We start from the raw sequence: 113097 nt of genomic DNA, 5'->3' as shown, positions 1-113097 counted from the left end.
GCAATATGCTGGTCAAGTCCATAGCCATAGCGACTCCTGCCAATCGGATAAAGCCTGAAGGTTAACCAAGGTGTCTGGGCTTGGACAGCTCAGTCTTCGATCAGACCGAGTTCCTGCTGTGCGCGACGGTCACCGGCGCGGGCGGCCTGACGCAGCAGCTCCTGACCGATACGCCGGTCACGGGCATTGCCGCACTCACGGCAGATCAATTGGCCGAGACGGCTTTGCGCAGCGACTACACCTTCACGGGCCGGTTGCTTGAGCAGGCGGCCCGCGAGGTGTTTGGCGCTGGGGCTGTCGCTCAGGCGCGGCGCATCGAGCAGCCACTCAGCCACACGTACGGAAAAACGCTTGGGAGCGGTAACAGAGGTCGGATTGGAGGTAACAGAGTCTGATACTGAGCGAAACTTCATAAAGCACTGCGGGACAGATCGGAAGGCGCGCCACTTTACTCTCTTTTTCTTACAGGTAAAGTCGAAAAAAACCCGGCACGCCCGTGCTAGAGCAAGCGCTAGGGACAATCCACAGAAGCTGTGGATAAGTCAGTGGACAACCGCTCTGTGATCCTCGCAAAGCCTTATGGAATGGGGCTCGCAGTCAAACTGACGATTTTTTCACCAACAAAAAAAGACGATATTTTTCATTGACTTAAACTTTTGATACAGGCAGCGACTGGAGTCAGGATCGATGTGACAGTTGCGTTACGCTCTGCGCAACTAATGTGCACAAGTACCTGTGCGCCGGTTATATGCGTGCGCTTTTTGGGGTCATTTTGCGCAGCTGCGAACGACCGAAAGGCTCTGCGAAAAGCGTGCACGCCGACGGACGGTGTGACACGACCATTCCGTGCGAAGCTTTTTTCGTCATGGGGTTTGCTTCGCCCGAACGAATCCGTTACTATCCGCGGCGTTAGTACCAAGCTGAAAGTCAATTCCGGTCGAACATCTCCCACGGTCAACTTCCAACAGGAAGACACTGCCGAAAAAAGCGGGAACGACCCCTCGATGGTTTCCAGGTAACTCTTGCGACGACGCTGCCTTTGAACGAAAGCAAAGGGCGTTGCGAAGAACACTTACTCTGACCGAACCAACCTGCAAATTGATCAGGATCTTCACCCCGGGCCCAGAACCTTTGCCCTCGCTGTGATGCCTGTCCTCCTAAGTACCTACCTGCCAGCCCAAGCGCGCTCACTTATCAGCGCTTCAAACTGGCTGCTTTGTTCCAGTCGGGTTCTTCGTTCGATCAATGGTGATCAACGTTACTGGAACGTTTTAACGTTGCACGGTTCTTATCCGTGTCATTTGTAGGAACACCTAATAACTATGTCTACTCAAATCCAGACTCAGGATGCCATTCGCACCCTAACCAACGCTTTTGCTCCAATGAACTGCCTGATCATGGCCGCTCGCAAAGGCTGCTTCAGCTTCACCGTAGTCAATGAACACGGTATCGCTCGTCACAGCGAGCGTCTGTACCCCGATCAATACTCCAGCGCCGAACCGCTGCAGGCCGTGATCGAGCGTACCCGTCAGGCACTGGTTGCCTGAAAGCCGGACAGGCTGCAAAAGCAAAGCCCTGCTGAAAAGCGGGGCTTTTTATTGCCTGATATTTCACTTTTAGCGCAACGCTTCTAAGCATGTTCCGATCTAACGCCCGGTATGCGATGGCGGAAATATTTTAAAAACAGTCCTTTACACGCTGAATATGACACTACACTTCAACTCAAGCGGCTTGACCCGCTTGCGGCGAGCCTGATTCGATCCACTGCTGCCAAAGCCCCTTCAGGACTCGCCCTCAACAACAAGAACCGAGGGTGTTATGGGTATCGCTGCCAGCGAACTGTGCCGCTATGTGATCCGTCCCACATTGATCTATCTGGGACGCCACTGCGCAACCGCCGAATCCCTGCTGCTGGGTATCGCTGCCAGCCAATCCGCCCTCGGCTCTGCCCTGCACGACCGCCGCGGCCACGGCCTCTACCGGATTGCCGAGCATCGCCATCAGGCGCTCTGGGACGATTATCTGGCGCTCGACCCGGAGCGCGCCAGCCTGGTGCGCGGCCTCGCCAGTCAGCATGCATTCCTCAGCGGCCCGCATCTGGAACTGACCGTCAACCTGCGTTACGCCACGGCCATCGCCTGGCTGCTGGTAGAAGAACAGAACCCCATCCTCCCCGCTCCGACCGACCTGCTCGGTATGGCGCGCATCTGGCGCCAGACCTTTCAACCGCAAGGCCGTTTGCGCGACTTCACCTATGCCTGGCAAACCTGTGTTTCACCGTTGAATCAGGTCGCTTGCTGACCGGGCGGTTTCACAAGTTCTCGCAACAAGTCGCCATTTTGGTCGGATTGTCCTACAAAACCGCTCTAACTCAAGGCTTACAAGCTATAGCGCTGGGACGAAAATGTTGGTAATTTTCGCCCCGGTGATCACCAGGAGTTCTAATAATGAAAAAAGTCATGCTCAAAACCACCCTTAGCCTCGCCGTTACCCTTGCCTCCACACAAATCTTCGCGGCAGGTTTTGCCCTCAACGAACAAAGCATCAGTGGGATGGGGACTGGTTTTGCCGGGCGATCTTCTTCTGCCGACGACGCAAGCACTGTTTATGGCAACCCGGCCGGCATGGCGCGCATCAAGCGCGAACAAGTCACCGGCGGCGTCGCCCTGGTCGACGCGCATACCGATATCAGCGATACCAGCTCCAGCCCTAATGGCGGCAGCAACAAGGGCGACATGGTGCCCCTCACTGCCGTACCGATGGGCTTCTATGTAAAACCGATCGATGATCACTGGGCATTCGGCCTCGGTGTGTACGTACCGTTCGGTCTGATCACGGATTACGAAAACGGCTTCGCCGGTCGTTACTTCGGCAGCAAGTCCGAAGTGCAAGTCATCACTTTCCAGCCAACCGTCAGCTACGCCTTCAACGACAAGGTGTCGATCGGTTTCGGCCCGACCATCAACCGTATCGACGGCTCGCTGGAATCCAACCTGTCGATCACCCAGGCACTGCCGGACGGCAAGGTCAAGATCAAGGGTGACGACACCGCGCTGGGCTACAACGTCGGCTTGCTGGTCCAGGCCACCGACACCACCCGTGTCGGCCTGACCTATCACTCCAAGGTCGACTACAAGCTCGAAGGCGACACCAAGGTCAACTACAACGCTCTGGCGCTGGTGGGCGTTGGCGCCAACCAGAAGTACGACGCTTCGTTGAAGATCACCACGCCGGAATCCGTGGACCTGTCGGTCACCCAGGCGATCAACGATCGCTGGAACGTCTACGCCGGCACCACCTGGACCCGCTGGAGCCAACTGGACAAGATCACCGTGAAGAACTCCGGCGTGCAGCCTCTGCTGGCCGGTCAGTTCGGTTCGATCAACGAAGACCAGAACTGGCATGACTCCTGGGCCTATGCCGTGGGTACCTCGTACCAGTTGAACAAGGAATGGGTCCTGCGTACCGGTCTGACCTTCGACCAGTCGCCAACCAATAACGAAGACCGCTCGCCGCGTATCCCGACTGGCGACCGCACCATCTTCAGTATCGGTGCCGGCTGGAGCCCGACCGACGACCTGACCATCGACGTCGCGTACTCGTACCTCAAAGAAGAGTCGGTCAACATCCGCAACGAAAACGCGCGTGGCCAGACTTACGATGCCAAGTATGAAAACTCGGCGAACGGCTTCGGTGTCGGCGCGACATACCGCTTCTGATGCACCGTGGCGAGGCTAAACCCTCGCCCACGAAAAAGCCCCGCTCTCTTCGCAGAGGCGGGGCTTTTTCATGCCCGCAACTTTTCACTGGAACGACAAAATTACAATTGTGGGAGCGAGCCTGCTCGAAGGCGGTATGTCAGATGTAGATTTGCTGGCTGACACACCGCTTCGCGAGCAGGCTCGCTCCCACAGAGAACAGCGTTAATCAGGGCTTCAGCGGTTTGGATGCAATGGCCTTTTCGATCGCGGCGATAAACTCGGGGTCATCCGGTTTGGTCAAGCTGGAAAAACTCGCCACGACCTTGCCCTGCCGGTCGACCACATACTTGTAGAAGTTCCACTTCGGCGCATTGCTCTGCGCGGCCAGCACCTGAAACAGATGCGTGGCGTCATCGCCGCGGACCTTCTGCGGCTCGGTCATGTTGAAGGTCACGCCATAATTGGCGTAGCAGACCTTGGCGGTTTCCGCGCTGTCCTTGGACTCCTGCTTGAAGTCATTCGACGGCACGCCAAGCATTTCCAGCCCCTGATCCTTATAGCGCTTGTTCAGCGCCTCGAGGCCTTCGAACTGCGGGGCGAAACCGCAGAAGCTGGCGGTATTGACCACCACCAGCGGCTTGTCGGCGTACTGCTTGCACAGATCGATGGATTCCTTGGCGCGCAGCTTGGGCAGCGAGCCTTGCAGCAGCTCAGGACAGTCGGCGGCCTGGGCCAGGCCAGTCAACGCCATCAGCAACGCGGGAACAGCACACCAGCGCATCAACATGTCGAATTTCCTTGGGCAGTCATCAGGCTTCGACGTTACTCGCCACGCTGCGATCTAGCAAATGCTCATGCCCAACTGCATCAGCGCCAGACCGCCGCGTTGCCAGCCCCACCACACCAGCGCCAACAGCGCTGCAGCCAGTGCGGTCAGCGCGAATCGCGCGCAGATCCGGCTCATGCTGCGCTCGCCGCAGCTTGCAGGCGCGCCACCGGACGCTCGCACACCGGCCAGTTCAACGCCGCCGCGAGCAGGCTCAAGAGAACCGCCACTTGCCAGATCAAGTCATAACTCCCGGTTCGGTCGTACACCACCCCGCCCAGCCAGCCACCAAGGAACGAACCGAGCTGATGGAACAGAAAGACGATGCCACCGAGCATGGACAAATTGCGCACGCCGAACAAGGTTGCCACCGTACCGTTGGTCAACGGCACCGTCGACAGCCACAGAAAGCCCATGGCCATGCCGAACAGATACGCTGTGGTGGTCGTCACCGGCAACCACAGGAACAGCACGATCACCACCGCGCGCAGTAGATACAACGCCGTCAGCAGACGCGGTTTGGACATGCGGCCACCGAGCCAACCAGCGGTGTAAGTGCCGAAGATATTGAACAGTCCGATCAACGCCAGCACCGTAGTGCCGACACTGGCGGGCAGATGCTGATCGACCAGATACGCTGGCAAGTGCACGCCAATGAACACCACTTGAAACCCGCAGACAAAAAAGCCGAACGCCAGCAGCCAGAATCCCGAATGCGAGCAGGCCTCACGCAGCGCTTCGGAGAGGGTTTGTTCGTGGCCGAGAACCGGCAGTGGCTTGTCTTTTAACATGCTCACCAGCGGCACGATCATCGCCACCAGCAGGCCCAGCACCAACAGCGCGGCCGACCAGCCGAGCCAGCCGATCAGGCCCAGCGTGCCCGGCAACATCGCGAACTGGCCGAACGAACCGGCGGCGCTGGCGATACCCATGCCCATGCTGCGTTTCTCTGGCGGCACAGCGCGACCCACAACACCAAGAATGACCGAAAACGAAGTGCCCGAAAGACCGATACCGATCAGCAGACCGGCACTGAGTGACAGAGTCACTGCCGAATCAGACAGGCCCATGCACACCAGGCCCGCCGCGTAGAGGATCCCACCGACCAGCACCACTTTCGCCGCACCGAAGCGGTCGGCCAGCGCGCCGGTGAACGGCTGCGCCAGGCCCCAGATCAGGTTTTGCAGGGCGATGGCGAAGGCAAACACTTCGCGACCCCAGCCGAACTGCGCGCTCATCGGCGACAGGAACAGACCGAAACCGTGGCGCACGCCCAATGACAACGCCAGGATCAGCGCACTCCCCAGCAACACCCAACCGCACGTACGCCACATCGATGTCATTGTTATTCTCCAGTCGCGGGTATATACCCGCTTGAGCGCGAAAAAACCGCCGTCAGGCCAGTTCGTCGAGCAGTTTGAGCAAGGTTTCGCGCTTCTCGGCACCGAGACGGTCGATCAGCCGCTGTTGCGCCGCTTCCCACGCCGGCAATGCCGCTGCCAGGCGCTGCACGCCGGTTTCAGTGAGGCGCACGATGCGGTTGCGCATGTCCTCGCCTTCGGCCAGCGCCACCAGACCTTCGCCCTCCAGCACACGTAGATTGCGTCCGAGCGTGCTGCGATCCAGGCCCATGGCCTCAGCCAGTTCGGAAATGCTCGGTTGCTCCAGCCGCTGCAGATTGCACAGCAGAGAATACTGGGCAACGTTGATCCCGAAGCCATCGAGAGCGCCGTCGTAATGCCTGCTGACGCCACGCGCGGCGCGACGCAGGTTGGTGCACAAACACTGAGAAGGAAGCATGATGCGTGTATATACCCGCGAGTGTGTTAAATCAAGTTACAGATTAGTTTACTCTGAACATCATTGTTGCCGGTGAGGCCCCTTCGCGAGCAGGCTCGCTCCCACAGGGGATTGCATTTCGAAGGTGGGAGCGAGCCTGCTCGCGAAGGGGCCGGCATCATCTACGCAAATCCTTCAGACCAAAGCGAGCCCCACCAACACCCCCATCTCCAGCAATTCCAGCAACGCCCCTGCCGTATCCCCGGTAGTCCCACCCAACCGCCGCATCATCAATCGCCGCAGCCAGACAAACCCAACCAGCGAAATCAGCACCGCGCCGATACCCGCGATCAACACGCAGCCCAGCGCACTCAACCCCAGCACCCACCACCCGGCCTTGCGCGGCAGATGATCGGCCAGCGCCTGACCCAAGCCACCCGCACGCACATACGGCGTAGTCAGAAACAACCCCAACAGCGCCGCTCGCCCGAGCACCGGGACGATGATCAGCGCCAGGGTATGCCCTTGCTCGATCAGCGCCAGCAGCGCGGCGAATTTCAGCAACAACACCAGCACCAGCGTGACCACCGCGATCGGCCCGCTGCGCGGATCTTTCATGGTCGTCAGCGTGCGCTCGCGATCACCGAAGCCGCCGAGCCAGGCATCAGCGCTGTCGGCCAGGCCATCGAGATGCAGCGCGCCGCTGAGCAATACCCACACGGTCAACAACAGCGCCGCATGCAGCAACATCGGCGCGCCGACCAATAACAGATTCAACGCATAGAGGATCAACCCGAACAGCAATCCCACCAGCGGATAAAACAGCAGCGAACGGCCGAGCTGTTGCGGCTCGGGCATGCCCGGCAGGCGAATCGGCAGGCTGCTGAGAAACTGCAAGGCGATCCACAGCGGCAACATCTCAGTGACCTTCCTTGAGCGCGCCATCAGCCTCGACCGTCAGCGCAAACAGCGCGCCGTGGCCGACTTCGACATTGAGCAACTGTTCGCGCGGCAGACCACGTGCCTGCGCGAGCAACAAGCGCATCACGCCGCCGTGGCTGACCAGCAGAATCCGTTCGCCGGCGTAAGCCGCCTGCAACCGCGCGACCGCCGCCAACACCCGCGCGGAAAACGCGCTGACCGGCTCCCCCTGCGGTGGCGTGAAGCCATAGGGATCAGCCCAGAACAGCCCCAGCGCTTCGGCGTCCGTTTCCATCAACGCCGCCGCGCTCTGCCCTTCCCATGCGCCGAAATGCAGTTCCTGCAGATCCTTGTCCAGATGCACGGACAGGTTCAATTGCTCACCGAGTTCGGCGGCGAAGCGCGCGCAGCGCTGCAATGGCGAACTGACAATTCGATCCCACGGCCCGCCTTCGACCACCGCTGCACGCATCTGTGTCCAGCCGTTTGCGGTCAGCGCATCGTCGAGGCTGCCGCGCAAGCCGCCGCCGAGTTCCGTTTCGCCGTGGCGCAGCAGATCCAGACGCAGACTCATGCCGGGCGATCCGCGACAGCCGCTTCGGCGAACGTCGCCATTTGCCCGTGCAGGTCACAGGCCAGGCGCAACAACGGCACCGCCAACGCTGCGCCACTGCCCTCGCCCAAGCGCAGGTCGAGTTCCAGCAACGGTTCGGCGCTCAAGGTTTCCAGCACATGACGATGGCCCGGCTCGGCACCGCGATGGCCGAACAACAGCCACTCGCGACAGGCCGGATTCAAGCGCACCGCGACCAGCGCGGCGACCGTGCAGATAAAGCCGTCAACCAGCACCGCGATGCCTTCCTGCGCGCAGGCCAGATAGGCGCCGACCAACGCGGCAATCTCGAAACCGCCAAGATTGAACAACGTCTGCAAGGCATCGCCACGCTGTGCGGCATGCAGCGCCAGCGCGCGTTCGATGACTTGCGCCTTGTGGCTGACGCCAGCGGCATTCAGCCCGGTACCGGGGCCGGTCAGGTGCGCTACCGGGCAATCGAGCAAGGCACAGGCCAGCGCACTGGCCGCCGTGGTATTGCCGATGCCCATCTCGCCGCCGATGAACAACTGGGTGCCGGCGGCTTTCGCGCGCACGACACTGTCGCGACCGGCCTGCAAGGCCAATTCGCCCTGCGCCTGAGTCATCGCTGCGCTCTGAGCTAAGTTCGCCGTTCCCGCGCCAATGTTCAGATGGCGCACGCCGGGCAGATTCAGCGTCGGATTCACTGTGCCCAGATCGACCACTTCCAGTTGCGCGCCGAGCTGACGTGCCAGCACGCTGATCGCCGCGCCGCCGCTGACAAAGTTGAGCAGCATCTGCCCGGTGACTTCCTGCGGATAAGCCGATACACCTTCGGCTACCACGCCATGGTCGCCAGCGAAAATCGCGATCCAGACTTGATCGAGCGTTGGCTTGAGCTGACCTTGCAGACCGGCCAGTTGCACGGCCACCGATTCAAGGCGCCCCAACGAACCGGCCGGTTTGGTCAGTTGCTGCTGGCGCTCGGTCGCTTGCGCGATGATGTCCGAGTTCACGGTTTTGCACGGGTTCAGCCACCAGGTCGGGCTCATAACGCAGGTCCTTTCAAAGTCAGGGGCAGGCCGGCGACGGTCAGGACAACTCGCTGACAACGCTCGGCCAGAGCTTGATGCAGCCAACCGGCTTCATCGACATAGCGGCGAGTCAATTCGCCCAGCGGCACGACACCCATTCCGGTCTCGTTGCTGACAAAAATGATTTCACCCGGCAACGACGCCAGGCAGTCGAGCAGCGCTTCACGCTCGGCGGCGAGACGTTTGGCGTCGTCGAGCATGAGCAGATTGGTCAGCCACAGGGTCAGGCAATCGACCAGCAGGCAGCGCTCGGCGCCAGCGGATTCGCGCAGCACGCGGGCCAGTTCCAGTGGCTCTTCGATCAACGCCCATTCGACCGGGCGGCGCGCGCGGTGATGGGCGACGCGCTGGTTCATTTCGCCGTCGAGCGGTTGGCTGGTGGCGATGTAGGTGACCGCCAGATGGCTGTCGCTGGCGAGTTTTTCCGCCAGACGACTCTTGCCGGAGCGGGCGCCGCCGAGGATCAGTTGGAGCATGGGTTCATCCAAAAATGTGTGGTGAGACAACCGGCCCCTTCGCGAGCAGGCTCGCTCCCACCGTTGATCGCGTCTCCCTGTGGGAGCGAGCCTGCTCGCGAAGAGGCCAGTCCAGACAACTCAAATCCCGCAGAGCTGCCGCAACAGCCCGGTATCCAGATGCTTCTCCACCAGATCCGCCAGCCGTTCGATATCGCGTTCGCGCAAGCCGTGGTAATCGACCTCTTGTACATCACTCAGCCCGGCCCAGCGCAGCAACGCCGCGCTCGCCTCGGGGGATTCGAACAAGCCATGCAGATAGGTGCCGAACACCTGACCATCGGCACTTTGCGCACCATCGCAACGACCGTCGTCCAAATGTACCGCCGGATTCTCCAGCGCCGGCCCGCTGGTTACGCCAGCATGTATTTCGTAACCGCTGACTGCGGCGCTTTCCAACGCCAGCCGCCCGCGCACGTTGCGCAATTGCTTCTCGGCTTCGAGTTGCGTTTCGAACGCCAGCAGCCCCAGACCGGCGCTGGAGCCGGCAGCGCCTTCCAGCCCAAGCGGATCGTGTACTTGCTCACCGAGCATCTGCAGACCGCCGCAAATCCCCAGCACCTTGCCGCCGTAGCGCAGATGCCGATTGATCGCCGCGTCCCAGCCGTTGGCGCGCAGATAAGCCAGATCACTGCGCACGCTTTTCGAGCCCGGCAGGATGATCAGGTCGGCGGCGGGAATCGCCTGCCCCGGGCCGACAAATTGCAGATCCACCTGCGGATGCAGACGCAGCGGGTCGAAATCGGTGTGATTGCTGATGCGCGGCAGCACCGGCACCACCACTTTCAAGACCTGTTCGGCCTTGTCGGTCTGGCGTTGGTCGATGCCGTCCTCGGCTTCAAGGTGCAGGTCCATCACGTAGGGCAGGACGCCGACCACCGGTTTGCCGGTGCGCTGTTCCAGCCAGTCGAGGCCCGGTTGCAACAAGGCGATATCGCCACGAAAGCGGTTGATGATGAAGCCTTTGACCCGCGCCTGCTCGCTCGGTGAAAGCAATTCCAGCGTGCCGACCAAATGCGCAAACACCCCGCCGCGATTGATGTCGGCGATCAGCAAAACCGGGCAATCCACCGCCTCGGCAAAGCCCATGTTGGCAATATCGCCAGCGCGCAGATTGATCTCCGCCGGCGAACCGGCGCCTTCGACCATCACCAACGGATACGCCGCGCTGAGCCGCGCATGGGAAGCGAGCACCGCTTGCATCGCGATGGCCTTGTAATCGTGATAGGCAACGGCGTTCATCGTCGTCACCGCGCGGCCGTGAATGATCACTTGCGCGCCGGTGTCGCTGTTGGGCTTGAGCAATACCGGATTCATATCGGTATGCGGTTCGAGAAAGGCCGCTTGCGCCTGCACTGCCTGCGCGCGGCCGATCTCGCCGCCGTCAGCGGTGACTGCGCTGTTGAGCGCCATGTTCTGCGGTTTGAACGGCACCACCGCCACGCCCTGGCGAGTGGCCCAGCGGCACAACGCGGTCACCAATGTGCTTTTGCCGGCATCGGACGTGGTGCCTTGCACCATCAGAGTGGTCATGGGTGGTCCTTGGCGAATGCTTGCAAAGCCTGTTCGAGACGCAGCGCTTGCGCGGCATCCGCTGGCAGGCCGAAACGCACACTGCTGTTGTGGCTGAACAGGCGCAGGAGGATGCCGCGCCGGGCGAGGAATTCGTGCAGCGCTTCGGCGTGCTCGGTGATCAGCCACTGAAACAGCGCGCAGCCACCCTGCGGTGCAAAACCGCAACGGGTCAGCAGGGCCACCAGCCGTTCGCTCGCTTCATCGCTGCGAATCCGCTGACGGGCGTGACCCTCGGTGTCTTGCAGGCACGCCGTACCGAGTACCCGCGTCGGCCCGCTCACCGCCCACGGCCCGACCTGTTCGGCGAGCAGTTTGAGCAACTTGCGCTCAGCCAGAACGAAACCGAGGCGCACCCCGGCCAGACCGAAAAACTTGCCGAACGAACGCAACACCACCAGCCCGACCTGATGCGCATAGGGCGCCAGGCTCAGTTGCGGTGTGTTGTCCATGAATGCTTCGTCGACCACCAGCCAGCCGCCGCGTTGCGCCAGCCGCGCATGCCAGTCGAGCAGGCGTGCCGGGGTCAGGCTGAGGCCGGTCGGATTGTTCGGATTGACCACCACCAATACATCAAGGCTGTCGAGAAAGAACTCGACTTCCTGCTCGAGCACTTCACGGACGATGTAACCGCTGCGCCGCCAGGCTTCGGCATGCTCGGCATAGCACGGCGACAACACGCCGACCTTGCCGGCCCGGCGCAGACGCGGCAGCAACTGGATGGCCATTTGCGAGCCGGCCACCGGCAACACCTGCGCGGCGCCGTAGTAATCGCAGGCGGCCTGTTCCAGACCGTCGTCGGTTTCCGGCAAGCGCGCCCAGGCGCGCAGCGGGATCTCCGGGATCGGGAACTGCCACGGCGCGAGGCCGCTGGACAGGTCGAGCCAGTCGGCTTCGGCAATCCCGTAATCGAGTGCAGCCTTGCGCAACCGGCCACCGTGCTCAAGCATAAAATTCCGCCCCCAGGCAAAGCATCAGCAGCCATAACCATACGCCGCGCTGGACCAATTGCCAGCCACGGTCAATGGAATCGGCATCCGCCGGCGCACCTTCGCCCAGTTGTGGGCGCTCATGCAGTTCGCCGTGATAGATCGCCGGTCCACCTAACTCGACGCCCAGCGCACCGGCACCGGCCGCCATCACCGGGCCGGCGTTAGGGCTGTCCCACTGCGACGCTTGGGTGCGCCAACACTTCAGCGCGAGGCGGGTCTTGCCGAGCAGCGCGTAGGTCAATGCCACCAGACGCGCAGGAATGTAGTTCAACACGTCGTCGATTTTCGCCGCCGCCCAGCCGAAACGCTCGAAGCGTTCGTTGCGATAACCCCACATCGCATCGAGGGTATTGCTCAAGCGATACAGAACCACGCCCGGGGCGCCGGCGACGACAAACCAGAACAGCGCAGCGAACACCGCATCGCTGCCGTTCTCCAGCACCGATTCAGTGGCGGCACGGGCCACGGCAGTGCTGTCGAGTTCATCGGTCTGGCGGCTGACCAGATAACCGACACGCTTGCGCGCCTCGTCCAGATCATCGGCGCGCAACGCAGCCGCGACCGGCGCGACATGTTCGCCGAGGCTGCGCATGCCGAGGGCGCAATACAGCGCGAGAATCTCGACAATCCAGCCCACATAGGGCGCCCAGGAAAATGCGGTGGCGAGCAGAGTCAGCGGCAGCACCGCGAGCACCCACGCGGTCACACCATGGCTGCGCCAGCCACGGCCGCCGGCGTTGAAGCGTTGCTCGATGCGCCCGGCAAAATTGCCGAACGCCACCAGCGGATGCCAGCGTTTCGGTTCACCAAGCAGCGCATCCAGCGCTACTGCGGCGACACTCAGCAACGCCACACTCATTGATTCACTCCCCAATAATTTTCGTACAGCAACTCGTTGAGCGGCCGCGCCTGCGCCCAGCCTTCGAGCACCAACATCGGCGCCGGATAGAACTCCCTGACCGGGCCGAGACACAACACCGCCAGCGGTTTCGCACCGGCCGGCAATTTGAGCAAATCCGCCAAGGCTTGCGGTTCGAACAACGAAACCCAGCCCATGCCCAGGCCTTCGGCGCGGGAGGCCAGCCACAGATTCTGGATCGCGCAGGACAGCGAGGCCATGTCCATTTCCGGCAACGTGCGCCGACCGAAGATGTGTTTTTCGCGATCGTCCATCAGCGCTGCGACCAGCACTTCGGCGCAATCGTTGATGCCTTCGACCTTGAGCTGCATGAACTCATCGCTGCGCTCGCCAAGGGCTTCGGCAGTGCGGATGCGCTCTTCTTCCACCAGATCGCGGATCTGCCCGCGCAGAGCACGATCGCTGATGCGGATGAAGCGCCAGGGCTGCATCAGACCGACGCTCGGCGCTTGATGAGCGGCTTCGAGCAGACGACGCAGCAGTTGCGGCTCGACGCTGCCGCCGGTGAAGTGGCGCATGTCGCGGCGCTCGGCGATTGCCTTGTAGACCGCTGCGCGCTCGGCTTCGGAGAAGGTGTTCTCGGTCATGGCCCCATCGCTGGCAAGCCAGCTCCCACAGGAGATCGCATTTCTTCAGGAAGCTCACCATTCACTGTGGGAGCGAGCTTGCTCGCGAAGCCGGCCTCACTGTCTGGCGCAAACAATGCCGCAATCGCAGTCGGATTCGATGGGAAATAAAAGTGCACGTACGACGCCGTCATCCGCCCCTCGCGATAAACCGCCTCAGCGCCGCGCCCGCCATTGGGACTCAGCCCACGGGCAATCGGCGTCAGCTCTGTGGTGGTCAGGGAATGATGATAGGTATGCCCACGCAACTCCCCTTCCGGCAATTCAACCGCCTGCAACGCCAGCGCCGCCAGACGCTTCTGCATCACCGCCTCGCCCTTGAGCAAACCGACCAGCTCAGCACGGGTGCCTTCCACGTCGGTCAGCGAATCAAGCAGATAAAGCATGCCGCCACACTCGGCGAGCAACGGCTTGCCCGCCGCATGGTGCGCGCGGATCGCCGCCAGCATCGAGGCGTTTTGCGCCAGCGCGACGTGATGCAACTCTGGATAGCCGCCCGGCAGATACAGGCTGTCCGCCTCGGGCAATTGCGTGTCGCGGATCGGCGAGAAGAAGCGCAATTCGGCGCCCATCGCCCGCAGCAGATCGAGACTGGCGCCATAGGTGAAGGCAAAGGCTTCATCGCGGGCAACGGCGATGCGCACACCTTTTAATAGAGGCTCGGCGGCGATGATCTCAGGCGCGGCGAATTCTACGGCGGGTGGCAGCGCGACCTCGCAACTGCTGGCCAGCGCATCGGCGGCCGCGTCGAGGCGCAGATCCAGATCATTCAATTCGCTGGCCTGAACCAGGCCGAGGTGGCGGCTCGGCAATTCGATACCGGTTTCGCGGGACAGCGCACCGTACCAGCGCAGACCTTCGGTGAGGCTGCCTTCGAGCAATTGCGCATGGCGCAAGGTGCCGACGCGGTTGGCCAGCACGCCAGCGAACGGCAAGTCCGGCTGATACTTGGCCAGGCCCAGCGCCAAGGCGCCAAAGGTCTGCGCCATGGCGGTGCCGTCGATCACGCCGAGCACCGGCACACCGAAGTGGCGCGCCAGATCAGCGCTGGATGGCGTGCCGTCGAACAGGCCCATCACGCCCTCGATCAGAATCAGGTCAGCCTCGGCGGCGGCTTCCCACAACAGCCGGCGACTTTCCTGCTCGCCGACCATCCACATGTCCAGTTGATACACCGGCGCACCGCTGGCGCGCTCGAGGATCATCGGATCGAGAAAGTCCGGGCCGCATTTGAATACGCGCACCTTGCGCCCCTGATTGCGATGCAAACGGGCGAGTGCGGCGGTGACGGTGGTCTTGCCCTGACCGGAGGCCGGCGCGGCGATCAACACCGCCGGGCAGTGACGTGGTTGCTTCAAAGTTCGACGCCTTTCTGCGCTTTGATCCCGGCCTGAAAGGCGTGCTTGAGCATGCCCATCTCGGTAACCGTGTCGCCCATCTCGATCATTTCCGGCTTGGCGCCGCGACCGGTGACCACCACGTGCTGCATCGGCGGGCGCGCTTGCAAATCGCTGAGCACCTGATCGAGATCGAGGTAGCCGTGCTTGAGGGCGATGTTCAATTCATCGAGCACCACCAGACCGATCGAAGGGTCGCGCAACAATTCACGCGAGACTTCCCAAGCGGCGGTCGCAGCGGCGATGTCGCGCTGACGATCCTGGGTTTCCCAGGTGAAGCCTTCGCCCATGACGTGGAAACGCACCTGCTCGGGGAAGCGGCGGAAAAACAATTCTTCGCCGGTGCTGTTGCGGCCCTTGATGAACTGCACAACGCCGCACTGCATGCCGTGGCCCATCGCGCGGGCGAGCATGCCGAACGCCGAGCTGCTCTTGCCTTTGCCATTGCCGCTCAGCACCAGCACCAGGCCACATTCGTCGGGCGAGTTGGCGATGCGTTCGTCGATCACGGCCTTCTTGCGCTGCATGCGCGCCAGATGGCGTTCGTCACGCTCGGGGGAATCAGTCATGGGGGGAGCTCTCCGTTGAGGCTGGATAACGGCGGGCAGGCACAAGAATAGACGGCAAAAAGCCTGGCATCGCCCACCGTGATGCCGCTGAGATGGATCAGGCCGGTCTCCGGGCTCATGAGCGGCGTTTCGCCGGACTGCGCGCCTTCCCGCTTCTTTCGAGGCAGTGGCTCAAGGCGCAGTTTTCACTCATTTACCGTTGCGGGGGCAGCGCCGGGATCGTCGTGGCTTCGCTTGAAGACCACCCTCACCGGCTTCCCTGTTTCACTCTGTCGACGCGGGGCCACAGAGCACCTGAAACAAGCGGCGAAGGTTAGAGGGTTGGGGGTGGAGCGTCAATTGAAGAGGCGCTTTGCGCGCGAATAACTGCCGCTGATCCATTGTGCAGCGGCAATCTTGTGCCAGACTGCGACAAGTGATATCAAAGAGCCATGCTTTTTTTCGAAAGCCCACTACAACAATAAGGATGACGACGATGCAAGGCATGATCATCAGCAACCCGCGCCTGGAATTCCTGCGCCCGGTGCTGGAACGCTGGTTTGACTGTATCGATCGCTACAACACCGTACGCGGCGACAACGACACGCCATATTGGCACGACGAGAAAGCCAATCTCGGCCTGCTCGCGGCAGCGGCGTGGATGGCTGAAATGGTCACGCTGAACGACACGGCCACGCGCAAACAGAACGAAGAAGGCGAACGCAATGCTCGCGCCGACCTGCTGATTGCCGGCGCCGAAGACCGCGCGTTCATTCAGGCCACGCAACGTTGGCCACGGGTCAACAATCTCAACCTGACCCAGGCACTGCTCGACATCACCGTTGATGCCAAGCGCATCAGCTACGCCAGCGATCTCAAGCTCGGCTGCCTCTTTGTTGCTCCGCAAAAACCTCAGCACAGCGCCAGCCCCGAAGAATTGCAGGACATGGTCGACGACCTGCAAAAGGAACACACCTGCGCCGTGGCCTGGTATTTCCCCTACGCCTATCGCAAATTGCACAGCGACGCGGGCAACTATCATCCGGGCATCGCCGTGCTGTTCAAGGAAGCCCGCGGTTGAGCAGTTGAACCATCGGGCCTGCGCCCTCCTCTATGTTTAGGAATGCATTCATAGGGAAGATCAGCAATGCGCAAGGCCCAACTCGCTCTTATCATCGCCGTCGCTGGCGGGCTCGCCGCCTGCGGTGAAACCTCCAGCCTGCAAGTCTCCGACGGCACCGGCCCGTCGCCGAAACTGCCCGAACCGAACAAGACGCTGATCCCGACAGTCAACATCGCCCCGGCGGTGGGCTGGCCGGACGGCGCGAAACCGACCGCAGCGGCCGGCACCCAGGTCGCAGCGTTTGCCGAAGGCCTCGATCACCCGCGCTGGCTCTACGTGCTGCCCAACGGCGATGTGCTGGTGGCGGAAACCAACGCGCCGCCCAAGCCCGATGACAGCAAAGGCATTCGTGGCTGGGTGATGAAGAAAGTCATGGGCAAGGCCGGCGCCGGCGTGCCCAGCCCGAACCGCATCACCCTGCTGCGTGACGCCGACCACGATGGCGTCGCAGAAACCCGCACGGTGTTCCTGCAGAACCTCAACTCGCCATTTGGCATGACGCTGGTTGGCAACGATTTGTACGTAGCCGACACCGACCGCCTGCTGCGCTTCAACTACGAGCCGGGCGCCACCGAGATCAAGACCCAACCGATCAAAGTCGTCGACTTGCCCGGCGGCACGCTGAATCACCACTGGACCAAGAACGTCATCGCCAGCAAGGACGGCAACAAGCTCTACGTCACCGTCGGCTCGAACAGTAACGTCGGCGAAAACGGTCTGGATCAGGAAGAAGGCCGCGCGGCGATCTGGGAAGTGGATCGTGCGACCGGCAATCACCGGATCTTCGCCTCGGGCATCCGCAACCCTAACGGCCTTGCCTGGGAACCCACCAGCGGCGCCTTGTGGACAGCGGTCAACGAGCGTGACGAAATCGGCAGCGATCTGGTGCCGGACTACATCACCTCGGTCAAGGACGGCGGCTTCTATGGCTGGCCGTTCAGCTACTACGGGCAACACGTCGATGTGCGGGTCAAACCGCAGAATCCTGATCTGGTGGCCAAGGCCATCGCTCCGGATTACGCGGTCGGTCCGCACACCGCTTCGCTGGGCCTGACCTTCGCCGAGGGCAACCGCTTGCCGGCGCAATTCAAGGAAGGCGCATTCATTGGCCAACACGGCTCGTGGAACCGCAAACCGCACAGTGGCTACAAGGTGATTTTCGTGCCGTTCAGTGGTGGCAAACCGACCGGGCAGCCGGTGGATGTGCTGACCGGCTTCCTCGACAAGGACGAGAACGCGCTGGGCCGCCCAGTTGGCGTGGTCATCGATCAGCAAGGCGGCTTGCTGGTGGCGGATGATGTCGGGAACAAAGTGTGGCGCGTGTCGGCCAGCAAATAAGCTAAGCGCAACGCAAAAAAAGTGGGAGCGAGCCTGCTCGCGAAAGCGGTTTATCAGTCAAATCATTGTCGACTGACACTCCGCCTTCGCGAGCAGGCTCGCTCCCACATTTAGTTATGCATACGCACTAGGGGTTATGCGCCAGCTGCCCCGGCTGCAACACCCGCTTAGCGCTCAGATACGCCTTCTGCCAATACGCCTTCGACAGGCTATCGAGCTTGACCGTGCCGCCCGTGGCCGGCGCATGCACGAAGCGCCCCTCGCCGACGTAAATCCCCGCATGACTGACCTGCGAGCCGCCATTGGTGGCGAAGAAAATCAGGTCGCCGGTCTGCAAGCCTTCCTTGCCGACATTCGGCGCCTGCATGACGATCATTTCGCGGGTCGAGCGTGGCAGCGAAATTCCCGCCGCGTCGCGGTAGACAAACCCGATCAGACCACTGCAATCAAAACCCGAATCCGGCGTATTGCCGCCCCAACGATACGGCGTACCGACCAGGCCGAGGGCACGGAACAGCACGTCTTCAGCAACGGGGGAAAAAGCCTGGGAGGGAGCGAACACGATCGGCGCGCGAACCACGGGGGCTGGCGGCGGTGTGCGGCTGGCGCAGGCGCTGAGCAGCGCGGCGCAAAGGATCAAGGTGAGGCGGGCCGGCATCGTCATAAGCAGAACATCCTGATCTGGCTGCGGCTTTCTCTGCCGAATGGACAGAAACAAAACCGCCTGCGTCATCACGCAGGCGGTTTGCCATCAATATAGATTCAGGATTCTAGCGGCTACACGGCAAACTTCAAGTAAGACTTTAACTTCACCTTGTAAAGTTTAGGTCTACTCCGTTGCCGTGCCGTTTTGTCGCCGCGAACGCAGCGACATGCAGGTTACTTGCGAGCGGTGACCACGGTCGGCGCCATGGCGAGTGCACGCTTGGCTTCGATGAAAGTCTTGCTCCAGTAGCTGTCACCCAGGCTGTCGATGCGAACACCGCCGCTGCGACGACTGCTGGAGTGAATGAACTGGTTGTCACCCAGGTAGATCCCGGCGTGACTGACACGACCGCGACGACCATTGGTGGCGAAGAACAGCAGATCACCCGGCTCAAGGTTGCTGCGCGAAACCAGCGGCGCATCAACGTTGATCATTTCGCGAGTGGAGCGCGGCAGGTTCATGCCCGCCTCTTCACGGAACAGGTAACCGATGAAACCGCTGCAATCGAAACCGGCTTCAGAAGTACCGCCGAAACGGTAACGGGTCCCAATCAGGGACATACCGCGTTCGAGGATGCTGTCAGCCAGTACAGGAAGCTGATAAGGCTTGCTGCCGTTGAACTGGTTGAGTTCTTTTTCGGTGTCCAGCTCTTCCTGGTAAATAACGGAAGACTGGGCGGTAGCAGAATTCTTGACCTGTTGCGGCGGCTCTTGAACCGGAGAATGAGCAGCACAACCGAATAACAGGGTAACGAGTGCGAGAGGCACGAGGGGTGCGAAGCGCTTTAGCATGGGCACGACCGTGGCTGATAGTTGTAAAGAAGCCGAGACTATGCCCGCTATCGTCCTCATTTGCAAATTCAATCGAACTTTATGTGACTTCCCGGTTTTGCGTTTACATCTAAGCGCGTAACTCGTCTGGCCGGTGAATCGGCGCAGGCACGCGGGTTTTCTGGCGCCTGAAAGCTGGCAAAAGCCCACTACTACCAGCCAAGAGTTTCCTTGAGGAAGGGAATGGTCAGCTTGCGTTGCGCTTGCAGGGACGCCTGATCAAGCTGCTCGAGAAGATCGAACAGCGCGCTCATGCTGCGCGTGCCGCGAGTGAGAATGAAGTGCCCGACTTCATCGGTCAGGTGCAGACCGCGACGGGATGCGCGCAATTGCAGCGCACGCAATTTGTCTTCATCGGAGAGTGGGCGCATCTGGAAGATCAGCGCCAGGGTCAGGCGCGATTTCAGGTCGGCCAGCTTCACTGGCAATTCGCGCGGCGAAGTGGACGCGGCGATCAGCAGGCGCCGACCGCTGTCACGCAGACGGTTGAACAGATGAAACATCGCCTCTTCCCAGTCGGCCTTGCCGGCAATCACCTGCAAGTCATCCAGGCAGACCAATTCGTACTGTTCAAGGTTGTCGAGGATTTCCACGCCGCGATCCATCAACTCGGCCAGCGGCAGATACACCGCCGGTTCGCCCATCTGCTCGAAGCGCAGGCACGCGGCCTGCAACAGATGCGTGCGCCCGACGCCGTGCTTGCCCCACAGGTAGATCAGGCTCTCCGTCCACCCGGCGTCGGCTTCGCAGAGACGCTCGACATAGCCGAGTGCAGCGGCATTGGCGCCTGGGTAGTAGTTGATGAAGGTGGCGTCGTCACGCAGACGCACACCTAGGGGCAGCTGAATCGGTTTCATGCTGACTGAACAGTTCTCAAAGGAACCGTTAGTGGCCTCTGTGTAAAGTTGGCGAAGTTTATACCCGTGAGGCTGAGCGCACAATGCGACAGACCCCAAGCAAAATCAAAGGTTTGCGTTGACGCAGCGGTTTGATGACAGATTCTCTGGCGCCCTCGCTCGAACGAAACCGGCCAGCCCGGCCAAGCGCCGGGCGGCCCGCGCCATCACAGCTCAGGTTCGTCAACGCCGCTGTAGATCCCGGAGTCCTTATACAAGTCGTGGACATGACGCACCAGCACCATGATCACCGCCGCCACCGGCAACGCCAGCAGCACGCCGGTGAAACCGAACAGCTCGCCGCCAGCGAGGATCGCGAAGATCACCGCCACCGGGTGCAAGCCGATGCGGTCCCCGACCAGCAGCGGCGTCAGCACCATGCCTTCCAGTGCCTGACCGACCATGAACACTGCGACGATTCCGACCATCGGGTACAGATCGCCCCCGAACTGGAACAGTCCGGCGATCAATGCCGCACCGATGCCGATGACAAAACCCATGTACGGCACGATCGCCGCGAGACCGGCAATCAGGCCGATCAACAGCCCCAGCTCCAGACCGACGATCATCAGGCCGGCGGCGTAGATCACCCCCAACGCAACCATCACCAGCAACTGCCCGCGCACGAACGCGCCGAGCACTTCGTGGCACTCGCCCGCCAGCGCAACCACGCGCTCTTCGCGATCACGGGGCAACAGGCTGCGGATCTTGCCCATCATCACGTCCCAGTCGCGCAACAGATAGAAGCTCACCACCGGAATCAGCACCAGATTCGCCAACCAGCCGATCAGCGCCAGGCTCGACGCCGTCGCCTGACTCAGCACCACGCCCACGATGTCGGTGGTCTGGCCCATGTGCTCGCTGATCGCGGCTTTGACTTTATCGAACTTCCAGAAGCCGTCCGACAGCCCCAGTTTCGCTTGCGCCCACGGTACAGCGGTGTGCTGCAACCAGTCGAGCATCTGCGGCGCCAGCTCGTACAGACGCAGCAACTGCTTGGCGAGCATCGGTACCAGCACCAGCATCAACGCCGTGACGATCAAGGTGAACAAGGCAAACACGGCAATCACGCCCCAAGTTCGCGACAGCCCGAGCCGCTCCAGACGATCCACCAGCGGATCGAACAGATAAGCCAGCAACAACGCGACCAGAAACGGCGTGAGGATCGGATGCAGCAACCATACAAACGCGCAAAGCAGGACTACCCCACCGAGCCAGAACCAACGCCGCGTATCGGCCATTTACCACTCCTGATGCTTCTATATAAGGAAAGACTTACCAGCGAAATCGCAACGACGGTGCCGCCGCTGCCGGGGTTGGCGCTGCCACCGCAGGCGTACCATCCGCCGCTGGCTGGGCAGGCGCCACCGGAACCGGCGCTTCGGCCGGCAGCTCCTGCAACTTCGCCAGCGACAATTGCGCGCGCAACTGATCGGCGCTGCCATTGACCCGATAGACGATCCGATCGCCCTGCACGCTTTGCAGACGCACGCCGAAGGGTTCGAGTAACCGCAGCAGCGCCGCATAATGCTCCAGATTCATGCCCTGCACTTCCAGTGTCTGCTGACCCGATGCGCCGGGTTTGGCGACGAATCGCGGCGCCAGACGCTCGGCCACCGCCAGCATCACACCATCGGCGATAGCTGCCTGATCGGCGCCCTGCACGCTGCCGGCCTCTTTCTGATCACCGAGCCACAAGCGCCATTTTGCCTGCCACTGTCCGCCCTCTTCGCGGGCATGCACCGCCAGCAAGGCGTCGGCGTTGTAGCGCTCCGAAGCACTGCGCAAGGGCGCGGGGTCAGCGCTTTCCAGCGCGGGTGCGGTGGCAACCAATTGCTCGCTGAGATCAGCCAGCGGCAAGCGCAGTGGCAAACCGCGATGTTGTGCGGCCGTGCGCAATGCTGAGGCTGCGGTTTGACCGTCACCGACCAGGCTCGCACCTTCAGTTGAATCGTTCAGCCACCAGCCGAGGATCGACGGTCGACTGGCGCCCCACACCGGCAACCCGGCCCGACGCAAGGCCTGCTCGGTGGTTGCCGGATCGAAATCGACTTTCAGCACTTCCGGTGGCCCGGCATCGAAACCGAACTGGCTGATGATCTGCTGCGGGTCCTTGCGGATCGGCGCCAGCCCCGGGTTCTGCGCGGCTTTCGGGTCGCCGGTCAGGCGCAGCACCAGGGTATCGAGCGCCGCCTGCGTGGCGCGATCGCGCTCTTCCGGCGCCTGGCCGTTGACCGGCTGACGCACCTGATACAGACCTTTGAGGTTTTCGGCATGGCTCGCCAGGCTGACCAGCGTCAGGCAGCCTACAAATAACAATTTACAAAAACGCATGGAAAATTCCCGTCGACAGGAGCGGCTGGAACACGCCGCGTGAACCGGTTGAGCAAGGCTGTGACCCCCACCTCTTGCAAAACATTCACACGGTGGCGGTAAGTTTTTGCACAGTCCTAACGATAGACGGTTAATCGCCACACCTTATACAGGCAGTCATACCCTGCGATTGCAAAAAATTTCCGCCGATATGGCCCTGCCCGTCGGTGCGAGGATGGCCGCTGCCCCTCAAGCCTGATAAAATCGCGCGCCTTCGCAGACCGGCAACAGCCGGGCCCCTCGAAACTCGCGTGAGGCGATCGCCCATCGAGTTCGATGTTCCCGCTGAACTCGGTCGTTACCCCCTGAATCCCCTCCCCTAAAGGCCTGGATCATGAGCAAGCAACCCTCCCTGAGCTACAAGGACGCCGGTGTAGACATCGACGCCGGTGAAGCATTGGTCGAACGCATCAAGAGCGTCGCCAAGCGCACTGCGCGCCCGGAAGTCATGGGCGGCCTGGGCGGTTTCGGCGCCCTCTGCGAAATCCCGGCCGGCTACAAGCAGCCAGTGCTGGTCTCCGGCACCGACGGCGTCGGCACCAAGCTGCGTCTGGCGCTGAACCTGAACAAGCACGACAGCATCGGCATCGACCTGGTCGCCATGTGCGTCAACGATCTGGTGGTGTGCGGCGCCGAGCCGCTGTTCTTCCTCGACTACTACGCCACCGGCAAACTGAACGTCGACACCGCTGCCCAGGTTGTCACCGGCATCGGCGCTGGTTGCGAACTGTCGGGTTGCTCGCTGGTCGGCGGCGAAACCGCTGAAATGCCAGGCATGTACGAAGGCGAAGACTACGATCTGGCCGGCTTCTGCGTCGGCGTCGTGGAAAAAGCGGAAATCATCGACGGCTCGAAAGTCGCCACCGGTGACGCCCTGATCGCCCTGCCATCGTCCGGCCCGCACTCCAACGGCTACTCGCTGATCCGCAAGATCATCGAAGTCTCCGGTGCCGACATCGAAAACACCCAGCTCGACGGCAAACCGCTGACCGACCTGCTGATGGCCCCGACCCGCATCTACGTCAAGCCACTGCTCAAGCTGATCAAGGACACTGGCGCTGTGAAGGCCATGGCCCACATCACTGGTGGCGGCCTGCTCGACAACATCCCGCGCGTGTTGCCAAAAGGCGCGCAAGCAGTGGTTGACGTGGCCAGCTGGACTCGCCCGGCCGTATTCGACTGGCTGCAGGAGAAAGGCAACGTTGATGAAACCGAGATGCACCGCGTGCTCAACTGCGGCGTCGGCATGGTCATCTGCGTGGCTCAGGAGCACGTCGAAGTGGCCCTGAACACTCTGCGTGACGCCGGCGAGCAGCCTTGGGTCATCGGTCAGATCGCCGTGGCCGCCGAGGGCGCTGCGCAAGTCGAGCTGAAGAACCTCAAGGCTCACTGATGCCAAAGTCCTGTGATGTCGTGGTGCTGTTGTCCGGCACCGGCAGTAACTTGCAGGCTCTGATCGACAGCACGCGGACCGGCGACAGCCCGGTCCGCATCGCTGCGGTGATTTCCAACCGCGCCGACGCCTACGGCCTGCAACGCGCCCGCGACGCGGGTATCGCCACCCGCTCGCTGGATCACAAGGCATTCGAGGGCCGCGAGGCCTTCGATGCCGCGCTGATCGAACTGATCGACCAATTCAACCCCGAACTCGTGGTGCTGGCCGGCTTCATGCGCATTCTCAGCGCTGATTTCGTGCGTCATTACCAGGGTCGCCTGCTCAACATCCACCCGTCGCTGCTGCCCAAATACAAAGGGTTACACACTCATCAGCGCGCGCTGGAGGCCGGCGATACGGAACATGGCTGCTCCGTGCACTTCGTCACCGAGGAACTCGATGGCGGACCACTGGTCGTACAAGCAGTATTACCGGTAGAGTTGCACGACACGCCGCAGAGTCTGGCGCAACGAGTCCACGTTCAGGAACACCTGATCTACCCGATGGCAGTACGCTGGTTTGCCGAAGGCAGGCTGACACTCGGTGACCAGGGTGCTTTACTCGACGGCCAGTTACTCGCCGCCAGCGGCCACTTGATTCGACACTAGGAGATATTATGCGTCGCGCCCTGCTCTTCGCTTGCGCTCTGCTCGCCCTGCCCTTCGCGCAGGCAGCGGACCTTCAACCGTTCTCCGCCAGCTACACCGCCGACTGGAAGCAGCTCCCCATGAGCGGCACCGCCGAACGCAGCCTGACCAAGGAAGCCGACGGCGTCTGGAAGCTCAGCTTCAAGGCATCGATGATGATCGCCAGCCTGACTGAAGAAAGCACCCTGAAGCTGGACAAGGACACGCTGCTGCCGCAGTCCTACCACTTTGAACGTGGCGGTCTGGGCAAAGCGAAAAAAGCTGATCTGGACTTCGACTGGGCCAATAAACTGGTGACCGGCACCGACCGTGGCGACGCGGTGAAAATCCCGCTGAACCGCGGCATGGTCGACAAGTCGACCTACCAACTGGCGCTGCAGCACGACGTTGCCGCCGGCAAGAAAAGCATGAGCTATCAGGTGGTTGATGATGGCGAAGTCGATACCTACGACTTCCGCGTGCTTGGTTCTGAGAAGGTCGACACCAAGGCCGGCCAGATCGACGCGATCAAGGTCGAGCGCGTGCGCGACCCGACACAAAGCAAACGCATCACCGTGCTGTGGTTCGCCAAGGACTGGGATTACCTGCTGGTGCGCCTGCAACAGGTCGAGACTGACGGCAAGGAGTACAACATCATGCTCCAGGACGGTACGGTCAACGGTAAGACTGTCAAAGGCAGCTGATCCGTCGCAAGAACAGAGAGCCCCGCGAATGCGGGGCTTTTGTTTATCTGTTCGATGATACTGCGCGGCGGCCCTACCCCTCACCCCAGCCCTCTCCCGAGGGAGAGGGAGCCGACCGAGGTGTCTGCCGCTAACCATCGACCTGAGAAACCGAGTCGAATATGGATTCCAAAGCATCGCACGATTAGTCCCCTCTCCCTCCGGGAGAGGGTTAGGGTGAGGGGCTTTTGAAGGTCAAACTCACACCGAAAACCGCGCCACCATCCCGTTCAGATCCACCGCCAACTTCGACAACTCCTGACTCGCCGCACTGGTCTGATTGGCCCCAGCCGATGTCTGCATCGCCAGATCACGAATATTCATCAGGTTGCGATCCACCTCCCGCGCCACCGCTGCCTGCTGTTCCGAGGCGCTGGCGATGACCAGATTGCGCTCGTTGATCAAGGTAAACGCCGAGGCGATTTCCTCCAGGGCCGAGCCTGCGCTCTTCGCCAGCTCGAGGGTCGAGCGCGCCCTTGAGTTGCTTTGCTGCATCGAACTGACCGCTGAATCGGTGCCCTGCTGGATCCCGCCGATCATTTGCTCGATTTCCTGGGTCGACTGCTGGGTGCGATGCGCCAGCGCCCGCACTTCATCTGCCACTACTGCAAAGCCACGCCCGGCATCACCGGCGCGCGCGGCTTCGATCGCGGCGTTGAGGGCGAGCAGATTGGTTTGTTCAGCGATCGAGCGAATCACGTCCAGCACTTTGCTGATGCCATGAACCTTTTGCGCCAGCGCCTCGACCTGCGCGGCATTATTGGTGACATCGCCAGCGAGAAACTCGATCGACGTCACCGTCTGCTGCACTTGCTCGCGCCCTTGCCGGGCGATGCGGTCGGACTCGCGGGAGGCTTCGGACGTGGCCACGGCGTTGTTCGCCACCTCTTCCACCGCTGCTGTCATCTGGTTGACCGCAGTGGCGGCCTGTTCGATTTCCTGGCTCTGCTGATGCAGGCCGCGAGTGGCGTCTTCGGTGACACTGCTGAGTTCTTCGGCTGCCGAGGCCAACTGCGTTGACGACTCGGAGATGCGCCGGATCGTGTCGCGCAGATTGTGCTGCATGCTTTTCAACGCTTGCAGCAGACGCGCCGGCTCGTCTTTGCCAGCGATGTGAATGTCACCGGTCAAATCCCCACCGGCCACCACCTCGGCCACGCTGAGCGATTGCGACAATGGCACGACGATGCTGCGCGTCAGCAGCAACGCCAGGCCGACAGTAATCAGCGCAGCCATGGCGATCATTACTGCGACCCATAGCCGCGATTGCTTGAACACCAGCCGCGCGGCCTCAGTGGCCAGACCGGCATTCTGTTTATTCAACTCGACCAGCTCACGCAAAGTGGCGGCGATTTCATCGGCCAGCGGGCTCATCTGATCATTGAGAATCGTCGCAGCCTCAGCGACCCGATTCTGCGCCGACAGCTGTAGGACTTGTGCCTGAAGCTCAAGGTATTTGTGCTCGGTGCCCTTGAAGCGTTCGAACAATACGCGCTCTTCAGGCAGCACGATCAGACCGTCATAACGCTGCTGCGCTTCGCTCAAGCCACTGCGCAGTTCGTCGAGCTTGGCGACATTCTGCTCCAGTGCCTTGGGGTCACGGTTGAGCAACAGGCGCATGGTCAGCGCACGCAGGCGCAGCATGTCCTGACTCATTTCACCGACCGCCATCACGCTTGGCAGCCAGTTGTTGTCGACTTCATCGGACTGCGCACGCATGTTCGACATTTGCAGCAAGGCGAACGCGCCGAGGGCAAACACCATCAGGGCCAGCAGGCCAAAACCCAGACCTGCGCGCGGGGCAATATTGAGACTACGGATATTCATCACTCTGGCTCCTTCCAAAAGCGCTGCATCAGCCTGCAGCGGGTTGCTTTAGAAGGTATCGGCATTGCCGTGAAATTGCGTAAGACGAAAAAGCGATAGGCAAACGAGCGGCTAGTCCGAACTCATGGCTTTGACGTTTCAGCGCGGACCGGCGGGTCTACCAGTGTTGCGCGGCAATATCGCCAGGAAGTTATCCCGCGCGACTTTGCGCGCTACCCCTTCCGGCAGCGCATCGAGAAACGGCTTGTAGCTGTGCATTTCCTGACCGAGCTTATTGAACCGTCCTACCACGTCAGAGCCGAGCATGAAGCGCTCGGGATACTTTTCCACCAGCGCCAGCCATTCGGCGCGCGGCTTGCCCTGCTCGTCCAGCAGATACGGCGTGAGCATGCTCCACGACAGGTCGATAAACAGATTCGGATAAGCCTCAAGCATGCGCGTCAGGGTTGGCAGGAGAAACGGCAACTGGGTCTGATGCCGATGGATCTCGGCACTGGTGCCGGCATGCGCCCAGATGAATCGCGTGTGCGGATGATTGCGCAGCGGCTCTTCGACTTCCTTCAGGTACAGCGGATTTTTCTCACGCTTGGAAGTGATGTTGGAGTGCAGCATCACCGGCAGATCGTTTTCCGCAGCGAGGTGATAGATCTTGGTCATTGCCTCGTTGTTCGCTCGAGGCGTGTCGCCGGAGGTCAGCGCCGTCAGATCATCGTGCCGGGTGAACACCTCGCCGATGCCCTGCCACAACCCCGGATACAGGTCGAGCATGCGCTGGATGTGCGCGGCGGAATTCTTGTCATTGGGATTGAAGCCGGACAGGAACGGATGAAAGTACTGGCGCTGCTCCGGCGCGAGCTTTTCCACCGCGTCGGCAACGATCACGTCAGTGGCGCTGTACCAATAGGCATCGGCGTCATCGCCGGCGTAGTAGCGCGGACGCTTGGGTTCGTCTTCGTGCCATTTCTTCGCCACGGGAATGCCGGAAATCATCACGTGCTCGATGGAATTGTCCTTCATGGCCGTGAGCAATTTCTGCATGCCGGCGCTTTCCTGGAAAAAATCCACGTAATGCAGGTGCGCATCGCTGTAGGTGTATTCGCGGGCACTGGCGCTGCCAGCGAACAGCAGCAGACAGGCAAGACTCAGACGAGACAAGGACACAAGTAATCTCCGGCAGATGGGCATAGCCTAGACCGCGCCCGAACGACAAGGGTTCATCCCTGCCGAAAAGCGGAACGCCCACTGCCGCGAATGCTCTATAACTGCAAGGTCTGTTTTGATCGAACGATTTTTCCTGCCGCCTGTGAGGTTTCCATGACTGTTACCGTCAATACCGTCTCTGCCGAAGGTTTTCGTCACACCGTCCAGATCGACGACCACGAATTGTTTGCCGATGTACCGAAAGCCGCCGGGGGTGAAGGCACCGCGCCAGAGCCACACGACTACTTCGACGCCGCCCTTGGCGCCTGTAAAGCGCTGACCCTGAAGATGTACGCGAAGAAAAAAGACATCCCGCTGACCGGCGTGGGAGTCGAAGTGAAGCGCGACAACAGCCAAGAGCAGAAAGGCAAATACGCCCTGCATGTCACCCTCACCCTCAAAGGTGTACTGACCGACGCTCAGCGCGAGGAACTGCTGCGTGTGGCCGATCGCTGCCCGATTCACAAATTGATGACCACCAGCGAAGTCAGTATCGAAACCCACGCACCACAAGGCTTCGACAGCCAATAATCCTCCCAATGCCAGCGGCGGGTTATGCTTCTGGCATCACCCGCTCAGCCTGGAATGCACCATGGACACGCCACTCCTGATCATCCGCCCGCGCGCCGAAGACGTCGAAGGCCAGCCGATTCTGCGCCCGCTGCCGTCAGCCAAATGCCGCAACGTCGGGCCTTTCGTGTTTTTCGACCACATGCTCGAGACGATTTATCCGACGGGTAAAGGCATGGATATCCGACAGCATCCGCACATTGGCCTGTCGACACTTACCTATCTGTTCGAAGGGCAATTGCAGCACAAAGACAGTCTGGGCTCCGATCAGGTGGTCGGCGCCGGCGATGTCAGCTGGATGACCGCTGGCAGCGCCATCGCCCACGTCGAGCGCACGCCTGCGCCACTGCTCGCCGAGACCTTCACTCTGCACGGCCTGCAAGTCTGGCTCGCCTCGCCCAAGGCACACGAAGAAGGCCCGGGGCATTACAGTCATCACCCGGCAGCGACGTTGCCGGTCAGCGATAACCTCGGCGTGCAGATTCGCATGATTGCCGGGTCAGGCTTTTGCCTGGAATCGCCGGTCCCGGTGCTTTCTCCTACGTTGTATGCGGAAGTGAAGATGCAGACCGCGACCACATTGCTGATTCCGGCCGAGCATGAAGAACGCGCGGTGTATGTGTTGAGCGGGGATGCGCAGTTGAATGGCGAGGCGATCGAGCCGCATGCGCTGGTGGTGTTGCCGGTTGGCGAAGAGATGAGCCTGTTTGCCGAAACCGATGTACACGCCGTGGTGTTCGGCGGCGCGGCGCTGGATGGGCCGAGACGGATCAACTGGAATTTTGTTGCAAGCGATCCGGCGGCGATTGATGAGGCACGGCGCAAGTGGGCGGCCGGGGATTGGCCGACGGTGCCGGGGGAAGTCGAGCGGATCGAACTACCGCGCTAGGCCGCTTACCCTCACCCCAGCCCTCTCCCAGAGGGAGAGGGAGCCGACCGAGGCGTCTTGCGTTATACATCGACCTGAAAAGTCTCGGCGATTATGGATTCGCCTATTCACGTTCAGGTCGACGCCACTCCCGAGCAACCCTCAATCAGTCCCCTCTCCCAGAGGGATAGGGAGCCGACCGAGGCGCCTTGCTTTATACATCGACCTGAAAAATCCCGGCGATTATGGATTCGCCTATTCAAGTTCAGGTCGACGTCACTCCCGAGCAACCCTCAATCAGTCGCCTATCCCAGAGGGATAGGGAGCCGACCGAGGCGTCTTGCGTTATACATCGACCTGAAAAGTCTCGGCGATTATGGATTCGCCTATTCACGTTCAGGTCGACGCCACTCCCCAGCAACCCCCAATCAGTCCCCTCTCCCTCCGGGAGAGGGCTAGGGTGAGGGGCTTTTCGCTTTTAGCCGTTGAACACTTCATCCAGCAAATCATGCATCGACTTGAACGCGCGCTTGGCGGTCTTTTCGTCGTACATCATCTTGCCCGGCACATTGGCGTGCGGATCGGTAAACGAGTGCACCGCGCCGCCGTAGCTCAGCAGTTGCCAGTCGACTTTCGCCGCGTTCATTTCATCTTCGAACGCTGGCAGTTGCTCTTTCGGCACCAATGGATCGGACGCGCCATGCAGCACCAGCACCGAGCCCTTGATGTTCTGCGCATCCGCCGGGTTCGGCGAATCCAGCGTGCCGTGGAACGACACCGCCGCTTTTACCGGCGCGCCGGTGCGGGCCAGATCCAGCGCACAGCAACCACCGAAGCAGAAACCGAACACCGCCAGTTTCGAGGTATCCACTGCCGCTTCGCCCTGGCTCTGCAATTGCTCAAATGCCACTTGCAGACGTTTGCGCAACAGCGCGCGGTCGTCCTTGAGCGGCATCATCGCTGCCAGCGCCTCATCAGCGTTCTGCGGACGCACGCTCTGGCCGTAGACATCCGCGATCAGCACCACGTAGCCCTCGGCCGCCACCGTTTTGGCAATGTCTTCAGCACCGGCGCTGACGCCCATCCAGTTCGGCGCCATCAGCAAACCCGGGCGCGCGCCCTTGTGCTCGGCGTCGAACGCCAGGCGACCTTCGTAGGTCTGGCCGTCAATCTGATAGACCACGGAACGTACAGTGACTTGGCTCATTTCTGACTCCTGATTGTGTAAACACCAGAATGAAAAAACCCGCCGAAGCGGGTTTTTCCTACAACGTGATCAAACCGACAGTTCAACCAGCAGCTTGTTCAGCCGGCGCACATAAGCGGCCGGATCCTTCAAGCTGTCGCCCGCCGCCAGGGCGGCCTGATCGAAGAGGATGTGCGACAGATCGCCAAAACGCTCTTCGCTCTGTTCGCCATCGAGTTTCTCGATCAGCGGGTGGCTCGGGTTGAATTCGAAAATCGGTTTCGAATCCGGGACTTTCTGCCCGCTGGCTTCGAGAATCTGGCGCATTTGCAGACCCAGATCCTGTTCGCCGATGGCCAGAATGGCCGGCGAATCGGTCAGACGATGGGATACGCGGACTTCAGCCACGGAATCGCCCAGCGCGGTCTTCAGACGCTCGACCAGACCCTCTTTGGACTTGGCGACTTCTTCTGCAGCTTTCTTGTCCTCTTCCGAGTCCAGGTTGCCCAGATCGAGGTCACCGCGCGCCACATCGACAAAAGTCTTGCCGTCGAATTCGCTGAGGTAGCTCATCAGCCACTCGTCGATGCGATCGGTCAGCAGCAGCACTTCGATGCCTTTCTTGCGGAAGACTTCCAGGTGCGGGCTGTTCTTGACCTGCGCGTAGGTTTCGCCGGTGAGGTAGTAGATCTTGTCCTGACCTTCCTTGGCGCGGGCCAGGTAGTCAGCCAGACCGACAACCTGCTCGCCGTCGTCGCCCTGGGTCGATGCGAAACGCAGCAGACCGGCAATTTTCTCTTTGTTGGCGAAATCTTCTGCCGGGCCTTCTTTCATGACCTGACCGAAATTTTTCCAGAAGCCCTTGTATTGCTCAGGTTCGTTCTTCGCCAGTTTTTCCAGCATGTCGAGCACACGCTTGGTCAGCGCGGTTTTCATCGAATCGATGATCGGGTCTTTCTGCAGGATTTCACGCGACACGTTCAGCGACAGGTCGTTGGAATCGACCACGCCTTTGATGAAGCGCAGGTACAGCGGCAGGAACGACTCGGCCTGATCCATTACAAACACACGCTGCACGTAAAGCTTCAGGCCCTTCGGCGCTTCACGCTGGTACAGGTCGAACGGCGCGCGGGCCGGCACGTACAGCAGCGAGCTGTACTCGAGCTTGCCTTCAACCTTGTTGTGGCTCCACGACAGCGGATTCTCGAAGTCGTGAGCGATGTGTTTGTAGAACTCCTGATATTCCTCGTCTTTGACTTCAGTGCGCGGACGGGTCCACAGGGCGCTGGCGCGGTTGACGGTTTCCCATTCAACGGCCGGAGCCTCTTCGCCTTCGGCCGGAGTGACTTCCTTCGGCAGTTCGATCGGCAAAGCGATGTGGTCGGAGTACTTCTTGATGATGTTGCGCAGACGCCAGCCATCCGCGAATTCGTCTTCACCGGATTTCAGGTGCAGGACGATGCGGGTACCGCGCTCTGGCTTATCGATGGTGGCGACTTCGAACTCGCCCTCGCCTTTCGACGACCAGTGCACGCCTTCGCTGGCGGCAGTGCCGGCGCGACGGCTATATACATCAACCTTGTCGGCGACGATGAAGGCCGAATAGAAGCCGACACCGAACTGGCCGATCAGGTGCGAATCTTTCTTCTGATCGCCGGACAGGTTTTTCATGAAATCGGCGGTGCCGGATTTGGCGATGGTACCCAGGTGGGTGATCACATCGTCACGGTTCATGCCGATACCGTTGTCTTCGAGGGTGACGGTCTTGGCGTCCTTGTCGAAGCTCACACGGATTTTCAGGTCAGCGCCACCTTCGAGCAACTCAGGCTTGGCCAGGGCTTCGAAGCGCAGCTTGTCGACAGCGTCAGAGGCGTTCGAGATCAATTCGCGAAGGAAAATTTCCTTATTCGAATACAGCGAATGGATCATGAGGTGCAGCAGCTGCTTTACCTCGGTCTGGAAGCCCAGGGTTTCCTTTTGAGTTTCCACACTCATGGTCATCAAACTCCAATCAGATGGCAGTGGCCGCGACCCGAAATGGTCTGCGGCGGGTTGTCATCTGAGTTGGGGGCGCTGTTCAGGATTTCAAGGGCTCATCAATTTTGAAGTGCGCGCGGGCGGTGGCGATCGGTTCGGCCTCGGTACTCTGCCAGGCAGTGACCGCTACGTTAGCGACGCGACGGCCCTGACGGCAGACCTGACACCTGGCCCAGGTGTCGCGAAACTGCCCGGCGCGCAGGTAATCGAGGGAAAAATCGATGATCTTCGGCACACCCGGCGTGCCGGTGAAAATCAGCAAATGCAGGGCTGCGGCCAGCTCCATGAAGCCGGCAATCACGCCACCATGGATCGCCGGCAATAAAGGGTTACCAATGTTGTCCTTGTTCGCCGGCAGTTTGAACAGCAACTCATCGCCGACTCGCGAGCACTCGATACCGATCAGCCCGGCATAAGGAATCAGTGCCAGCAGCGGCGTGTAATCGCCCTGTGCATGGGCCTGTTGCAGCTGCTCCCTGAGTTCGTTGCTCATTGGCTCGCTCCCTTGATCGCGCCCGCGAAACCCTTGCTGCCCTTCAGACCGATGCCCATGCGCATGAATGTGCCGACGACGTGGGCAATCGGTTGCTCGGGATCGTCCTGGTAGGCAAAACCACGGGCAAAGATCACATCGGTGGTGACGCGATAGCACTGGGCAAAGCCGTACACGGCTTTGTTCGGTTCAGCGGCGTGCATGTAGTCGATGCGCAGATCGAGGGTCGGACAGACTTCGAACTCCGGCAGCACGCACAGGGTCGACATGCCGCAGGCGGTGTCCATCAGCGAAGTGATGGCGCCGCCATGGATGACTCCGGTTTCGGGATTGCCGACGATTTTTTCGCTGTACGGCAGGATCACCGTCAGCCCTTCGCTGGAGGCACTGTGCACCTGCAAACCCAAGACCTGACAGTGGCGCAATGCCGATAAAAAGCGCGTCGCGCGCTCAAAAACGGGGTTTTCGGCCATGTGATAATTACTCGCGTTTGGGCCTTGTGCCAGTAGTGAGAAAAGCGGCAAAAGTTCCGTGATAAAACAAACTTATATATCTGAAACAATTGAGGAACTTAACCCGCAGCGCCGAGTTCTTAAGGCCAGTAGTTATTTTCCATAAGGAGATACACCCCATGCGTAAGACTTTAGCTATTGCCTTGATGTTGACCGCTTCCCTCGGTCTCGCTGCCTGCGATAAAAAATCCGAGGACAAAGCTCAAGATGCAAACCAACATGCTGAGCAAGCTCAGCAAGACATGAACAAAGCTCAGGATAAAGTGAACGACGCAGCAAAAGAAAACGCCGAAGCTGCCAAAGCTCAGGCTGAATCGAACGCCGCTGCTCAAGAAGAAGCCGCCAAAAAGCAATAAGCTTTGTGGTGTGAAAGGAAAACCCGCCAAGTGCGGGTTTTCTTTTGCCTGCGATTTACCGGTTAGAGCAACACGGTTCTAAAAGTCGGACTAATCATCAGCAACAACGAACAGATGAAGCCAACTAGCCACATCAGGCTGCGCAACTTCGCCAGGTCGGCCAGATAGAACCACAGATAGAAAATCCGCGAGATCACGAAGATGATCGCCAGCGCATCGATCAGCCAACCCGCGGTTTGCGTGGTATGCGCCATCAGCACGCCGACGGCGAAGAGGATGAAGGCTTCGATGCTGTTCTGATGGGCCGCCAGCGCCCTCGCACCGAAGCCAGTCAACTGCGCCTGCTGCTGCCGCGGCAAGTGATTGTCATACCCGCCCTGCTCTTTCATGGCCTTGGCCACCGGCATACGCGCCACATAGATCAATAAAGCACTGATAAACACACACCAGAACGGAATACTCATCAAACAGCCTCTTTGTTCGCCTCAGGGACGGGCGCCTCTGTAGGGGTATAGACCATGACATCGAGAACGTCGGAATGAAACTCGCGGCGATACAAAACCACCACGACTCCCGCGCTCATGATCATGAACAGCCACGGGCTGACGAACCACGCCAGCATACTCATGCCGAAGTAATAAGAACGCAGGCCGAAGTTGAACTGGTTGGCCGCCATCGAAATCACCCGCGCCGCCCGCGAAGCGAACGCCTTGCGTTCTTGTTCAGTCACTTGGCGCTCACCGATCATCGGCGCTGAACCGACCAGAATCGCAGCGAAGTTGTATTGGCGCATGCACCAGCTGAAAGTAAAGAACGCATAGACGAACACCAGTGCCAGACACAGCAACTTGATCTCCGACATGCCCTGCGACGCCTGCTGCACCATCGGAATATCCGCCAACAACGACACGGCTCGGTCGGACGCACCGAGCACGGTGAGGATACCGGCGAGGATGATCAGCGTGCTGGAGGCGAAGAACGACGCGTTGCGTTCCAGATTGCCGATCACGCTGGCATCGGCGATGCGGTTGTCACGCAGCAGCATGCGGCGCATCCAGTCTTCGCGGTACAGGTGCAACACGCTGGCCAGACACGCCGTATCACGGGCCTTCCAGGTGGCATAACGGGTGTAACCGCCCCAGCAGACGACAAACCAGACGGCGGCGAGCAAGTGGATCAGATTGGCTTGGATGAACGACATTCGTTGTCCTGAGCAAGAGGAATGATGGAGGGAACCCTTCGTTTCGACGTGTTGGCTCGTAAAAAGACACGCTCATTGAAGAGTCAAATTTATTCAAAATAGACCCCAGCTATCAGTTTTCAGAGGCTTATACCTGTCAACTCTGACAGTAGCGCCGAGGGTATGGCGAGGCATAAGGTCGTTTTCTCAAACGGGAACACTGACCGCTCCCCTATCAGACAAGGATTTGAGCATGAGACCTTTGAACGCTGCGCTGCCCATTGACACAACGTTTGGCAACCGGGGGTACGCCGAGTCATTTGCTACGGGAAGCCAGGCTTTGAAAATCGCAGGCTTGCGCCCGGATGGAAAGATCCTTCTCGTGGGACAAACTGTTGTAGAGGGCAAAGTCAGTTTTCATTTGGCGCAATTACTCGCGGACGGTACTAACGATACTGGCTTCAACGAAAACGGTTTGATCGTAGGTACGTTTACAGGTTCGGGACAAGCCAGCGGAACTGGCGCCTGTCTTTATAAAGACGGCAAGACGCTGCTTTTTGGGTATCAATATGCTGAGGACCAAGGAACCCGATTTGCGCTTGCCAGATTCTTCGCTGATGGTGAAAGAGATCGCGATTTCGGTCCCGATGGGACGGTTTACGTCCCTTTCCTGCCACAGTCCGAATCGCAATTGCCAAAACCGGAAGCTTCCATCACGTCGCAATCCAGAACCAGGTTAGTACTGACTGCTGATGAAAAAATACTCGTCGGTCAAAGCGACCGACTGTTCAGACTTGATCAGAATGGAGATTTCGATACCGCTTTCAACAACAAAGGCTGGCTGGATCTTGCAATGGGCATTGCTTCGATTTCAGTAGCAGAGGATGGAGTAATCACAGTTGCAGGTTCGAGGGCTGGAGAAGGGAAGATTGTGCGCCTGAACGTCGATGGAACGCCCCATAAAGACTTCGGCGATGATGGCACCGGGACCGTCTACATTCCATCGGATTACCCGGTCAGCGTACGAAGCCTGATGTTACGTGCTGACGGCAGCTTCTTTGTTGCTGGCCAGGTCGACACATCCCCCAACGACGTTTGGGGGAAAGGACGCAAAGCAATGATGGCCGCGTACAACCCGAACGGTAGACCAAATCTCGCATTCAATCAGGGTAAGCCTGTTGTCACTGATCTTGGATTAACCGACGGTTGCACTTTGTTCGATCTAAGTGGGGAACCTGAGGATGGTTTGGTTGTGGTGGGGAGTACAGGGCAAATAACCAGGGAGCAAATGCTTGCCTGCCGCTATCTGGCAACGGGTGAACTGGACACAACCTTTGGGGACGGCAAGGGATACGTTACTCACTCTATGGGGCCCGGTATGCAATGGATCTCGGTGGCAGTGCAGCCCGACAAGCGAATACTCCTGAGCCGTGACAGCGACAACGTCAATGTGGGAGCTCTGGTCGTACGTTATCTGGGTTGAGGATTATCAGCTCTGATAAAAAATGCCCCGTATCGATTGATACTGGGCATTTCTGTTTAACCGTGCCTGACCCGCTTGTGGCGGGTCACATCACGTCAGGCAGTGACTTCGCTGCGCTTGCCCAGCAGGCGATCACAGACCACGGCGACCACCAGGGTCATCACGCATGGCACCAGCCATGCCAGCCCTTGCTCGCTCAGCGGCAGATGGGTCAGCTGAGTTGGCATCCAGTCGGCCAGACCAGCGCCTTTCAGGGCGTCGATGGTGCCGAAAACGAAGGAAACCAGCATCACCGGGCCAAGAATGCGCCCGTGCTCATGCCAGAAATCCTTGCAGAAGCTCAGTGCGACCAGAACGATGCACGGCGGGTAGATCGCGGTGAGTACCGGAATCGAGAAAGCAATGAGCTTGGTCAGACCGAGGTTGGAGACCAGCAGCGAGAACGCCGCGAGGATAATCACCAGCGTCTTGTAGGACAGTGGCAGCACACGGCTGAAGTATTCAGCACAGGCACAGGTCAGACCGACCGCCGTGACCAGACACGCCAGCGAGATCAGCACCGCAAGGAAACCGCTACCCAGCGAACCGAAGGTGTGTTGCACGTAGGCATGCAACACCGCCGCGCCGTTGGTGGCGCCGACCGCGACTTCATGGCTGCCGGAACCGAGACGGAACAGGCTGACGTAGACCAGTGCCAGCCCCACGCCAGCAATCAGCCCGGCGATGATCGCATAACGGGTGATCAGCGCCGGCGACTCGACGCCACGGGAGCGGATCGCGTTGACGATAACGATGCCGAATACCAGTGCGCCGAGGGTATCCATGGTCAGGTAACCATTGATGAAGCCCTGAGAGAACGGTGCCGCCACATATTCCGGTGTGCCGTGACCGATGTCACCCGCCGGCAAGGCGAACGCGGCGATGCCCAGTACTGCCAGCGCAATGATTTTCAGCGGTGCGAGGAAGCGGCCAACGGTATCCAGCAACCGCCCAGGATAGAGCGAAATGAAGAACACCAGCAGGAAGTACACCGAGCTGTAGAGGAACAACGCCAGCGGGCTTTCGCCGGTCAACGGCGCCAGACCTACCTCGAAGGATACGGTCGCGGTACGCGGGGTGGCGAACAGCGGACCCACGGCCAGGTAGCATGCCGCCGCGAGGATACCGCCAGCGATCTTGCCGATAGGGCTGCTCAACGCATCCATCGCACCGCCGACCTTGGCCAGCGCCACTACGGTGACCACCGGTAAACCGACGGCGGTGATCAGAAAGCCCAGTGCGGCCATCCAGACGTGAGGCCCGGCCTGCAAGCCGACGATCGGCGGGAAAATGATGTTACCGGCCCCGACAAACAGGGCAAACGTCATAAAACCAAGTGCCAGGATGTCCTGACCTTTCAAAACTTTCATTAAGGTAATACCACACTACTGAAATCGGAATTTAGAGGGGGATTGCCCTGTTGGATTAGGGAAATGCTGTCGATCCGTATGGGACTGACCCTTAAAGCGCGTAGCTGCCTTGTGGGCGGCGGACGCAAAAATGGCGGCCAGCCTAACGAATTTGGCTGACAAACGCACTGTTAGAGGGCGAACTATCCGATACGCGACGTTTCAGTGTCGCGTTTACATATCTATTTTTCATACAGAGAACACGTATTCATCACAGCAAACCTGTGGCGAGGGGATTTATCCCCGTTGGACTGCGCAGCAGTCCCAAAGAATCCGAGCTGAAACTGCCTGACTGATCATGGTCGCTTGCATGGGGGCCGCTTCGCAGCCCAGCGGGGATAAATCCCCTCGCCACAACAGCGCTCAAAATTCTCATACGCCAGAAACGACAAAGGCCACCCGAAGGTGGCCTTTGTTGCTGGAGCTAAAAAGTCAGACGAAGCTTACTTCTTCACTTCCCAGCCAGTCAGCTCGGCCAGGGCCTTGCCGATGTCTGCCAGCGAACGCACGGTTTTAACGCCTGCGTCTTGCAGCGCAGCGAATTTCTCGTCTGCAGTGCCTTTGCCGCCAGAGATGATTGCGCCAGCATGGCCCATGCGCTTGCCCGGAGGAGCAGTCACACCAGCGATGTAGGAAACAACCGGCTTGGTCACGTTAGCCTTGATGTAGGCAGCCGCTTCTTCTTCAGCCGAACCGCCGATCTCGCCGATCATCACGATCGCCTCGGTCTTCGGGTCTTCCTGGAACAGCTTCAGGATGTCGATGAAGTTCGAGCCCGGGATCGGGTCACCACCGATGCCGACGCAAGTCGACTGACCGAAACCGGCGTCAGTGGTCTGCTTCACAGCTTCGTAGGTCAGGGTGCCGGAACGCGAAACGATACCGACCTTGCCTGGCAAGTGAATGTGACCTGGCATGATGCCGATCTTGCATTCGCCTGGGGTGATCACGCCTGGGCAGTTAGGGCCGATCAGGACTACGCCCAGCTCGTCGCACTTAACTTTGGCGTCCAGCATGTCCAGGGTAGGAATGCCTTCGGTGATGCAGACGATCAGCTTGATGCCGCCGAATGCCGCTTCCAGGATCGAGTCCTTGCAGAACGGAGCCGGAACGTAGATCACGCTGGCGGTAGCGCCAGTGGCAGCTACTGCGTCTTTTACGGTGTTGAACACTGGCAGACCCAGGTGCTCGGTGCCGCCCTTGCCCGGAGTTACGCCACCAACCATCTTGGTGCCGTATTCGATGGCTTGCTGGGTGTGGAAACTACCTTGCGAACCGGTAATACCCTGGCAGATAACTTTGGTGTCTTTATTGATCAGGACGCTCATTATTTGCCCTCCGCAGCTTTGACAACTTGTTGAGCAGCGTCGGTCAGGCTGGTAGCAGCGATGATGTTCAAACCGCTTTCTGCCAGTACTTTAGCGCCCAGCTCAGCGTTGTTGCCTTCAAGGCGAACAACAACCGGGATTTTCACGCCGACTTCTTTCACGGCGCCGATGATGCCTTCGGCAATCATGTCGCAGCGAACGATGCCGCCGAAGATGTTGACCAGTACTGCCGCGACGTTCTGGTCGGACAGGATGATCTTGAACGCTTCAGTAACGCGTTCCTTGGTAGCGCCACCACCTACGTCGAGGAAGTTGGCCGGCTTGCCGCCATGCAGGTTGACGATGTCCATGGTGCCCATGGCCAGACCGGCACCGTTGACCATGCAACCGATGTTGCCTTCCAGCGCTACGTAGTTCAGTTCGAACTTGGCAGCGTGCGCTTCGCGCGGATCGTCCTGCGACGGATCGTGGAAAGCCTTCAGCTTAGGCTGACGGTACATGGCGTTGGCGTCGATGTTGATCTTCGCGTCGAGGCAGTGCAGATCGCCGTCAGCCTTGATCACCAGCGGGTTTACTTCCAGCAGAGCCAGGTCGTGGTCTTTGAACAGCTTGGCCAGACCTACGAAGATCTTGGCGAACTGAGTGACCTGCTTGCCTTCCAGACCCAGCTGGAATGCCAGCTCGCGACCCTGGGATGGCTGAGCGCCAACCAGTGGATCGATAGTGGCCTTGAGAATTTTTTCTGGAGTGTCGTGAGCGATTTTCTCGATGTCCACGCCACCTTCGGTGGAAGCCATGAACACGATGCGACGGCTCGAACGGTCAACGACAGCGCCCAGGTACAGCTCTTTAGCGATATCAGTGCACGATTCAACCAGGATCTTGGTGACTGGCTGGCCATTGGCGTCAGTCTGGTAAGTCACCAGACGCTTGCCCAGCCACTGCTGTGCGAAGGCTTTGGCGTCTTCTTTGCTGCGAACCAGCTTTACGCCGCCCGCTTTACCGCGACCACCGGCGTGAACCTGGGCTTTGACGACCCACTCGTTGCCGCCGATTTTGTCGCAAGCTTCTGCTGCTGCTTCCGGGGTGTCTACTGCGTAACCAGTGGAAACTGGCAGGCCGTATTCAGCGAACAGCTGCTTACCCTGATACTCGTGAAGATTCATGCTTTTTACCGTCTTCGTTAGGTACTGCGCATTCGGCGCTGCGCTCGTTTGAGTGCCGCGCCACCTGTGACTGCTGCTTGCGTAGCTGGGCTACGCAAGACTGCGTCCGGCGGACATTCCGCGGTGAGTCTTGCTCGCAAGGCTCACGACGGGCCGTTGCCGCCGTGGTTTCTTATTATGTCTTAACGCTTCTTGCGGTTGGCAATGTGAATGGCGCCGCCATTCACTGCCAGAGCAGCTTCGTGCAAGGCTTCGGACAGGGTCGGATGGGAGAAAACCATCATGCCCAGGTCTTCAGCGCTGGTGCCGAATTCCATACCGATCGCGCCCTGCTGAACCAGTTCTGCAGCGCTTGGGCCAATCACGTGCACGCCCAATACGCGGTCGGTCTTGGCATCGGCGATGACCTTGACGAAACCACCGGTATCGTTGGCAGCCATGGCACGGCCGGAAGCGGCGAACGGGAAGGTGCCGACGTTGACTTCAACGCCTTCGGCCTTCAGCGCCTGCTCGGTTTTGCCAACCCACGCGATTTCCGGGTGAGTATAAATAACCGAAGGGATCAAATCATAGTTCATCTGAGCCTTGTGGCCCTTGATGCGCTCGACAACCATGATGCCTTCTTCCGAAGCCTTGTGGGCCAGCATCATGCCGCGAACCACGTCACCGATGGCGAAGACGCCCGGTACAGCTGTGACGCAATGGTCATCGACCGCGATGAAACCGCGCTCGTCGATTTCCACGCCGCAGTCGGCAGACAGCAGATCAGTGGTCACCGGACGGCGACCAACGGCTACGATCAGCTTGTCGAAAGTGATGGTCTGTTCGCCGTTGGCATCGGTGTAGTTGACGACGACTTCTTCGCCGTTGACTTTCGAACCGGTAACGCGAGCGCCCAGCTTGATGTCCAGACCCTGTTTGGTCAGGGTTTTCAGCGCTTCCTTGGAAACAGCGGTGTCCGCTGCCATCAGGAAAGTGTCCAGTGCTTCGAGCACAGTCACTTCTGCCCCCAGACGCGACCATACCGAACCCAGTTCCAGACCGATCACGCCAGCGCCGATCACGCCCAGACGTTTAGGTACGGACTGGAATTCCAGAGCGCCAGTCGAATCGACGATGACTTTCTGGTCAACCGGAGCCGGTGGAATGTCGATCGGACGCGAACCTGGCGCGAGAATGACGTTTTCCGCTTCGATGACTTCAACCGAACCGTCCGGCTTGGTGACTTCGACTTTCTTGCCGGCCAGCAGCTTGCCGTGGCCCTGGATCGAAGTAACGCCGTTGGCCTTGAACAGGGTGGCAACGCCGCCGGTCAGGTTCTTGACGATGCCAGCCTTGCGGCCAACCATCGCAGCGACGTCCATTTTGACTTCGCCGGTCGAGATACCGTGAACGTTGAAGCTCTCTTTGGCTTCCTTGTATTTCCACGAGCTGTCGAGCAGCGCCTTGGAAGGAATGCAACCTACGTTCAGGCAGGTACCGCCCAGGGCTTGCTTGCCCTCTGCGTCGGTGTACTTCTCGATGCAGGCAGTGGTCAGGCCCAACTGAGCAGCCTTGATGGCCGCTACATAGCCACCAGGGCCGGCACCGATCACTACTACGTCAAATTTCTGCGACATTCAAAAAATCCTCTTTAGCAATAAAGCTACAAGCCGCAAGCTCCAAGCTGCAAGCCCACCCGCTCGCCCTGAGCTTGAGGCTTGTAGCTGAAAGCTTGCAGCTGCTTTTTAGATATCCAGCAACAGACGAGCCGGATCTTCCAGCAGGTTCTTGATGGTCACCAGGAAGGTCACAGCTTCTTTGCCATCGATCAGACGGTGATCGTAGGACAGAGCCAGGTACATCATCGGACGGATCACGACCTGACCGTTGATGGCCATCGGACGCTGGATGATGTTGTGCATGCCCAGAATCGCTGCCTGCGGCGGGTTGACGATCGGCGTCGACATCATCGAACCGAAGGTACCACCGTTGGTGATGGTGAAGGTACCACCGGTCATCTCGTCCATCGACAGTTTGCCGTCACGGGCTTTCTTGCCAAATGTTGCGATGCCGCCTTCGATTTCAGCCAGGCTCATCAGCTCGGCGTTACGCAGAACCGGTACCACCAGGCCACGGTCGCTGGAAACGGCAACGCCGATGTCTGCGTAGCCGTGGTAAACGATGTCGCCGCCGTCGATCGACGCGTTGACAGCCGGGAAGCGTTTCAGCGCTTCAGTGGCCGCTTTCACGAAGAACGACATGAAGCCCAGGCGTACGCCGTTGTGGGACTTCTCGAACAGGTCCTTGTACTTCGAACGCAGCGCCATGACTTCGGTCATGTCGACTTCGTTGAACGTGGTCAGCATCGCCATGTTCGACTGGGCTTCAACCAGACGCTTGGCCACGGTGGCACGTACGCGAGTCATCGGTACGCGCTTCTCGATGCGGTCGCCGGCAGCGAACACAGGCGCAGCAGCCGAAGGAGCAGCAGCCTTGGCAGGTGCGGCAGCCGGAGCGGCTTTCTTGGCAGCAACCGCTGCTACCACGTCTTCCTTGGTCACACGACCGCCCTTGCCGGTGCCGGCAACGGAAGCGATGTTGATGCCGTTTTCTTCAGCCAGCTTGCGCGCGGCAGGAGCGGCGATCGGGTCATCTTCGCCATCGGCAGCAGCTGGTGCGGCAGCGGCAGTAGCGGCCGGAGCAGCAGCGGCGGCAGGAGCGGCAGCAGCAGCGCCGCCCTCTTCGATCGAGCCCAGGACCTGGTTCGACAGAACGGTAGCGCCCTCTTCGGCAACGATTGCGCCCAGCACGCCGTCTGCTTCAGCCAACACTTCGAGCACGACTTTGTCGGTTTCGATGTCGACGATCAGGTCGTCACGCTTGACGGCCTCACCTGGTTTCTTGTGCCAGGTGGCAACGGTGCCATCGGCAACCGATTCCGGGAATGACGGGGCTTTGATTTCGATAGCCATTATCTGTGGGTCCTTAAAATTCGGTTTCAGTCAGCGCGAAGGCGTTAAACAGTGAAAGCATCTTGCAGCAGTTTTTCCTGCTGCTCGGCGTGCATCGATGCGTAACCACAAGCTGGCGCAGCCGAAGCCTCACGGCCCCCGTACTCAAGTACGAGAGTCTTGTCGAGGTTGGCGATGCTGCGACGCAAGTGATGCTGGCTGCAGTACCAGGCACCCTGGTTCATCGGCTCTTCCTGACACCAAACGGCGTGTTTGACGTTGGTGTACGGAGCCAGGACTTCTTTCAAGTCGTCCTCAGGGAACGGATACAGCTGCTCGATACGCACGATGGCGATATCTTCGCGGCCTTCGGCACGGCGTTTTTCCAGCAGGTCGTAGTAGACCTTGCCGCTGCACAGAACCACGCGCTCGACCTTTTTCGGGTCCAGTGCATCGATTTCCGGGATCACGGTCTGGAACGAACCTTCGGCCAGATCTTCCAGCGTCGAGATGGCCAGCTTGTGGCGCAGCAGCGACTTCGGCGTCAGCACGACCAGCGGCTTGCGCAGCGGACGGATCACCTGACGACGCAGCAAGTGGTAGATCTGCGCTGGCGTGGTCGGCATGCACACCTGAATGTTGTGCTCGGCGCACAGCTGCAGGTAACGCTCAAGACGAGCCGAGCTGTGCTCAGGGCCTTGGCCTTCGTAACCGTGTGGCAGCAGCATGGTCAGACCGCAGAGACGGCCCCACTTGTGCTCGCCGCTGGTGATGAACTGGTCGATCACGACCTGAGCACCGTTGGCGAAGTCGCCGAACTGGGCTTCCCAGATCACCAGCGCGTTTGGCGTGGTGGTCGAGTAACCGTATTCGAATGCCAGTACCGCTTCTTCCGAGAGGAACGAGTCGTACAGGTCGAAACGTGGCTGACCGTCGTACAGGTTCTGCAGCGGAATGTAGGTGCCCGCGTCTTTCTGGTTGTGCAACACAGCGTGACGGTGCGAGAACGTACCGCGGCCGATGTCCTGACCGGTCATGCGGATCGGGTGACCTTCGAACGCGAGGGTCGCGTACGCCATGGTTTCAGCGTAACCCCAGTTGATCGGCAGGCCGCCGGCTTGCATCTTCTGACGGTCTTCGTAGATCTTCGCGACCTGGCGCTGAACGACGAAGCCTTCCGGAATTTCCAGCAGCTTGGCGGACAGCTCTTGCAGGGTCTTCAGATCGAAACGCGTGTCGTGACGCGCAGTCCAGGCGTGGCCCAGGTACGGACGCCAGTCGACGAACAGCTCTTTGTTCGGCTCTTTGACCAGCGATTTCACTACGTGCAGACCGTTGTCCAGCGCGTTGCGGTATTCGTCGACCTTGGCCTGAACGCGTTCAGCGTCAAGCACACCGGCCTGAGTCAGGCGATCAGCGTACAGCTCACGGGTGGTGCGCTGCTTGGTGATCTGCTGATACATCAGTGGCTGGGTGCCGCTTGGCTCGTCGGCCTCGTTGTGGCCGCGACGACGGTAGCAGACCAGATCGATCACCACGTCACGCTTGAACTGCATGCGGTAGTCGATGGCCAGCTGGGTCACGAACAGCACGGCTTCCGGATCATCACCATTCACATGGAGGATCGGCGCCTGGATCATCTTGGCCACGTCGGTGGCGTACTCGGTGGAGCGCGAGTCCAGCGGGTTGCTGATGGTGAAACCAACCTGGTTGTTGATCACGATGTGCACGGTACCGCCGGTCTTGAAACCGCGGGTCTGCGACATCTGGAAGGTTTCCATGACCACGCCCTGACCGGCGAATGCCGCGTCACCGTGGATGGAGATCGGCAGAACTTTCTCACCGGTCAGGTCGTTGCGACGGTCCTGACGGGCGCGCACCGAACCTTCGACCACCGGGGAAACGATTTCCAGGTGGGACGGGTTGAACGCCATGGCGAGGTGAACTTCACCTCCGGTGGTCATCACGTTGGACGAGAAGCCCTGGTGGTATTTAACGTCACCGGAACCCAGCTCGACCTTCTTCTTGCCTTCGAACTCGTCGAACAGCTCGCGCGGGTTCTTGCCGAAGGTGTTGACCAGTACGTTCAGACGGCCACGGTGGGCCATGCCGATGACGACTTCCTTGGTGCCGTACGAGCCGGAACGCTGGATCAGTTCGTCGAGCATCGGAATCAGGCTTTCGCCGCCTTCCAGACCGAAACGCTTGGTGCCCGGGTATTTGGTGCCGAGGTATTTTTCCAGGCCTTCACCGGCAGTCACGCGCTCAAGCAGGTGGCTCTTGATGTCGGCGGAGTACGTCGGACGGCCACGCACACTTTCCAGACGCTGCTGGAACCACTGGCGCTGCTCGGAATCGGTGATGTGCGTGAACTCAGCGCCGATGGTGCGGCAATATGTCTGCTGCAACGCTTCGTGAATTTCGCGTAGGCTCGCTTCCTCTTTGCCGATGAACAGGTCGCCGGCACGGAAGGTCGTATCAAGATCGGCATTGGTCAAGCCGTAATGATTGATCGACAGGTCTGCAGGTGCAGGACGCTGCCACAGCCCCAGCGGGTCAAGCTGGGCTGCCTGGTGGCCACGCATACGGTAGGCCTGGATCAATCGCAGCACTTCAACTTGCTTCTTCTCGTGCTCACTGCTCACGCTGCCGGCGGAAACCGGTTGGGCGCGGCGCTGGTTCTTTGCCAGCAGCACGAAATGATCGCGAATCGTCGAGTGCGAAACATCAGTGGCAGAGTTGCCGTCGGCTGGCAACTTCTGAAAGTAGGTGCGCCACTCTTCTGGCACAGCGTTAGGGTCGTGCAGGTAGAGCTCATAAAGCTCTTCCACATAGGCAGCGTTTCCACCTGAAAGGTAGGCGCTGTTCCACATGCGCTGCATCACGCTTTCTTGCATGCTTGGTCACCCTCGGTTAGGGGAACACCATCGGTGTCGACACCGAGCAAACTTGCAGAAGTCCGAATGCAGCGACTAAAACAAGCCACCTAGGATCACACTGATAGTCCGGGTACCAGCCCGGATGCCCCTGCTTGTCTCATTTCTTCAAAAGAAGAGCTGCAGCTTATGGCTACTGCTCTGGTTATAGCCATGACGCGGGTTGAAGCCCGCGCCACAGCCTCTACGGTGCAACGGTTACAGCAGCTGAATCACACGCCGCTCGAAAGCAGCATGTTACGGATGTGACCGATGGCCTTAGTCGGGTTCAGGCCTTTCGGACATACGTTGACGCAGTTCATGATGCCCCGGCAGCGGAAAACGCTGAACGGGTCGTCAAGTGAAGCCAGACGCTCGCTGGTCTTGGTGTCGCGGCTGTCTGCCAGGAAGCGGTAGGCTTGCAGCAGCGCAGCAGGACCCAGGAACTTGTCCGGGTTCCACCAGAAGGACGGGCAAGAGGTCGAGCAGCAGGCGCACAGGATGCACTCGTACAGACCGTCGAGCTTTTCGCGCTCTTCTGGCGACTGCAGACGCTCGATGGCCGGAGCCGGCGTGTCGTTCTGCAGGTAAGGCTTCACCTTCTCGTATTGCTTGTAGAAGATGCTCATATCGACGACCAGGTCACGGATAACCGGCAAACCTGGCAGCGGACGAACGATCAGCTTGTTGCCTTTTACAACGGCAGACAGCGGCGTGATGCAGGCCAGACCGTTCTTGCCGTTGATGTTCATGCCGTCGGAGCCGCAGACACCTTCACGGCAGGAGCGACGATAGGAGAAACCTTCGTCCTGCTCTTTGATCAGGGCCAGCACGTCCAGCACCATCAGGTCTTTACCACCGGTATCGACCTGGAAATCCTGCATGAACGGCGCGGCGTCCTGATCAGGGTTGTAGCGATAAACACTGACTTGCAACATGGCGGTCACCCTTAATAAGTCCGGACTTTAGGTTCGAAAGTCGGAACAGTCTTCGGCGAGAAGTTCACGGCACGCTTGGTGACGCGCTTGTCACCCGGGAAGTACAGGGTGTGGCACAGCCAGTTTTCGTCATCACGGTCTTCGAAGTCTTCACGGGCGTGAGCGCCGCGGGACTCTTTACGTACTTCGGCCGCGATGGCGGTAGCTTCAGCCACTTCCAGCAGGTTCTGCAGTTCCAGCGCTTCGATACGTGCAGTGTTGAACGCTTGCGACTTGTCGTTGATCTTCACGTTGGCGATACGCTTGCGCAGATCGGCCAACTGAGCGATGCCCTTCTGCATGTATTCGCCGGTACGGAATACACCGAAGTAGTTCTGCATGCAGCTTTGCAGCTCGCGACGCAGGGTGGCAACGTCTTCACCGTCGGTACGGTTGTTCAGCGCGTTCAGACGCGACAGTGCAGCTTCGATGTCGGACTCGGTAGCGTCGTCGTATTCGATGCCATCGGTCAACGCCTTTTCCAGGTGCAGGCCGGCAGCGCGACCGAAGACCACCAGGTCGAGCAGCGAGTTGCCGCCCAGACGGTTCGCACCGTGTACCGATACGCAAGCCACTTCGCCTACCGCGAACAGGCCAGGGATGATCTGGTCCTGACCTTCGGCGTTCTGGGTGATCGCCTGGCCATGAATGTTGGTGGCAACGCCGCCCATCATGTAGTGGCAGGTCGGCACAACCGGAACCGGAGCAACGACCGGGTCAACGTGGGCGAAAGTCTTCGACAGTTCGCAGATGCCTGGCAGACGGCTGTGCAGCACTTCCTCGCCCAGGTGGTCGAGCTTGAGCATTACGTGGTCGCCATTCGGACCGCAACCGTTGCCGGCGATGATTTCCTTTACCATCGAACGGGCAACCACGTCACGACCTGCAAGGTCTTTCGCGTTCGGAGCATAACGCTCCATGAAACGCTCGCCGTGCTTGTTGATCAGGTAACCACCTTCACCACGGCAACCTTCGGTAACCAGTACGCCGGCGCCGGCGATGCCGGTCGGGTGGAACTGCCACATTTCGATGTCTTGTACCGGCACGCCAGCACGCAGAGCCATGCCGACGCCGTCACCGGTGTTGATCAGGGCGTTGGTGGTGGACGCGTAGATACGGCCTGCACCGCCAGTGGCCAGAACGGTGGCCTTGGCACGGATGTAGGAGGTTTCGCCGGTTTCGATGCAGATCGCGATCACACCAACGAATTCGCCTTCCTGGTTTTTTACCAGATCAACAGCGTAGTACTCGTTGAGGAACGTGGTACCGGCTTTCAGGTTGCCCTGATAAAGGGTGTGCAGCAGCGCGTGACCGGTACGGTCGGATGCAGCGCAGGTACGTGCAGCCTGACCGCCCTTGCCGTAATCCTTGGACTGGCCACCGAACGGACGCTGGTAGATGCGGCCTTGCTCGGTACGCGAGAACGGCAGACCCATGTGGTCCAGCTCGAACACGGCAGCCGGGCCTTCCTGACACATGTATTCGATAGCGTCCTGGTCACCGATGTAGTCGGAACCCTTGACGGTATCGTACATGTGCCAGCGCCAGTCATCGTTCGGGTCGGCGGAAGCGATGGCGCACGTGATGCCGCCCTGTGCGGACACGGTGTGCGAACGGGTCGGGAAAACCTTGGTGATCACCGCAGTCTTGTGGCCGCCCTGTGCCAGCTGCAGCGCAGCGCGCATGCCGGCACCGCCACCACCAATAATGATGGCGTCGAAAGAAATCGTTGGAATGTTAGCCATGAATCAGATACCCCAGAGAATCTGCACACCCCAGACGAAGTAAGCGAACATCGCAACGCCGCATACTGCCTGGAAAAGGAAACGTATCGCTGTTGCGGACTTGCCGAACGCCATTGGCGTCAGGTAGTCGGTCGCGATGGTCCACATGCCGACCCAGGCGTGAGCGCCCAGAGCAACAAGGGCCAGCAGGCTGAAAATACGCATTCCGTTGTGAGCGAACAGTTCATGCCACTGGGCATACTCGAGGCCAGGGTTGGCGACGATGTATCCGATCAGAAAGATGAAGTAAGCCGCGAGAACGACCGCAGACACACGCTGTGCCATCCAGTCATAGAGGCCCGAACGCGACAGGTTAGTGACGTTAGTTACCATATCCAGACTCCTGCCAGAACGATTACCACCACGGAAACGGCGATAACGATTTTCGAGCCCAGTTTGCCGCCTTCCAGCGTCTCACCGATGCCCATGTCCATGATCAAGTGGCGCACACCGGCTACCAGGTGATACAGCAGAGCGGACAGGATGCCCCAAATCACTAGCTTGGCTAGCGGACTGGTCAGACACGCTTTCACCTGACCGAAGCCTTCCTCGGAGCTCAGCGACTTGTCCAATGCGTAAAGCATGATGGCAAGGCACACGAAGAGGATGACACCGGAGATACGGTGAAGAATGGACGTGTAAGCAGTGACTGGGAGTTTGATGGTCCTTAGGTCTAGGTTTACAGGTCGTTGGCTTTTCACGGCTTTTTTTTCACACTGAAGAGCCCCTAACAATCAGGGCAAAGTTGTTGGGGAGTGCACTGGTCAGGTAACCACCACCCAGGGATGCGACCCCCAATGAAAGCAAGCCCAAAAGCCCTTGGCGGTCGGTGGCCGAGTATAGACAGTTAGGCTACTAATGACAACGCGTTCACCTACCCCCAATAGCGGATTGCACAAGTTGCATAAAAGGCGTAAATGGCAGGCAATTTCGAGGAAAAAGTCGGCTTAAAGCCTTCTGGAGCAAGACTTTAGGCAAATTGACATTCGAATTTATCTCACTATAGTGGTGCGGGCCCTGCGTGGGGGGTCTGTCTGATGGTTCAAGCATAAATAGGAGGCCACATGGCTGACAAAAAAGCGCAGTTGATCATCGAGGGCGCAGCCCCCGTCGAGCTGCCCATTTTAACCGGCACCGTTGGTCCCGATGTAATCGATGTTCGGGGCCTGACGGCCACGGGCCGCTTCACTTTCGACCCGGGTTTCATGTCGACCGCTTCGTGCGAATCGAAAATTACCTATATCGACGGCGACAACGGCATTTTGTTGCACCGCGGCTACCCGATCGAACAGCTGGCTGAAAAGTCGGACTACCTGGAAACCTGCTACCTGCTGCTCAACGGCGAATTGCCGACCGCAGAACAGAAGGCCCAGTTCGTCAGCACCGTGAAGAACCACACCATGGTTCACGAGCAGCTGAAAACCTTCTTCAACGGTTTCCGTCGCGACGCCCACCCGATGGCCGTCATGTGCGGTGTAGTCGGCGCCCTCTCGGCCTTCTACCACGACTCCCTGGACATCAATAACCCGCAGCATCGCGAAATTTCCGCGATCCGTCTGGTTGCGAAGATGCCGACCCTGGCAGCGATGGTTTACAAGTACTCCATGGGCCAACCCATGATGTACCCGCGCAACGATCTGACTTACGCGGAAAACTTCCTGCACATGATGTTCAACACCCCGTGCGAGATCAAACCGATCAGCCCGGTACTCGCCAAGGCCATGGACCGGATCTTCATCCTCCACGCCGACCACGAGCAGAACGCTTCGACCTCCACCGTGCGTCTGGCCGGCTCTTCGGGTGCCAACCCGTTCGCCTGCATCGCTGCCGGTATCGCCGCACTGTGGGGTCCTGCCCACGGCGGTGCGAACGAAGCCGTGCTGACCATGCTCGACGAGATTGGCGATGTGTCGAACATCGACAAGTTCATCGCCAAGGCCAAGGACAAGAACGATCCGTTCAAGTTGATGGGCTTCGGTCACCGCGTCTACAAGAACCGCGACCCTCGCGCGACTGTCATGAAGCAGACCTGCGACGAAGTGCTGAAGGAACTGGGCATCAACAACGATCCGCAACTCGAACTGGCCATGCGCCTGGAAGAGATCGCGTTGACCGACCCGTACTTCATCGAACGCTCGCTGTACCCGAACGTCGACTTCTACTCGGGGATCATCCTCAAGGCGATCGGCATTCCGACCAGCATGTTCACGGTGATTTTCGCCCTGGCGCGTACTGTGGGCTGGATTTCGCACTGGAAAGAAATGCTTTCGAGCCCGTACAAGATTGGCCGTCCGCGCCAGCTGTACACCGGTTACGAGTCGCGTGACATTACCAAGCTGGAAGATCGCAAATAAGGGTTTTTCTTTTTTGTGATGGTTTAGTGGTGTGTCAGGAACGGCCTCTTATATAGAGGCCGTTTTTGTTTGTGGTTTCAGCGGCCTTCGGGCCGACTGGTTCTTGGATTTTAAGGGCATATCCGTTGCTGCGGGTGCTGCCGCTGGCGGTTTCGCTCTTACAGCGAGTCACCTTTTCCAAACGCCAAAAAGGTAACCCAAAAGGCTTTGGCCCGGCGTACGGCCCGCTCGCTGGGGCTCGGGGTACCTTCGTTACGGGACCGATCCGGGCGCAGCGGCTCCGGTTGGCTTCGCTGCACCTACACTCGCTGTGTACGACTACGTCGTACGGTCGCTGCGCTCCCACCCCCGGATCGATCCCGTAACGAAGCCTGCCGAAGGGGCAAGAGATCAAAAGCAAAAGCCAAAGCCAGATCAAGAGCCCCTCACCCTAGCCCTCTCCCAGAGGGAGAGGGGACTGACCGAGGTGTTTGGGCGAAACACGCCGACTTGCGATACCGAGTCGAATGCAGGTTTTGAACACCACACAAATCGGCTCCCTCTCCCTGGGGAGAGGGCTGGGGTGAGGGGCGAATCCACCGAAAATCTCAAGCCATGCGACGCTTCTAACCACTCAACAATGAGCGTTAGCTCGAGTGCTTTTGATCTTGATCCACGGGCGACGTCGGAAGGCTGAGCGGAGGGATTGATCCGGGCGTGGGAGCGCAGCGACCGTCTGGCGCAGCCAGACACAGCGGAAGGAGGTGCAGCGAAGCAAACCGGAAACGCTGCGCCCGGATCGATCCCGCAGCGAAGGAACCCGAGCCTGCGAGGGCCGAACGCAGGAGCAAGCGTTTTTTTGCTTACTTTTTTAGGCGCTTGTAAAAAAGTAAGTCGCCGTAAGGGCGAAACCGCCAGCCGCAGCACTGCAAAAAACGGATATACACACCAAACCAACCGATAACCGCCCACAAAAAAAACGCCCCAATCTCTCAACCAGGGCGTTTTCTTGAAGCTTGAAGCTTGCAGCTTACAACTGATCTCTTAGTGCGAAACCGCCCCACTCGCCCCCAACCCGGTCTGCGAACGCACAAACTGCGGGAAGAACAGCGCCCGCTCGTTATCCGCAGCCGCCGACTTGTCGGTAATCGAGAAGAACCAGATCCCGATGAACGCAATCATCATCGAGAACAGCGCCGGATATTCGTAAGGGAAGATCGCCTTCTCGTGATGCAGAATCTGCACCCAGATGGTTGGGCCGAGGATCATCAGACCAACAGCACTGACCAGACCCAGCCAGCCACCAATCATCGCGCCGCGAGTGGTCAGCTTCTTCCAGTACATCGAAAGCAGCAGCACAGGGAAGTTGCAGCTCGCCGCGATGGAGAACGCCAGGCCGACCATGAACGCAATATTCTGGCTTTCGAACAGAATGCCCAGACCAATCGCCAGCACCGCCAGGGCGATGGTGGTGATCTTCGACACGCGAATCTCATCTTTCTCGTTGGCCTTGCCCTTCTTGATCACACTGGCGTACAGGTCGTGAGAAACCGCCGAAGCACCCGCCAGCGTCAGACCGGCTACCACAGCCAGAATGGTTGCGAACGCCACTGCCGAGATGAAGCCAAGGAAGATGCTGCCGCCCACCGCGTTGGCCAGGTGCACCGCCGCCATGTTGTTGCCGCCGAGCAAGGCGCCCGCTGCATCTTTAAAGGCCGGGTTGGTGCTGACGAGCAAGATCGCGCCGAAGCCGATGATGAAAGTCAGGATGTAGAAGTAGCCAATGAAACCGGTAGCGTACAGCACGCTCTTGCGCGCTTCTTTTGCGTCACTCACGGTGAAGAAGCGCATCAGAATGTGCGGCAGGCCAGCGGTGCCGAACATCAGCGCCAGACCCAGCGAGAATGCCGAGATCGGATCCTTCACCAGACCGCCGGGGCTCATGATCGCTTCGCCCTTGGCGTGAACCTTGATCGCTTCGGAGAACAGCGTGTTGAAGTCGAAGCCCACGTGCTTCATCACCATCAGCGCCATGAACGAGGCACCGGACAGCAGCAGCACTGCCTTGATGATCTGCACCCAAGTGGTCGCGAGCATGCCGCCGAACAGCACGTACATGCACATCAGCACGCCGACCAGGATCACCGCAACGTGGTAATCGAGGCCGAACAGCAGCTGGATCAGCTTGCCGGCACCGACCATTTGCGCGATCAGGTAGAACGCCACCACCACCAGCGAGCCGCAGGCGGACAGGGTGCGAATCTGGGTTTGCCCGAGGCGGTACGACGCCACGTCGGCAAAGGTGTATTTACCCAGGTTGCGCAGGCGTTCGGCGATCAGGAACAGAATGATCGGCCAGCCCACCAGGAAGCCGATCGAGTAGATCAGGCCGTCATAGCCGGAGGTGAACACCAGCGCGGAAATCCCCAGGAAAGACGCCGCCGACATGTAGTCGCCGGCAATCGCCAGGCCGTTCTGGAAACCGGTGATCTTGCCGCCCGCCGCATAGTAGTCGGCGGCCGAGTTGTTTTTCTTTGAAGCCCAGTAGGTGATGTACAACGTCGCGCCGACGAAGGCCACGAACATCAGGATCGCCGGGATGTTCAGCGGCTGTTTGGCCACCTCCCCCGTCAATGCGTCAGCCGCCCAGACACTCGGCGCGAAAGCCGCAACACTCAATAAAGCCAGTAGACGCCGGATCATTGCTGAGCCTCCTTGAGAATCGCATTGTTCAGGTCGTCGAACTCGCCATTGGCGCGGCGCACGTAGATGCCGGTCAGGACGAAGGCTGAAATGATCAGACCGACACCGATCGGGATGCCCCAGGTGATCGAGGATTCAGGACTGAGTTTCGCCCCGAGCACGTGCGGCCCGTATGCGATCAGCAGGATGAATGCGGAGTAGAGCCCAAGCATGATTGCCGAGAGAATCCAGGCGAATCGTTCCCGTTTCTGAACCAGCTCCTTGAATCGGGGACTGTTCTGAATCGAGAGGTAAATGCTGTCGTTCATTGTTTTTATCCTCGCAGCACAAATTATTGTTGGAACGTAGCTAATGTATGCGGCTGCGAGAGAGGTTCCAGACGACCTTAGTAGTAGATGGCCATGATGTTTTAGCCATTTTCCGGTACACAGAAAAAAACTGTGGGAGCGAGCCTGCTCGCGAAGGCGTCGTATCAGTCGATATTGCATCAACTGACAGATTGCATTCGCGAGCAGGCTCGCTCCCACAGGGGTGTGGCGGTGTTTAAATTATTTGGTCCAGTCAGCTACACGATCCGAGTGTTTGGCCACCCAGTCCTTGGCCGCTGCATCAGGCTTGGCACCGTCCTGAATCGCCAGCATGACCTCGCCGATTTCGTCTTTCGAGGCCCACTGGAAGTTTTTCAGGAACTTGGCCACTTCCGGCGCCTTGGCGTCCAGGCCTTTGCTGCCGATGCTGTTCACGGTTTCAGCCTGGCCATACACGCCTTTCGGGTCGTCGAGGAAGCGCAGTTTCCACTTGGCGAACATCCAGTGCGGCACCCAACCGGTGACGGCGATGGATTCGTTCTTCTTCTCGGCGCGGGTCAGCTCGGCAATCATGCCGGCGCCGGAACTGGCCTTGAGGCTGTATTTGTCCAGGCCGTAATCCTTGATCGCCTGATCGGTCTTGAGCATTACGCCTGAACCGGCGTCGATGCCAACAATGCGGTTTTTGAAGGTATCGTCGGTTTTCAGGTCTTCGATCGATTTGGCTTTGACGTACTCCGGCACGATCAGGCCGATCTTCGCGTCCTTGAAGTTCGGGCCGTAATCGACGACCTGATCCTTGTTTTTCGTCCAATAGTCACCGTGGGTCACGGGTAGCCAGGCCGAGAGCATCGCATCGAGTTTGCCGGTGGCCACGCCCTGCCACATGATCCCGGTGGCGACGGCTTGCAGCTTCACGTCATAACCGAGCTTCTGTTTGATCACTTCGGCCGCCACGTGGGTGGTCGCGACGCTGTCGGACCAGCCGTCAACGTAACCGATGTTCAGGGTCTGTTTTTCAGCGTTGGCGAAAGTGGAACTCATCGCAAGCACCAAAGCGGCACCTGCGCCTAAAAGTCGTCGCATCTTCATCGTTTACTTCCCCGAAATGCTGCGCCCGACGGATGCCGGGCATCGTCAACGTATTGTTATGGTGCACAGCGCCCCCATCACGCCGGACCTCACACACCGAACATCAGCCGATTTTTCAAAAAGGGTACTGATGGTTTGATCATCAACCTCAAGCGGCCGGCGACCTGCTCTGTCAGCGACCTCAAGGCAGCGAGAAACGACATCAGAAAGCCATTAATCAAGCGAGATTAATTGACGCCAGACAATCCGCCCGAACTTTGCATGGACAACGCCTGCAAGCCACCAGCCCTTCTATAAATGCAGGTAACATGCGTCGCTTTGCAGCCACTCGGCCTGACCATGTCCGCAACGTACCGATTTCCTTTTGTGCCTTATCTGTTCGCCTGCCTGCTCGGGCTGTTGGCCCTTAGCGGTTTCTGGTATGGCCTCGGCCAACCGGTGATCCTGCCGGACGCCGCGACGCCGACGCACAAGTTGCAATGCGCCTCCTACACACCGTTCGACAAAGACCAATCGCCGTTCGACGTGCCGTTCAAATTGCGCCCCGAGCGGATGGATGCCGACCTCGCGCTGCTGGCGACGCGCTTTGAATGCATCCGCACCTACTCGATGACCGGCCTCGACGCCCTGCCCGATCTGGCGCGCAAACACGGTCTGAAGTTGATGATCGGCGCCTGGGTCAATAGCAACCCCGTCGATACCGAGCAGGAAGTCGACCTGCTGATCAAATCGGCCAATGCCAACCCCGACGTGGTCACCGCCGTAATCGTCGGCAACGAAGCGCTGCTGCGCAAAGAGGTCACTGGCGCGCAACTGGCCCGGCTGATCAACAAGGTAAAAAGCCAGGTCAAGCAACCGGTGACTTACGCCGATGTTTGGGAATTCTGGCTCAAGCACCCGGAAGTCGCGCCGGCTGTGGATTTTCTGACCATCCACTTGCTGCCGTACTGGGAAGACGATCCGTCGAATATCGACGTGGCGCTGCGGCATGTGGCGGATGTGCGTCAGGTGTTCGGCAACAAGTTCGCGCCCAAGGACGTGATGATCGGCGAAACCGGTTGGCCCAGCGAAGGCCGCCAGCGCGAAACCGCCGTGCCGAGCCGGGTCAACGAGGCGAAATTCATTCGTGGATTCGTGGCGATGGCCGAGCAGGAGGGCTGGCGCTACAACCTGATCGAAGCCTTTGATCAACCGTGGAAGCGCGGCAGTGAAGGCGCGGTCGGCGGCTACTGGGGGCTGTTCGATGCGGATCGACAGGACAAGGGCGTGCTCACCGGACCGGTGAGCAATGTGCCGTACTGGAAAGAATGGCTGGCAGTCGGTGCTCTGATTTTCCTCGGCACGCTGATCCTTGGTGGATGCGTGCGCACCACTCGTTCGGCGTTGCTGCTACCGCTGCTGGGCGCTGTCGCTGCTTGCTCGATTGGCGCTTGGGGCGATCTGGCTCGATTGACCACACGATTTGCCGGTGAATGGCTGTGGGTCGGCTTGCTGACCGGGTTGAATCTGTTGGTGCTCGCGCATGCCGCGCTGACGTTGAGCGCACGCAGCGGTTGGCGCGCGCGAGCATTCGATTTGCTCGAGCGTCGCGCCGGCTGGCTGGTCGCGGTGGCCGGTTTTGCCGCGGCGGTGATGATGCTGGAAATGGTCTTCGACCCGCGCTATCGCAGTTTCGCCAGCATGGCGTTCGTCCTGCCGGCGCTGGTGTACCTGTGCCGCCCGGTGAGCGTGCCGCGTCGGGAGGTTGCTCTGCTGACCTTTATCGTCGGCGCGGGGATTGCACCGCAGTTGTATCAGGAAGGGATGCTGAATCAGCAGGCGTGGGGCTGGGCGCTGGTCAGTGGATTGATGGTGGTGGCGTTGTGGCGCTGTCTGCGGGTTCGCAAGGCCTGATTTCAGCGCTTTCGAAATCGCCATCGCTGGCAAGCCAGCTCCCACAGGATTTCTGCTGCACACAAATGTTGTGTTCACCTCAATCCCTGTGGGAGCGGGCTTGCCCGCGATGACTGACTGTCAGGCGCTGCGGGACTCGCGGACCAGGCGCAACCCGGCAATCACCACCGCAAATACCGCTAATGTGGTGTTGTACAACGCCAGCGCCGGCAGGCCGAACACCAGCGCCAGCACCCCCAGCCACCACCCTGTCCGTCCCGGCAATACAAACGCCAATACCGCCGCGCCCACCGCCGCCCAGCCCAACACCTTGAAATGAATCATCAGCCCGAGGTTCGACCGCACCACGCATTCCCAACGGCCGGTCTCGTCGACACAGATGCCCACCCACTGCCCGTCTTCCATGAAGCCATAGCGCGCGGCATAACTGCCGGCCAGCCACAGCGGCAACAAAACGAGCAGCACAATAACGGGCAAGCGGCGGGACATGGAGCACTCCAATCTGCGGAAATCGGCGGCCAGCTTAATCTGCCGACCGGCATTCGCAAGCACTAACAACTGTTAACTGTTCAGCGAGCCCTTGCAACGTGTATCGTCCAGCTACTATTACCCCGAATTCCGCCTGTTTGGTGCCGCAGCATGGCACTTTGGCGCACGGCCGGTGGTCATAGCCTGCGAACTTCAATCGGCACCTTCCTCTAAGGGATCTAGTCATGCTCCGTTCCTTGCGCTTCGCCGCGCTGTTCAGCGGCCTTATCTTGAGTGCGTCCGCGCTGGCGGTGGATATCGACGCCGCCAGCTATGGCTACCCGCTGACCAACCCGTTCGAGGCGACGATCGCCACGACACCACCGGATCTGCGTCCGGAGTTGCCGCTGGACGACGACATCAATCAAACGGACCGCAGCCTCACCCTGCGCCCGGAGCGTGAATTCCAGCTGCCGGACAATTTTTGGGCAGTGAAGAAGCTCACTTACCGCATCGCCACGCAGGACAAACCGGCGCCGCTGATCTTCCTGATTGCCGGCACCGGCGCGCGCTTTGACAGCACGCTCAACGAATACCTGAAAAAGCTGTATTACAAGGCCGGCTACCACGTCGTGCAGTTGTCCTCGCCGACGAGCTTCGACTTCATCAGCGCCGCCTCGCGTTTCGCCACCCCGGGCGTGACCAAGGAAGATGCCGAAGACATGTATCGGGTGATGCAGGCCGTGCGGGCGCAGAACCCGAAGCTGCCGGTCACCGAGTATTACCTGACCGGCTACAGCCTCGGCGCCCTTGATGCCGCGTTCGTCGCGCATCTGGACGAGACTCGCCGCAGCTTCAACTTCAAGAAAGTCCTGCTGCTCAACCCGCCGGTCAACCTCTATACCTCGGTGACCAACCTCGACAAACTGGTGCAGACCGAGGTCAAGGGCATCAACAACAGCACCACGTTCTACGAACTGGTACTGACCAAGCTGACCCGCTACTTCCAGCAGAAAGGCTACATCGACCTCAACGATGCGCTGCTGTACGACTTCCAGCAGTCCAAACAGCACCTGACCAACGAACAGATGGCCATGCTCATCGGCACGTCGTTCCGCTTTTCGGCAGCCGACATTGCCTACACCTCGGACCTGGTCAACCGTCGCGGCCTGATCACCCCGCCGAAATTCCCGATCACCGAAGGCACCAGCCTCACGCCGTTCCTCAAGCGTGCGCTGCAATGCGACTTCGACTGCTACATCACCGAGCAGGTTATTCCGATGTGGCGCGCGCGCACCGACGGCGGCAGCCTGCTGCAACTGATCGACCAGGTCAGCCTGTATGCGCTCAAGGATTACCTGCACGACAGCCCGAAAATCGCCGTCATGCACAACGCCGACGACGTCATCCTCGGCCCTGGCGACCTGGGCTTCCTGCGGAAAACCTTCGGTGATCGCCTGACCGTTTATCCACTGGGCGGCCACTGCGGCAACCTTAACTATCGCGTCAACAGCGACGCCATGCTGGAGTTCTTCCGTGGCTAAATATCTCCTGCTGATTGCAGCGTTCCTCTGTGCAGGCGTGGCCCAGGCCGACAACAGTAAAGCCGATGCACCGGTGGTGGTCGACAGCGATGGCTTCAAACAGCCGCTGACCAAACTCAAGTTCAACCCGGGCCTGGACCAGCGCGAGTTCGAACGTTCGACGCTCAACGCGCTGAACGTCTATGACCCGCTGGAATCGTGGAACCGCCGGGTCTATCACTTCAACTACCGCTTCGACCAGTGGGTGTTCCTGCCGGTAGTCGATGGCTATCGCTACATCACGCCAAGCTTTGTGCGTACCGGGGTGAGCAACTTCTTCAACAACATTGGCGACGTGCCGAACCTGGTCAACAGCCTGTTGCAGTTCAAGGGCCAGCGCTCGATGGAAACCACCGCGCGCCTGCTGCTCAACACCACTATCGGCATCGCCGGCCTGTGGGACCCGGCCACCGCCATGGGCCTGCCACGCCAGAACGAAGACTTCGGTCAGACCCTGGGCTTCTACGGCGTACCGGGCGGCGCCTACTTCGTACTGCCGATCTTCGGCCCATCGAACATCCGCGACACCGCAGGTCTGGCCGTGGATTACACCGCCGACACCGCGATCAACTTCCTCAACGTCGCGGAAGTCAGCTCCAACCACCCGGAAGTCTGGGCCTTGCGTGCGATCGACAAGCGCTACCAGACCAGCTTCCGCTACGGCCAGATGAACTCGCCGTTCGAGTACGAAAAAGTGCGGTACGTGTATACCGAAGCGCGCAAGTTGCAGATCGCCGAGTAAATCGGCTGGCGCAAAACACTGTGGGAGCGAGCCTGCTCGCGAACGCGGAGTTTCAGTCAACATCGATATTGACTGGAATACCGCATTCGCGAGCAGGCTCGCTCCCACATTTGTTATGTGTTGCTGATTAACCCTTCAGCGCTTTCCAGAGCTTGCCTACGACCGAAACCACGGCCAACACCACAGCCCCGGCAATAATCCCCGCGACACCATTGAGCAGCATCGGCACGGCGAACCCGGCACTGCCCGCTGCCGCGCCGATGCCTTCAATCCAGTGATGCAGCACCGGCACGCCATGAGTCAGGATGCCACCGCCGACCAGGAACATCGCCGCCGTGCCAACCACCGACAGGGTTTTCATCATGTACGGCGCGGCACTGAGAATGCCGCCGCCGATCTTTTTCGCCATCTGCCCGGGTTTCTGCGTCAGCCACAGCCCCAGATCGTCGAGCTTGACGATGCCCGCCACCAAACCGTAAACGCCCACGGTCATGACAATGGCGATGCCGGACATGACGACCACTTGCTGAGTCAGCGAGGCATCTGCCACGGTGCCGAGGGTGATGGCGATGATTTCTGCCGAGAGAATGAAGTCGGTGCGGATCGCGCCTTTGATCTTGTCCTTTTCGTACGCCACCAGATCGGTCGCCGGATCGGCCACTGCTTCGGTCAACTGTGCGTGTTCTGCCTCGTCTTCCTCTTTGCTGTGCAGAAACTTGTGCGCGAGTTTTTCAAAACCCTCGAAACACAGGTACGCGCCGCCGACCATCAACAGCGGCGTCACCAGCCAAGGCACAAAGGCGCTGATTGCCAGCGCCGACGGCACGAGGATCAGTTTGTTGACGAACGAGCCCTTGGCCACCGCCCACACCACGGGAATTTCCCGCTCGGCGCGCACGCCCGATACCTGCTGGGCATTGAGCGCCAGATCATCACCGAGCACTCCGGCGGTCTTCTTCGCGGCCATCTTGGTCATCAACGCAACGTCATCCAGAACGGTGGCGATGTCATCGATCAGCACCAGCAAACTGCTTCCTGCCATGAATCCTGTTTCCTTCTGTGTATGAATGTTGCCAAGCATAACGCGACCGCCGGCCACAGGCTGCATTGTTGAGCGCCGCTCAAGGCCGGTGCTACCATGCGCCACCGCCAGAACAGGCAAGGAACCACCGGGTTTATGAGCACAATCCGCGAGCGTAACAAAGAACTGATCCTGCGCGCCGCCAGCGAAGAGTTTGCCGACAAGGGCTTCGCGGCGACCAAAACCAGCGACATCGCCGCCAAGGCGGGATTGCCCAAGCCCAACGTCTACTACTACTTCAAATCCAAGGAAAACCTCTATCGCGAGGTGCTGGAAAGCATCATCGAGCCGATTCTGCAGGCCTCGACCCCGTTCAACCCGGACGGCGTGCCGAGCGAAGTGCTGAGCGGCTACATCCGCTCGAAGATCCGCATCTCGCGCGACCTGCCCTACGCCTCCAAGGTGTTCGCCAGCGAAATCATGCACGGCGCCCCGCACCTGAGCGCTGATCTTGTCGAGCAGCTCAACGCCCAGGCCAAACACAACATCGCCTGCATCCAGAGCTGGATCGACCGCGGCCAGATCGCCCCGATCGACCCCAACCACCTGATGTTCAGCATCTGGGCCGCGACCCAGACCTACGCCGACTTCGACTGGCAGATTTCCGCGGTGACCGGGAAAGACAAGCTTGATGAAGCCGATTATGAAGCGGCGGCGCAGACGATTATCCGGTTGGTGTTGAAGGGGTGTGAGCCGGATCGGTGAGATCGGGGGAACCGCTTCGCGAGCAGGCTCGCTCCCACAGGGGTTGTGGTGTCCAGACATTTTGTGTCCAACCCAGATCCACTGTGGGAGCGAGCCTGCTCGCGAATAGCTGCACCGCAGACCTCAACTCATAACCAGATCGAATCCCACAACGGATAGTCGCCAAGGCTTTTGACCAGCCCTGCCCGCAATGGGTTGGCAATGACATACCGAGCCATCTTCACCAGATTCTCCTCTTTACGCAGTGCCCGGTCATGGAAGCCAGGTTGCCAAAGGCTGGACTTTCTACCGGTCGAAAGCTTTACCGCTTTGGTGCTGAGGGATTTAGTTCGCTGCATCAATTCGCCGAGCGAGCCACTCTTCAATTCAATCAGCCAATGAAAATGATCTGGCATTACGACCCAAGCCAGAGAATTGGCCAATCCCGTTTCCTCAGCTGCCCGAAATTGGCTTACAAGCAATCTGCCCAGGAAGAAATCGCTGAATACGGGTTCTCTCCCGGCGGTATTGGCGGTCAGAAGGTAAATGCGGTTGTGTTCTGAATAGCGTCCGATGCGCAAGCGATGTGAAGCAGATAAACCCGGCATTCCGTTGCCTTCTCATATGTTGATCATGAGAAGGCTAGCCGTGGAGATGGCAAAGGGAGCGTCAGACTTTTAGCAAGATGTGTAGCGCAGATCGTATTCGCGAGCAGGCTCGCTCCCACAGTGGGCTTCAGGTGTTCAGACATTTTGTGTCCAACCCTGATCCCATGGGGGAGCGAGCCTGCTCGCGAAAGCGGTTATTCAGACACTGACATTCAACCAACCACCCCGCCATCCGCCCTCATATCCAGCGCTTCCACCGCTCTGATCGCCACCTGCTCATCCACATCCGACAAATCCCCACTGATCCCGATCGCGCCCAGCACTTCACCGGCCTGGTTGCGAATCAACACGCCACCCGGGGCCGGCACAACGCTGCCCTGCCCCATGCTGTTCAACGAAGAAAAAAACGCCGGGCGTTGCTGGGCGTCCTGGGCGAGCAGGCGTGAGCCTTTGCCCAGGGCGATGGCGCCCCAGGCTTTGCCGATGGCGATGTCGGGGCGCAGCAGGCTGGCGCCGTCTTCGCGTTGCAGGGCGATCAGGTGGCCGCCGGTATCGAGTACCGCGATGGTCAGCGGTGCGGCGTTGATGCCGCGTCCTGCGTTGATGGCTTCGCTGACCAAGTTGACTGCGACTTTCAAGGTTAAAGCGCTCATGGTGCCGTCCTCATTTTGTTATAGGGAAAGTCGTGGGACTGCGCGTTTGTGCCGCAGTCCGATGACACAAATAGAACACAATGGGTTATTTTTTTGTATACAATAATTCTCGAAAAGCGCCACATGCGACGAAAAGCCACAGCACATCGGGCTTCCGACGAATGAAACAGCCGCTTGAGAAAATGGATTGACCTGCGCCGTCCGCCGTGAATACACTCTGCGCAAAGCCACTTGTATACAATTACAAAACGTAAAGAGGCACAAAACCATGAGCAAAATGAGAGCAATCGAAGCCGCCGTTCTGGTGATGCGCCGTGAAGGGGTTGATACCGCTTTTGGCATCCCGGGCGCTGCCATCAACCCGCTGTACTCCGCCTTGCAGAAAGTCGGTGGCATCGATCACGTCCTTGCTCGCCACGTTGAAGGCGCCTCGCACATGGCCGAGGGCTACACCCGCACCAAGGCCGGCAACATCGGCGTGTGCATCGGCACGTCCGGCCCGGCCGGTACCGACATGGTCACCGGGCTCTACAGCGCCTCGGCTGACTCGATTCCAATCCTCTGCATTACCGGTCAGGCACCCCGCGCCCGGATGCACAAGGAAGATTTTCAGGCTGTCGACATCACCAGCATCGTCAAGCCAGTGACCAAGTGGGCAACCACGGTTCTGGAGCCGGGCCAGGTGCCTTACGCGTTCCAGAAAGCCTTTTATGAAATGCGCTCCGGTCGTCCAGGCCCTGTACTGATCGACCTGCCGTTCGACGTGCAGATGGCCGAGATCGAATTCGACATCGACGCTTACCAACCGCTGCCACTGGCCAAACCGACCGCGACCCGCGTGCAGGTCGAGAAGGCTCTGGCGCTGCTGGATCAGGCCGAGCGTCCATTGCTGGTCGCCGGCGGCGGCATCATCAATGCCGACGCCAGCGACCTGCTGGTCGAGTTCGCCGAGCTGACCGGCATTCCGGTCATCCCGACCCTGATGGGCTGGGGCACCATCCCTGACGATCACCCGCTGATGGTCGGCATGGTCGGTCTGCAGACTTCGCACCGTTACGGCAACGCCACCATGCTGAAATCCGACGTGGTGCTGGGCATTGGTAACCGTTGGGCCAACCGTCACACCGGTTCGGTGGATGTCTACACCGAAGGCCGCAAGTTCATTCACGTCGACATCGAGGGCACGCAGATTGGACGCGTGTTCACCCCGGATCTGGGCATCGTTTCCGACGCCGCTGCCGCGCTGACCGTGTTCATCGAAGTCGCCCGTGAATGGCAAGCCGCCGGCAAGCTGAAGAACCGCAGCGCCTGGCTGCAAGATTGCCAGCAGCGCAAGGCCAGCCTGCATCGCAAGACCCACTTCGACAACGTGCCGGTCAAGCCGCAGCGCGTTTACGAAGAAATGAACCAGGTGTTCGGCAAGGACACCTGCTACGTCAGCACCATTGGTCTGTCGCAGATTGCCGGCGCGCAGTTCCTGCACGTCTACAAGCCGCGTCACTGGATCAACTGTGGCCAGGCCGGCCCGTTGGGCTGGACCATTCCGGCGGCGCTGGGCGTGGTCAAGGCCGATCCGAGCCGCAAAGTCGTGGCCCTGTCGGGGGACTATGATTTCCAGTTCATGATCGAAGAACTGGCGGTCGGCGCTCAGTTCAAACTGCCGTACATCCATGTCGTGGTGAACAACTCGTACCTGGGCCTGATCCGTCAGGCCCAGCGCGGGTTCGAAATGGACTACTGCGTGCAGCTGTCCTTCGATAACCTCAATGCGCCGGAACTCAACGGTTACGGGGTTGACCACATCGCAGTCGCCGAAGGCCTCGGCTGCAAGGCGCTGCGTGTGTTCGAACCGTCGGAAATCGCCCCTGCCCTGCGCAAGGCCGAACAGATGATCGAAGAGTTCAAGGTGCCGGTGATCGTCGAGATCATTCTGGAGCGTGTGACCAACATCTCCATGGGTACCGAGATCAACGCGGTCAACGAGTTCGAGGACCTGGCACTGGTCGGCAACGATGCGCCGACGGCGATTTCGTTGCTCGATTGATTGCTTTTAGCCCCCTCTCCCTCTGGGAGAGGGCTGGGGTGAGGGAAAGGTTTTGCGGTGTTCGCACAATCGGGATCAGACTCAGGATTCCCCCTCACCCTAACCCTCTCCCCAAGGAGAGGGGACTGATCGCGTTCAGTCTGACCTACCGTGCCTCATCAGTTTTTAGGAGACCACCATGCCGCGTTTCGCAGCCAACCTGTCCATGCTGTTCACCGAACAGGATTTCCTTGCCCGTTTCGACGCCGCCGCCAAGGCCGGTTTCAGTGGCGTGGAATACCTGTTCCCGTACGACTTCAGCTCGGCTGAAATCAAGGCAAAACTCGAGGCCAACGGGCTGACCCAAGTGCTGTTCAACCTGCCGGCCGGTGACTGGGCCAAGGGCGAGCGTGGCATCGCCTGCCTGCCGGATCGGGTCGAAGAGTTCCGCGCCGGGGTCGATCTGGCGATCGCCTACGCACAAGTGCTGGGCAACACCCAGGTCAACTGCCTGGCCGGTATCCGCCCGCAAGGCGTTGACGATGCCACTGTGGAAAAGACCTTTGTCGCTAACCTCAAATACGCCGCCGACAAGCTGCAAGCGGCGGGCATCAAACTGGTGATGGAAGCGATCAACACCCGCGACATTCCCGGTTTCTACCTGAACAACACGGCGCAGGCCCTGTCGATTCGCGAGCAGGTCGGCAGCGCCAATCTGTTCCTGCAATACGACATCTATCACATGCAAATCATGGAAGGCGATCTGGCCCGCACCCTGCAATCGCACCTGGGCGAGATCAACCACGTGCAACTCGCGGACAACCCGGGGCGCAACGAGCCGGGCACCGGTGAGATCAACTACCGCTTCCTGTTCGAACACCTTGATCGCATCGGTTATCAGGGTTGGGTCGGTTGCGAGTACAAACCGCTGACCACCACCGAAGCGGGCCTGGGTTGGTTGAAATCACACAACGCAATCTAAGAAACACAGCAAATCCCCTGTGGGAGCGAGCCTGCTCGCGAATGCGGTGGTTCAGTCAACACGGATATTGAATGTTCCACCGCATTCGCGAGCAGGCTCGCTCCCACATGAAAAGCAGCTCCCCTATTTGCTTGAGCACGACAAAAACAAGAGGATTTTCTCATGGCTAAAATCGGATTCATCGGCACCGGCATCATGGGCCACCCAATGGCGGCGAACCTGCAGAAAGCCGGTCACAGCCTGTTCCTGTCGCAACACCACGACGCGGCCCCGGCCGATCTGGTCGCCGCTGGCGCCGTCGCCTTGGCCAATCCGCGTGAAGTGGCGCAGGAAGCCGAATTCATCATCGTCATGGTTCCGGATACCCCGCAGGTCGATGACGTGCTGTTCCGCGCCGACGGCGTCGCGGCCGGTATCGGCAAGGGCAAAGTAGTCATCGACATGAGCTCGATTTCGCCGACCGCCACCAAAGCTTTCGCGGCGAAGATCAACGAAAAAGGCGCGCAGTACCTCGACGCTCCGGTTTCCGGCGGTGAAGTCGGCGCCAAGGCCGCAACCCTGAGCATCATGGTCGGTGGCGACGCCGATGCCTTCGAACGCGCCCTGCCGCTGTTCCAGGCCATGGGCAAGAACATCACCCTGGTTGGTAGCAATGGCGACGGCCAGACCGCCAAAGTGGCGAACCAGATCATCGTCGCGCTGAACATCCAGGCCGTAGCCGAAGCCCTGCTGTTCGCCTCGAAAAACGGTGCCGATCCGGCCAAGGTGCGTGAAGCGCTGATGGGCGGTTTCGCTTCTTCGAAGATCCTCGAAGTGCACGGCGAGCGCATGATCAAAGGCACCTTCGACCCGGGCTTCCGCATCAGCCTGCACCAGAAGGACCTGAACCTGGCCCTGCAAGGCGCCAAGGAGCTGAACATCAACCTGCCGAACACCGCCAATGCCCAGCAGGTATTCAGCACCTGCGCGGCCATCGGCGGCAGCAACTGGGACCACTCGGCGCTGATCAAGGGCCTGGAGCACATGGCCAATTTCTCGATTCGCGACAAAAAATAAACCCTGCACAAAACCCTGTGGGAGCGAGCCTGCTCGCGAAAGCGGCTTCACATCCAACATCCATGTTGGCTGACATGCCGCGTTCGCGAGCAGGCTCGCTCCCACAAGGGTTCCGAGTTGCCCTTTCGAATAACAAGAATTCCGGGAGCCCGCCATGTCGGTCGATCCGCAACAACTGCTGCGCGAGCTGTTTGCCACAGCCATCGACGCGGCCCATCCGAACCAAGTCCTCGAAGCCCATTTGCCTGCCGATCGCACCGGTCGGTTGATCGTCATCGGCGCCGGCAAAGCCGCTGCCGCCATGGCGCAAGTGGTCGAGCGCTGCTGGGAGGGTGAAGTCACCGGCCTGGTGGTGACCCGCTACGGCCACGGCGCCCCGTGCGAAAAAATCGAAGTGGTCGAAGCCGCACACCCGGTGCCGGATGCGGCCGGGCTGGCCGTGGCCAAACGCGTGCTGGAGCTGGTCAGCAACCTCACTGAAGACGACCGCGTGATCTTCCTGCTCTCCGGCGGCGGCTCTGCCCTGCTCGCCCTGCCAGCCGAAGGCATTACCCTCGCTGACAAGCAGGCGATCAACAAAGCCCTGCTCAAATCCGGCGCGACCATCGGCGAGATGAACTGCGTGCGCAAGCACCTCTCGGCGATCAAGGGCGGCCGCCTCGGCAAGGCCTGCTGGCCGGCGACGGTTTACACCTACGCGATTTCCGATGTGCCGGGCGACCTCGCCACCGTCATTGCCTCCGGCCCGACCGTGGCCGACCCGAGCACTTCCGCCGAAGCACTGGCGATCATCAAACGCTACGGCATCGACATTCCCGCCTCCGTGCGTACCTGGCTGCAAAGCCCGGAATCGGAAACCGTCAAACCCGGCGATCCGAGTCTGGCGCGCAGTCATTTCCAGTTGATCGCCCGCCCGCAGCAGTCGCTGGACGCGGCGGCGGTGAAGTGCCGTCAGGCCGGTTTCAGCACCTTGATTCTCGGCGACCTCGAAGGCGAATCCCGCGAAGTGGCGAAAGTCCACGCCGGCATCGCCCGACAGATCATCAATCACGGCCAGCCACTGGCGACGCCGTGCGTGATTCTTTCTGGCGGTGAGACCACGGTAACCGTGCGCGGCAATGGCCGTGGCGGGCGTAACGCCGAATTCCTCCTCAGCCTGACCGACAGCCTCAAGGGCCAGCCCGGCGTCTACGCGCTGGCCGGCGACACCGATGGCATCGACGGCTCGGAAGACAACGCCGGCGCGATCATGACCCCGGACAGCTACGCCCGCGCCGCCGCACTGGGTCTGAGCGCCAGCGACGAGCTGGATAACAACAACGGCTATGGCTACTTCCAGGCGCTCGATGCGCTGATCATCACCGAGCCGACCCGCACTAACGTCAACGACTTCCGCGCCATTCTGATCCTTGAGAACTGCAAATCATGACGCCTGATAAAAAGGTCAAAATCCTCGCCACCCTCGGCCCTGCGGTCGACGGTATCGACGACATCCGCGAGCTGGTCGAAGCCGGGGTCAACATCTTCCGCCTGAACTTCAGCCACGGCGATCACGCCGACCACGCCAAGCGCTATCAATGGATCCGCGAAGTCGAGCGCCAGCTCAACTATCCGCTGGGCATTCTGATGGACCTGCAAGGGCCGAAACTGCGTGTGGGCAAGTTCGCTGACGGCAAGGTGCAGTTGCATCGCGGTCAGGCGTTCCGCTTGGATCTCGATGCGACACCGGGCGATGAGCGCCGGGTCAACCTGCCGCATCCGGAAATCATTGCCGCGCTGGAAGCGGGCATGGACCTGCTGCTCGACGACGGCAAGCTGCGCCTGCGCGTGGTCACCAAGTACGCCGATGCGATCGACACCAGCGTGCTCAACGGCGGCGAACTGTCCGATCGCAAAGGCGTGAATGTGCCGCAAGCGGTGCTCGACCTCAGCCCGCTGACCGCCAAGGATCGCCGCGATTTGAGCTTCGGCCTGGAATTGGGTGTGGACTGGGTCGCGCTGTCGTTCGTACAGCGCCCGCAGGACATTGTCGAAGCCCGCGCATTGATCGGCGACAAGGCGTTTCTGATGGCGAAAATCGAGAAGCCTTCGGCGGTCGAGCAACTACGTGAGATTGCTGAGTTGAGCGACGCGATCATGGTCGCGCGCGGCGATCTTGGTGTGGAAGTGCCGGCGGAAAGCGTGCCGCAGATTCAGAAAAACATCATCACCACCTGCCGCGCGCTGGGCAAACCGGTGGTGGTGGCGACGCAAATGCTCGAGTCGATGCGCTTCTCCCCTGCCCCAACCCGTGCCGAGGTGACTGACGTCGCCAACGCCGTGGCCGAAGGCGCCGATGCGGTGATGCTCTCGGCGGAAACCGCGTCCGGCGAATACCCGCTGGAAGCCGTGCAGATGATGAGCAAGATCATCCGTCAAGTTGAGAACGGCCCGGATTATCAGACCCAGCTTGACGTCAGCCGACCGAAAGCCGAGGCGACGGTTTCCGATGCAATCAGCTGTGCGATCCGCCGGATCAGCAACGTGCTGCCGGTGGCGGTGCTGGTCAATTACAGCGAGTCCGGCGCCTCGACGTTGCGCGCATCGCGGGAACGGCCGAAAGCACCGATCCTCAATCTGACGCCGAACCTGCAAACGGCGCGGCGCTTGAGCGTGGCGTGGGGCATTCATTCGGTAGTCAACGATCGCCTGCGTCAGGTCGACGAAGTCTGCTCGACCGCACTGGAGATTGCTCAGGCGCAAGGCATGGCCGAGCGTGGCGACACGCTGCTGATCACCGCCGGCGTGCCGTTCGGGCAGCCGGGATCGACCAATTCGCTGCGCATCGAGACGTTGATTTAACCCCCCATAAAAGTGGGTGCATAAACTTGTGGCGAGGGGATTTATCCCCGTTGGGCTGCGAAGCGGCCCCCAATCGGAGAATGCGGTTTCTCTGTGGAAACCGTCACACCCTTAAAAGCGACGACTGCTGCGCAGCCGAACGGGGCGGTGCGACGTTTCGCTAAATCCCCTCGCCACAGGGACTTGCAAGACCTTTTGATGTTCCAACTGCCCAGATTTTCTCAACATGCCTGCCAATCACTTCAACACCCACTGCCCCGACTGGGCCGAGGCTTTGCTCAACGGTTTCAGTCAGATTTTCTTTCAGCGCCACCCGCTGTGCGGCCTGCTGTGTCTGTTGGCGATTCTGCTGACCGCGCCGGTGCTGTTCGCCGGGGCGCTGCTCGGTGGCGTTGCCGGTCTGCTCACCGCGCAGCGGCGCAACTACGCCAAGGCCGATCGCCAGGCCGGGTTGTTCAGCTACAACGGCGTGCTGCTCGGCCTGCTGCTGAGCCTGTATTTCCCTTGGTCGCCACTGCTGCCGTCGTTGATTCTTGCAGCCGGTGGCTTGAGCGCGATGCTTACTCAGCAATGGCTCAAACACGTGTACCGCAGTCGCGCCATACCGGCGTATACCTCGCCGTTCGTGGCGCTCAGCTGGGTGCTGCTGATGTTCGCCGAGCCGTCCGCGCCGGCGGCATCGGTCGACCTGAACACGACAAATCTGCTGGCCGCTGAACTGCGCGGATTCGGCCAGGTGATGTTTCTCGACCATCCATTGGCCGGGGCGTTGATCGCCAGCGGTTTGCTGCTCGCCGATCGCCGCGCTTTCTGCTGGGCGCTGCTGGCGTCGGCGATCGGCCTCGGCTCGAGTCTGCTGCACCACGAAACGTCCGCCGCACTGCTCGGGCTCGGTGGCTACAACGCTGTACTCGCCGCCCTCGCCTTCAGCGCTCAGCGACAAAATCCGTGGCTGCCGCTGCTCGCCATTGTCCTGGCGCTGCTGGTGACGCCGCTGTTTGCCGCCCTCGGGCTGGCCACGCTGACCGCGCCGTTCATCCTCGCCTGCTGGTTGATCCGGGCTGGCATTCAAATGCTTGGCAAAGCTTCGCTCGCGCATGAGTCTTGCGCTCATGAGGAGAATCACCCTAGGCTGCGCTGATCTTCGATTCAGGCGTTATCCATGGACAGCAGCAACAATTGGCGCGAACGGCTTTACGTCATGATTTTCCAGAGCGACACCCCGGCCGGGCGTCGCTTCGACGGCATTCTGCTGTTGATCATCCTCGCCAGTCTGGTGATCGTGATGCTCGACAGTATCGACAGCATCCACCGTAATTACGCCGACGTTCTGGCCTATATAGAGTGGGGCTTCACGGCGATCTTCCTCGGCGAATACATCCTGCGTCTGTACTGCTCGCCCAAGCCGCTGCGCTATGCCTTCAGCTTTTATGGCCTGGTGGATCTGCTGGCGATCGTGCCGGGCATCCTCGCCCTGTATTACAGCGATGCGCAGTATCTGCTGATCATCCGCATCATTCGGATGCTGCGGATTTTCCGTGTGCTCAAGCTCAGCCCGTATCTCAAGCAAGCCAACTATCTGATGTCGGCGCTGCGTGGCAGCAAGCAGAAAATCGTCGTGTTTCTGGTCAGCGTGTGCACGCTGGTGACGGTGTTCGGCACGCTGATGTACGTGATCGAAGGCCCGGAACATGGCTTCACCAGCATTCCCAAAGGCATCTATTGGGCCATCGTGACCTTGACCACTGTGGGCTTCGGCGACATCGTGCCGAAGACGCCGCTGGGCCAGGTGATTTCCTCGCTGGTGATGATCACCGGTTACTCGATCATCGCCGTGCCCACGGGGATTTTTACCGCAGAGCTGGCCAACGCCATGCGCGGCGAACAGCTGCAACATGACTGCCCGGGCTGCCAGAAAAAAAGCCACGAGCAGAGCGCAGCGTTCTGTTCGCGCTGCGGCAGTCAGCTGTTCAAGAAAGTGGAATAAGCACAGAGCTTTTTAATCTTTAAGCGACTATGCGCTGCCCGTTATAGTCGCTGGCAAATGGCTTCATTTTTGGCATAACACCCCCACAGAACAAGGAATGCGCAGTGAAAAAACTCTTTGGCGCCTCACTTCTCGCCGCTGGCCTGGCCTTGGCCAACATCGCTCAGGCCGCACCAACGCTGCTCAACGTTTCCTACGACGTGATGCGCGATTTCTACAAGGACTACAACACTGCGTTCCAGAAGCACTGGCAAGCCGAGCACAACGAAAACATCACCGTGCAGATGTCCTTCGGCGGCTCGAGCAAGCAGGCGCGTTCGGTGATCGACGGCCTGCCGGCTGACGTCATTACCATGAACATGGCCACCGACATCAACGCCCTCGCCGACAACGGCAAACTGGTGCCGGACAACTGGGTCACGCGCCTGCCGAACAACAGCGCACCGTTTACCTCGGCGACGGTGTTCATCGTCCGCAAGGGCAACCCGAAAGCTTTGAAAGACTGGCCGGATCTGCTCAAGGACGGCGTACAGGTGATCGTGCCGAACCCGAAAACTTCCGGTAACGGCCGCTACACCTACCTGTCAGCCTGGGGCTATGTGCTGAAAAACGGTGGCGACGAGAACAAGGCCAAGGACTTCGTCGGCAAGCTGTTCAAGCAGGCGCCGGTGCTCGACACCGGTGGCCGCGCCGCCACCACCACGTTCATGACCAACCAGATCGGCGACGTACTGGTGACCTTCGAAAACGAAGCGGAAATGATCGCCCGCGAGTTCGGTCGCGATCAGTTCGAAGTCATCTACCCGACCGTCTCAGCGGAAGCCGAGCCACCGGTTTCGGTGGTCGACAAAGTGGTCGACAAGAAAGGCTCGCGCGCTGCGGCTGATGAGTATCTGAAGTACCTGTGGTCGCCGGAAGGTCAGGAAATTGCGGCGGCCAACTACCTGCGCCCGCGTGACCCGGCGGTGCTGGCGAAGTACACCGACCGTTTCCCGAAAGTCGACTTCCTTTCGGTGGAGAAGACCTTTGGTGACTGGCGCACGGTGCAGAAAACCCACTTCAATGATGGTGGCGTGTTTGATCAGATTTATAGCGGGCAGTAAGGCTTGATCTGAAAAAATCAAAAGGCGACCCACCGGGTCGCCTTTTTGTTGCGCGGCAATACCGCTCATTACACTGCGTAATAACAGTTATCATCCGAAAACGTCTTCTGCCAGTCCACGTTGTCCATTAGCCTCAGCCCTTTCCTGTGCCCGACCCGAGATCCCCTATGACCACCACTCCTCACGCAATGACCCGAGGCATGGTCCTGCTGTTCGCGTTCTGCTGCGGCGCCATCGTTGCCAACATCTACTACGCACAGCCGATCATCGGCCTGATCGCGCCGGACATCGGCCTCTCCGACACCATGGCCAGTTTCATCGTCTCGCTGACGCAGATCGGTTACGCGTTGGGCCTGTTCTTTCTGGTGCCGCTGGGGGATCTGCTGGAGAACCGTCGGCTGATGATCATCACTACGCTGGTGGCGATCGCCAGTCTGCTTGGCGCCGCGTTCAATGAACAGCCGAACGTATTTCTGCTGATCTCGCTGCTGGTCGGCTTCAGCTCGGTGTCGGTGCAGATCCTGATTCCGCTGGCCGCGCATCTGGCGCCGGAAGAGTCCCGTGGCCGCGTGGTGGGCGGGATCATGGGCGGTTTGCTGCTGGGTATTCTGTTGGCGCGACCGGTGTCGAGCGTGGTCGCCGATCACCTCGGCTGGCGCGCCATGTTCATGATCGCCGCAGCATTGATGGCGGCTATCAGCGTGGTGCTGGCGCTGACCGTGCCCAAGCGCCAGCCAGATCACAGCGCTACTTATGGCCAATTGATCGGCTCGCTGTGGACGCTGCTGCGCCAGCAACCGGTGCTGCGTCAGCGGGCGTTTTATCAGGGCTGCATGTTTGCCACGTTCAGCCTGTTCTGGACCGCCGTGCCACTGGAACTTGCACGCAACCATGGCCTGTCGCAAAGCGAAATCGCCATCTTCGCCCTGGTCGGCGCCATCGGTGCCATCGCCGCGCCAATCAGCGGCCGCCTCGCTGATGCCGGTCACACACGCATCGCCTCGCTACTGGCCATGCTCTTCGCCAGCCTGAGCTTCCTGCCCGCCTTCATTCACCCGGCCTATAGCGTCATCGGCCTGGCCGTGACCGGCGTGGTGCTGGACTTCTGCGTGCAGATGAACATGGTCCTCGGCCAACGCGCGGTGTACTCGCTGGACGCGAAAAGTCGTGGCCGTTTGAACGCGCTGTACATGACCAGCATCTTCATCGGCGGCGCGTTCGGCTCGTCGGTGGCCAGCGCGGTGTACGAGCATGGCGGCTGGTTGTGGATCGTCATTGTCGGCAGCGTCTTTCCGTTGCTGGCGTTGTTGCGGTTTTTGAGTGCATCGCAAAACGCTGCGCTGGCGCAGCGAAAAGTCGCGTCCTGACGCGATGTCATAGTGGGAGCGAGCCTGCTCGCGAAGGCGGTGTGTCAGCCATAGATCAGTGCCTGACCTGACGCCTTCGCGAGCAGGCTCGCTCCCACAATTGCGCAGACCGTCAATACCGAACCAGTTTCTCCATCGCCGCATCCGCCAGAAACGAGGAGCGGCTTTTGACGTTATGCTCGCGTACATAGCGATCAATACGCTGAATCACATAGCCGGGCAGCGTAACGTTGACCTTTTCGGTCTTGCCCAGGTACGGCGAGATATCCAGCTCCAGCATGCCCCAGCCCATCTCGGCAAAATCCGGATGATTGCGATGCGCCGCTGCCGAGGTCGGCATCGGAATCGCCTGACCGGCCGCCGCGATCTCCTGCAGCATGAGGTGAGCCACTTCCACCGCCGCGTTGTAGGCCTCCTCAAAGCTGTCCCCGGCCGTGACTGCGCCGGGAATATCGGGGATCTGAATGCCGATGGCAGTGTTCTCGTCACCCCACTCGATGCAGATGGGATATTGCATTACGGATCTCCTTCATGACGGGTTGGCGGGCTGAATAACCCCGCGCGCCGCCGAATGCTTTTGACTGTCCCCAACGGTAAATCCTTTTTCGGATGCGGGACGGCAATCGTGTCCGGGTTGTAACGATGAGTGAAGATGTAATGACTGCCCGCAACCCGATCCAGCGTCCAGCCCGCCTCCTCCAGCTCCTTCATCAATAGCCTGCTCTGCACCAACCGCCTCCTTGGCCTGGCCCATTAAAAATAACTCTAGAGTTATCTTTACTCAAGCACAGAATGGGACGGGGTGACGGTTGGTTGTTTTACAAAGTATTCCTGCACCAGTTTCGTTTATTGCGAATTTCGTTTGATTCGAATAACGTCCGCGGATCTTCCTTACAATGCTGGAACAGTCTTATGACCACTGCTACTCCATCTGCCATCAATCTGCCTGTCGAACGAGAGGTCAAAGCCGCGATTGAAGGCCAGCGCGCCCTGACCGCATTTCTCGCAAGCGGTTTTGAAACTCAGCGAATCCAGATTTTTGATGAACAGAACGAAGCCCACAGCGTCGAGCTGCCAACATCGGCGTTGCGCTTGCTGAGCGATATCCTCGCGGCGCTGGCGCAGGGCAACGCTGTGAAGGTGGTACCGATCCACGCGGAGCTGACCACGCAGGAAGCTGCCGATCTGCTCAACGTCTCACGTCCGCACATGATCAAACTGCTGGAGAGCGGTGAGATTTCCTACCACAAAACAGGCAAGCACCGACGTGTGCGTTTTGCTGATCTGATGGAATATAAAACCCGGCGAGACACCGCCAGCGAGCAGGCAATGATGCTTCTCGCGGAGCAGGCACAGGCGCTAAGGACAGGATACGAGTGAGGCATTCCTCTTTCACTGCTGTATACGATGCATGCGTTTTATATCCGGCCCCTCTAAGAGATTTCCTGATGTGGCTCGCACTGTCAGGGTGTATCGGGCTCGCTGGACTCAGGAAATACACCACGAATGGAAGCGTAACTTATTGAAGAACAGGTCCGACCTGACCCTCGAACAACTCGATCGCACATCGCAATTGATGGGCCTGGCCATTCCAGACGCGTGTATCGATGGCTATGAAGACTTGGTGTCAGGCCTGACACTGCCTGATGAGAACGATCGCCATGTTCTGGCGGCCGCTATCCGATGCGGTGCCGATGTAATAGTGACGTTCAACCTGAAAGATTTCCCCACCCGTCACCTCGCGACATACGGCATTGAAGCTCAGCACCCGGATGAGTTTGTGGAAAATCTTTTCCATCTTGATTCGGCTGCCGTCGTCGCTGCGGCTCAAAGCCAGCGACGGCAATTGAAAACGCCCAATGTGGAGGTGGACAAATATCTTGGCTTTCTCCAACGGCAAGGATTGGTCGAGTCGGTAAAGGCGTTAGGTAACTATCGTGCGATTCTCTGAAAATCAGACGCAAAAAAAACGGCGATCCCAGGATCGCCGTTTCTCTTACTGCCCGAACTTCTTGCCCAACCCCGGCGGGACGCCGTGGATGTTGGTGTCTTCCCACGGGCCGTTGGGGCTGACCGAGCGGCTCCAGCCGTTGTTCCAGCGGTAGTAGGTGCGCTGGCGGTAGAAGGTGTTGGTCTGGTCGTCGAGCACGTAGACGCCGAGTTTCTGGTCCCAGTGGCTGTTGCCGCCCGGTGGCGGGGCGAAGCTGGCCGAGGTGCGGGGCACGGGCTTGGCGGGTTTGGCCGGGATGCTCTTGCCGGGGCTCGGCGAGGTCGACGGGGTCGGGCTTGGCTGCGAGGGCGGGATTGGCGGCAGGCTGGTGGTCGGTTCCGGGCGTTGTACCGCACATGCACTCAAGCCCAGGGCCAGTGTGAGGACTGTGATGCGGGCGATGGTGTGCATGGCGGTGCTTTCCTGTTGGGTCCGGTTACTTGTCCGGGCTGTCGATAGTCAGTTTTTGTGGCGCGGTGGTGCTGCTGGCCACTGGGCCGCTGCGACCGATCCACTCACCGGCAGTCGGTTGACCGGCCCGTGAGATGCGCGCAACCAGTTGGACTTCAGGGAAGTTGGACAGTTTCAACTGCGGCATCATCGCGTCGGCATCGCCCAGTTCGACGGTTACCGGCAGGTCGGCGACGGTCAGGCGTTTGGCCGCCAGCGGCGCCGGTGGGCCAGAAGTGGCGCGGGCGAAGATGAACACGCTGTCGCCCGGTTGCACCTTGCTCCTGAGTTCGCTGGCCAGATCAACGCTGACTGTCAGCAATGCCGCTTTCGGCGCCTGTGCCTGGGCAACTTTGCCGCCGCTGGCTTTCAAGCGTTCGGCGGCACGCTCGATGCCGCCTTGCAGCGCAGCGCGAGAGTTGTCATCCGGCGGCAGTTGCGCGAGCAGGCGATTCCAGTAGTCGATGGCCTCCTGATAACGCTCGCCTTCGAACGCGGCGATGCCGAGCAGGCCGAGGCTGGTAACTTCCTTCGGATCGGCCTTCAGCGCTTCGTCGGTCAATTTCTGAATCTGCTCCGACCACTTTTTACCGTCAGCAAAATACTGCGCCTGCGCCCACTGGCCGAGCAGTTCCGGCTGGCGACCGGCGAGGTTGGCGGCGCGTTCGAACATCTTCGCCGCGTCTGCCGGACGGTCCTGAGCCATGTAGGTACGGCCGAGGAAATACAGACCTTCAGCGGAATCCGGTTGTGCGGCGACCGCACGTTCCAGACGCTGGGTCATCTCTTCCATCGACTGCGGTGCCTGAGCGAATTCACGGGTCAGTTCGACCTTGTCGGCGGCGCCGAAATGCAGGTACAGACCGAGACCCAGCACCGGTACCAACACGGCGGCCAGCAGCGGCAACGGCTTGCCCAGGCGCGAGACACGTGGTGCGGTGACGCCTTCGGTGTCAGCGAGCAATTCACGCGCGGCTTCTGCGCGGCCGCTGTCCAGTTGCGCGGCGTCGAGCACGCCTTCGGCCTGCTGCGCTTGCAGCTCGGCAACCCGTTCCTGGTACAGCGCGACGTTCAACGCGGTGCGATCTTCTTCCCGCTGGGCGCGGCGTTCGCGCAGTACCGGGATCAGCAGAAAACTCAGGGCGACCAGAAGCAACAGCCCTGCGGCGAGCCAGAAATCAATCATTCTTGGTTTTTATCCAACAGTTGGTCGAGGCGCTGACGTTCTTCGGCAGACAGCGATGACGGCGTTTCGGCGCGTTGCCCGCGACGCCTGCGCACGATCAGCGCGATCACCACGAAACCACCGAGCAGCAGCCCGGCCGGGCCGAACCACAGCAGCGCGGTCTTGGCATTGAGCGCCGGTTTGTAGCGGACGAAATCACCGTAGCGATCGACCATGAAGTCGATGATCTGCTGATTGTCCTTGCCCTCGCCGAGCATGCGGAAAATCTCTTTGCGCAGGTCGGCGGCGATCGGCGCGTTGGAGTCGGCAATGTCCTGGTTCTGGCACTTGGGGCAGCGCAGTTCCTTGGTCAGTTCGCGGAAACGCTCACGGTCGCCCTCTTTGGCAAATTCGTAGGTGTCGATGGCCGCATGGGCGACACCGGCCAGGCTCAAACCCAACACGACCGCAGCGAGAAAACGCTTCATGGCTTGGCCTCATCGACCAGCGCCTGATACTTGGCCGCGAGTTTTTCGCGCCAGACCTGCTCGTCGATCACCCCGACGAACTTGTCGCGGATGATGCCTTTGGCGTCGATAAAGAAGGTTTCCGGCGCGCCGTAGACACCGAGGTTGAGGCCCAGCGAACCCTCGTCGTCACGAATATCCAGCGCATACGGATTGTGAAACTCGGCCAGCCATTTCAAGGCGTCGGCATTGGTGTCCTTGTAGTTGATGCCGTAGATCACCACGCCGCGCTCGGCAAGTTTGTTCAGCACCGGATGCTCGACCCGGCAGGAAATGCACCAAGTGCCCCAGACATTGACCAGCGCCGGTTTGCCGAGAATGTCGGCCTTGGTCAGCGTCTTGTCACCCTGCACACTTGGCAGGGAAAACTCCGGGAACGGCTTGTCGATCATCGCCGACGGCAGCTCCGCCGGATCCAGGTACAAGCCGCGATAGAGAAACACCGCCACCAGCAGAAAAATCGCCAACGGCAACAACATCAACCAACGCCTCATGCCGCCGCTCCCGTCATGCCCAGCGCTTCGCGCACTTTGCTTTTCACCTTGACCCGATAACGCCGATCCAGCGCCGCCAGCACACCACCCAATCCGGTGAGCAAGCCGCCGAACCAGATCCAGCGCACGAACGGTTTGACGTGAACGCGCACGGCCCAGGCGCCGTTATCCAGCGGCTCGCCGAGGGCGACGTAGAGATCGCGAGTGAAACCGGCATCGATCCCGGCTTCGGTCATCACCGAGTTCTGCACGGTGTACAGACGTTTTTCCGGGTGCAGTACGCTGATTTCCTCGCCGTCGCGAATGACGCGGATGGTGCCTTTGTCCGAGGTGAAATTCGGCCCTTCGAAATGCTTGGCGCCCTCGAAGACGAATTGATAGCCGGCCAGATCCATCGACTCGCCCGGCGCCAGACGCAGGTCGCGTTCGGCACTGTTCTGGCTCGACAACACCACGCCCAGCGCGCACACGGCGATGCCGAGGTGGGCGATCTGCATGCCCCAATAGCTGCGGGTCAGCGTCGGCAAACCTTTGATCAGGCCTTTGTGCCGAGTCTTGTCGAACAGATCGCGCACACCGGCAAGCAACACCCACGCCGCCAGCAGGAACGTCGCGATCACTGCCCAGTTGAAATCGCCATAAGCCACGCCGGCCACCACGGCCAATGCGACGCTGCCGAGCAGCACCGGAGTGAGCATGCTCGCCAGCCATTTCACTGGCGTGTCCTTCCAGCGCACGATCACGCCGATCGCCATGACCAGCATCAGCAACGCCATCAACGGAATGAACAACGCATTGAAGTATGGTGGGCCGACCGACAGCTTGGCGCCGCTGATGGCATCAAGAATCAGCGGATACAAGGTCCCAAGCAGGATCATCGATGCAGCGACGACCAGCACCAGGTTGTTGCCCAGCAGCAAGGTTTCCCGTGACCAAAGATTGAACCCGACCTGACTTTTCACCACTGGCGCGCGCAGGGCGAAAAGGGTCAGCGAACCGCCCACCACGAACAGCAGGAAAATCAGGATGAACACACCGCGCTCGGGATCCGAAGCGAAGGCATGCACCGAAGTCAGCACGCCCGAGCGGACGAGGAAGGTGCCGAGCAGGCTCAACGAAAAAGCGGCAATCGCCAGCAACACCGTCCAGCTCTTGAACACGCCGCGTTTCTCGGTGACCGCCAACGAGTGAATCAACGCGGTGCCGACCAGCCATGGCATGAACGAGGCATTTTCCACCGGGTCCCAGAACCACCAGCCGCCCCAGCCGAGTTCGTAATACGCCCACCACGAACCGAGGGTGATGCCGATCCCGAGGAAGGCCCAGGCGACGATGGTCCATGGCCGCGACCAGCGCGCCCATGCCGCATCGAGACGCCCGCCGAGCAGCGCGGCGATGGCAAATGCGAAGGCCACCGAGAAACCGACGTAACCCATGTACAGCATCGGCGGATGCACGATCAGGCCAATGTCCTGCAGCAAAGGATTGAGGTCGCGACCGTCGGCGGGAATCTGCGGCAGGATCCGCGAAAACGGGTTCGAGGTAAGAATCAGGAACAGCAGGAAACCGGTGCTGATCATGCCCATCACCGCCAGTACCCGGGCGAGCATGACTTGTGGCAACTGCCGGGAGAACACCGACACGGCGAAGGTCCAGCCGCCGAGGATCAACGCCCACAGCAGCAGCGAACCTTCGTGGGCACCCCACACTGCGCTGAATTTGTAGTACCACGGCAGCGCGCTGTTGGAGTTCATCGCCACGTAGCCGACCGAGAAATCGTCGGTCATGAACGCATAGGTCAGGCAGCCAAAGGCAAACAGCAGAAAGGCAAACTGGCCCCACGCCGCCGGTTGCGCCAGGCTCATCCACAAGCGGTCACCGCGCCACGCGCCGAGCATCGGCACCAGCGCTTGGACCAGTGCAAAACACAGGGCGAGGATCATCGCCAAATGGCCCAGCTCGGGAATAAACAGTGCAGCAGCCATCGATCAACCCTCCTTCACAGGCGTCGGTGCGGATTGACCGCTGTCCTTCAGCGCTTTGGTCACTTCCGGCGGCATGTACTTCTCGTCGTGCTTGGCCAGCACTTCATCGGCGACCACTACGCCATCAGCGTTGAGCTTACCGAGGGCAACGATGCCCTGCCCTTCGCGGAACAGATCCGGGAGGATGCCGCGATAGGCGATGGTCACGGATTTGTTGAAATCGGTGACGACGAATTTGACGTCCAGCGAATCCTTGGAGCGTTGCAGCGAACCGGCCTCGACCATGCCGCCGGCGCGGATGCGCGTGTCCTGCGGCGCTTCGCCGTTGGCGATTTGCGTCGGCGTGTAAAACAGATTGATGTTTTCCTGCAACGCGCTCAGGGCCAGGCCGACAGCAGCGCCCACTCCGACCAGAATCGCCAGAATGATGATCAGACGTTTTTTGCGCAGCGCATTCACTTGCCGTTCTCCCGGCGCAGACGACGCGCCTCTTGTTGCAGATAACGCTTGCGCGCCGCAATCGGCGCCACTACGTTGAGGGCCAGCACCGCCAGGCAGATGCCGTAGGCCGACCAGACATACAGGCCGTGATGGCCCATGGCGAGAAAATCGCCGAATGAAGCAAAACTCATCGCACCGCCTCCAGACTCTGCTGCACTTCGGCCTTCACCCAACTGGCGCGGGCCTCGCGCTTGAGCACTTCCAGCCGCATGCGCAGCAACAGCACGGCACCGAAGAAGCAGTAGAAACCCAGCACCGTCAGCAGCAGCGGCAGCCACATTTCCGCGGGCATCGCCGGTTTTTCCGTGAGGGTGAACGTCGCGCCCTGGTGCAGGGTGTTCCACCACTCCACCGAGTATTTGATGATCGGAATGTTGATCACGCCAACGATCGCCAGCACCGCGCAGGCCTTGGCGGCGCTGTCGCGGTTGCTGATGGCGTTGCCCAGCGCGATCACGCCGAAATACAGAAACAGCAGAATCAGCATCGAGGTCAGGCGCGCATCCCACACCCACCACGAGCCCCAGGTCGGCTTGCCCCAGATGGCCCCGGTAACCAGCGCCACGGCAGTCATCCACGCACCTATCGGTGCGGCGCATTGCAGGGCAACGTCGGCCAGCTTCATTTTCCACACCAGCCCGACCACGCCGCACACCGCGAGCATCACGTAGATCGACTGGGCGAGCATCGCCGCTGGCACGTGGATATAGATGATGCGGAAGCTGTTGCCTTGCTGGTAATCCGGCGGCGCGAACGCCAGGCCCCAGACCACGCCAACGCCGATCAGCAGCAACGCTGCAATGCTCAACCACGGCAGGAACTTGCCGCTGATGCCGTAGAACCACTTGGGCGAGCCGAGCTTGTGAAACCAGGTCCAGTTCATACTGTTTCCATCACGGTTGCCGCTCATCATCGCGAGCTGGCAGAGGGTCATGCCTTTCTTCTTGAAGAAGTGGTCAATTTTTGACCAGGCCTCATTATTATTCGCCGACGCTGATCTTCAGGCCAGCGGCTATTGCAAAGGGTGTCAGGGTGATCGCCAGCGCTGTGAGGCTGGCCATCCACAACAGGTAGCCGGTCGCCGGCATGCCTTGCAGCGCCGCTTGCAACGCGCCGCTGCCAAGGATCAACACCGGGATGTACAACGGCAGAATCAGCAGCGCCAGCAACAGCCCGCCGCGCTTCAGGCCGACCGTCAGCGCCGCACCGACTGCGCCGAGCAGGCTCAACACCGGCGTTCCCAGCAGCAACGACAGCAGCAGCACCGGCAGGCACGCAGCCGGCAAACCGAGCATCAGCGCCAGCAACGGCGACAGCAGCACCAGTGCCAGACCGGAAAACAGCCAGTGTGCCAGCACCTTGGCCAGGACCAGAAGCGGCAGCGGGTGCGACGAAAGGACCCACTGTTCCAGCGAGCCATCTTCGAAATCACTGCGAAACAATCCGTCCAGCGACAGCAGGACCGACAGCAACGCCGCCACCCAGACTAACCCCGGGGACAGGTTTTGCAAGACTTGAGTTTCCGGGCCGACGGCCAGCGGGAAAAGGGCAATGACGATGGCAAAGAAAATCAGCGGATTGGCCAGCTCCGCCGGGCGGCGGAACAGCAGTCGCGATTCGCGGGCAAGCAGCAGGCCGAAGACACTCATACCGCCCATTTCCCCAGATCGATGTCGCGATAACCGGCCGGCATTCGGGTCAGGGTGTGGTGGGTGGTCAGCACCACCAGGCCGCCGCGTTCACAGTGGCCGGCCAGATGCTCTTCCAACTGAGCGACGCCCTGCTTGTCCAGCGCGGTGAACGGTTCGTCGAGAATCCACAACGGCGGGCTGTCCAGATACAACCGCGCCAGCGCCACGCGGCGCTGTTGGCCGGCGGAAAGGCTGTGGCAGGGAACGTCTTCGAAACCGCGCAATCCTACCGCTGCCAGCGCCTGCCAGATCGCTTCGCGTTCGGCGGGATGATGCAGGGCGCACAGCCACGACAGGTTTTCTTCGGGAGTGAGCAGATCCTTGATCCCGGCAGCGTGGCCGATCCACAACAGGTTTCGCGCCAGTTCGCTGCGTTGCTCGGCCAGCGGCTGACCGTTGAGCAGCACCTGGCCGTCGGTGGGTTGCATCAAACCGGCGAGCAGACGTAAAAGACTGGTCTTGCCGCTGCCGTTGGGGCCGCTGATCTGCACCATGTCGCCACTGGCCAGGCGCAATTCGAGGTTTTCGAAAAGCAGCCTGAGGTCGCGTTCACACGCCAGGGCAACGGTTTGCAGGACAGGACTGGTCAAGGGATCACGGGCCTTATACGGTTCAAGTCGGCTCTAGAGCGGCCGTTAAAGAGATGCAGCATAGATGCTTTGATCGCTCGATCTGGCGAGCTGGATCAAACAATTGCCAGGTTTTTTGAACGAAGCGCACGACGCGCGGCATTATACATGCCGTGCCTTACTCTCAAGAGCGCAATTTCCTCAGGTTGTGTCCGCGTATGACAGGCGAAATGAACATCCTCCCGCTGCCGCCCACCGTGCCGGCGAGCGCTCGCCCGCAGATGGGTGAACTGCTCAAGCTGCTGACACCGGTCGAAGGCTTGATCGGCGCGGGACAAAGCGCCAAGGCCGAGGTGTTGTCGCTCAAGCAGGCTGATCAGACCTTTGAATTGCTGCTCAAAGTGACCCTCGACAGCGGTCGCCAGACCACCGTGCAGGCCAGCAGCAACCTGCCGTTGCCACAGGGCACCAACCTGGCGATCACTCAGCCCTCGGCCGGCAATCTGGCGATCACCGTACAACAAGCGATTGCCAGCAGCGTCGCCACCCTGACCCGCATCGATACCGCGCAATTGCCCGCCGGCACCCTGCTGCAAGGCAAAGTCGTGACCTCGCAGGCCCTGCCGCAGACGCCGGGGCAAGCGGCGGTATTTCGCTCGATGGTCACCCTGCTCAACACCGCATTGAGCGGCAGCACTTTGACCGTCGACAGCCCGCAACCGCTGCGCATCGGCACCTTGTTGTCGGCGCAGGTGCAGGATGCGCAAACCCTCAAATTCGTGCCGCTGAGCAGCCGCCAGGAACAACTGGCGGTGAGTCAGCAATTGCTCGGTCAGCAAAGTCGTCAGGGCTCGCTCGATGGTCTGCTGAAGATGTTGCAGAACCTGCCGCCATCCAGCGATCAGACTTCGGCCGATCTGCGCACGGTGGTCGACAAGCTGCTTGCCAGCCTGCCGGACGTGCAACAAATGAGCACCGCCAAAGGCGTGGCGCTGGCCTTGGCCAACAGCGGCGCGTTCCTCGAAGCGAAATTGCTCGGCGGACAAAACCCGACTCTCACCCCGGACATGAAAGCCGACCTGCTCAAGCTGATCGCGCAACTGACCCCGGGCCTGCCGAGCAACACCAATTTCAATGCGATCATCGCCGCCAATACCCTGGCGCAAGCGCTGCCGAGTTTCGTCCGGAACGCCCTCGGCACCCTCGGCCAGGTCAGCGCCAAACCGGTGCCGAGCAGCTTCCCGTTGCCCGAACGACTGCTGGCGAAACTCGAAGGCGAAGGTGATCTCGAACAACTGCTGCGCCTCGCCGCCGCAGCGGTGTCGCGTCTGCAAAGCCATCAGTTGTCGAGCCTGGAACAGACCGGCGTCACCGACGATGGCCGCCTGCTCAGCACCTGGCAGCTGGAAATCCCCATGCGCAACCTGCAAGACATCGTGCCGTTGCAGGTCAAGTTTCAGCGTGAAGAAGCGCCGGAGCGCGAGCCGCAGCCCCACGAGCGCCGCGATGAGCGCGAAGCCAAACAGCAACTGTGGCGCGTCGATCTGGCCTTCGATCTGGAACCGCTCGGGCCAATGCAGATTCAGGCGCAACTGATCGCCGGCAGCCTGTCCAGTCAGCTGTGGGCCGAGCGGCCGTACACCGCCGACCTGATCGAGAACAACCTGTTCGCCCTGCGCCAGCGCTTGCTCGATTCCGGGCTCAACGTCGGCGACCTCGACTGCCACCACGGCACCCCGCCGCAAGGCAACCAAACCCGCCTCGAACACCGCTGGGTCGACGAAACCGCATGAACGATTCCACCGCCCCACGCCAGGCCATCGCCCTCAAATACGACGGCAACCACGCCCCGACCCTCACCGCCAAGGGCGACGAAGAACTGGCCGAAGAAATCCTGCGTATCGCTCGCGATTACGAAGTGCCGATCTACGAGAACGCCGAACTGGTGCGCCTGCTGGCGCGGATGGAACTGGGCGACAGCATTCCCGAAGAGCTCTATCGCACCATCGCCGAGATCATCGCGTTTGCCTGGAATCTGAAGGGCAAATTCCCCGAAGGACAAGACCCGAACGCGCCGATGGTCGAGAAGGACATCACCGCGCGCGGGGATGACTACTGAGCCGCAGTCGCAGTCTCTTCTGCGCCCTGCCATATACCGTTTGTCGCTACTGTCAGGTCTGACAGTAGCGCATGCCCGATCCCGCAGCGCTTGATTACGGACCAGACCTGACCAGGTTGCCCGCAGGTCCACAATCTTGAGGGATTGATTCCATGCCAAACGAGAAAGATGAATTGCCCCTGAAGATAAACGCTGAAGGCGGACTGCTGGTCATGGGCGCACGCGGTAATCGGGGTGGTCTTGGCAACTTCTACACGCGCAGCTGGCGACTTGTAGCGCTGGACGCCTCAACGCTCAAACCGTTGAACGTCACGTGGCAGTATGTTGGAGACAAGCAGCCAGCCACTGGTAGCGAATTTTTCGATGTCCGGCCTTATGAGGAACTGGTCGTCTGGTCGGGCAAGAAACGGATAACCCTGAACCCGTCAAACATTATCGGTACATCATTCGCCCTGTGCGCTGTTTTGGACAGCCGGGCAGTCCATGCATGGGGTCACGTCGATGGCGGCGGCACTTTGCCGGAACCGGTAAGAGAAGCGCACGACGTCGTAGAGTTGTCGGCGGGGATGAGAGCCTTTGCGATTCGGCGCGCGCAAGGCAATGTCCTCGCTTGGGGACTTCAGCCCAGCGGGACCGTCCCCGAAGATATCGCACAGCTGAATACGGTTGTCGCGGTGTCGGGAAGCACTTATGTTTTCGTAGCCCTTCTTGAATCGCGCAAGCTTGTCGCATGGGGCATGCCCGAGATGGGAGGCGCACTTCCGCCCGAAATCGCCGATTTGACCGATATCATGCAAGCGTCGGGTGGCCAGTATGGTTTCGCCGCGCTGCGCAGCACTGGCAACGTCGTCTGTTGGGGCTATCATGACCATTCAGCGCAGTTGCCGGACGGTATCGCGTTGCTCACCGACATAACCAGACTGGCTTGCTCGACTCATGCTTTCGCAGTGCTGAGCGACAATGGCCAAGTGCGCGCATGGGGGCATGAATCGCTTGGAGGCCAAGTGCCGTCGGACATCGCAGCGCTTAGAGATATCGTCGACCTGGCCAGTACAGCTCAGCCTTTGCAGCACGCAGAAGCAATGGCGCACTGGTCGTATGGGGACATATGCCGGCCATGCCAGAAGAGATTGCCAGTCGCAACGACATCGTCCACGTCATAGGCTCCGGATCCGGATTTGTCGTGCTGTGCGGGGATGGCTCAGTGCACGCTTGGGCTACCCTCCCCAGCGATATCGTTAACATTCCGCCAGACATTCGCCAGTTGAGAGACATTGTCGCCATTAATGCCAACCAAGACGCGGTCGTAGCATTGCGCAGCAACGGCGTGGCAGTTGCGTGGGGAAGAGAGAACGGCGGCGGCGATACCAGCGCAGTTGCCCATTTGCTCACTGACGTTCGTGCTGTGTACGGAGGAGGCGATACCTTCGTGGCACTCAGGGCAGATCGTCGGGTAGTGGCTTGGGGCAACGCCGACTTCGGCGGTAACGGTGAGCAGAAAGCCCTGTATCAACTGATCAGTTACACAAAAACTCCGGCGAGCTGATCCGGACAACTGCGGATCGCTATGCCTGCGATGCAATCGAGAAAAAAGATCGCAGCCTTCGACACCGCTTACACGAGATTTATGCAGGCGCTGCCTCCGATGCGATCTTTTGATCTTGCTTGCCGCTTGAAGCTTGAAGCCCCTAGCTGCCCTTGTGCAACTTGCGCATCAACTCCGCCTCAGCCTGGGTCAAGCCGCACGACTGAGTCAGTTCATCGACGCTGGCGCCCATGCCCACCAGTTTCGCCGCTTGGGCGAATGACAGGCTCGACGGGTCGCGTTGTTCCAGTGCAACGATCTTGTCCGGCAACGGGCTTACCACCGCGCGCAACTCGTGCAGGGCCTCGCCCATGCGCACGTTGCCGTTCTGGTAATCGTCGACGCGTTTGGCCAGTTCCTTGATGCGCTGATCACGCAGCGCATCACCCTGGGCCTGCTGTGCAGCGATCACTCGCTGCGCCTTGATGTACGAGACGAACATCGCCAGCGTGCCGGCCCAGAACAGGAACAGAACAATTACCGCAACCTCGAGAATCAAATCAGATGCTCTCCAGTTCCGACCATTCTTCTTCGCTCATCATCTTGTCCAGCTCGACCAGAATCAGCAGTTCGTTGTTCTTGTTGCACACGCCCTGAATGAACTTGGCCGATTCTTCGTTACCGACGTTCGGCGCGGTTTCGATTTCCGACTGACGCAGGTAAACCACTTCGGCCACGCTGTCGACCATGATGCCAACGACTTGCTTGTCGGCTTCGATGATGACGATACGGGTGTTGTCGCTGATCTCGCCGCTGTGCAGGCCGAAGCGCTGACGGGTGTCGATCACGGTGACCACGTTACCGCGCAGGTTGATGATGCCCAGCACGTAGCTCGGTGCACCCGGCACCGGCGCGATCTCGGTGTAGCGCAGCACTTCCTGCACGCGCATCACGTTGATGCCGTAGGTTTCGTTATCCAGTTTGAAGGTCACCCATTGCAGGATCGGATCTTCAGAACCTTTTGCATTCGACGCCTGATTACTCATACCCTGACCCCTCGAAAAAACCGCCCCGGGCGGTGTGTGTTCTGTGTGGTGGCATTGGAAAATGCCATCGCCTGATTGTTATGTCGGCTGCTATGTCGGTTTATGTAGCGGCTTGTTGCCACTCAAGTGCTTTGCCCCGCCGCTGGCGATCAACTCGGCCAGTGCGGATACGTCAAGCAATGCACACATGTGCTCGATCACGGTGCCGGCGAGCCATGGCCGCTGACCCCGGTGACTTCTCCATTTGATTTCATTCGGGTCCAGGCGCAACGAGCGGCTGACCTGATGCACCGCCAGCCCCCACTCGTAACCTTGTACCGAAATCACGTATTGCAGGCCCTGCCGGAAGTCATCGCGGTAACGGTCCGGCATGACCCACCGCGCGGTGTCCAGAACTTTCAGGTTGCCAGCCTGGCTCGGCAGAATGCCGAGGAACCACTCCGGCTGACCAAACAGCGGCGTCAGCTCGTGGCCGGCCAGCGAATAGATCGAGCCGAGGCACACCAGCGGCACCGCCAGGGTCAGCCCGGCAACGTCGAACAGCAAGCATTCGAAAGCATCGGCAGCCCAGGCCGGACGGCCATCGGGCTCGACCGGTGGCGGCGGGTTGTTCGGTGGCAGATGCACTTCGACCAGCGGCGAGACCAGCACCTTCGGCTCCACAATCTGCGGCGCGGGTTCTGGCTCCGGCTCGGGTTCCGGCACGGTCAATAATTGCGTTTGCAGCAGCGGCGCCAAGGTCGACAGCGGCGCACGCGGTTCGTCGATCAGCGCGACTGGCGCTTTGGCCACGGGGGCAGCAGCGGGCGCGGTAATCGGAGCGACGGATTTCTGCGCGTCGCGGGCCTGTTCTTCCAGCACCGCGGCCTGGAACTCGTCCATGGCCTCGGTGCTTTCCACCACTTCAGGCTGCGCCTGTTCGGCGACTGGCGGCGGCGCTTCGACCGGCGCAGGCAAGTCCTCGGGCAGGTCGAGCAACAGGTCTTCCAGATAGGACTGCAAGGCCTGTTGCGGACGTGACGTGAGTTTCACTGGGCGGTTCATCGGTGATCAGCGCCTGACAGGGAAACCGCGTTGTCTGCTTCGCGAGCAGGCTCGCTCCCACAGGGTTCGGGCAAGCAGATCGAAATCATCTCAGGCCACCTGCGGAACAAGTTGCTGCGCGAGCAGGTGCTTGAGCAGCGCGCGGTAGGCCAGCACGCCACGGCTCTTGCCGTCGAATTGCGAAGGCGTGACGCCCGCCCGGCTGGCGTCGCGCAGACGAGTATCGACCGGGATATAGCCGTGCCAGATGTCGTCGGGGAATTTGTCACGCAGCACGCGCAAGGTGCCCATCGAGGCCTGCGTGCGGCGGTCGAACAAAGTCGGCACGATGCTGAACGGCAACGGCTGTTTGCGCGAACGATTGATCATCGCCAGGGTGTTGACCATGCGCTCCAGACCTTTCACGGCGAGGTGTTCGGTCTGCACCGGTATCACCAGTTGCTGGCTCGCCGCGAGGGCGTTGACCATCAGCACACCGAGCAACGGCGGGCTGTCGATGATCGCGTAATCGAAGTCCTGCCACAGTTGCGCCAGACTCTTGGCGATCACCAGGCCCAAGCCACTCTGCCCCGGCGACTGCCGCTCAAGGGTGGCCAGTGCGGTGCTCGATGGCAGCAGGGAAATGCGTTCGTCGCTGGTCGACAACAGCAACTGCCCCGGCAGGCCTTGCGGCACGCTGCCCTTGTGCAGAAACAGGTCGTAGTTGCTGTGTTCCAGGCTGTCGGGGTCGTAGCCGAAATAGCTGGTCATCGAGCCGTGCGGGTCCAGATCGACCACAACCACGCGCTTGCCCGCCTCGGCCAGCAATCCGGCTAAAGCGATGGAGGATGTGGTTTTACCGACACCACCCTTTTGATTGGCGACTGCCCAGACTCTCATTCAGTTCGTTCCTCCCGGCCAGGTTGATTGGCCGAGACATGCTTCAGCGTGTTAATGCGGGCGACGGAGAATTGACGGCACTCTCGCGTCCCGGCGTCTTGACCGGGGTCGGTGCAGTTTGTGTGCCAGCGCGCTTCAACGCCGCGTCCGGTTGCGCATTGGCGGTTCCGGTGCCCGTCAGGCTGCGGCGCACATCGAGATTGCGCGACACCACCAGCACCACTCGACGGTTCTTCGCCCGGCCTTCGACCGTGGCGTTGTTGGCCACCGGCTGGAATTCGCCGTAGCCCACCGACGCCAGTCGCCCAGGGTTTACGCCCTGCATGGCGAGCATGCGCACGATGCTCGCCGAGCGCGCCGAGGACAGTTCCCAGTTGGTCGGGTACTGCGCGGTGCGGATCGGTTGATCGTCGGTGAAGCCTTCGACGTGGATCGGGTTATCGAACGGTTTGAGGATCGCCGCGACCTTGTCGATGATGTTGAACGCGATGTCGCTCGGCATGGCGTCGCCGCTACCAAACAACAGGCTGGAATTGAGCTCGATCTCGACCCACAACTCGTTGCCGCGCACGGTCATCTGGTTGGAGCTGATCAAGTCACCGAAGGCGGCACTGATGTCATCGGCGATGCTTTTCAGCGGATCGCTGGCCCCGGATATACCGGCGTCGACCTGCTCGGCATCCTTGACCAGCGGCTTGGCCGGGGTCACGGTTTTCGGTCGTTCGTCGCCGATCGGAATCGGCTTGAGCGAGCGATCGGAGTCGGTAAACACGCCGATCAGCGCTTCGGAAATGACTTTGTATTTGCCTTCGTTGATCGACGAGATCGAGTACATCACCACGAAAAACGCGAACAGCAAAGTGATGAAATCCGCGTAGGACACGAGCCAGCGCTCGTGATTGACGTGTTCTTCCTGGTGGCGACGACGAGCCATGAGGTTATTCCCTTAGTCCATGAAGCCTTGCAGCTTCAACTCAATGGAACGAGGGTTTTCACCTTCGGCGATCGACAGAATTCCTTCCAGCAACATTTCGCGATAACGCGACTGCCGCAACGCGATGGACTTGAGCTTGGCCGCGACCGGCAAGAGGATCAGGTTGGCACTGGCCACGCCGTAGATGGTCGCGACGAACGCCACGGCAATGCCGTTACCCAGTTGCGACGGATCGGCGAGGTTGCCCATCACGTGGATCAGGCCCATCACCGCACCGATGATGCCGATGGTCGGCGCGTAGCCGCCCATGCTTTCGAACACCTTGGCCGCTTCGATGTCGCGGGATTCCTGAGTGTAGAAATCCACTTCGAGAATGCTGCGAATGGCTTCCGGCTCGGCGCCGTCGACCAGCAGTTGCAGACCCTTGCGCGAATAGCTGTCAGGTTCGGCGTCAGCCACGCCTTCGAGGCCGAGCAAGCCTTCCTTGCGCGCCGTCAGGCTCCAATTGACCACGCGGTCGATGCCACCAGCCAGGTCGACACGCGGCGGAAAGAAGATCCAGCCGAGAATCTGCATGGCGCGCTTGAACGCGCTCATCGGCGATTGCAGCAGCGCAGCACCGACCGTGCCGCCCAGTACGATCAGCGCCGCCGGGCCGTTGGCCAGCGCGCCGAGGTGACCGCCTTCAAGGTAGTTGCCGCCGATGATGGCGACGAACGCCATGATGAGGCCGATTAGGCTGAGAACATCCATCAGATACACGCCTCGACGATGTGCTTGCCGATGTCGTCCAGACCATACACCGCGTCAGCAAGATCGGCTTTGACGATGGCCATCGGCATGCCGTAGATCACGCAGCTAGCTTCGTCCTGCGCCCACACCGAACTGCCGCCCTGCTTGAGCAGACGCGCGCCTTCGCGGCCGTCGGCGCCCATGCCGGTCAGTACGACTGCCAGAACTTTGTCGCCGTAGGACTTGGCTGCAGAACCGAAAGTGATATCCACACACGGCTTGTAATTCAGACGCTCGTCACCCGGCAAAATCTTCACCGCGCCACGGCCGTCGATCATCATCTGCTTGCCACCCGGCGCCAGCAGCGCCAGGCCCGGACGCAGGATGTCGCCATCCTCGGCTTCCTTGACGCTGATACGGCAGAGCTTGTCGAGACGTTCGGCAAACGCTTTGGTGAACGCCGCCGGCATGTGCTGGATCAGCACGATCGGCGCCGGGAAGTTCGCCGGCAACTGCGTCAGTACGCGTTGCAGCGCGACCGGGCCACCCGTCGAGGTGCCGATGGCAACCAGTTTGTAGGCTTTGCGTTTCGGAGCCGGCGACGAAGCGCTGGCAGCGGATGCACGGGCAGGCGCTGGCGCAGGCGCCGGACGTGCCGGGACAGGGCTGCTGTGGCTCGTGTGGCTGCCGTAGCTGGACGCTGGCGGAGCAGGCGTCGGCGCTGGCGCAGCGGCGGGAGCCGGCGCGCTGTAGGCACTGAAACGACGATTGCTGCGCGAGATGCTGTGGACTTTCTCGCACAGCAGTTGCTTGACCTTCTCGGGATTGCGCGAAATGTCTTCGAAATTCTTCGGCAGGAAATCCACCGCGCCGGCGTCCAGCGCATCGAGGGTTACCCGCGCGCCTTCGTGGGTCAGCGAGGAGAACATCAACACCGGGGTCGGGCAGCGCTGCATGATGTGCCGCACTGCCGTGATGCCGTCCATCATTGGCATCTCGTAGTCCATGGTGATCACGTCAGGCTTGAGGGCCATGGCCTGATCGATCGCCTCTTTACCGTTGGTGGCCGTGCCGACCACCTGGATGCTCGGATCCGCCGAAAGAATTTCCGAGACGCGGCGGCGGAAAAAACCCGAATCGTCCACCACCAGGACTTTGACTGCCATAAACACTCCATTAGGTGCAGCGGCGCGTCATCGCGCCGCCGCCCCGGATTCAAATACGCTTTGTGGCGTAACGCTTGAGCATGCTTGGAACATCGAGAATCAGCGCAATGCGGCCGTCACCGGTGATGGTGGCGCCGGACATGCCCGGAGTTCCCTGGAGCATTTTGCCCAATGGCTTGATGACCACTTCTTCCTGGCCGACCAGTTGATCGACGACGAAGCCGATCCGCTGAGTGCCCACCGAAAGAATCACCACATGGCCTTCACGCTGCTCTTCGTGAGCGGCGGAGCTGACCAGCCAGCGCTTGAGGTAGAACAATGGCAGCGCCTTGTCGCGCACGATCACCACTTCCTGACCGTCGACGACGTTGGTGGTCGACAGGTCGAGGTGGAAGATTTCGTTGACGTTGACCAGCGGGAACGCGAACGCCTGATTGCCGAGCATGACCATCAGCGTCGGCATGATCGCCAGGGTCAGCGGCACCTTGATGACGATCTTCGAACCCTGGCCCTTGGTCGAGTAGATGTTGATCGAACCGTTGAGCTGGGAAATCTTGGTCTTCACCACGTCCATGCCGACACCACGGCCGGACACGTCGGAGATCTCGGTCTTGGTCGAGAAACCCGGAGCGAAAATCAGGTTGTAGCACTCGGTATCGCTCAAGCGATCGGCCGCGTCCTTGTCCATCACACCGCGTTTTACCGCGATCGAACGCAGGACGTTCGGGTCCATGCCTTTGCCGTCGTCGGAGATCGACAGCAGGATATGGTCGCCTTCCTGCTCGGCCGCCAGCACCACGCGACCGCCACGGGCCTTGCCCGATGCTTCGCGTTCTTCCGGCGACTCGATGCCGTGGTCGACAGCGTTGCGCACCAAGTGGACCAGCGGGTCGGCCAGAGCCTCGACAAGGTTTTTGTCGAGGTCGGTTTCTTCGCCCACCAGTTCCAGGTTGATCTCTTTCTTGAGCTGACGTGCGAGGTCGCGAACCAGGCGCGGGAAGCGCCCGAAGACCTTCTTGATCGGCTGCATCCGCGTTTTCATCACGGCGGTCTGCAGGTCAGCGGTGACCACGTCGAGGTTCGACACGGCCTTGGACATGGCTTCGTCGCCGCTGTTGAGGCCCAGGCGCACCAGACGGTTACGCACCAGCACCAGCTCGCCGACCATGTTCATGATCTCGTCGAGCCGCGCGGTGTCGACGCGCACGGTGGTTTCCGCTTCGCTGGCCGGCTTTTCTGCCGGGGCAGCAGCTGGCGCACGGGCCGGAGCCGGTGCAGCAGCGGCGGCCGGTTTCGGCGCCTCGGCTTTCGGTTCAGGCTTGGCGGCAGGCTTCGGCGCAGCAGCGGCAGCCGGAGCTTTCGCCGTTGGCGTGGCGACGCTCGACACGGAGCCGGCTGTCGCAGCGCTGGCGTCAAACTTGCCTTTGCCGTGCAATTCGTCGAGCAGCGATTCGAATTCGTGATCGCTGATCAGATCACTGCCGGCCGCAGCGGCTGCCGGTGCAGCAGGTGCTGACGGGGCCGAAGCGATGGCCGATTCCAGCGCGTCAACGGCGAAGTTGCCCTTGCCGTGCAACTGATCGAGCAAGGCTTCGAATTCGTCGTCGGTGATGTCCGAGCTGTCACCCGCAGCAGGCGCGGCCGGAGCAGCCGGCGCTGCTGGTGCCGCCGAAGCGACCGCATCGACAGCAAACTGGCCCTTGCCGTGCAGCTGATCGAGCAGCGATTCAAATTCGGCGTCGGTGATTTCATCGCTCGCCGCCGTGTCGGCAACCGGCGCGGGCGCCACAGCAGCGGCCGGAGCCTCAGCCTGGGCCTTGACGGCATTCAGCGAGTCCAGCAGTTGTTCGAATTCGTTATCGGTGATGTCGTCCGAGGAGTCGCTTTCAACGACCAGTTCTTCGATCATCTCGGCAACCGGCGAAGCCGGGGCTTCATCCGCCGATTGCGGTTCGGCCAGACGCGCCAGCGCGGCCAGCAGTTCCGGCGTGGCAGCGGTGATCGGTGCACGCTCACGGACTTCGCTGAACATGCTGTTCACCGCGTCCAGTGCTTCGAGCACCACGTCCATCAGTTCTGCATCAACGCGACGCTCACCCTTGCGCAGGATGTCGAAGACGTTTTCGGCGATGTGACAGCACTCCACCAGCTCATTGAGCTGAAGGAAGCCGGCGCCCCCTTTTACAGTGTGGAAACCGCGAAAAATTGCATTGAGCAGATCTGCATCATCCGGGCGGCTTTCCAGCTCGACCAGTTGTTCGGACAGTTGCTCAAGAATCTCGCCGGCCTCAACCAGGAAATCCTGAAGGATCTCTTCATCGGCGCCGAAGCTCATTAATGGGGTGCTCCTACAGGTCTAAAAACCCAAAAAACCCGAATTCCGAAACTCTAGAATCCAAGGCTGGATAACAAATCGTCCACATCGTCCTGACCGGACACAACGTCTTCTCGTTTATCGGCATGAATCTGCGGACCTTCACCCTGCGAGAGATGTTTTTGTGGATCTTTTTCAGCAAGCATTGCGGCGCGGTCATGTTCGATGCCCGCAAAGCGGTCGACCTGACTGGCCATGAGCACGAGTTTGAGCAGATTGCTTTCGACTTCGGTGACCAGTTGGGTCACACGCTTGATCACTTGACCTGTGAGGTCCTGGTAATCCTGAGCCAGCAGGATGTCGTTGAGGTTGCTCGACACCGCACGGTTGTCCGTGCTGCTGCGTGACAGAAAACCGTCGACCCGGCGCGCCAGTTCACGGAACTCTTCAGCCCCGACCTCGCGACGCATGAAGCGGCCCCAATCGGCGCTCAACGTCTGCGCTTCATCAGCCAGACTGTTGACCACCGGGGTGGCGCTTTCCACCAGATCCATGGTGCGGTTGGCCGCGGCTTCCGTCAGCTTGACCACATAGCCCAGGCGTTCGGTGGCGTCGGTGATTTGCGACACTTCCTCGGCCTGCGGCATGTGCGGATCGATCTGGAAATTGACGATCGCACTGTGCAGTTCACGTGTGAGCTTGCCCACTTCCTGATACAGGCCGCGGTCACGGGTCTGATTGAGCTCATGGATCAGTTGCACCGCGTCGCCGAACTTGCCTTTTTCAAGGCTCTCGACCAGTTCGACCGCGTGTTTTTTCAGGGTCGATTCGAAATCGCCCTGTGATGATTCGTTATGCTCCATAGCTCCCCCGCGCATTCATCAGCCGATGCGTTCGAAAATCTTCTCGATTTTGTCTTTCAACGCTTGAGCCGTGAAAGGTTTGACTACGTAACCGTTCACACCGGCCTGAGCGGCCTCGATGATCTGCTCGCGCTTGGCTTCAGCAGTCACCATCAACACCGGGAGGTGCTTGAGTTTTTCATCGGCGCGCACGTGACGCAGCAGGTCGATACCGGTCATGCCCGGCATGTTCCAGTCCGTTACCAGAAAGTCGATGCTGCCGCTGTTGAGCACCGGAATGGCAGTGGTGCCATCGTCGGCCTCGACGGTGTTGGTGAACCCAAGATCGCGCAGCAGGTTCTTGATGATCCGCCGCATCGTTGAGAAGTCATCAACGATGAGGATTTTCATGTCTTTGTTCAATTCGACCTCCAAGCAGTCTTAAACGCGCCCAGCACCTGGACGCGCCACTTCAATCAATCGGCGCAGCACTTAAAGTTTGTCTGGAGCACAACGGATCGAGACCGGCGCCGTTCATCACCGCACCAGCCTCGTTTCGCAGTGTCCCCACACTGCCTTCAGCGCGCTCGCCACTCCCCCAAACGCCCCCGCAGACGGGCCGCGCACTGGCTGTGTAACTGGCTGACCCGCGATTCACTGACGCCAAGGACTTCACCGATTTCCTTGAGGTTCAGCTCTTCGTCGTAGTACAGCGCCAACACCAGTCGCTCACGCTCCGGCAAATTGGCAATCGCGTCCGCCAGCGCCGCCTGAAAGCGTTCATCTTCCAGATCGCGTGACGGCTCCATATGAGCACTGGCGCCATCCTCGTGCAGCCCTTCGTGTTCGCCGTCCTGCAAGAGGTCGTCGAAACTGAACAGGCGACTGCCCAAGGTGTCATTCAGAATCCCGTAGTAATCGTCGAGACTCAATTGGAGTTCGGCCGCAACCTCGTGATCTTTAGCGTCACGGCCGGTTTTAGCTTCAATCGAGCGAATCGCGTCGCTGACCATCCTGGTATTACGGTGAACCGAGCGTGGTGCCCAATCCCCTTTGCGCACTTCATCGAGCATCGCGCCGCGGATTCGAATGCCCGCGTACGTTTCGAAACTGGCGCCTTTGCTGGCGTCGTATTTAGTCGAGACTTCCAGCAAACCGATCATCCCGGCCTGGATCAGGTCTTCGACCTGCACGCTGGCCGGCAGGCGCGCCAGCAAGTGATAGGCAATGCGCTTGACCAGTGGCGCGTAACGCTCGATCAATTCGTATTGCGCGTCACGCGCCGACTTTTTGTAAAGATTCATGCCACTGGCGGTCATATCACAGGCCCTGCGGTTTGCTGCACGAGACGCTCGACGAAAAATTCCAGATGCCCGCGCGGGTTGGCGGGCAGCGGCCAGGTATCGACCTTCTGGGCGATGGCTTTGAAGGCCAGTGCGCACTTGGAACGGGGAAAGGCTTCGTAGACGGCGCGCTGCTTCTGCACTGCCTTGCGCACGCTTTCGTCGTATGGCACGGCGCCGACGTATTGTAGGGCGACGTCGAGGAAGCGATCCGTGACCTTGGTCAACTTGGCGAACAGGTTGCGCCCTTCTTGCGGGCTCTGCGCCATGTTGGCCAGCACGCGGAAGCGGTTCATGCCGTAGTCGCGGTTGAGCAACTTGATCAGCGCGTAAGCGTCGGTGATCGAAGTCGGCTCGTCGCAGACCACCAGCAACACCTCTTGCGCGGCACGAACGAAACTGACTACCGAGTCACCAATACCCGCAGCGGTGTCGATCACCAGCACGTCGAGATTGTCGCCGATGTCGCTGAACGCCTGGATCAGGCCGGCATGTTGCGCCGGGCTCAGGTGCACCATGCTCTGCGTGCCGGAGGCCGCCGGCACGATGCGAATCCCGCCCGGGCCTTGCAACAGCACGTCGCGCAGTTCGCAACGGCCTTCGATAACGTCGGCCAGTGTGCGCTTGGGTGTCAGCCCCAGCAGAACGTCGACGTTCGCCAGGCCCAGGTCGGCGTCCAGCAGCATGACCCGACGGCCAAGCTCTGCCAGCGCCAGCGACAAGTTCACTGACACGTTAGTCTTGCCGACGCCACCTTTGCCGCCGGTCACCGCGATCACCTGTACGGGATGCATGCTGCCCATGTTATTTCTTTACCTTGTCTTGCATAGACGGAGGCCACATTACTGGCTGCGCGTTCCTGATCGGAACAATGCGTGGCAGACCATCGATGTAGGTACAAAAACTGTTCATGATTACCTCAGCCAACCTGCTTGGTCGGGCTGTGATAGATATCAGCGAACATGTCAGCCATGGCTTCTTCGCTGGGTTCTTCCTGCATTTGCACGCTGACGGCGCGGCTGACCAATTGATGACGACGCGGCAGATGCAGATCATCCGGAATCCGTGGGCCATCGGTCAGGTACGCGACCGGCAATTCATGACTGATCGCCAGGCTCAACACTTCGCCGAGACTGGCCGTTTCATCCAGTTTAGTCAGGATGCAGCCGGCCAGCCCGCAACGCTTGTAACTGTGATAAGCGGCGGTTAGAACCTGTTTCTGGCTGGTGGTTGCCAGGACCAGATAATTTTTTGAGCGAATGCCACGCCCGGCCAGGCTCTCAAGCTGCATGCGCAACGCCGGATCACTGGCTTGCAGGCCGGCAGTATCGATCAAAACCACGCGTTTGCGTAGCAGTGGATCCAATGCCTGCACCAGCGACTGACCCGGATCGACGTGCGTTACCGGCACGTTGAGGATGCGCCCGAGGGTTTTCAATTGTTCCTGCGCGCCGATGCGGAAGCTGTCCATGCTCACCAGTGCAACGTTCTGCGCGCCGTACTTGAGCACGTAACGCGCGGCGAGCTTGGCCAGCGTCGTGGTCTTGCCCATGCCGGCGGGGCCGACCATGGCAATCACACCGCCCTCTTCCAGCGGCTCGACTTCCGGTACGGCAATCATCCGCGCCAGGTGCGCCAGCAGCATGCGCCAGGCCTGACGGGGTTCTTCGATATCGGTGATCATCGCCAACAGATCGCGCGACAGCGGGCCGGACAGGCCGATGCGCTGCAGACGGCGATACAGATTGGCCTGGGCCGGACGGCTGCCTTGCAGCTGATTCCAGGCCAGGGTGCCGAGCTGCACTTCCATCAGCTCGCGCAAGCTGTTCAATTCAAAACGCATCGAATCCAGTGCACGCGGATCGACACCCGCCGAGGCCTGCGCAGGCGCTGCGGCCGGGCGCGTCGGTGCGGCGTAGGTCGGCTCGCTCAGCGGTTCGGCAGCAGTCAGCGGCAGGCCTGCGGTCAACGGCAGCCCGGCGAACAACTGCTGATTGGTGTTGCCGTCGGCTTCGCCACGCAGGCTCAGCTCGGCCTGGGCGGTGACGATGCGCGACTGGGTCTTGCGCAGCTCGTCTTCGAGTTCCATGTTTGGAACCCGTGGCGCCAGCGCCGACAATTTGTAATCCAGAGCCGCCGTCAACTCGACGCCGCCGGCGATGCGGCGGTTGCCGATGATGGCGGCATCAGCGCCCAGCTCATCGCGAACCAGCTTCATGGCCTGACGCATATCGGCGGCGAAAAAACGCTTAACTTGCATAAACCACTACCTCAGCCGTTGGGCCCTACTGTCGCAACGATGGTCACTTGCTTGTTGTCCGGTACTTCCTGGTAGGCCAGCACATGCAGGCCTGGCACTGCGAGGCGGCCAAAGCGCGAGAGCATCGCGCGAATCGGGCCGGCTACCAGCAGGATCACCGGTTGGCCTTGCATTTCCTGACGCTGGGCCGCTTCGATCAACGAACGCTGCAGCTTCTCGGCCATGCTCGGCTCCAGCAGAACGCCCTCTTCCGAGCCTTGTCCTGCCTTCTGCAGACTATTGAGCAATATCTGTTCCAACCTTGGTTCCAATGTGATTACAGGCAGCTCGGACTCAGTGCCTACAATGCTTTGGACGATTGCACGGGATACGCCGACCCGCACAGCGGCGACCAGCGCGGCGGTATCTTGACTCTTCGCGGCGTTGTTCGCGATCGCCTCTGCGATGCTGCGGATGTCACGCACCGGCACGTGCTCGGCGAGCAGCGCTTGCAGGACCTTGAGCAACTGCGACAGCGAAACCACGCCCGGCACCAGCTCTTCCGCCAGTTTCGGCGAGCTCTTGGCCAGCAATTGCATGAGTTGCTGCACTTCCTCGTGGCCGATCAGCTCACTGGAGTGCTTGTACAGAATCTGGTTCAAGTGCGTGGCGACCACGGTGCTGGCGTCGACCACGGTGTAGCCGAGCGATTGCGCCTGGGCGCGCTGGCTGATTTCGATCCACACCGCCTCGAGGCCGAAAGCCGGATCTTTGGCGTTGATACCGTTGAGCGAGCCATACACCTGGCCGGGGTTGATCGCCAGTTCGCGGTCCGGGTAGATCTCGGCCTCGGCGAGGATCACGCCCATCAGCGTCAAGCGGTAAGCGCTCGGCGCCAGATCGAGGTTGTCGCGGATGTGCACGGTCGGCATGAGGAAGCCCAGATCCTGCGAGAGCTTCTTGCGCACGCCCTTGATCCGCGCGAGCAATTGCCCACCCTGATTGCGGTCCACCAGCGGAATCAGGCGATAGCCGACTTCCAGGCCGATCATGTCGATCGGCGTCACGTCGTCCCAGCCCAGCTCTTTGGTTTCCATGGCGCGGGCTGGCGACGGCAGCAGTTCCTGCTGACGCTTGACCTCTTCCAGCGCGACAACCTTGGCAACGTTCTGCTTTTTCCAGAACAGGTACGCGCCGCCCGCAGCCAGCGCGGCCATGCTCAGGAAGGAGAAGTGCGGCATGCCCGGCACCAGACCCATCACCGCCATCAAACCAGCGGCCACGGCCAGCGCTTTCGGCGAGGCGAACATCTGGCGGTTGATCTGCTTGCCCATGTCTTCCGAGCCGGAAGCACGGGTCACCATGATCGCCGCTGCTGTAGATAACAACAGTGATGGCAATTGCGCCACTAAACCGTCACCGATGGTCAGCAAGGCGTAAACTTTGCCCGCATCGCCGAAGCTCATGCCGTGCTGGAAGATACCCACGGCCATGCCGCCGATGAGGTTGATGAACAGAATCAGCAGGCCGGCGATGGCGTCACCACGGACAAACTTGCTGGCACCGTCCATCGAACCGTAGAACTCCGCCTCCTGGGCGACTTCCTGACGGCGCGATTTGGCCTGGTTCTGGTCAATCAAACCGGCGTTGAGGTCGGCGTCGATCGCCATTTGTTTGCCGGGCATCGCATCGAGGGTGAAACGCGCGCTCACCTCGGAAATCCGCCCGGCACCCTTGGTCACCACGACGAAGTTGATGATCATGAGGATCGCGAAGACCACGATACCGACCACGTAGTTACCGCCGATCACCACCTCACCGAAGGCCTGAATCACCTTACCGGCAGCGGCGTGGCCGTCCTGACCGTGGAGCATCACCACCCGCGTCGAGGCCACGTTCAAGGCCAGTCGCAGCAGCGTCGCCACCAGCAGAATCGTCGGGAACACGGCGAAATCCAGCGGCCGCAGCGCATACACGCAGACCAGCAGGACGACGATGGACAGGGCAATGTTGAAGGTAAAGAAGACGTCGAGCAGGAACGGCGGCACCGGCAACATCATCATCGCCAGCATGACCAGCAGCAACAACGGCACGCCCAGATTGCCTCGACTGAGGTCGGCAACGTTGGTGCGTGCTGTATTGAATAACTGAGTGCGATCCACCGGTTTTCCCCGTTCCTTTAAAGCAAACTTTTGACGCCCCGAACGGGCGCAGGGCGGCTACTGCAAGAAGCTTTCCAACTTTTGCCGGGGAATGAAATAGAGCGGTTTTACTTGGGATTTATCGGCTGATTGGGCTGGCCCCTTCGCGAGCAGGCTCGCTCCCACAGTTTGACATGCATTCCCAATCGGACATTTGGAATACGGCCCCTGTGGGAGCGAGCCTGCTCGCGAAGAGGCCTTCGAATGCGGCGCATTTTTTTCGATTTAAACGAAGCTGTTTACAAGACACCAGCAGACACGGTCTCAAGGCTACAAATCCTTGCGCCATTGCCTACAGCCAAGCCAGAATCCGCCGGCTTGTGCACCTGGGGGTCGGATTCTATTGTGGTCCGGTCGCTGACGAATCAGCGATCGGGTTTAGCGACCCGGATCTTGAATAGGTGCATCAGCGTTCCATGCTTTGTCGCGGGTTCAGTATCTGCGACTGCGCCATGGTGGCTGTATGTGGGAGACCTTCGGGTCTGCCGGGTGCCTATAACCGGTTCGCTAACCTGCGTACAGCCGCCACCTTACTGTTTAGCGACAGTGCCTGACGGCTCCACTTATATAGGAGCTTCACCATGATCAAACCCACACCCAACCCGCCCGAATCCGCCCCCACCTCCCCCTACGAATCCCTCGATTCAAAAAAACTCCACCAAGCCGCCGACCGCGCCCTCGACCACTACCTCTGCCCACCCGGCTCGACCCCACCACCGTTCAGCCCCCGCGCCATGTACGCCGTCACCGCCGACACCAAAAACGAAGACCTCCTGGCCAACGCCTGCGAAACCCTCGCCTCGGCCAAAACCATCGCCCAGGAATTCGCCGGGCTGGTCAAACCATCGCAGCGCCGAACGCTGATGGGGATTGCGCAACTGATCATGCTCGGGGAACTGGCGGTAAATCGGGTGCTGGATAATCTGGAGTTGCCTGGATGATGCGGTTCGGCTGAGTGATTCGAGTGAGAGAGCCGGCCTTTTGGCGAGCAAGCGCGCTCCCACATTTTGATCTTCTTGGATGCAAATCTTGCAGCGGCTGAAGATCCTGTCGAGTGCAGCTTGCGCGAGCTAGGCCTCTCGGCGGCGCAGGAGCGCCCACCCCTTCAGCGATACCATTGGTCGGAAAACCGTCCCCACCTGTCAGATCTGACAGGTGACGGACGCCTCGTTCTGCGTTGTGATGAACCTTGCCTGCCATTGTTCATCACCAGTGTTCGAGGAGAACAGAATGAGCGTTCAAGTCCATTCAACCGAAGCCAACGCTGCCCTGGCCTTGTATCCCGTGTACCCCCCGCAATGGATAACACCGGTGCTGCCTCCAGGTACTGCCGATGGTGGCCTTCCTCTCTCGGCATTCACTCCATCTGGGGTAGAACTTGTCATCGACCCCTTAACCGGCTTGCGGAATTGGGTCATGGCGGCTTATGACGTCGTGACTATTTTTGTCAACGGAGTCAACACCGGCATCAGCAAAACCATCTATCCCGGTGAAGAGCAGGAACGCATTCTTTTGCGCGTGCCGGCGAGTTGGTTCACAAACGGTGTCAACGATGTCCACTACAGAGTGACCCGATCCAGCGGTAACGACGCCGACTCACCCACACTCAAGCTGCTCTACAACAACCCGGCGCCTACCGTCACCGTCAGCCATCCACCCAGCGTCGCACCGGGGCAGACGGCAGTCATCACGATCACCGTCGGTTACCCACGGCCTCACGACACGGTCACGCTCACCATAGGCACCTGGAGCATCACATTTCCCGACCCCACAAGCCCGATCAACCACACCCTGACGGCTGCAGAATTGCAGTTGATAGGCGACGGCACCCATTCGGTCTTCGCCAGGGTGCGCGATCAATTGACCAACAACAATGAGTCGGCGACGACCCCGATCACTATCACCGCCAATCAGAAGGTGTACAACTCGCCGATAATCGCTGAGGCCGTGGACGGCATGCTCGACGTGGCCGCACTGAGGGGCCAGGACGCCACGCTGCGAGCACGCGACTGGACGGGAATCCAGGTCGGTCAGCAGGTGTGGTTGAAGCTCACCGGCCAGAAACCTGACGGCTCGGCGCACGTCCTGCAATTCTGGAATGGTGACACCCACAAGGTGAATGCGACCTGGGTCAGTCAGGGGTTCTGGGATAAACCGCTGCTCATAGCTTTTCTGAAAGAATTGAAAGAAGGATCGCTGTTGAAACTGGAATTCTGGGTATCGGAGGACAAGAGCAATGACTTCGCTAGCGCCACGCAGTTTCCGTATCAGGTGTATACCGTCATTGGCCTGCAACTTGTCCTGCCACCCCCAACCTTGACCCCGCCCACTGTGCCGATTGACGTTTTGGCTAATCCGGATGGAGTGAAGCTTCAGATAACAGGCTTCGCAGCAGAGAAAGACGATAAGGCTCAATTCGTCCAGGTGAACGCGCCGGCCGGTGCGCCGCCGTTTCCGGTGGTGGATTTTGTTGGTGGGATTGCAGAGATTTCATTGAGCGCTGCGTTTCTGGCGGCTTGGCATGGCAAGGCGATTGAGTTGCGGTGGGATTTGATTCGTACCGGAGTTCCGGCTGGAGAATCACCAACAGTCAGGTTTGATGTCATGACAATCGCTGATGGAGACCCGCGTTTGCCGACACCCGTAATTCTCCAAGCAATTGGGCCGGACGGAGGAAAAGTACTTGATTTATCGACTTTTGATGGCGATGCGACTGTGACAGTCGATACCTGGACAGCCATGGCAAAGGGACAAAAGTTCTGGCTGCTTTGCGTAGGAAAAAAAGATGATGGATCGGACTACGAAATTTCGTTGGCTAATGGAATTGAAATTGAAATGCCAGGTAAATTGAGCAGAACGCTTTTGCGTTCGGAACTAGACCGCCTTGTTGATGGATCTCTTCGCGTGGACATTAGTGTTGGATTCAGCACCAACGGGGACAAAAACGAAGCTACTCTGTTCCCTAGTCTAAATGTAGGCCTCAAGGTACGTGCAAAACTCATCATAGATGATTCACCTTTAGAGTTGTCAGGCAGGACAGTGTCAATCGTGAATACCAGTGGTCAGTACATCGATAGATGGCGCCTTACGGGTGTTCATCCGTCTGGAGCCTCAGCAAATCGTCAAGCGTCAGGAGGAGTGGGTCAAATTACTTATCAATCGGATAATCCAAAAATCGCAAACGTCAATGACGTCGGGTTAATCTGGAGTGAAGGTAATGGCAGCACCACCATCAATGTAAGAGATAGCTCAGGCCAACATGCCTCAATTTCTGTTTCTGTAAGCAACGTCGAACAATGCATTGTCTCACCATCACTTATAGCTGATTCAAAGATTGATCAGTGGGTCAATGCGAATGGCCGTGCTGTAAAAACGTCAGACCTGGTTTTGTTCCGGACTAAATTTTTTGTGACTCAGTTCGCTGGCTATGGAATTCGCTCAGACGTTAGTTTGTATTGGGGGTTGTACAACGAAGGACAAGGGTGGAGAGAGCATGCTTATCATTCTAGCCCTGGACACACTGTCTTGTGTTTGCGGTAGTGAGTCGACGCTTCGCCTCATCAGAATTGAGAGAAAAGGGGACAGGAGTAAAGGGAACGGATTTATTTAACCAGTGATCTAGAACAGCGGGGCTTGAACTTGGTTGTTTTCCTGACCGGGATGACCCCTTAGCAAGCAGGCTCACTTTCGACGGTTGATCGCATTACAAGTGGAATCAAGTTTGCTCGCGAAGGCTGACTGGCAGGCAATAATCGCCCAAAAAAACCGCCGCTGCGCATCAATCGGGACGGCGGTTTTCTTTTCAGGTGTTTGGCGATGAGGGCAAACTGCCGGTCAATACCGAAGGATTTTCACTTTCCCATTTTTGGTCCTGGGCAATTCGAACTCGACTTCGCCGCCCACTTTGATCTTCGCCTGCAAGGCCTCAGCCAATGGAATGCTGAACCGGTACTCTTTGGCCGTCAGAAAAAAACCCGTGGCTTCGGCAAAGGACAGGCATCGTCCCGAGGGCTTCGGCGTGATGGTGCCTTTGCCGGTTTTTTCATCGTAGCTGCTGAAAATACCTTTCATGGTCGCGCTCCCTTGCACTCGCTCGACTGACCGCGCCAGTGCGCGGCAGCATCTTGCATCAAACTGCAAAATCACGACGAGCACACCTGTCAGAGTTGACAGTAAAGGGAGGCCTCAGACCAATGGCTGCGCAGCAGCATCAAGAATCCCGACGCAAATCCGGCATCTCAAGCAGCATGACATTCTTGGCCAAAGCGATTTCGCGGACTTTCAAGGTGATGAATTCGCTGCCCTTGCGCCAGCAGTCCGAGACGCTTCGTGTCTCATCCGGCGACGAAGCTCTAACCGTTTGTCTGAAACATGCATTTACCTGTCAGATATGACAGTGGCCAAAATTCACAGACGAGTATGTGATAGCGCTTCACCCATTTGCCTGCCTCTCAAGGGCCAGGAGCGCGTCATGGACACTGAATCAACCATCGACACCCAATCCGACGAGGTGATTGAAGTTTTGAAATTGGTCCCGGTATTCATACCCGGCTGGGTGACACCGGTGAAACCCTCCGGTCTTGCTCATGGCGGCGTTCCGAGACGCCTATTCACCACCCCACCGGAAAGCGTGCCGTGTGTGGTTGATCCGTGGACTGAACTACTAAATCGAGGCGTTGCACCACTGGCCGAGTACGATTCAGTCGCGTTGTTTATCAATGATGGATCGACACCCGTGGGCAGCTACACTGTCAAGCCCGGCGAGGAAAATAAACGAGTCGTGCTGTACGCCCCGAAATCCAAGTTCGTAAACGGCATCAACACGCTACATTACGTTGTCGAACGGCTCGGCGGTAATAAAGAAAAATCTGAAATATTGTCGGTATTGTACCACCTGCACCCTCACGCCAATTTCAAGCTGATTATTCCTTCCGAGGTGATCGCCAATGGCATTACCCCTGAATTGGCACAAAACGGTGTCACGTTCGAAATGCGCTACACGACCAAAGAACCTTTCGATCAAGTGATATTGAAGCTAGGCAATGCGACGTTCACGTTGGACGTTACGGATCCCTCGGCACCAGTGAGCAAGACGCTGTATACAGCTGATTTTGAGAACTTTGTTGACGGCGAGATAAACGCCAACTTCGAGGTAACTGATCAATTGGGACAATTTGGCGAATCGCCGAACGAGACGGTGAACATTCGTCTGAAAGAGAAATTGCCGGCCCCGACGCTAACCAACGTATTGGACGCCAACAATAAAGAAGTGCCGGAGGGTGCCAGCACCACCAGCACCACATTGGTACTCAAGGGCACCGCCAGTAAAGGGAAGGAGATCGAAATTTTCGACGGTAGTGGTCCGAGCGCAGAGTCCAAGGGCAAAGTGACCGCCAGTCCAATTGACGGGTCATGGCAGCACACGATCACCGTCACCGTCGGCGGCCACCGCTTGTATGCTAAATCGCTGTACCACCCGACCTCGGTCTATTCCAACGTGCGACTGCTGACTGTGAGTATCCAACCACTTTCAGTGGACATGACGCTGATGGTGCTGGACGGAGTAATGGTTAGAAGTGGTTACTGCCCACACCTCAATGGTGTCGATGCGATTGGTAACACAAAGATTCGCGTGGCTATCGGGGGTCACCCGCCCTATACCTACAAGTCCTCAAGTCCCGCCGTCGCAGCAGTTGACGCAAGTGGCAAGGCGACGGGAATGGGCAACGGTGAGGCAAACATCATCATCACCGACCAGCAGGCTGGGGAGGTCCGCTATACAGTCAAGGTCTCAAACGTCTACTCCCTGGTGGTACACGGAGGCGGGGGTTGGACTTATCAGAGATACCTTCAATCACTGGCGCAAGGAGGTGCGGTGTACTTAACGCCGGAAATCCGTGCGGTCATGCAGCGTTGTTTCTCTCAGCCTTGGTTCGCATGGCGTGGAAGTCCACAGTACCCTCACCTGGACAGAGCCTGGACCGGCAACACCAATGGAGCCTCGGGGGAGGTTTACAACACCTATACCCGAAATTTCGAGTGGCTGGCGCAAACAGCCGACCCCGGTGCCGGGTTGAGTTTTTCGTTGAATTATCCGGGAGGAATGGGAGCGATGAGCAGTAGTGAAGAGGTGGTAGATGCCGCCGAAATGATAGGACCTTCAAGCAGCACCGACTAGTTGAAACTTGATGGGGTAAATAGGTGCACATCTTCGTAGCACTGAAAGTCCGCGCGCCCATCAAAAACGCCGCGGCATAAAAAAACGCCGTCCCGTTCAATCGGGACGGCGTTTTTTATTTTGTACAGTTCGGTCAGGAATCCCGACGCAAGTCCGGCGGAATCGGCAGATCATCCTTGAGCGGGTCCGGCCGCTTGCCCTTGCCCGCCTGGTGTTGGCGAATCTGATAGACGTAGGCCAACACCTGCGCCACTGCCAAATACAGCCCGCCAGGAATCTCCTGCTCAAGCTCAGTTGAGTAATAGATCGAGCGCGCCAGCGCAGGCGACTCGAGCAGCATGACGTTGTTGGCCACTGCGATTTCGCGGATTTTCAGGGCGATGAAGTCGCTGCCCTTGGCCAGCAGCACCGGCGCGCCGCCCTTCTCCGAGTCGTACTTGAGCGCGACCGCGTAGTGGGTCGGGTTGGTGATGACCACGTCGGCTTCGGGAATCGCCGCCATCATCCGTCGCTGGGACATTTCGCGCTGGGTCTGGCGAATGCGTTGCTTGACCTCCGGGCGGCCTTCCTGATCCTTGTGCTCGTCGCGCACTTCCTGCTTGGTCATCTTGAGCTTCTTCATGCTCTCCCAGATCTGCACCGGCACGTCGACGGCGGCGATGATGATCAGACCGCAGGCCAGCCACAGCGTGCTCCAGCCCACCAGCAAGACGCTGTGGATGATCGCCATGTCCAGTGGTTCGTGGGCGATGCGCAGCAAGTCGTCGACGTCGGCGGACAACACCAACAGCGCCACCCCCAAGGTAATCAGAAACTTGGCCAGGGCCTTGAGCAGTTCAACCACAGCCTTGAACGAGAACATCCGTTTGAGGCCGGCGGCCGGGTTCATCCGGCTGAATTTGGGTGCCAGCGAACTTGCCGCGAACAGCCAGCCACCCAGGGAGATTGGCCCGATGATGGCGGCGAGCAACAGGGTTATCATCACCGGCTGAATCGCCAGCAAGGCGATCAACCCTGACTCCAACAGAAAACGGCCCATGGCGCCCTGATCCATGACCACTTCGCGGGACAGGGTGAAGTTCAGGCGCATCACGTCCATCATTTCTTGCGCGAGCATGCCGCCGAAAATCAGCAGCGCAGAGGCGCCGGCCATCATCACGGCCAGGGTGTTGAGCTCTTTGGAACGGGCGATTTCACCCTTCTCACGGGAGTCCTTTTTGCGTTTCTCCGTGGGGTCTTCCGTTTTGTCCTGACCGCTCTCGCTCTCTGCCATGACTCAGCGCGCCCGTGCCAGTTCGCGTAGCAACTGCAAGGCCTCGCTGGTCAGCGGTTGATACTGGTTGAGAATGTCCGCAAGCCCCACCCAGACGATGAACAGGCCGAGCACCAGGGTCAGCGGAAAACCGATCGAGAAGATGTTCAGTTGCGGCGCGGCGCGGGTCATCACGCCGAAGGCGATGTTGACCACCAACAGTGCGGTGACGGCCGGCAACACCAGCAGCAATGCGGCGCCGAGGACCCAGCCGAGTTTGCCGGCCAGTTCCCAGTAATGCGCAACCATCAAACCGCCGCCGACCGGCAGCGTGGTGAAACTTTCAGTGAGGACTTCGAACACCACCAGATGGCCGTTCATCGACAGGAACAGCAACGTCACCAGCATGGTGAAGAACTGCCCGATCACCGCCACTGAAACGCCGTTGGTAGGGTCGATCATCGAGGCGAAGCCCATGCCCATCTGGATCGCAACAATCTGCCCGGCGACGGCGAAAGCCTGGAAGAACAGTTGCAGGGAAAAGCCGAGTACGGCGCCCACCAGAATCTGCTCGCCGATCAGCAGCAGGCCGCTGAGATCGAGTGGGCTGACGGCGGGCATCGGCGGCAGCGCCGGGGTGATGACCACGGTGATCGCCACGGCGAAATACAGGCGCACGCGGCGCGGGATCAGGGTGGTGCCGAACACCGGCATGACCATCAGCATCGACGCCACGCGAAACAGCGGCAACATGAACGACGCCACCCAAGTGCTGATCTGGGTGTCGGTCAGCTGAAGCAGCGATTGCATGGCTTAGCCGATGACCATCGGAATGTTTTTGTACAGCTGGATGATGTATTCCATGAACGTCTGCACGATCCACGGACCGCCGATGATCAGAGTCACCAGCATCACCAGAAGACGCGGCAGGAAGCTCAGGGTCTGTTCGTTGATCTGCGTGGCGGCCTGGAACATCGACACCAGCAGGCCGACCAGAAGGCTCGGCACCACCAGGATGGCGACCATCATGGTGGTCAGCCACAGGGCTTCACGAAAGATATCGACCGCGACTTCCGGCGTCATGGCGAAACACCTCCAAAACTGCTGGCCAGAGTACCGATGATCAGCGCCCAGCCATCGACCAGCACGAACAGCATGATCTTGAACGGCAGCGAGATGATCAGCGGCGAGAGCATCATCATACCCATGGCCATCAGCACGCTCGCCACGACGAGGTCGATGATCAGGAACGGAATGAAGATCATGAAGCCGATCTGGAAGGCGGTTTTAAGCTCGGAGGTCACGAACGCCGGCACCAGAATGGTCAACGGCGCCTGATCCGGGCTGGCAATGTCGGTGCGCTTGGACAGGCGCATGAACAGCTCCAGATCGCTGGTGCGGGTCTGCGCGAGCATGAAGTCCTTGATCGGCACCTGAGCCTTTTCCACCGCTTGCTGGGCGGTGAGGGTTTCCGCCAGATACGGTTGCAGCGCGTCGTTGTTCACCCGGTCGAACACCGGCGCCATGATGAACAACGTCAGGAACAGCGCCATGCCGGTGAGGATCTGGTTCGACGGCGTCTGTTGCAGGCCGAGGGCCTGACGCAGGATCGAGAAGACGATGATGATCCGCGTGAAGCTGGTCATCAGGATGACCGCCGCTGGAATAAAGCTCAGCGCGGTCATGATCAGCAGGATCTGCAGACTGACCGAATATTCCTGCGCGCCGTCGGCATTAGTGCCCAGCGTGATCGCCGGGATAGACAACGGATCGGCGGCGAACGCCAGCGGCGCGGCCAGCAACAAGACCAGCGTCAAGACGATGCGGAGCGCACCCATTACTTCGTATCCTTTTGGTCCTTGCCAAGAATCTTCAGCAGATGCTGAGCAAATTCCGGCGTCGCTTTTTCACTGGCGGTGGGGACTTCGACCGGCTCTTTGAGCACGTGCAGCGCGGTGATGGTGCCGGGGCTGAGGCCGAGCAGAATCTGCTCGTTGCCGACCTGCACCAGCATCAAGCGGTCACGCGGACCGAGCGCGCGTGAGCCGATCAGCTCGATCACCTGGCCCTTGCCGGCCGGCCCCGCCTGCTGCACGCGGCGCAGCAGCCAGGCGAGGAAGAAAATCAAACCCAGCACCAGCAGCAAACCGAACACCAGTTGTGTCAACTGACCGGCCACGCCGCTATTGACCATTGGCGCGGTGGCGGCAGGCGCGGCAGTGGTTGCGCCCGGCTCGGCAGCCAGCACGCTCAACGGCCATGCCAGCAGCACCCAGAGAAACCTTTTCACTCAGCGCAGCTTCTTGATGCGTTCGCTTGGGCTGATCACGTCGGTCAGGCGGATGCCGAACTTCTCGTTGACCACCACTACTTCGCCGTGGGCGATCAAGGTGCCGTTGACCAGCACGTCGAGCGGCTCACCGGCCAGACGATCAAGCTCGATCACCGAACCCTGGTTGAGTTGCAGCAGGTTGCGGATGTTGATGTCGGTACTGCCGACTTCCATCGAGATCGACACCGGGATGTCGAGGATCACGTCCAGGTTCGGACCGTCGAGGGTCACCGGATCATTGTTCTTCGGCACGCTGCCGAACTCTTCCATCGGCA

The 113097-nt window shown here is 59.9% G+C and carries 112 protein-coding genes, 1 pseudogene and 1 riboswitch (1 of these 114 only partly in view); of the genes and pseudogenes, 35 read left to right on the top strand and 78 right to left on the bottom strand.

From position 1 onward, the window contains the following. Positions 1 to 89 precede the first annotated feature (89 nt). Positions 90 to 413, bottom strand: a complete 324-nt coding sequence (locus CKW30_RS10815; RefSeq protein WP_024012181.1) for a hypothetical protein — start codon at positions 411 to 413, stop codon at positions 90 to 92. A 909-nt stretch (positions 414 to 1322) separates the two neighbouring features. Between CKW30_RS10815 and CKW30_RS10805 the strand changes: the two genes are divergently transcribed. The 3 genes from CKW30_RS10805 (at position 1323) to CKW30_RS10795 (ending at position 3719) form a co-directional block, all read left to right on the top strand. Next, on the top strand, positions 1323 to 1547 hold the full coding sequence (locus CKW30_RS10805; RefSeq protein WP_016773719.1) for a hypothetical protein: 225 nt from the start codon (positions 1323 to 1325) through the stop codon (positions 1545 to 1547). A 271-nt stretch (positions 1548 to 1818) separates the two neighbouring features. Further along, positions 1819 to 2301 (top strand): hypothetical protein, encoded by a 483-nt coding sequence (locus CKW30_RS10800; protein WP_073472662.1) that lies wholly within the window; start codon positions 1819 to 1821, stop codon positions 2299 to 2301. Between the two features lie 146 nt (positions 2302 to 2447). After that, on the top strand, positions 2448 to 3719 hold the full coding sequence (locus tag CKW30_RS10795) for an OmpP1/FadL family transporter (protein WP_056783953.1): 1272 nt from the start codon (positions 2448 to 2450) through the stop codon (positions 3717 to 3719). 208 nt (positions 3720 to 3927) lie between these two features. Here the strand turns inward: CKW30_RS10795 and CKW30_RS10790 are convergent, their stop codons facing one another. The 14 genes from CKW30_RS10790 to cobO all read right to left on the bottom strand — a co-directional run bounded on the left by CKW30_RS10790 (position 3928) and on the right by cobO (position 15485). Further along, complete coding sequence (locus CKW30_RS10790) at positions 3928 to 4488, bottom strand: glutathione peroxidase (RefSeq protein WP_041479535.1); 561 nt, start codon at positions 4486 to 4488, stop codon at positions 3928 to 3930. 54 nt (positions 4489 to 4542) lie between these two features. Continuing rightward, positions 4543 to 4665, bottom strand: coding sequence for a hypothetical protein (locus CKW30_RS27510; protein ID WP_256584315.1), 123 nt, complete (start codon positions 4663 to 4665; stop codon positions 4543 to 4545). Further along, positions 4662 to 5870, bottom strand: coding sequence for an MFS transporter (locus CKW30_RS10785; RefSeq protein ID WP_095180766.1), 1209 nt, complete (start codon positions 5868 to 5870; stop codon positions 4662 to 4664). The genes CKW30_RS27510 and CKW30_RS10785 overlap by 4 nt, the downstream gene beginning before the upstream one ends. A gap of 52 nt (positions 5871 to 5922) precedes the next feature. Continuing rightward, positions 5923 to 6327, bottom strand: a complete 405-nt coding sequence (locus tag CKW30_RS10780; protein WP_016773714.1) for a MarR family winged helix-turn-helix transcriptional regulator — start codon at positions 6325 to 6327, stop codon at positions 5923 to 5925. 174 nt (positions 6328 to 6501) lie between these two features. Next, positions 6502 to 7224 carry an adenosylcobinamide-GDP ribazoletransferase gene (locus CKW30_RS10775; protein ID WP_095180765.1) on the bottom strand — a complete coding sequence of 241 codons (723 nt, stop codon included), beginning with the start codon at positions 7222 to 7224 and terminating at the stop codon, positions 6502 to 6504. A gap of 1 nt (position 7225) precedes the next feature. Next, entirely contained in the window at positions 7226 to 7801 is a 576-nt protein-coding gene (cobC, locus tag CKW30_RS10770; RefSeq protein ID WP_056783946.1) for an alpha-ribazole phosphatase family protein, read from the bottom strand. Then, a complete protein-coding gene (gene cobT / locus CKW30_RS10765) occupies positions 7798 to 8853 on the bottom strand; it encodes a nicotinate-nucleotide--dimethylbenzimidazole phosphoribosyltransferase (protein ID WP_095180764.1) in 1056 nt (351 codons plus the stop codon). Before cobT ends, cobC begins: the two co-directional genes overlap by 4 nt. Next, complete coding sequence (gene cobU / locus CKW30_RS10760) at positions 8850 to 9371, bottom strand: bifunctional adenosylcobinamide kinase/adenosylcobinamide-phosphate guanylyltransferase (RefSeq protein WP_056783941.1); 522 nt, start codon at positions 9369 to 9371, stop codon at positions 8850 to 8852. The genes cobT and cobU overlap by 4 nt, the downstream gene beginning before the upstream one ends. Positions 9372 to 9491: 120 nt before the next feature. Next, positions 9492 to 10943, bottom strand: coding sequence for a cobyric acid synthase (locus CKW30_RS10755; RefSeq protein WP_095180763.1), 1452 nt, complete (start codon positions 10941 to 10943; stop codon positions 9492 to 9494). After that, positions 10940 to 11932, bottom strand: coding sequence for a threonine-phosphate decarboxylase CobD (cobD, locus tag CKW30_RS10750; protein WP_095180762.1), 993 nt, complete (start codon positions 11930 to 11932; stop codon positions 10940 to 10942). The genes CKW30_RS10755 and cobD overlap by 4 nt, the downstream gene beginning before the upstream one ends. After that, positions 11925 to 12833, bottom strand: a complete 909-nt coding sequence (gene cbiB / locus CKW30_RS10745) for an adenosylcobinamide-phosphate synthase CbiB (protein WP_095180761.1) — start codon at positions 12831 to 12833, stop codon at positions 11925 to 11927. Before cbiB ends, cobD begins: the two co-directional genes overlap by 8 nt. Continuing rightward, complete coding sequence (bluB, locus tag CKW30_RS10740; protein WP_095180760.1) at positions 12830 to 13480, bottom strand: 5,6-dimethylbenzimidazole synthase; 651 nt, start codon at positions 13478 to 13480, stop codon at positions 12830 to 12832. The genes cbiB and bluB overlap by 4 nt, the downstream gene beginning before the upstream one ends. Continuing rightward, positions 13477 to 14877 carry a cobyrinate a,c-diamide synthase gene (locus CKW30_RS10735; RefSeq protein WP_095180759.1) on the bottom strand — a complete coding sequence of 467 codons (1401 nt, stop codon included), beginning with the start codon at positions 14875 to 14877 and terminating at the stop codon, positions 13477 to 13479. The genes bluB and CKW30_RS10735 overlap by 4 nt, the downstream gene beginning before the upstream one ends. Further along, positions 14874 to 15485: a cob(I)yrinic acid a,c-diamide adenosyltransferase gene (gene cobO / locus CKW30_RS10730; RefSeq protein ID WP_095180758.1), complete on the bottom strand. Its 612-nt coding sequence runs from the start codon at positions 15483 to 15485 to the stop codon at positions 14874 to 14876. Before cobO ends, CKW30_RS10735 begins: the two co-directional genes overlap by 4 nt. 82 nt (positions 15486 to 15567) lie before the next feature. Beyond that, a riboswitch (cobalamin riboswitch) is annotated at positions 15568 to 15798 on the bottom strand. 162 nt (positions 15799 to 15960) lie between these two features. Here cobO and CKW30_RS10725 point away from each other — a divergent pair. After that, a complete protein-coding gene (locus CKW30_RS10725) occupies positions 15961 to 16545 on the top strand; it encodes a hypothetical protein (protein ID WP_073472682.1) in 585 nt (194 codons plus the stop codon). Positions 16546 to 16611: 66 nt separating this feature from the next. Then, the gene (locus CKW30_RS10720; RefSeq protein ID WP_095180757.1) at positions 16612 to 17925 is read left to right on the top strand and encodes a sorbosone dehydrogenase family protein; all 1314 of its coding nucleotides are present in this window, start codon (positions 16612 to 16614) and stop codon (positions 17923 to 17925) included. Between the two features lie 127 nt (positions 17926 to 18052). On the opposite strand, the gene CKW30_RS10715 is transcribed toward CKW30_RS10720, so the two are convergent. From CKW30_RS10715 to CKW30_RS10695, 5 genes are all read right to left on the bottom strand, one after another. Further along, positions 18053 to 18589: a C40 family peptidase gene (locus CKW30_RS10715; RefSeq protein WP_095180756.1), complete on the bottom strand. Its 537-nt coding sequence runs from the start codon at positions 18587 to 18589 to the stop codon at positions 18053 to 18055. 215 nt (positions 18590 to 18804) lie between these two features. After that, positions 18805 to 19422 carry a C40 family peptidase gene (locus CKW30_RS10710; RefSeq protein WP_016773699.1) on the bottom strand — a complete coding sequence of 206 codons (618 nt, stop codon included), beginning with the start codon at positions 19420 to 19422 and terminating at the stop codon, positions 18805 to 18807. A gap of 191 nt (positions 19423 to 19613) precedes the next feature. Next, entirely contained in the window at positions 19614 to 20318 is a 705-nt protein-coding gene (hda, locus tag CKW30_RS10705; RefSeq protein ID WP_007919828.1) for a DnaA regulatory inactivator Hda, read from the bottom strand. A 206-nt stretch (positions 20319 to 20524) separates the two neighbouring features. Continuing rightward, positions 20525 to 21598, bottom strand: a complete 1074-nt coding sequence (locus CKW30_RS10700; RefSeq protein ID WP_095180755.1) for an AI-2E family transporter — start codon at positions 21596 to 21598, stop codon at positions 20525 to 20527. A 34-nt stretch (positions 21599 to 21632) separates the two neighbouring features. Continuing rightward, on the bottom strand, positions 21633 to 22691 hold the full coding sequence (locus CKW30_RS10695; protein WP_095180754.1) for a DUF2066 domain-containing protein: 1059 nt from the start codon (positions 22689 to 22691) through the stop codon (positions 21633 to 21635). A gap of 373 nt (positions 22692 to 23064) precedes the next feature. Here CKW30_RS10695 and purM point away from each other — a divergent pair, with 373 nt between their 5' ends. From purM to CKW30_RS10680, 3 genes are read left to right on the top strand one after another with little or no spacing between them, the layout of a single operon-like run. After that, complete coding sequence (gene purM, locus CKW30_RS10690) at positions 23065 to 24123, top strand: phosphoribosylformylglycinamidine cyclo-ligase (protein WP_016773695.1); 1059 nt, start codon at positions 23065 to 23067, stop codon at positions 24121 to 24123. Beyond that, entirely contained in the window at positions 24123 to 24773 is a 651-nt protein-coding gene (purN, locus tag CKW30_RS10685; RefSeq protein WP_095180753.1) for a phosphoribosylglycinamide formyltransferase, read from the top strand. Before purM ends, purN begins: the two co-directional genes overlap by 1 nt. 8 nt (positions 24774 to 24781) lie before the next feature. Continuing rightward, a complete protein-coding gene (locus CKW30_RS10680; protein WP_056783915.1) occupies positions 24782 to 25495 on the top strand; it encodes a DUF3108 domain-containing protein in 714 nt (237 codons plus the stop codon). A gap of 240 nt (positions 25496 to 25735) precedes the next feature. Here CKW30_RS10680 and CKW30_RS10675 read toward each other — a convergent pair whose 3' ends face one another. Together CKW30_RS10675 and CKW30_RS10670 are read right to left on the bottom strand one after the other, a co-directional pair. Next, positions 25736 to 27361 (bottom strand): methyl-accepting chemotaxis protein, encoded by a 1626-nt coding sequence (locus tag CKW30_RS10675; protein WP_095180752.1) that lies wholly within the window; start codon positions 27359 to 27361, stop codon positions 25736 to 25738. A 138-nt stretch (positions 27362 to 27499) separates the two neighbouring features. Next, positions 27500 to 28546, bottom strand: coding sequence for an amidohydrolase family protein (locus CKW30_RS10670; RefSeq protein WP_056783913.1), 1047 nt, complete (start codon positions 28544 to 28546; stop codon positions 27500 to 27502). 129 nt (positions 28547 to 28675) lie between these two features. Between CKW30_RS10670 and CKW30_RS10665 the strand changes: the two genes are divergently transcribed. Beyond that, positions 28676 to 29092 carry an OsmC family protein gene (locus tag CKW30_RS10665; RefSeq protein ID WP_095180751.1) on the top strand — a complete coding sequence of 139 codons (417 nt, stop codon included), beginning with the start codon at positions 28676 to 28678 and terminating at the stop codon, positions 29090 to 29092. Between the two features lie 61 nt (positions 29093 to 29153). Beyond that, entirely contained in the window at positions 29154 to 30020 is an 867-nt protein-coding gene (locus CKW30_RS10660) for a pirin family protein (RefSeq protein ID WP_095180750.1), read from the top strand. Positions 30021 to 30477: 457 nt separating this feature from the next. Here CKW30_RS10660 and CKW30_RS10655 read toward each other — a convergent pair whose 3' ends face one another. The 4 genes from CKW30_RS10655 to CKW30_RS10640 form a co-directional block, all read right to left on the bottom strand. Next, a complete protein-coding gene (locus CKW30_RS10655) occupies positions 30478 to 31206 on the bottom strand; it encodes a dienelactone hydrolase family protein (protein WP_095180749.1) in 729 nt (242 codons plus the stop codon). Between the two features lie 69 nt (positions 31207 to 31275). Further along, the gene (gene htpG, locus CKW30_RS10650) at positions 31276 to 33180 is read right to left on the bottom strand and encodes a molecular chaperone HtpG (RefSeq protein ID WP_071171478.1); all 1905 of its coding nucleotides are present in this window, start codon (positions 33178 to 33180) and stop codon (positions 31276 to 31278) included. 82 nt (positions 33181 to 33262) lie between these two features. Next, positions 33263 to 33715 carry a PaaI family thioesterase gene (locus tag CKW30_RS10645; RefSeq protein ID WP_071171477.1) on the bottom strand — a complete coding sequence of 151 codons (453 nt, stop codon included), beginning with the start codon at positions 33713 to 33715 and terminating at the stop codon, positions 33263 to 33265. Further along, entirely contained in the window at positions 33712 to 34188 is a 477-nt protein-coding gene (locus tag CKW30_RS10640) for a PaaI family thioesterase (RefSeq protein WP_024012154.1), read from the bottom strand. Before CKW30_RS10640 ends, CKW30_RS10645 begins: the two co-directional genes overlap by 4 nt. A gap of 158 nt (positions 34189 to 34346) precedes the next feature. Between CKW30_RS10640 and CKW30_RS10635 the strand changes: the two genes are divergently transcribed. Then, a complete protein-coding gene (locus CKW30_RS10635; RefSeq protein ID WP_007959016.1) occupies positions 34347 to 34583 on the top strand; it encodes a hypothetical protein in 237 nt (78 codons plus the stop codon). 62 nt (positions 34584 to 34645) lie between these two features. On the opposite strand, the gene CKW30_RS10630 is transcribed toward CKW30_RS10635, so the two are convergent. After that, the gene (locus CKW30_RS10630; protein ID WP_056783897.1) at positions 34646 to 35047 is read right to left on the bottom strand and encodes an MAPEG family protein; all 402 of its coding nucleotides are present in this window, start codon (positions 35045 to 35047) and stop codon (positions 34646 to 34648) included. Then, the gene (locus CKW30_RS10625; RefSeq protein ID WP_016773682.1) at positions 35047 to 35784 is read right to left on the bottom strand and encodes a DUF599 domain-containing protein; all 738 of its coding nucleotides are present in this window, start codon (positions 35782 to 35784) and stop codon (positions 35047 to 35049) included. The genes CKW30_RS10630 and CKW30_RS10625 overlap by 1 nt, the downstream gene beginning before the upstream one ends. Positions 35785 to 36016: 232 nt before the next feature. On the opposite strand from CKW30_RS10625, the gene CKW30_RS10620 reads away from it, so the two are divergent. Further along, positions 36017 to 37246, top strand: coding sequence for a delta-60 repeat domain-containing protein (locus CKW30_RS10620; RefSeq protein ID WP_095180748.1), 1230 nt, complete (start codon positions 36017 to 36019; stop codon positions 37244 to 37246). Between the two features lie 95 nt (positions 37247 to 37341). Here the strand turns inward: CKW30_RS10620 and brnQ are convergent, their stop codons facing one another. The 10 genes from brnQ to sdhC form a co-directional block, all read right to left on the bottom strand. Further along, positions 37342 to 38655 (bottom strand): branched-chain amino acid transport system II carrier protein, encoded by a 1314-nt coding sequence (brnQ, locus tag CKW30_RS10615; protein ID WP_016773681.1) that lies wholly within the window; start codon positions 38653 to 38655, stop codon positions 37342 to 37344. A gap of 482 nt (positions 38656 to 39137) precedes the next feature. Next, positions 39138 to 40022 (bottom strand): succinate--CoA ligase subunit alpha, encoded by an 885-nt coding sequence (sucD, locus tag CKW30_RS10610; protein ID WP_016773680.1) that lies wholly within the window; start codon positions 40020 to 40022, stop codon positions 39138 to 39140. Further along, positions 40022 to 41188: an ADP-forming succinate--CoA ligase subunit beta gene (gene sucC, locus CKW30_RS10605; RefSeq protein ID WP_016773679.1), complete on the bottom strand. Its 1167-nt coding sequence runs from the start codon at positions 41186 to 41188 to the stop codon at positions 40022 to 40024. The genes sucD and sucC overlap by 1 nt, the downstream gene beginning before the upstream one ends. Positions 41189 to 41370: 182 nt before the next feature. Beyond that, complete coding sequence (gene lpdA / locus CKW30_RS10600) at positions 41371 to 42807, bottom strand: dihydrolipoyl dehydrogenase (RefSeq protein WP_016773678.1); 1437 nt, start codon at positions 42805 to 42807, stop codon at positions 41371 to 41373. Positions 42808 to 42915: 108 nt separating this feature from the next. Next, on the bottom strand, positions 42916 to 44142 hold the full coding sequence (gene odhB / locus CKW30_RS10595; protein WP_024012151.1) for a 2-oxoglutarate dehydrogenase complex dihydrolipoyllysine-residue succinyltransferase: 1227 nt from the start codon (positions 44140 to 44142) through the stop codon (positions 42916 to 42918). A gap of 44 nt (positions 44143 to 44186) precedes the next feature. Then, a complete protein-coding gene (locus tag CKW30_RS10590; protein ID WP_095180747.1) occupies positions 44187 to 47018 on the bottom strand; it encodes a 2-oxoglutarate dehydrogenase E1 component in 2832 nt (943 codons plus the stop codon). A gap of 251 nt (positions 47019 to 47269) precedes the next feature. Next, positions 47270 to 47974 carry a succinate dehydrogenase iron-sulfur subunit gene (locus CKW30_RS10585; RefSeq protein WP_016773675.1) on the bottom strand — a complete coding sequence of 235 codons (705 nt, stop codon included), beginning with the start codon at positions 47972 to 47974 and terminating at the stop codon, positions 47270 to 47272. Positions 47975 to 47985: 11 nt separating this feature from the next. Continuing rightward, positions 47986 to 49758, bottom strand: a complete 1773-nt coding sequence (gene sdhA, locus CKW30_RS10580) for a succinate dehydrogenase flavoprotein subunit (protein ID WP_024012149.1) — start codon at positions 49756 to 49758, stop codon at positions 47986 to 47988. 3 nt (positions 49759 to 49761) lie between these two features. Then, positions 49762 to 50130: a succinate dehydrogenase, hydrophobic membrane anchor protein gene (gene sdhD, locus CKW30_RS10575; RefSeq protein WP_008049683.1), complete on the bottom strand. Its 369-nt coding sequence runs from the start codon at positions 50128 to 50130 to the stop codon at positions 49762 to 49764. After that, positions 50124 to 50498 (bottom strand): succinate dehydrogenase, cytochrome b556 subunit, encoded by a 375-nt coding sequence (gene sdhC, locus CKW30_RS10570; protein WP_016773673.1) that lies wholly within the window; start codon positions 50496 to 50498, stop codon positions 50124 to 50126. The genes sdhD and sdhC overlap by 7 nt, the downstream gene beginning before the upstream one ends. Before the next feature lie 363 nt (positions 50499 to 50861). Between sdhC and gltA the strand changes: the two genes are divergently transcribed. Beyond that, positions 50862 to 52151, top strand: a complete 1290-nt coding sequence (gene gltA, locus CKW30_RS10565; protein WP_003222994.1) for a citrate synthase — start codon at positions 50862 to 50864, stop codon at positions 52149 to 52151. Positions 52152 to 53174: 1023 nt separating this feature from the next. Here the strand turns inward: gltA and CKW30_RS10560 are convergent. The 3 genes from CKW30_RS10560 to CKW30_RS10550 form a co-directional block, all read right to left on the bottom strand. Beyond that, positions 53175 to 54833 carry a cation acetate symporter gene (locus CKW30_RS10560; protein WP_016771015.1) on the bottom strand — a complete coding sequence of 553 codons (1659 nt, stop codon included), beginning with the start codon at positions 54831 to 54833 and terminating at the stop codon, positions 53175 to 53177. After that, positions 54830 to 55141 (bottom strand): DUF485 domain-containing protein, encoded by a 312-nt coding sequence (locus tag CKW30_RS10555; protein WP_016771016.1) that lies wholly within the window; start codon positions 55139 to 55141, stop codon positions 54830 to 54832. Before CKW30_RS10555 ends, CKW30_RS10560 begins: the two co-directional genes overlap by 4 nt. Before the next feature lie 240 nt (positions 55142 to 55381). Continuing rightward, entirely contained in the window at positions 55382 to 56233 is an 852-nt protein-coding gene (locus CKW30_RS10550; RefSeq protein WP_095180746.1) for a glycine betaine ABC transporter substrate-binding protein, read from the bottom strand. 297 nt (positions 56234 to 56530) lie between these two features. Here CKW30_RS10550 and CKW30_RS10540 point away from each other — a divergent pair, with 297 nt between their 5' ends. After that, positions 56531 to 58126, top strand: a complete 1596-nt coding sequence (locus CKW30_RS10540; RefSeq protein WP_095180745.1) for a beta (1-6) glucans synthase — start codon at positions 56531 to 56533, stop codon at positions 58124 to 58126. Positions 58127 to 58246: 120 nt separating this feature from the next. Here CKW30_RS10540 and CKW30_RS10535 read toward each other — a convergent pair whose 3' ends face one another. Continuing rightward, on the bottom strand, positions 58247 to 58615 hold the full coding sequence (locus CKW30_RS10535) for a hypothetical protein (RefSeq protein ID WP_095180744.1): 369 nt from the start codon (positions 58613 to 58615) through the stop codon (positions 58247 to 58249). A 224-nt stretch (positions 58616 to 58839) separates the two neighbouring features. On the opposite strand from CKW30_RS10535, the gene CKW30_RS10530 reads away from it, so the two are divergent. Continuing rightward, the gene (locus CKW30_RS10530; protein WP_024012145.1) at positions 58840 to 60138 is read left to right on the top strand and encodes a serine protein kinase PrkA; all 1299 of its coding nucleotides are present in this window, start codon (positions 58840 to 58842) and stop codon (positions 60136 to 60138) included. Next, positions 60131 to 60919, top strand: a complete 789-nt coding sequence (locus CKW30_RS10525) for a VacJ family lipoprotein (RefSeq protein WP_041479602.1) — start codon at positions 60131 to 60133, stop codon at positions 60917 to 60919. Before CKW30_RS10530 ends, CKW30_RS10525 begins: the two co-directional genes overlap by 8 nt. A 127-nt stretch (positions 60920 to 61046) precedes the next feature. Here the strand turns inward: CKW30_RS10525 and CKW30_RS10520 are convergent, their stop codons facing one another. Then, positions 61047 to 61961, bottom strand: a complete 915-nt coding sequence (locus tag CKW30_RS10520) for a DUF808 domain-containing protein (RefSeq protein ID WP_095180743.1) — start codon at positions 61959 to 61961, stop codon at positions 61047 to 61049. A 135-nt stretch (positions 61962 to 62096) separates the two neighbouring features. Here CKW30_RS10520 and CKW30_RS10515 point away from each other — a divergent pair, with 135 nt between their 5' ends. Next, the gene (locus tag CKW30_RS10515) at positions 62097 to 62705 is read left to right on the top strand and encodes a TetR/AcrR family transcriptional regulator (protein ID WP_041479604.1); all 609 of its coding nucleotides are present in this window, start codon (positions 62097 to 62099) and stop codon (positions 62703 to 62705) included. A 128-nt stretch (positions 62706 to 62833) separates the two neighbouring features. Here the strand turns inward: CKW30_RS10515 and CKW30_RS10510 are convergent, their stop codons facing one another. Both CKW30_RS10510 and CKW30_RS10505 read right to left on the bottom strand, forming a co-directional pair. Next, positions 62834 to 63292: a transposase gene (locus CKW30_RS10510; protein WP_056783876.1), complete on the bottom strand. Its 459-nt coding sequence runs from the start codon at positions 63290 to 63292 to the stop codon at positions 62834 to 62836. A 212-nt stretch (positions 63293 to 63504) separates the two neighbouring features. Then, on the bottom strand, positions 63505 to 63945 hold the full coding sequence (locus CKW30_RS10505; protein WP_095180742.1) for a heme-binding protein: 441 nt from the start codon (positions 63943 to 63945) through the stop codon (positions 63505 to 63507). A gap of 268 nt (positions 63946 to 64213) precedes the next feature. Here CKW30_RS10505 and gcl point away from each other — a divergent pair, with 268 nt between their 5' ends. The 9 genes from gcl to CKW30_RS10460 all read left to right on the top strand — a co-directional run bounded on the left by gcl (position 64214) and on the right by CKW30_RS10460 (position 75304). Then, positions 64214 to 65989 carry a glyoxylate carboligase gene (gcl, locus tag CKW30_RS10500; RefSeq protein WP_041479607.1) on the top strand — a complete coding sequence of 592 codons (1776 nt, stop codon included), beginning with the start codon at positions 64214 to 64216 and terminating at the stop codon, positions 65987 to 65989. Between the two features lie 178 nt (positions 65990 to 66167). Further along, positions 66168 to 66950, top strand: coding sequence for a hydroxypyruvate isomerase (hyi, locus tag CKW30_RS10495; RefSeq protein ID WP_095180741.1), 783 nt, complete (start codon positions 66168 to 66170; stop codon positions 66948 to 66950). A 162-nt stretch (positions 66951 to 67112) separates the two neighbouring features. Continuing rightward, positions 67113 to 68006: a 2-hydroxy-3-oxopropionate reductase gene (locus CKW30_RS10490; RefSeq protein ID WP_095180740.1), complete on the top strand. Its 894-nt coding sequence runs from the start codon at positions 67113 to 67115 to the stop codon at positions 68004 to 68006. Positions 68007 to 68160: 154 nt separating this feature from the next. Continuing rightward, positions 68161 to 69435, top strand: coding sequence for a glycerate kinase (locus CKW30_RS10485; protein WP_095180739.1), 1275 nt, complete (start codon positions 68161 to 68163; stop codon positions 69433 to 69435). Further along, positions 69432 to 70847: a pyruvate kinase gene (gene pyk / locus CKW30_RS10480; protein WP_095180738.1), complete on the top strand. Its 1416-nt coding sequence runs from the start codon at positions 69432 to 69434 to the stop codon at positions 70845 to 70847. Before CKW30_RS10485 ends, pyk begins: the two co-directional genes overlap by 4 nt. A gap of 226 nt (positions 70848 to 71073) precedes the next feature. Next, the gene (locus tag CKW30_RS10475) at positions 71074 to 71988 is read left to right on the top strand and encodes an urea transporter (RefSeq protein WP_095180737.1); all 915 of its coding nucleotides are present in this window, start codon (positions 71074 to 71076) and stop codon (positions 71986 to 71988) included. A 21-nt stretch (positions 71989 to 72009) separates the two neighbouring features. Further along, the gene (locus tag CKW30_RS10470) at positions 72010 to 72834 is read left to right on the top strand and encodes an ion transporter (RefSeq protein ID WP_041479613.1); all 825 of its coding nucleotides are present in this window, start codon (positions 72010 to 72012) and stop codon (positions 72832 to 72834) included. A gap of 104 nt (positions 72835 to 72938) precedes the next feature. Next, a complete protein-coding gene (locus tag CKW30_RS10465; protein ID WP_056783861.1) occupies positions 72939 to 73937 on the top strand; it encodes a sulfate ABC transporter substrate-binding protein in 999 nt (332 codons plus the stop codon). Between the two features lie 167 nt (positions 73938 to 74104). Further along, positions 74105 to 75304 carry an MFS transporter gene (locus tag CKW30_RS10460; RefSeq protein ID WP_095180736.1) on the top strand — a complete coding sequence of 400 codons (1200 nt, stop codon included), beginning with the start codon at positions 74105 to 74107 and terminating at the stop codon, positions 75302 to 75304. 112 nt (positions 75305 to 75416) lie between these two features. Here the strand turns inward: CKW30_RS10460 and CKW30_RS10455 are convergent, their stop codons facing one another. Then, the gene (locus tag CKW30_RS10455) at positions 75417 to 75821 is read right to left on the bottom strand and encodes a type II toxin-antitoxin system HicB family antitoxin (RefSeq protein WP_016771035.1); all 405 of its coding nucleotides are present in this window, start codon (positions 75819 to 75821) and stop codon (positions 75417 to 75419) included. Beyond that, positions 75821 to 76033 carry a type II toxin-antitoxin system HicA family toxin gene (locus tag CKW30_RS10450; RefSeq protein ID WP_095180735.1) on the bottom strand — a complete coding sequence of 71 codons (213 nt, stop codon included), beginning with the start codon at positions 76031 to 76033 and terminating at the stop codon, positions 75821 to 75823. Before CKW30_RS10450 ends, CKW30_RS10455 begins: the two co-directional genes overlap by 1 nt. 183 nt (positions 76034 to 76216) lie before the next feature. Here CKW30_RS10450 and CKW30_RS10445 point away from each other — a divergent pair, with 183 nt between their 5' ends. Together CKW30_RS10445 and CKW30_RS10440 are read left to right on the top strand one after the other, a co-directional pair. Then, the gene (locus CKW30_RS10445) at positions 76217 to 76684 is read left to right on the top strand and encodes a helix-turn-helix domain-containing protein (RefSeq protein ID WP_095180734.1); all 468 of its coding nucleotides are present in this window, start codon (positions 76217 to 76219) and stop codon (positions 76682 to 76684) included. Then, a pseudogene (locus CKW30_RS10440) lies at positions 76681 to 77255 on the top strand (PIN domain-containing protein). The gene CKW30_RS10445 and the pseudogene CKW30_RS10440 overlap by 4 nt, the downstream one beginning before the upstream one ends. A gap of 45 nt (positions 77256 to 77300) precedes the next feature. Here the strand turns inward: CKW30_RS10440 and CKW30_RS10435 are convergent. From CKW30_RS10435 to ccmA, 10 genes are all read right to left on the bottom strand, one after another. Beyond that, positions 77301 to 77705, bottom strand: a complete 405-nt coding sequence (locus CKW30_RS10435; RefSeq protein ID WP_016771039.1) for a hypothetical protein — start codon at positions 77703 to 77705, stop codon at positions 77301 to 77303. Between the two features lie 25 nt (positions 77706 to 77730). After that, positions 77731 to 78930 carry a c-type cytochrome biogenesis protein CcmI gene (ccmI, locus tag CKW30_RS10430; protein ID WP_095180733.1) on the bottom strand — a complete coding sequence of 400 codons (1200 nt, stop codon included), beginning with the start codon at positions 78928 to 78930 and terminating at the stop codon, positions 77731 to 77733. Beyond that, a complete protein-coding gene (locus CKW30_RS10425) occupies positions 78927 to 79397 on the bottom strand; it encodes a cytochrome c-type biogenesis protein (protein WP_016771041.1) in 471 nt (156 codons plus the stop codon). The genes ccmI and CKW30_RS10425 overlap by 4 nt, the downstream gene beginning before the upstream one ends. After that, positions 79394 to 79930, bottom strand: coding sequence for a DsbE family thiol:disulfide interchange protein (locus CKW30_RS10420; protein WP_024012128.1), 537 nt, complete (start codon positions 79928 to 79930; stop codon positions 79394 to 79396). The genes CKW30_RS10425 and CKW30_RS10420 overlap by 4 nt, the downstream gene beginning before the upstream one ends. Further along, positions 79927 to 81915, bottom strand: a complete 1989-nt coding sequence (locus CKW30_RS10415; protein ID WP_095180732.1) for a heme lyase CcmF/NrfE family subunit — start codon at positions 81913 to 81915, stop codon at positions 79927 to 79929. Before CKW30_RS10415 ends, CKW30_RS10420 begins: the two co-directional genes overlap by 4 nt. Before the next feature lie 3 nt (positions 81916 to 81918). Next, positions 81919 to 82374: a cytochrome c maturation protein CcmE gene (ccmE, locus tag CKW30_RS10410; protein ID WP_016771044.1), complete on the bottom strand. Its 456-nt coding sequence runs from the start codon at positions 82372 to 82374 to the stop codon at positions 81919 to 81921. Continuing rightward, a complete protein-coding gene (gene ccmD / locus CKW30_RS10405) occupies positions 82371 to 82547 on the bottom strand; it encodes a heme exporter protein CcmD (RefSeq protein WP_016771045.1) in 177 nt (58 codons plus the stop codon). Before ccmD ends, ccmE begins: the two co-directional genes overlap by 4 nt. Next, complete coding sequence (locus tag CKW30_RS10400; protein ID WP_056786756.1) at positions 82544 to 83299, bottom strand: heme ABC transporter permease; 756 nt, start codon at positions 83297 to 83299, stop codon at positions 82544 to 82546. Before CKW30_RS10400 ends, ccmD begins: the two co-directional genes overlap by 4 nt. Positions 83300 to 83396: 97 nt before the next feature. Continuing rightward, positions 83397 to 84065 carry a heme exporter protein CcmB gene (gene ccmB / locus CKW30_RS10395; RefSeq protein WP_039763615.1) on the bottom strand — a complete coding sequence of 223 codons (669 nt, stop codon included), beginning with the start codon at positions 84063 to 84065 and terminating at the stop codon, positions 83397 to 83399. Further along, positions 84062 to 84697 carry a cytochrome c biogenesis heme-transporting ATPase CcmA gene (gene ccmA / locus CKW30_RS10390; RefSeq protein WP_095180731.1) on the bottom strand — a complete coding sequence of 212 codons (636 nt, stop codon included), beginning with the start codon at positions 84695 to 84697 and terminating at the stop codon, positions 84062 to 84064. The genes ccmB and ccmA overlap by 4 nt, the downstream gene beginning before the upstream one ends. Before the next feature lie 197 nt (positions 84698 to 84894). On the opposite strand from ccmA, the gene CKW30_RS10385 reads away from it, so the two are divergent. The 4 genes from CKW30_RS10385 (at position 84895) to CKW30_RS10370 (ending at position 88341) form a co-directional block, all read left to right on the top strand. Beyond that, complete coding sequence (locus CKW30_RS10385) at positions 84895 to 86469, top strand: flagellar hook-length control protein FliK (RefSeq protein ID WP_095180730.1); 1575 nt, start codon at positions 84895 to 84897, stop codon at positions 86467 to 86469. Then, on the top strand, positions 86466 to 86795 hold the full coding sequence (locus tag CKW30_RS10380; RefSeq protein ID WP_041479625.1) for an EscU/YscU/HrcU family type III secretion system export apparatus switch protein: 330 nt from the start codon (positions 86466 to 86468) through the stop codon (positions 86793 to 86795). Before CKW30_RS10385 ends, CKW30_RS10380 begins: the two co-directional genes overlap by 4 nt. Before the next feature lie 152 nt (positions 86796 to 86947). Then, on the top strand, positions 86948 to 87958 hold the full coding sequence (locus CKW30_RS10375; protein WP_095180729.1) for a hypothetical protein: 1011 nt from the start codon (positions 86948 to 86950) through the stop codon (positions 87956 to 87958). Further along, positions 87913 to 88341, top strand: a complete 429-nt coding sequence (locus CKW30_RS10370) for a hypothetical protein (protein WP_143497921.1) — start codon at positions 87913 to 87915, stop codon at positions 88339 to 88341. Before CKW30_RS10375 ends, CKW30_RS10370 begins: the two co-directional genes overlap by 46 nt. A gap of 142 nt (positions 88342 to 88483) precedes the next feature. Here CKW30_RS10370 and CKW30_RS10365 read toward each other — a convergent pair whose 3' ends face one another. The 14 genes from CKW30_RS10365 to flhA form a co-directional block, all read right to left on the bottom strand. Continuing rightward, positions 88484 to 88879 carry a DUF2802 domain-containing protein gene (locus CKW30_RS10365; protein ID WP_016771049.1) on the bottom strand — a complete coding sequence of 132 codons (396 nt, stop codon included), beginning with the start codon at positions 88877 to 88879 and terminating at the stop codon, positions 88484 to 88486. Position 88880: 1 nt separating this feature from the next. Continuing rightward, positions 88881 to 89366: a chemotaxis protein CheW gene (locus tag CKW30_RS10360; protein WP_095180727.1), complete on the bottom strand. Its 486-nt coding sequence runs from the start codon at positions 89364 to 89366 to the stop codon at positions 88881 to 88883. 90 nt (positions 89367 to 89456) lie between these two features. After that, positions 89457 to 90410, bottom strand: a complete 954-nt coding sequence (locus CKW30_RS10355) for a CheW domain-containing protein (RefSeq protein WP_095180726.1) — start codon at positions 90408 to 90410, stop codon at positions 89457 to 89459. 90 nt (positions 90411 to 90500) lie between these two features. Further along, a complete protein-coding gene (locus CKW30_RS10350; protein WP_024012121.1) occupies positions 90501 to 91289 on the bottom strand; it encodes a ParA family protein in 789 nt (262 codons plus the stop codon). A 43-nt stretch (positions 91290 to 91332) separates the two neighbouring features. Beyond that, positions 91333 to 92223, bottom strand: a complete 891-nt coding sequence (motD, locus tag CKW30_RS10345; RefSeq protein WP_016771054.1) for a flagellar motor protein MotD — start codon at positions 92221 to 92223, stop codon at positions 91333 to 91335. A gap of 12 nt (positions 92224 to 92235) precedes the next feature. Continuing rightward, positions 92236 to 92976 carry a flagellar motor protein gene (locus CKW30_RS10340; protein WP_016771055.1) on the bottom strand — a complete coding sequence of 247 codons (741 nt, stop codon included), beginning with the start codon at positions 92974 to 92976 and terminating at the stop codon, positions 92236 to 92238. After that, a complete protein-coding gene (locus CKW30_RS10335) occupies positions 92976 to 94121 on the bottom strand; it encodes a chemotaxis response regulator protein-glutamate methylesterase (RefSeq protein WP_095180725.1) in 1146 nt (381 codons plus the stop codon). Before CKW30_RS10335 ends, CKW30_RS10340 begins: the two co-directional genes overlap by 1 nt. A gap of 49 nt (positions 94122 to 94170) precedes the next feature. Next, positions 94171 to 96456, bottom strand: coding sequence for a chemotaxis protein CheA (locus CKW30_RS10330; protein WP_095180724.1), 2286 nt, complete (start codon positions 96454 to 96456; stop codon positions 94171 to 94173). A gap of 53 nt (positions 96457 to 96509) precedes the next feature. Further along, positions 96510 to 97298, bottom strand: a complete 789-nt coding sequence (locus CKW30_RS10325; protein ID WP_016771058.1) for a protein phosphatase CheZ — start codon at positions 97296 to 97298, stop codon at positions 96510 to 96512. A gap of 18 nt (positions 97299 to 97316) precedes the next feature. Then, positions 97317 to 97688 carry a chemotaxis response regulator CheY gene (locus CKW30_RS10320; RefSeq protein ID WP_024012118.1) on the bottom strand — a complete coding sequence of 124 codons (372 nt, stop codon included), beginning with the start codon at positions 97686 to 97688 and terminating at the stop codon, positions 97317 to 97319. A 167-nt stretch (positions 97689 to 97855) separates the two neighbouring features. Beyond that, positions 97856 to 98596: an RNA polymerase sigma factor FliA gene (gene fliA / locus CKW30_RS10315; RefSeq protein ID WP_016771059.1), complete on the bottom strand. Its 741-nt coding sequence runs from the start codon at positions 98594 to 98596 to the stop codon at positions 97856 to 97858. Continuing rightward, positions 98593 to 99423: a flagellar synthesis regulator FleN gene (gene fleN, locus CKW30_RS10310; protein WP_016771060.1), complete on the bottom strand. Its 831-nt coding sequence runs from the start codon at positions 99421 to 99423 to the stop codon at positions 98593 to 98595. Before fleN ends, fliA begins: the two co-directional genes overlap by 4 nt. Before the next feature lie 116 nt (positions 99424 to 99539). Further along, positions 99540 to 100880, bottom strand: coding sequence for a flagellar biosynthesis protein FlhF (gene flhF / locus CKW30_RS10305; RefSeq protein WP_024012117.1), 1341 nt, complete (start codon positions 100878 to 100880; stop codon positions 99540 to 99542). A gap of 11 nt (positions 100881 to 100891) precedes the next feature. Then, positions 100892 to 103021 (bottom strand): flagellar biosynthesis protein FlhA, encoded by a 2130-nt coding sequence (gene flhA, locus CKW30_RS10300; RefSeq protein ID WP_016771062.1) that lies wholly within the window; start codon positions 103019 to 103021, stop codon positions 100892 to 100894. A 620-nt stretch (positions 103022 to 103641) separates the two neighbouring features. Here flhA and CKW30_RS10295 point away from each other — a divergent pair. Beyond that, positions 103642 to 104001 carry a DUF6124 family protein gene (locus CKW30_RS10295; RefSeq protein ID WP_095180723.1) on the top strand — a complete coding sequence of 120 codons (360 nt, stop codon included), beginning with the start codon at positions 103642 to 103644 and terminating at the stop codon, positions 103999 to 104001. A gap of 289 nt (positions 104002 to 104290) precedes the next feature. Then, positions 104291 to 106600 (top strand): hypothetical protein, encoded by a 2310-nt coding sequence (locus CKW30_RS10290; protein WP_095180722.1) that lies wholly within the window; start codon positions 104291 to 104293, stop codon positions 106598 to 106600. A gap of 294 nt (positions 106601 to 106894) precedes the next feature. Here the strand turns inward: CKW30_RS10290 and CKW30_RS10285 are convergent, their stop codons facing one another. Continuing rightward, positions 106895 to 107131, bottom strand: coding sequence for a hypothetical protein (locus CKW30_RS10285; RefSeq protein ID WP_056783821.1), 237 nt, complete (start codon positions 107129 to 107131; stop codon positions 106895 to 106897). Between the two features lie 400 nt (positions 107132 to 107531). Between CKW30_RS10285 and CKW30_RS10280 the strand changes: the two genes are divergently transcribed. Next, positions 107532 to 109238, top strand: a complete 1707-nt coding sequence (locus CKW30_RS10280; protein WP_095180721.1) for a hypothetical protein — start codon at positions 107532 to 107534, stop codon at positions 109236 to 109238. A gap of 133 nt (positions 109239 to 109371) precedes the next feature. Here CKW30_RS10280 and flhB read toward each other — a convergent pair whose 3' ends face one another. The 6 genes in view from flhB to fliN are tightly spaced (at most 3 nt apart) and all read right to left on the bottom strand, a layout consistent with a single transcriptional unit that may run on beyond the window. Continuing rightward, positions 109372 to 110511 carry a flagellar biosynthesis protein FlhB gene (flhB, locus tag CKW30_RS10275; RefSeq protein WP_016771065.1) on the bottom strand — a complete coding sequence of 380 codons (1140 nt, stop codon included), beginning with the start codon at positions 110509 to 110511 and terminating at the stop codon, positions 109372 to 109374. A gap of 3 nt (positions 110512 to 110514) precedes the next feature. Further along, the gene (gene fliR, locus CKW30_RS10270) at positions 110515 to 111300 is read right to left on the bottom strand and encodes a flagellar biosynthetic protein FliR (RefSeq protein ID WP_095180720.1); all 786 of its coding nucleotides are present in this window, start codon (positions 111298 to 111300) and stop codon (positions 110515 to 110517) included. Between the two features lie 3 nt (positions 111301 to 111303). After that, positions 111304 to 111573 (bottom strand): flagellar biosynthesis protein FliQ, encoded by a 270-nt coding sequence (gene fliQ / locus CKW30_RS10265; RefSeq protein ID WP_016771067.1) that lies wholly within the window; start codon positions 111571 to 111573, stop codon positions 111304 to 111306. Beyond that, positions 111570 to 112328 (bottom strand): flagellar type III secretion system pore protein FliP, encoded by a 759-nt coding sequence (fliP, locus tag CKW30_RS10260; protein ID WP_016771068.1) that lies wholly within the window; start codon positions 112326 to 112328, stop codon positions 111570 to 111572. The genes fliQ and fliP overlap by 4 nt, the downstream gene beginning before the upstream one ends. Then, a complete protein-coding gene (fliO, locus tag CKW30_RS10255; RefSeq protein ID WP_016771069.1) occupies positions 112328 to 112780 on the bottom strand; it encodes a flagellar biosynthetic protein FliO in 453 nt (150 codons plus the stop codon). The genes fliP and fliO overlap by 1 nt, the downstream gene beginning before the upstream one ends. After that, positions 112781 to 113097, bottom strand: the 3' portion of a protein-coding gene (gene fliN, locus CKW30_RS10250; RefSeq protein WP_016771070.1) for a flagellar motor switch protein FliN. Its footprint extends 142 nt past the window's final position; 317 of the gene's 459 nt are visible here — the last part of the coding sequence; its start codon lies beyond the right edge, outside the window; the stop codon is at positions 112781 to 112783.

The organism is Pseudomonas sp. Irchel 3F6 (assembly GCF_900187595.1).
Taxonomy (GTDB): Bacteria; Pseudomonadota; Gammaproteobacteria; order Pseudomonadales; family Pseudomonadaceae; genus Aquipseudomonas; species Aquipseudomonas siliginis.
Note: the sequence above shows the minus strand (reverse complement) of the source record. Positions and strands in the feature narration are given on the sequence as shown.

Coding starts and splice junctions, on each gene's coding strand:
- CKW30_RS10700 (WP_095180755.1), bottom strand. CDS start 21,598: ATGGCCGATACGCGGCGTTGGTTCTGGCTCGGTGGGGTAGTCCTGCTT.
- CKW30_RS10375 (WP_095180729.1), top strand. CDS start 86,948: ATGCCAAACGAGAAAGATGAATTGCCCCTGAAGATAAACGCTGAAGGC.
- gcl (WP_041479607.1), top strand. CDS start 64,214: ATGAGCAAAATGAGAGCAATCGAAGCCGCCGTTCTGGTGATGCGCCGT.
- CKW30_RS10815 (WP_024012181.1), bottom strand. CDS start 413: ATGAAGTTTCGCTCAGTATCAGACTCTGTTACCTCCAATCCGACCTCT.
- fliR (WP_095180720.1), bottom strand. CDS start 111,300: ATGCAATCGCTGCTTCAGCTGACCGACACCCAGATCAGCACTTGGGTG.
- CKW30_RS10660 (WP_095180750.1), top strand. CDS start 29,154: ATGGACACGCCACTCCTGATCATCCGCCCGCGCGCCGAAGACGTCGAA.
- CKW30_RS10630 (WP_056783897.1), bottom strand. CDS start 35,047: ATGAGTATTCCGTTCTGGTGTGTGTTTATCAGTGCTTTATTGATCTAT.
- CKW30_RS10720 (WP_095180757.1), top strand. CDS start 16,612: ATGCGCAAGGCCCAACTCGCTCTTATCATCGCCGTCGCTGGCGGGCTC.
- CKW30_RS10445 (WP_095180734.1), top strand. CDS start 76,217: ATGACCACTGCTACTCCATCTGCCATCAATCTGCCTGTCGAACGAGAG.
- flhB (WP_016771065.1), bottom strand. CDS start 110,511: ATGGCAGAGAGCGAGAGCGGTCAGGACAAAACGGAAGACCCCACGGAG.
- CKW30_RS10620 (WP_095180748.1), top strand. CDS start 36,017: ATGAGACCTTTGAACGCTGCGCTGCCCATTGACACAACGTTTGGCAAC.
- CKW30_RS10560 (WP_016771015.1), bottom strand. CDS start 54,833: ATGATCCGGCGTCTACTGGCTTTATTGAGTGTTGCGGCTTTCGCGCCG.
- sdhA (WP_024012149.1), bottom strand. CDS start 49,758: ATGGCTAACATTCCAACGATTTCTTTCGACGCCATCATTATTGGTGGT.
- CKW30_RS10585 (WP_016773675.1), bottom strand. CDS start 47,974: ATGTTGCAAGTCAGTGTTTATCGCTACAACCCTGATCAGGACGCCGCG.
- CKW30_RS10475 (WP_095180737.1), top strand. CDS start 71,074: ATGCCTGCCAATCACTTCAACACCCACTGCCCCGACTGGGCCGAGGCT.
- CKW30_RS10795 (WP_056783953.1), top strand. CDS start 2,448: ATGAAAAAAGTCATGCTCAAAACCACCCTTAGCCTCGCCGTTACCCTT.
- odhB (WP_024012151.1), bottom strand. CDS start 44,142: ATGGCTATCGAAATCAAAGCCCCGTCATTCCCGGAATCGGTTGCCGAT.
- CKW30_RS10655 (WP_095180749.1), bottom strand. CDS start 31,206: ATGAGCCAAGTCACTGTACGTTCCGTGGTCTATCAGATTGACGGCCAG.
- CKW30_RS10490 (WP_095180740.1), top strand. CDS start 67,113: ATGGCTAAAATCGGATTCATCGGCACCGGCATCATGGGCCACCCAATG.
- CKW30_RS10535 (WP_095180744.1), bottom strand. CDS start 58,615: ATGTCCCGCCGCTTGCCCGTTATTGTGCTGCTCGTTTTGTTGCCGCTG.
- CKW30_RS10335 (WP_095180725.1), bottom strand. CDS start 94,121: ATGGCAGTCAAAGTCCTGGTGGTGGACGATTCGGGTTTTTTCCGCCGC.
- CKW30_RS10755 (WP_095180763.1), bottom strand. CDS start 10,943: ATGACCACTCTGATGGTGCAAGGCACCACGTCCGATGCCGGCAAAAGC.
- cobD (WP_095180762.1), bottom strand. CDS start 11,932: ATGCTTGAGCACGGTGGCCGGTTGCGCAAGGCTGCACTCGATTACGGG.
- hda (WP_007919828.1), bottom strand. CDS start 20,318: ATGAAACCGATTCAGCTGCCCCTAGGTGTGCGTCTGCGTGACGACGCC.
- CKW30_RS10675 (WP_095180752.1), bottom strand. CDS start 27,361: ATGAATATCCGTAGTCTCAATATTGCCCCGCGCGCAGGTCTGGGTTTT.
- cobC (WP_056783946.1), bottom strand. CDS start 7,801: ATGAGTCTGCGTCTGGATCTGCTGCGCCACGGCGAAACGGAACTCGGC.
- CKW30_RS10295 (WP_095180723.1), top strand. CDS start 103,642: ATGATCAAACCCACACCCAACCCGCCCGAATCCGCCCCCACCTCCCCC.
- CKW30_RS10670 (WP_056783913.1), bottom strand. CDS start 28,546: ATGCCCATCTGCCGGAGATTACTTGTGTCCTTGTCTCGTCTGAGTCTT.
- CKW30_RS10530 (WP_024012145.1), top strand. CDS start 58,840: ATGCTCCGTTCCTTGCGCTTCGCCGCGCTGTTCAGCGGCCTTATCTTG.
- CKW30_RS10415 (WP_095180732.1), bottom strand. CDS start 81,915: ATGGCTGCTGCACTGTTTATTCCCGAGCTGGGCCATTTGGCGATGATC.
- CKW30_RS10460 (WP_095180736.1), top strand. CDS start 74,105: ATGACCACCACTCCTCACGCAATGACCCGAGGCATGGTCCTGCTGTTC.
- flhF (WP_024012117.1), bottom strand. CDS start 100,880: ATGCAAGTTAAGCGTTTTTTCGCCGCCGATATGCGTCAGGCCATGAAG.
- cobO (WP_095180758.1), bottom strand. CDS start 15,485: ATGACTGATTCCCCCGAGCGTGACGAACGCCATCTGGCGCGCATGCAG.
- sdhD (WP_008049683.1), bottom strand. CDS start 50,130: ATGGTAACTAACGTCACTAACCTGTCGCGTTCGGGCCTCTATGACTGG.
- CKW30_RS10320 (WP_024012118.1), bottom strand. CDS start 97,688: ATGAAAATCCTCATCGTTGATGACTTCTCAACGATGCGGCGGATCATC.
- CKW30_RS10325 (WP_016771058.1), bottom strand. CDS start 97,298: ATGGAGCATAACGAATCATCACAGGGCGATTTCGAATCGACCCTGAAA.
- CKW30_RS10510 (WP_056783876.1), bottom strand. CDS start 63,292: ATGCCGGGTTTATCTGCTTCACATCGCTTGCGCATCGGACGCTATTCA.
- lpdA (WP_016773678.1), bottom strand. CDS start 42,807: ATGTCGCAGAAATTTGACGTAGTAGTGATCGGTGCCGGCCCTGGTGGC.
- CKW30_RS10540 (WP_095180745.1), top strand. CDS start 56,531: ATGCAGGTAACATGCGTCGCTTTGCAGCCACTCGGCCTGACCATGTCC.
- CKW30_RS10330 (WP_095180724.1), bottom strand. CDS start 96,456: ATGAGCTTCGGCGCCGATGAAGAGATCCTTCAGGATTTCCTGGTTGAG.
- CKW30_RS10370 (WP_143497921.1), top strand. CDS start 87,913: ATGCCAGAAGAGATTGCCAGTCGCAACGACATCGTCCACGTCATAGGC.
- CKW30_RS10515 (WP_041479604.1), top strand. CDS start 62,097: ATGAGCACAATCCGCGAGCGTAACAAAGAACTGATCCTGCGCGCCGCC.
- CKW30_RS10715 (WP_095180756.1), bottom strand. CDS start 18,589: ATGACGATGCCGGCCCGCCTCACCTTGATCCTTTGCGCCGCGCTGCTC.
- CKW30_RS10350 (WP_024012121.1), bottom strand. CDS start 91,289: ATGAGAGTCTGGGCAGTCGCCAATCAAAAGGGTGGTGTCGGTAAAACC.
- CKW30_RS10425 (WP_016771041.1), bottom strand. CDS start 79,397: ATGAAGCGTTTTCTCGCTGCGGTCGTGTTGGGTTTGAGCCTGGCCGGT.
- fliP (WP_016771068.1), bottom strand. CDS start 112,328: ATGGGTGCGCTCCGCATCGTCTTGACGCTGGTCTTGTTGCTGGCCGCG.
- CKW30_RS10340 (WP_016771055.1), bottom strand. CDS start 92,976: ATGGATGTTCTCAGCCTAATCGGCCTCATCATGGCGTTCGTCGCCATC.
- ccmD (WP_016771045.1), bottom strand. CDS start 82,547: ATGAGTTTTGCTTCATTCGGCGATTTTCTCGCCATGGGCCATCACGGC.
- CKW30_RS10680 (WP_056783915.1), top strand. CDS start 24,782: ATGCGTCGCGCCCTGCTCTTCGCTTGCGCTCTGCTCGCCCTGCCCTTC.
- CKW30_RS10555 (WP_016771016.1), bottom strand. CDS start 55,141: ATGAACGACAGCATTTACCTCTCGATTCAGAACAGTCCCCGATTCAAG.
- brnQ (WP_016773681.1), bottom strand. CDS start 38,655: ATGAAAGTTTTGAAAGGTCAGGACATCCTGGCACTTGGTTTTATGACG.
- CKW30_RS10400 (WP_056786756.1), bottom strand. CDS start 83,299: ATGAACTGGACCTGGTTTCACAAGCTCGGCTCGCCCAAGTGGTTCTAC.
- CKW30_RS10380 (WP_041479625.1), top strand. CDS start 86,466: ATGAACGATTCCACCGCCCCACGCCAGGCCATCGCCCTCAAATACGAC.
- CKW30_RS10710 (WP_016773699.1), bottom strand. CDS start 19,422: ATGCTAAAGCGCTTCGCACCCCTCGTGCCTCTCGCACTCGTTACCCTG.
- CKW30_RS10470 (WP_041479613.1), top strand. CDS start 72,010: ATGGACAGCAGCAACAATTGGCGCGAACGGCTTTACGTCATGATTTTC.
- hyi (WP_095180741.1), top strand. CDS start 66,168: ATGCCGCGTTTCGCAGCCAACCTGTCCATGCTGTTCACCGAACAGGAT.
- CKW30_RS10485 (WP_095180739.1), top strand. CDS start 68,161: ATGTCGGTCGATCCGCAACAACTGCTGCGCGAGCTGTTTGCCACAGCC.
- CKW30_RS10285 (WP_056783821.1), bottom strand. CDS start 107,131: ATGAAAGGTATTTTCAGCAGCTACGATGAAAAAACCGGCAAAGGCACC.
- CKW30_RS10665 (WP_095180751.1), top strand. CDS start 28,676: ATGACTGTTACCGTCAATACCGTCTCTGCCGAAGGTTTTCGTCACACC.
- fliA (WP_016771059.1), bottom strand. CDS start 98,596: ATGACCGCCAGTGGCATGAATCTTTACAAAAAGTCGGCGCGTGACGCG.
- purM (WP_016773695.1), top strand. CDS start 23,065: ATGAGCAAGCAACCCTCCCTGAGCTACAAGGACGCCGGTGTAGACATC.
- CKW30_RS10695 (WP_095180754.1), bottom strand. CDS start 22,691: ATGCGTTTTTGTAAATTGTTATTTGTAGGCTGCCTGACGCTGGTCAGC.
- CKW30_RS10420 (WP_024012128.1), bottom strand. CDS start 79,930: ATGAGGCGTTGGTTGATGTTGTTGCCGTTGGCGATTTTTCTGCTGGTG.
- motD (WP_016771054.1), bottom strand. CDS start 92,223: ATGGCTCGTCGTCGCCACCAGGAAGAACACGTCAATCACGAGCGCTGG.
- CKW30_RS10435 (WP_016771039.1), bottom strand. CDS start 77,705: ATGCACACCATCGCCCGCATCACAGTCCTCACACTGGCCCTGGGCTTG.
- CKW30_RS10780 (WP_016773714.1), bottom strand. CDS start 6,327: ATGCTTCCTTCTCAGTGTTTGTGCACCAACCTGCGTCGCGCCGCGCGT.
- CKW30_RS10805 (WP_016773719.1), top strand. CDS start 1,323: ATGTCTACTCAAATCCAGACTCAGGATGCCATTCGCACCCTAACCAAC.
- CKW30_RS10360 (WP_095180727.1), bottom strand. CDS start 89,366: ATGAGTAATCAGGCGTCGAATGCAAAAGGTTCTGAAGATCCGATCCTG.
- CKW30_RS10385 (WP_095180730.1), top strand. CDS start 84,895: ATGACAGGCGAAATGAACATCCTCCCGCTGCCGCCCACCGTGCCGGCG.
- bluB (WP_095180760.1), bottom strand. CDS start 13,480: ATGACCGAGAACACCTTCTCCGAAGCCGAGCGCGCAGCGGTCTACAAG.
- CKW30_RS10645 (WP_071171477.1), bottom strand. CDS start 33,715: ATGAGCAACGAACTCAGGGAGCAGCTGCAACAGGCCCATGCACAGGGC.
- CKW30_RS10280 (WP_095180721.1), top strand. CDS start 107,532: ATGGACACTGAATCAACCATCGACACCCAATCCGACGAGGTGATTGAA.
- sucC (WP_016773679.1), bottom strand. CDS start 41,188: ATGAATCTTCACGAGTATCAGGGTAAGCAGCTGTTCGCTGAATACGGC.
- fleN (WP_016771060.1), bottom strand. CDS start 99,423: ATGGGCAGCATGCATCCCGTACAGGTGATCGCGGTGACCGGCGGCAAA.
- CKW30_RS10505 (WP_095180742.1), bottom strand. CDS start 63,945: ATGAGCGCTTTAACCTTGAAAGTCGCAGTCAACTTGGTCAGCGAAGCC.
- CKW30_RS10775 (WP_095180765.1), bottom strand. CDS start 7,224: ATGTTGCCGCTGTGGATCGCCTTGCAGTTTCTCAGCAGCCTGCCGATT.
- purN (WP_095180753.1), top strand. CDS start 24,123: ATGCCAAAGTCCTGTGATGTCGTGGTGCTGTTGTCCGGCACCGGCAGT.
- CKW30_RS10800 (WP_073472662.1), top strand. CDS start 1,819: ATGGGTATCGCTGCCAGCGAACTGTGCCGCTATGTGATCCGTCCCACA.
- cobT (WP_095180764.1), bottom strand. CDS start 8,853: ATGAGCCCGACCTGGTGGCTGAACCCGTGCAAAACCGTGAACTCGGAC.
- CKW30_RS10550 (WP_095180746.1), bottom strand. CDS start 56,233: ATGAAGATGCGACGACTTTTAGGCGCAGGTGCCGCTTTGGTGCTTGCG.
- CKW30_RS10355 (WP_095180726.1), bottom strand. CDS start 90,410: ATGAACCGCCCAGTGAAACTCACGTCACGTCCGCAACAGGCCTTGCAG.
- CKW30_RS10455 (WP_016771035.1), bottom strand. CDS start 75,821: ATGCAATATCCCATCTGCATCGAGTGGGGTGACGAGAACACTGCCATC.
- sucD (WP_016773680.1), bottom strand. CDS start 40,022: ATGAGCGTCCTGATCAATAAAGACACCAAAGTTATCTGCCAGGGTATT.
- ccmB (WP_039763615.1), bottom strand. CDS start 84,065: ATGAGTGTCTTCGGCCTGCTGCTTGCCCGCGAATCGCGACTGCTGTTC.
- fliQ (WP_016771067.1), bottom strand. CDS start 111,573: ATGACGCCGGAAGTCGCGGTCGATATCTTTCGTGAAGCCCTGTGGCTG.
- htpG (WP_071171478.1), bottom strand. CDS start 33,180: ATGAGTGTGGAAACTCAAAAGGAAACCCTGGGCTTCCAGACCGAGGTA.
- CKW30_RS27510 (WP_256584315.1), bottom strand. CDS start 4,665: ATGAGCCGGATCTGCGCGCGATTCGCGCTGACCGCACTGGCTGCAGCG.
- ccmI (WP_095180733.1), bottom strand. CDS start 78,930: ATGATTGATTTCTGGCTCGCCGCAGGGCTGTTGCTTCTGGTCGCCCTG.
- CKW30_RS10290 (WP_095180722.1), top strand. CDS start 104,291: ATGAGCGTTCAAGTCCATTCAACCGAAGCCAACGCTGCCCTGGCCTTG.
- CKW30_RS10640 (WP_024012154.1), bottom strand. CDS start 34,188: ATGGCCGAAAACCCCGTTTTTGAGCGCGCGACGCGCTTTTTATCGGCA.
- CKW30_RS10785 (WP_095180766.1), bottom strand. CDS start 5,870: ATGACATCGATGTGGCGTACGTGCGGTTGGGTGTTGCTGGGGAGTGCG.
- CKW30_RS10725 (WP_073472682.1), top strand. CDS start 15,961: ATGCAAGGCATGATCATCAGCAACCCGCGCCTGGAATTCCTGCGCCCG.
- CKW30_RS10520 (WP_095180743.1), bottom strand. CDS start 61,961: ATGGCAGGAAGCAGTTTGCTGGTGCTGATCGATGACATCGCCACCGTT.
- CKW30_RS10790 (WP_041479535.1), bottom strand. CDS start 4,488: ATGTTGATGCGCTGGTGTGCTGTTCCCGCGTTGCTGATGGCGTTGACT.
- CKW30_RS10635 (WP_007959016.1), top strand. CDS start 34,347: ATGCGTAAGACTTTAGCTATTGCCTTGATGTTGACCGCTTCCCTCGGT.
- gltA (WP_003222994.1), top strand. CDS start 50,862: ATGGCTGACAAAAAAGCGCAGTTGATCATCGAGGGCGCAGCCCCCGTC.
- CKW30_RS10590 (WP_095180747.1), bottom strand. CDS start 47,018: ATGCAAGAAAGCGTGATGCAGCGCATGTGGAACAGCGCCTACCTTTCA.
- pyk (WP_095180738.1), top strand. CDS start 69,432: ATGACGCCTGATAAAAAGGTCAAAATCCTCGCCACCCTCGGCCCTGCG.
- cobU (WP_056783941.1), bottom strand. CDS start 9,371: ATGCTCCAACTGATCCTCGGCGGCGCCCGCTCCGGCAAGAGTCGTCTG.
- CKW30_RS10625 (WP_016773682.1), bottom strand. CDS start 35,784: ATGTCGTTCATCCAAGCCAATCTGATCCACTTGCTCGCCGCCGTCTGG.
- cbiB (WP_095180761.1), bottom strand. CDS start 12,833: ATGAGTGTGGCGTTGCTGAGTGTCGCCGCAGTAGCGCTGGATGCGCTG.